Annotated in this window: 94 protein-coding genes and 1 pseudogene (2 of these 95 running past the window's edge); 54 read left to right on the top strand and 41 right to left on the bottom strand. The window is 69.5% G+C overall.

Features of this window, described 5'->3' with window-relative positions; all coding sequences use genetic code 11:
* The 3 genes from SK803_RS17540 to SK803_RS17530 form a co-directional block, all read left to right on the top strand.
* Positions 1-2,652 carry the 3' portion of an AIR synthase-related protein gene (locus SK803_RS17540; RefSeq protein WP_319967086.1) on the top strand. Its footprint begins 123 nt before the window's first position, so 2,652 of the gene's 2,775 nt are visible here — the last part of the coding sequence; its start codon lies beyond the left edge, outside the window; its stop codon occupies positions 2,650-2,652.
* A complete protein-coding gene (locus tag SK803_RS17535) occupies positions 2,649-3,317 on the top strand; it encodes a phosphoribosylformylglycinamidine synthase subunit PurQ (RefSeq protein WP_319967085.1) in 669 nt (222 codons plus the stop codon). The genes SK803_RS17540 and SK803_RS17535 overlap by 4 nt, the downstream gene beginning before the upstream one ends.
* Before the next feature lie 87 nt (positions 3,318-3,404).
* Positions 3,405-4,499 (top strand): serine hydrolase domain-containing protein, encoded by a 1,095-nt coding sequence (locus tag SK803_RS17530; RefSeq protein ID WP_319967084.1) that lies wholly within the window; start codon positions 3,405-3,407, stop codon positions 4,497-4,499.
* On the opposite strand, the gene SK803_RS17525 is transcribed toward SK803_RS17530, so the two are convergent.
* Positions 4,471-5,871 (bottom strand): helix-turn-helix domain-containing protein, encoded by a 1,401-nt coding sequence (locus tag SK803_RS17525; protein WP_319967083.1) that lies wholly within the window; start codon positions 5,869-5,871, stop codon positions 4,471-4,473. The two genes, SK803_RS17530 and SK803_RS17525, sit on opposite strands and share 29 nt — an antisense overlap.
* Before the next feature lie 147 nt (positions 5,872-6,018).
* Here SK803_RS17525 and SK803_RS17520 point away from each other — a divergent pair, with 147 nt between their 5' ends.
* From SK803_RS17520 to SK803_RS17495, 6 genes are read left to right on the top strand one after another with little or no spacing between them, the layout of a single operon-like run.
* Positions 6,019-7,032, top strand: a complete 1,014-nt coding sequence (locus tag SK803_RS17520; protein WP_319967082.1) for an amidohydrolase family protein — start codon at positions 6,019-6,021, stop codon at positions 7,030-7,032.
* Positions 7,029-7,682, top strand: coding sequence for an iron-sulfur cluster assembly protein (locus SK803_RS17515; RefSeq protein WP_319967081.1), 654 nt, complete (start codon positions 7,029-7,031; stop codon positions 7,680-7,682). The genes SK803_RS17520 and SK803_RS17515 overlap by 4 nt, the downstream gene beginning before the upstream one ends.
* A complete protein-coding gene (locus tag SK803_RS17510) occupies positions 7,679-8,704 on the top strand; it encodes an NAD(P)-dependent alcohol dehydrogenase (protein ID WP_319967080.1) in 1,026 nt (341 codons plus the stop codon). Before SK803_RS17515 ends, SK803_RS17510 begins: the two co-directional genes overlap by 4 nt.
* Positions 8,705-8,754: 50 nt before the next feature.
* The gene (locus SK803_RS17505) at positions 8,755-9,240 is read left to right on the top strand and encodes a magnesium transporter CorA family protein (RefSeq protein WP_319967079.1); all 486 of its coding nucleotides are present in this window, start codon (positions 8,755-8,757) and stop codon (positions 9,238-9,240) included.
* Positions 9,237-10,223, top strand: coding sequence for a hypothetical protein (locus SK803_RS17500; protein WP_319967078.1), 987 nt, complete (start codon positions 9,237-9,239; stop codon positions 10,221-10,223). Before SK803_RS17505 ends, SK803_RS17500 begins: the two co-directional genes overlap by 4 nt.
* A 37-nt stretch (positions 10,224-10,260) precedes the next feature.
* Positions 10,261-11,652 (top strand): toll/interleukin-1 receptor domain-containing protein, encoded by a 1,392-nt coding sequence (locus tag SK803_RS17495; protein WP_319967077.1) that lies wholly within the window; start codon positions 10,261-10,263, stop codon positions 11,650-11,652.
* A 3-nt stretch (positions 11,653-11,655) separates the two neighbouring features.
* On the opposite strand, the gene SK803_RS17490 is transcribed toward SK803_RS17495, so the two are convergent.
* The 11 genes from SK803_RS17490 to SK803_RS17440 all read right to left on the bottom strand — a co-directional run bounded on the left by SK803_RS17490 (position 11,656) and on the right by SK803_RS17440 (position 28,109).
* On the bottom strand, positions 11,656-14,259 hold the full coding sequence (locus SK803_RS17490) for a PKD domain-containing protein (RefSeq protein WP_319967076.1): 2,604 nt from the start codon (positions 14,257-14,259) through the stop codon (positions 11,656-11,658).
* A gap of 253 nt (positions 14,260-14,512) precedes the next feature.
* The gene (locus SK803_RS17485; RefSeq protein WP_319967075.1) at positions 14,513-17,110 is read right to left on the bottom strand and encodes a PKD domain-containing protein; all 2,598 of its coding nucleotides are present in this window, start codon (positions 17,108-17,110) and stop codon (positions 14,513-14,515) included.
* On the bottom strand, positions 17,107-19,326 hold the full coding sequence (locus SK803_RS17480; RefSeq protein WP_319967074.1) for a transglutaminase TgpA family protein: 2,220 nt from the start codon (positions 19,324-19,326) through the stop codon (positions 17,107-17,109). Before SK803_RS17480 ends, SK803_RS17485 begins: the two co-directional genes overlap by 4 nt.
* On the bottom strand, positions 19,323-19,487 hold the full coding sequence (locus SK803_RS17475; RefSeq protein ID WP_319967073.1) for a hypothetical protein: 165 nt from the start codon (positions 19,485-19,487) through the stop codon (positions 19,323-19,325). Before SK803_RS17475 ends, SK803_RS17480 begins: the two co-directional genes overlap by 4 nt.
* Positions 19,484-20,617, bottom strand: coding sequence for a DUF58 domain-containing protein (locus SK803_RS17470; protein WP_319967072.1), 1,134 nt, complete (start codon positions 20,615-20,617; stop codon positions 19,484-19,486). The genes SK803_RS17475 and SK803_RS17470 overlap by 4 nt, the downstream gene beginning before the upstream one ends.
* A 1-nt stretch (position 20,618) precedes the next feature.
* Entirely contained in the window at positions 20,619-21,572 is a 954-nt protein-coding gene (locus SK803_RS17465; RefSeq protein ID WP_319967071.1) for an AAA family ATPase, read from the bottom strand.
* Positions 21,573-21,626: 54 nt separating this feature from the next.
* Positions 21,627-22,928 (bottom strand): helix-turn-helix domain-containing protein, encoded by a 1,302-nt coding sequence (locus SK803_RS17460; protein ID WP_319967070.1) that lies wholly within the window; start codon positions 22,926-22,928, stop codon positions 21,627-21,629.
* Positions 22,929-23,393: 465 nt separating this feature from the next.
* Complete coding sequence (locus SK803_RS17455; protein WP_319967069.1) at positions 23,394-24,293, bottom strand: dioxygenase family protein; 900 nt, start codon at positions 24,291-24,293, stop codon at positions 23,394-23,396.
* Complete coding sequence (locus SK803_RS17450; RefSeq protein WP_319967068.1) at positions 24,290-25,315, bottom strand: maleylacetate reductase; 1,026 nt, start codon at positions 25,313-25,315, stop codon at positions 24,290-24,292. Before SK803_RS17450 ends, SK803_RS17455 begins: the two co-directional genes overlap by 4 nt.
* The gene (locus tag SK803_RS17445) at positions 25,312-27,114 is read right to left on the bottom strand and encodes an FAD-dependent oxidoreductase (RefSeq protein WP_319967067.1); all 1,803 of its coding nucleotides are present in this window, start codon (positions 27,112-27,114) and stop codon (positions 25,312-25,314) included. Before SK803_RS17445 ends, SK803_RS17450 begins: the two co-directional genes overlap by 4 nt.
* A 71-nt stretch (positions 27,115-27,185) precedes the next feature.
* Positions 27,186-28,109, bottom strand: a complete 924-nt coding sequence (locus SK803_RS17440; RefSeq protein ID WP_319967066.1) for a helix-turn-helix transcriptional regulator — start codon at positions 28,107-28,109, stop codon at positions 27,186-27,188.
* 897 nt (positions 28,110-29,006) lie between these two features.
* On the opposite strand from SK803_RS17440, the gene SK803_RS17435 reads away from it, so the two are divergent.
* The 4 genes from SK803_RS17435 to SK803_RS17420 are packed head-to-tail and all read left to right on the top strand — an operon-like array spanning position 29,007 to position 32,773.
* A complete protein-coding gene (locus SK803_RS17435; protein ID WP_319967065.1) occupies positions 29,007-31,355 on the top strand; it encodes a sensor histidine kinase in 2,349 nt (782 codons plus the stop codon).
* 29 nt (positions 31,356-31,384) lie between these two features.
* A complete protein-coding gene (locus SK803_RS17430) occupies positions 31,385-31,825 on the top strand; it encodes a roadblock/LC7 domain-containing protein (protein ID WP_319967064.1) in 441 nt (146 codons plus the stop codon).
* Positions 31,822-32,196, top strand: coding sequence for a DUF742 domain-containing protein (locus tag SK803_RS17425; protein WP_319967063.1), 375 nt, complete (start codon positions 31,822-31,824; stop codon positions 32,194-32,196). The genes SK803_RS17430 and SK803_RS17425 overlap by 4 nt, the downstream gene beginning before the upstream one ends.
* Complete coding sequence (locus SK803_RS17420; protein ID WP_319967062.1) at positions 32,177-32,773, top strand: GTP-binding protein; 597 nt, start codon at positions 32,177-32,179, stop codon at positions 32,771-32,773. The genes SK803_RS17425 and SK803_RS17420 overlap by 20 nt, the downstream gene beginning before the upstream one ends.
* 1 nt (position 32,774) lies before the next feature.
* On the opposite strand, the gene SK803_RS17415 is transcribed toward SK803_RS17420, so the two are convergent.
* From SK803_RS17415 to SK803_RS17395, 5 genes are all read right to left on the bottom strand, one after another.
* On the bottom strand, positions 32,775-34,133 hold the full coding sequence (locus tag SK803_RS17415) for a tryptophanase (protein WP_319967061.1): 1,359 nt from the start codon (positions 34,131-34,133) through the stop codon (positions 32,775-32,777).
* 11 nt (positions 34,134-34,144) lie between these two features.
* Positions 34,145-35,149, bottom strand: coding sequence for a tryptophan dimethylallyltransferase family protein (locus tag SK803_RS17410; protein ID WP_319967060.1), 1,005 nt, complete (start codon positions 35,147-35,149; stop codon positions 34,145-34,147).
* Between the two features lie 461 nt (positions 35,150-35,610).
* Positions 35,611-36,567 (bottom strand): lysyl oxidase family protein, encoded by a 957-nt coding sequence (locus SK803_RS17405; protein WP_319967059.1) that lies wholly within the window; start codon positions 36,565-36,567, stop codon positions 35,611-35,613.
* A complete protein-coding gene (locus SK803_RS17400) occupies positions 36,543-37,889 on the bottom strand; it encodes an NAD(P)/FAD-dependent oxidoreductase (RefSeq protein WP_319967058.1) in 1,347 nt (448 codons plus the stop codon). Before SK803_RS17400 ends, SK803_RS17405 begins: the two co-directional genes overlap by 25 nt.
* Entirely contained in the window at positions 37,889-38,713 is an 825-nt protein-coding gene (locus tag SK803_RS17395; RefSeq protein ID WP_319967057.1) for a glycosyltransferase, read from the bottom strand. The genes SK803_RS17400 and SK803_RS17395 overlap by 1 nt, the downstream gene beginning before the upstream one ends.
* Positions 38,714-38,951: 238 nt before the next feature.
* On the opposite strand from SK803_RS17395, the gene SK803_RS17390 reads away from it, so the two are divergent.
* Entirely contained in the window at positions 38,952-40,406 is a 1,455-nt protein-coding gene (locus SK803_RS17390) for a sugar transferase (RefSeq protein WP_319967056.1), read from the top strand.
* Positions 40,403-41,623, top strand: a complete 1,221-nt coding sequence (locus tag SK803_RS17385) for a putative glycoside hydrolase family 15 protein (protein ID WP_319967055.1) — start codon at positions 40,403-40,405, stop codon at positions 41,621-41,623. Before SK803_RS17390 ends, SK803_RS17385 begins: the two co-directional genes overlap by 4 nt.
* On the opposite strand, the gene SK803_RS17380 is transcribed toward SK803_RS17385, so the two are convergent.
* The 9 genes from SK803_RS17380 to SK803_RS17340 are packed head-to-tail and all read right to left on the bottom strand — an operon-like array spanning position 41,604 to position 51,240.
* On the bottom strand, positions 41,604-42,701 hold the full coding sequence (locus SK803_RS17380; RefSeq protein ID WP_319967054.1) for a glycosyltransferase family 4 protein: 1,098 nt from the start codon (positions 42,699-42,701) through the stop codon (positions 41,604-41,606). The two genes, SK803_RS17385 and SK803_RS17380, sit on opposite strands and share 20 nt — an antisense overlap.
* Positions 42,698-43,762 (bottom strand): glycosyltransferase, encoded by a 1,065-nt coding sequence (locus SK803_RS17375; RefSeq protein WP_319967052.1) that lies wholly within the window; start codon positions 43,760-43,762, stop codon positions 42,698-42,700. Before SK803_RS17375 ends, SK803_RS17380 begins: the two co-directional genes overlap by 4 nt.
* Complete coding sequence (locus SK803_RS17370) at positions 43,759-45,159, bottom strand: oligosaccharide flippase family protein (RefSeq protein WP_319967051.1); 1,401 nt, start codon at positions 45,157-45,159, stop codon at positions 43,759-43,761. Before SK803_RS17370 ends, SK803_RS17375 begins: the two co-directional genes overlap by 4 nt.
* Complete coding sequence (locus tag SK803_RS17365; protein WP_319967050.1) at positions 45,156-46,424, bottom strand: glycosyltransferase family 87 protein; 1,269 nt, start codon at positions 46,422-46,424, stop codon at positions 45,156-45,158. Before SK803_RS17365 ends, SK803_RS17370 begins: the two co-directional genes overlap by 4 nt.
* Complete coding sequence (locus SK803_RS17360) at positions 46,421-47,275, bottom strand: hypothetical protein (RefSeq protein WP_319967049.1); 855 nt, start codon at positions 47,273-47,275, stop codon at positions 46,421-46,423. Before SK803_RS17360 ends, SK803_RS17365 begins: the two co-directional genes overlap by 4 nt.
* The gene (locus SK803_RS17355; protein ID WP_319967048.1) at positions 47,272-48,306 is read right to left on the bottom strand and encodes a glycosyltransferase; all 1,035 of its coding nucleotides are present in this window, start codon (positions 48,304-48,306) and stop codon (positions 47,272-47,274) included. The genes SK803_RS17360 and SK803_RS17355 overlap by 4 nt, the downstream gene beginning before the upstream one ends.
* Positions 48,288-49,484: an O-antigen ligase family protein gene (locus SK803_RS17350; RefSeq protein ID WP_319967047.1), complete on the bottom strand. Its 1,197-nt coding sequence runs from the start codon at positions 49,482-49,484 to the stop codon at positions 48,288-48,290. Before SK803_RS17350 ends, SK803_RS17355 begins: the two co-directional genes overlap by 19 nt.
* A complete protein-coding gene (locus SK803_RS17345) occupies positions 49,475-50,419 on the bottom strand; it encodes a polysaccharide deacetylase family protein (protein WP_319967046.1) in 945 nt (314 codons plus the stop codon). Before SK803_RS17345 ends, SK803_RS17350 begins: the two co-directional genes overlap by 10 nt.
* Positions 50,416-51,240: a hypothetical protein gene (locus tag SK803_RS17340; RefSeq protein ID WP_319967045.1), complete on the bottom strand. Its 825-nt coding sequence runs from the start codon at positions 51,238-51,240 to the stop codon at positions 50,416-50,418. Before SK803_RS17340 ends, SK803_RS17345 begins: the two co-directional genes overlap by 4 nt.
* Positions 51,241-51,351: 111 nt before the next feature.
* Here SK803_RS17340 and wecB point away from each other — a divergent pair, with 111 nt between their 5' ends.
* Positions 51,352-52,461 (top strand): non-hydrolyzing UDP-N-acetylglucosamine 2-epimerase, encoded by a 1,110-nt coding sequence (gene wecB, locus SK803_RS17335; protein ID WP_319967044.1) that lies wholly within the window; start codon positions 51,352-51,354, stop codon positions 52,459-52,461.
* Here the strand turns inward: wecB and fxsT are convergent, their stop codons facing one another.
* Positions 52,462-54,918: an FxSxx-COOH system tetratricopeptide repeat protein gene (fxsT, locus tag SK803_RS17330; RefSeq protein ID WP_319967043.1), complete on the bottom strand. Its 2,457-nt coding sequence runs from the start codon at positions 54,916-54,918 to the stop codon at positions 52,462-52,464.
* A 182-nt stretch (positions 54,919-55,100) separates the two neighbouring features.
* Here fxsT and SK803_RS17325 point away from each other — a divergent pair, with 182 nt between their 5' ends.
* The 4 genes from SK803_RS17325 to SK803_RS17310 all read left to right on the top strand — a co-directional run bounded on the left by SK803_RS17325 (position 55,101) and on the right by SK803_RS17310 (position 58,382).
* Positions 55,101-55,262, top strand: a complete 162-nt coding sequence (locus SK803_RS17325) for a hypothetical protein (RefSeq protein ID WP_167979048.1) — start codon at positions 55,101-55,103, stop codon at positions 55,260-55,262.
* A gap of 62 nt (positions 55,263-55,324) precedes the next feature.
* Positions 55,325-56,272: a TlpA family protein disulfide reductase gene (locus SK803_RS17320; protein ID WP_319967042.1), complete on the top strand. Its 948-nt coding sequence runs from the start codon at positions 55,325-55,327 to the stop codon at positions 56,270-56,272.
* Complete coding sequence (locus SK803_RS17315) at positions 56,269-58,050, top strand: ABC transporter ATP-binding protein (protein WP_319967041.1); 1,782 nt, start codon at positions 56,269-56,271, stop codon at positions 58,048-58,050. Before SK803_RS17320 ends, SK803_RS17315 begins: the two co-directional genes overlap by 4 nt.
* Positions 58,050-58,382: a S26 family signal peptidase gene (locus SK803_RS17310; RefSeq protein ID WP_319967040.1), complete on the top strand. Its 333-nt coding sequence runs from the start codon at positions 58,050-58,052 to the stop codon at positions 58,380-58,382. The genes SK803_RS17315 and SK803_RS17310 overlap by 1 nt, the downstream gene beginning before the upstream one ends.
* Here the strand turns inward: SK803_RS17310 and SK803_RS46550 are convergent.
* The 3 genes from SK803_RS46550 to SK803_RS17300 are packed head-to-tail and all read right to left on the bottom strand — an operon-like array spanning position 58,314 to position 60,025.
* Positions 58,314-58,619, bottom strand: coding sequence for a helix-turn-helix domain-containing protein (locus SK803_RS46550; RefSeq protein WP_406601544.1), 306 nt, complete (start codon positions 58,617-58,619; stop codon positions 58,314-58,316). The genes SK803_RS17310 and SK803_RS46550 overlap by 69 nt on opposite strands.
* Positions 58,620-59,543 carry a sporulation-delaying protein SdpB family protein gene (locus SK803_RS17305; RefSeq protein ID WP_319967039.1) on the bottom strand — a complete coding sequence of 308 codons (924 nt, stop codon included), beginning with the start codon at positions 59,541-59,543 and terminating at the stop codon, positions 58,620-58,622.
* The gene (locus SK803_RS17300) at positions 59,528-60,025 is read right to left on the bottom strand and encodes a hypothetical protein (RefSeq protein ID WP_319967038.1); all 498 of its coding nucleotides are present in this window, start codon (positions 60,023-60,025) and stop codon (positions 59,528-59,530) included. Before SK803_RS17300 ends, SK803_RS17305 begins: the two co-directional genes overlap by 16 nt.
* 19 nt (positions 60,026-60,044) lie before the next feature.
* Here SK803_RS17300 and SK803_RS17295 point away from each other — a divergent pair, with 19 nt between their 5' ends.
* The 16 genes from SK803_RS17295 (at position 60,045) to SK803_RS17220 (ending at position 89,939) form a co-directional block, all read left to right on the top strand.
* A complete protein-coding gene (locus SK803_RS17295) occupies positions 60,045-60,173 on the top strand; it encodes a hypothetical protein (protein WP_319967037.1) in 129 nt (42 codons plus the stop codon).
* A gap of 365 nt (positions 60,174-60,538) precedes the next feature.
* Positions 60,539-63,556 (top strand): AfsR/SARP family transcriptional regulator, encoded by a 3,018-nt coding sequence (locus SK803_RS17290; protein WP_319967036.1) that lies wholly within the window; start codon positions 60,539-60,541, stop codon positions 63,554-63,556.
* 772 nt (positions 63,557-64,328) lie between these two features.
* Positions 64,329-67,364, top strand: a complete 3,036-nt coding sequence (locus SK803_RS17285) for a BTAD domain-containing putative transcriptional regulator (RefSeq protein WP_319967035.1) — start codon at positions 64,329-64,331, stop codon at positions 67,362-67,364.
* A 163-nt stretch (positions 67,365-67,527) separates the two neighbouring features.
* The gene (locus SK803_RS17280; protein ID WP_319967034.1) at positions 67,528-68,256 is read left to right on the top strand and encodes a thioesterase II family protein; all 729 of its coding nucleotides are present in this window, start codon (positions 67,528-67,530) and stop codon (positions 68,254-68,256) included.
* Positions 68,253-71,411 (top strand): non-ribosomal peptide synthetase, encoded by a 3,159-nt coding sequence (locus tag SK803_RS17275; protein ID WP_319967033.1) that lies wholly within the window; start codon positions 68,253-68,255, stop codon positions 71,409-71,411. The genes SK803_RS17280 and SK803_RS17275 overlap by 4 nt, the downstream gene beginning before the upstream one ends.
* Positions 71,412-71,425: 14 nt before the next feature.
* Entirely contained in the window at positions 71,426-74,632 is a 3,207-nt protein-coding gene (locus SK803_RS17270) for a non-ribosomal peptide synthetase (protein WP_319967032.1), read from the top strand.
* Entirely contained in the window at positions 74,629-77,622 is a 2,994-nt protein-coding gene (locus SK803_RS17265) for a type I polyketide synthase (RefSeq protein ID WP_319967031.1), read from the top strand. The genes SK803_RS17270 and SK803_RS17265 overlap by 4 nt, the downstream gene beginning before the upstream one ends.
* Positions 77,619-83,360, top strand: a complete 5,742-nt coding sequence (locus SK803_RS17260; protein WP_319967030.1) for a condensation domain-containing protein — start codon at positions 77,619-77,621, stop codon at positions 83,358-83,360. The genes SK803_RS17265 and SK803_RS17260 overlap by 4 nt, the downstream gene beginning before the upstream one ends.
* Positions 83,360-84,706, top strand: a complete 1,347-nt coding sequence (locus tag SK803_RS17255; protein ID WP_319967029.1) for an MFS transporter — start codon at positions 83,360-83,362, stop codon at positions 84,704-84,706. The genes SK803_RS17260 and SK803_RS17255 overlap by 1 nt, the downstream gene beginning before the upstream one ends.
* A 15-nt stretch (positions 84,707-84,721) precedes the next feature.
* The gene (locus tag SK803_RS17250; RefSeq protein ID WP_319967028.1) at positions 84,722-84,898 is read left to right on the top strand and encodes an MbtH family protein; all 177 of its coding nucleotides are present in this window, start codon (positions 84,722-84,724) and stop codon (positions 84,896-84,898) included.
* Complete coding sequence (locus SK803_RS17245) at positions 84,895-85,122, top strand: acyl carrier protein (protein ID WP_319967027.1); 228 nt, start codon at positions 84,895-84,897, stop codon at positions 85,120-85,122. The genes SK803_RS17250 and SK803_RS17245 overlap by 4 nt, the downstream gene beginning before the upstream one ends.
* The gene (locus SK803_RS17240; RefSeq protein ID WP_319967026.1) at positions 85,122-86,408 is read left to right on the top strand and encodes a hypothetical protein; all 1,287 of its coding nucleotides are present in this window, start codon (positions 85,122-85,124) and stop codon (positions 86,406-86,408) included. Before SK803_RS17245 ends, SK803_RS17240 begins: the two co-directional genes overlap by 1 nt.
* A complete protein-coding gene (locus SK803_RS17235; protein WP_319967025.1) occupies positions 86,405-87,421 on the top strand; it encodes a 3-oxoacyl-ACP synthase III family protein in 1,017 nt (338 codons plus the stop codon). Before SK803_RS17240 ends, SK803_RS17235 begins: the two co-directional genes overlap by 4 nt.
* A gap of 13 nt (positions 87,422-87,434) precedes the next feature.
* A complete protein-coding gene (locus SK803_RS17230; protein ID WP_319967024.1) occupies positions 87,435-89,288 on the top strand; it encodes an HAD-IIIC family phosphatase in 1,854 nt (617 codons plus the stop codon).
* Positions 89,281-89,526: an acyl carrier protein gene (locus tag SK803_RS17225; RefSeq protein WP_319967023.1), complete on the top strand. Its 246-nt coding sequence runs from the start codon at positions 89,281-89,283 to the stop codon at positions 89,524-89,526. Before SK803_RS17230 ends, SK803_RS17225 begins: the two co-directional genes overlap by 8 nt.
* A complete protein-coding gene (locus SK803_RS17220) occupies positions 89,523-89,939 on the top strand; it encodes a VOC family protein (RefSeq protein WP_319967022.1) in 417 nt (138 codons plus the stop codon). Before SK803_RS17225 ends, SK803_RS17220 begins: the two co-directional genes overlap by 4 nt.
* Before the next feature lie 52 nt (positions 89,940-89,991).
* On the opposite strand, the gene map is transcribed toward SK803_RS17220, so the two are convergent.
* Entirely contained in the window at positions 89,992-90,825 is an 834-nt protein-coding gene (map, locus tag SK803_RS17215; RefSeq protein ID WP_319967021.1) for a type I methionyl aminopeptidase, read from the bottom strand.
* Positions 90,826-90,950: 125 nt separating this feature from the next.
* Between map and SK803_RS17210 the strand changes: the two genes are divergently transcribed.
* A complete protein-coding gene (locus SK803_RS17210; RefSeq protein WP_319967020.1) occupies positions 90,951-91,505 on the top strand; it encodes an EF-hand domain-containing protein in 555 nt (184 codons plus the stop codon).
* Positions 91,506-91,524: 19 nt separating this feature from the next.
* Here the strand turns inward: SK803_RS17210 and SK803_RS17205 are convergent, their stop codons facing one another.
* Positions 91,525-92,349, bottom strand: a complete 825-nt coding sequence (locus tag SK803_RS17205) for an alpha/beta fold hydrolase (RefSeq protein ID WP_319967019.1) — start codon at positions 92,347-92,349, stop codon at positions 91,525-91,527.
* A gap of 193 nt (positions 92,350-92,542) precedes the next feature.
* Positions 92,543-92,782, bottom strand: a pseudogene (locus SK803_RS17200) (tannase/feruloyl esterase family alpha/beta hydrolase); the annotation flags it as partial.
* Between the two features lie 110 nt (positions 92,783-92,892).
* On the opposite strand from SK803_RS17200, the gene SK803_RS17195 reads away from it, so the two are divergent.
* Complete coding sequence (locus SK803_RS17195) at positions 92,893-93,426, top strand: hypothetical protein (RefSeq protein WP_319967018.1); 534 nt, start codon at positions 92,893-92,895, stop codon at positions 93,424-93,426.
* Between the two features lie 110 nt (positions 93,427-93,536).
* On the opposite strand, the gene SK803_RS17190 is transcribed toward SK803_RS17195, so the two are convergent.
* Both SK803_RS17190 and SK803_RS17185 read right to left on the bottom strand, forming a co-directional pair.
* Complete coding sequence (locus tag SK803_RS17190; protein WP_319967017.1) at positions 93,537-93,731, bottom strand: ferredoxin; 195 nt, start codon at positions 93,729-93,731, stop codon at positions 93,537-93,539.
* Positions 93,728-94,942: a cytochrome P450 gene (locus tag SK803_RS17185; RefSeq protein WP_319967016.1), complete on the bottom strand. Its 1,215-nt coding sequence runs from the start codon at positions 94,940-94,942 to the stop codon at positions 93,728-93,730. Before SK803_RS17185 ends, SK803_RS17190 begins: the two co-directional genes overlap by 4 nt.
* A 124-nt stretch (positions 94,943-95,066) precedes the next feature.
* Between SK803_RS17185 and SK803_RS17180 the strand changes: the two genes are divergently transcribed.
* The 13 genes from SK803_RS17180 (at position 95,067) to pstB (ending at position 109,691) form a co-directional block, all read left to right on the top strand.
* The gene (locus SK803_RS17180) at positions 95,067-95,660 is read left to right on the top strand and encodes a TetR family transcriptional regulator (RefSeq protein WP_319967015.1); all 594 of its coding nucleotides are present in this window, start codon (positions 95,067-95,069) and stop codon (positions 95,658-95,660) included.
* 140 nt (positions 95,661-95,800) lie between these two features.
* A complete protein-coding gene (locus SK803_RS17175) occupies positions 95,801-96,139 on the top strand; it encodes a hypothetical protein (RefSeq protein WP_319967014.1) in 339 nt (112 codons plus the stop codon).
* Between the two features lie 130 nt (positions 96,140-96,269).
* Positions 96,270-97,286 (top strand): phosphate ABC transporter permease subunit PstC, encoded by a 1,017-nt coding sequence (gene pstC / locus SK803_RS17170; protein ID WP_319967013.1) that lies wholly within the window; start codon positions 96,270-96,272, stop codon positions 97,284-97,286.
* The gene (pstA, locus tag SK803_RS17165; protein WP_319967012.1) at positions 97,286-98,353 is read left to right on the top strand and encodes a phosphate ABC transporter permease PstA; all 1,068 of its coding nucleotides are present in this window, start codon (positions 97,286-97,288) and stop codon (positions 98,351-98,353) included. Before pstC ends, pstA begins: the two co-directional genes overlap by 1 nt.
* Complete coding sequence (gene pstS / locus SK803_RS17160; protein WP_319967011.1) at positions 98,353-99,894, top strand: phosphate ABC transporter substrate-binding protein PstS; 1,542 nt, start codon at positions 98,353-98,355, stop codon at positions 99,892-99,894. Before pstA ends, pstS begins: the two co-directional genes overlap by 1 nt.
* A complete protein-coding gene (locus tag SK803_RS17155) occupies positions 99,891-102,257 on the top strand; it encodes a hypothetical protein (RefSeq protein WP_319967010.1) in 2,367 nt (788 codons plus the stop codon). Before pstS ends, SK803_RS17155 begins: the two co-directional genes overlap by 4 nt.
* 94 nt (positions 102,258-102,351) lie before the next feature.
* The gene (locus tag SK803_RS17150; protein ID WP_319967009.1) at positions 102,352-103,329 is read left to right on the top strand and encodes a substrate-binding domain-containing protein; all 978 of its coding nucleotides are present in this window, start codon (positions 102,352-102,354) and stop codon (positions 103,327-103,329) included.
* Positions 103,330-103,349: 20 nt separating this feature from the next.
* The gene (locus SK803_RS17145; protein WP_319967008.1) at positions 103,350-104,921 is read left to right on the top strand and encodes an Ig-like domain-containing protein; all 1,572 of its coding nucleotides are present in this window, start codon (positions 103,350-103,352) and stop codon (positions 104,919-104,921) included.
* A 59-nt stretch (positions 104,922-104,980) separates the two neighbouring features.
* Positions 104,981-105,961, top strand: coding sequence for a WxL protein peptidoglycan domain-containing protein (locus tag SK803_RS17140; RefSeq protein WP_319967007.1), 981 nt, complete (start codon positions 104,981-104,983; stop codon positions 105,959-105,961).
* Positions 105,948-106,625, top strand: a complete 678-nt coding sequence (locus SK803_RS17135; protein ID WP_319967006.1) for a hypothetical protein — start codon at positions 105,948-105,950, stop codon at positions 106,623-106,625. The genes SK803_RS17140 and SK803_RS17135 overlap by 14 nt, the downstream gene beginning before the upstream one ends.
* The gene (locus SK803_RS17130) at positions 106,618-108,036 is read left to right on the top strand and encodes a hypothetical protein (RefSeq protein ID WP_319967005.1); all 1,419 of its coding nucleotides are present in this window, start codon (positions 106,618-106,620) and stop codon (positions 108,034-108,036) included. Before SK803_RS17135 ends, SK803_RS17130 begins: the two co-directional genes overlap by 8 nt.
* Complete coding sequence (locus SK803_RS17125; protein WP_319967004.1) at positions 108,033-108,908, top strand: sortase; 876 nt, start codon at positions 108,033-108,035, stop codon at positions 108,906-108,908. Before SK803_RS17130 ends, SK803_RS17125 begins: the two co-directional genes overlap by 4 nt.
* Positions 108,909-108,923: 15 nt before the next feature.
* Positions 108,924-109,691, top strand: a complete 768-nt coding sequence (gene pstB, locus SK803_RS17120; protein ID WP_319967003.1) for a phosphate ABC transporter ATP-binding protein PstB — start codon at positions 108,924-108,926, stop codon at positions 109,689-109,691.
* Here pstB and SK803_RS17115 read toward each other — a convergent pair.
* A complete protein-coding gene (locus SK803_RS17115) occupies positions 109,688-110,002 on the bottom strand; it encodes a hypothetical protein (RefSeq protein WP_319967002.1) in 315 nt (104 codons plus the stop codon). The two genes, pstB and SK803_RS17115, sit on opposite strands and share 4 nt — an antisense overlap.
* Before the next feature lie 93 nt (positions 110,003-110,095).
* Here SK803_RS17115 and SK803_RS17110 point away from each other — a divergent pair, with 93 nt between their 5' ends.
* The gene (locus tag SK803_RS17110) at positions 110,096-110,686 is read left to right on the top strand and encodes a TetR/AcrR family transcriptional regulator (RefSeq protein ID WP_319967001.1); all 591 of its coding nucleotides are present in this window, start codon (positions 110,096-110,098) and stop codon (positions 110,684-110,686) included.
* 27 nt (positions 110,687-110,713) lie between these two features.
* Here SK803_RS17110 and SK803_RS17105 read toward each other — a convergent pair whose 3' ends face one another.
* Entirely contained in the window at positions 110,714-111,385 is a 672-nt protein-coding gene (locus tag SK803_RS17105) for an SDR family oxidoreductase (protein ID WP_319967000.1), read from the bottom strand.
* Positions 111,386-111,473: 88 nt separating this feature from the next.
* On the opposite strand from SK803_RS17105, the gene SK803_RS17100 reads away from it, so the two are divergent.
* Positions 111,474-112,175: a hypothetical protein gene (locus SK803_RS17100; protein WP_319966999.1), complete on the top strand. Its 702-nt coding sequence runs from the start codon at positions 111,474-111,476 to the stop codon at positions 112,173-112,175.
* Positions 112,120-112,965 (top strand): aminoglycoside phosphotransferase family protein, encoded by an 846-nt coding sequence (locus tag SK803_RS17095; RefSeq protein WP_319966998.1) that lies wholly within the window; start codon positions 112,120-112,122, stop codon positions 112,963-112,965. Before SK803_RS17100 ends, SK803_RS17095 begins: the two co-directional genes overlap by 56 nt.
* Here the strand turns inward: SK803_RS17095 and SK803_RS17090 are convergent.
* The 4 genes in view from SK803_RS17090 to SK803_RS17075 are tightly spaced (each overlapping or abutting the next) and all read right to left on the bottom strand, a layout consistent with a single transcriptional unit that may run on beyond the window.
* Positions 112,949-113,407, bottom strand: coding sequence for an SRPBCC domain-containing protein (locus SK803_RS17090; RefSeq protein WP_319966997.1), 459 nt, complete (start codon positions 113,405-113,407; stop codon positions 112,949-112,951). The two genes, SK803_RS17095 and SK803_RS17090, sit on opposite strands and share 17 nt — an antisense overlap.
* On the bottom strand, positions 113,404-114,183 hold the full coding sequence (locus SK803_RS17085; protein WP_319966996.1) for an SDR family oxidoreductase: 780 nt from the start codon (positions 114,181-114,183) through the stop codon (positions 113,404-113,406). Before SK803_RS17085 ends, SK803_RS17090 begins: the two co-directional genes overlap by 4 nt.
* Positions 114,183-115,331 carry a sulfotransferase family protein gene (locus tag SK803_RS17080; RefSeq protein WP_319966995.1) on the bottom strand — a complete coding sequence of 383 codons (1,149 nt, stop codon included), beginning with the start codon at positions 115,329-115,331 and terminating at the stop codon, positions 114,183-114,185. Before SK803_RS17080 ends, SK803_RS17085 begins: the two co-directional genes overlap by 1 nt.
* Positions 115,328-115,343: the 3' portion of a DUF1214 domain-containing protein gene (locus SK803_RS17075; RefSeq protein ID WP_319966994.1), read on the bottom strand. It continues 1,037 nt past the right edge of the window; the window shows 16 of its 1,053 coding nt (coding positions 1,038-1,053); its start codon lies beyond the right edge, outside the window; its stop codon occupies positions 115,328-115,330. The genes SK803_RS17080 and SK803_RS17075 overlap by 4 nt, the downstream gene beginning before the upstream one ends.

Genomic DNA, 115,343 nt, shown 5'->3' with positions numbered 1-115,343 from the left:
GCGCCGGAGCCGTCCGCGCTGAGCGACGTGGCCGCGGTGCTCGGTGACCAGCTCGACGTCCAGGTCACCCTGGACGAGCCGCTGGAGCCGGGCGCCGTGCAGGTCGCCTACAAGCGCGGTGTGGTCGACAACGAGAGCGACTCGATCATCACCGTGTGCGCCCTGCTCGGCGTCAAGGCGCGCGCGGGCAAGGTCGCCACCACCTACCGGTCCGCCTCGCCCCGGCTGCGCGACCTGATCGCCTCGACGCGGTTCAACGCGACGATCGAGGAGCTGCACGACGAGGAACCGAAGTACGACACCCTCGTGCCGCAGGGGCACTACGAGTCGGCCGTCCAGCACGACCTGCGCGGACTCGACGACGCCGCGCTGACCGAGCTGGGCCTGGCCGGCGGCCGCAACCTCTCGCTCGCCCAGATGCGTCACGTGCAGCACATCCAGGAGACGCTCGGCGACGAGTTCGTCACCGACGTCCTGCTGGAGGCCCTCGACGCGCGCTGGAGCGACCACTGCGCGCACACCACGTGGAAGTCGCTGGGCAGCCTGCTCGGCCGGCTCGTGCAGGCCGCCAAGGACGTCGACAACCCGAACGTGCTGAGCATGTTCCACGACAACGCGGGCGTCTGGGACTTCTACGACGGCCACGCGATCGCGATCAAGGCCGAGACGCACAACGGCCCGTCGGCGATCTCCGGTTACTTCGGCCAGCTCACCAAGCTCGGCGGCGTGTTGCGCGACATCCTCGGCACGGGGCTCAGCGCCGACCCGATCGGCAGCTTCGAGTACACCGCGATCGGCGAGCCCGAGGCACCCGCGCCGATCAAGGGCAGGCCGGACGCGCGCAGGCTCGCCGGTGAGACGATCCGGGCGATCAAGGAGTACGGCAACACCTTCGGCGTGCCGATGATGTCGTCGCGCATGACGTTCCACCCCGCGTACCGCGCCAAGCCGTTCGCGCTCGGCGGCAGCATCGGCCTGCTGCCGGTGTCGGCGGCGCAGCGCGGCACCCCGCGGCCGGGCGACTTCGTCGTGCTGATCGGCGGCCTGACCGGCAACGAGGGCATCCACGGCGCGTCCGCCAGTTCGGCGGGCGCCACGATGGACACGGCCGCGGTGCAGATCGGCGCGCCGCTGGAGCAGGTCAAGTTCCGCAAGGCGCTGATCGAGCTGCGCGAAGAGGGCTGCATGAGCGCCCTGACCGACGTCGGTGGCGCGGGCCTGAACAGCGCCGTCGGTGAGATCGGCGAGGCGTGCGGCGTGTGGATCAACACCGCGCTGGTGCCGCTGAAGACCGCGGCGCTGCCGATGTGGCGGATCCTGCTGTCGGAGTCGCAGGAACGCATGCTGCTCGCCGTGCCGCCGGAGCACCAGGAGCGCGCGAAGAAGATCCTCGACCGGCACATGGTGCGCTCGACGGTCATCGGCCGGTTCGCGGACACGGGTCGTTACCACGTGTTCCACGCCCCGGATCTGACCGAGGAAGCCCTGATCGCCGCCGCGCCCGACGCGGTGCCCGCGCACCAGGGCGAGACCGGCTTCGACGTGTCGTACGACCTGCTGGACATCGAGGTCGAACGGCAGGAGGTCGGCCCGCCGCCGCGTCCCACCGGTGCTCCGGAGTGGCCGTCTCTGGCCCCCGCGGAGCTCGCCGGGCTGCTGGAGCAGGTCGTCTCCGACGCTGAGGTGGCGTCCCAGCACCACGCGGACTCCCAGTACGACTCCACGGTCCAGGGAAACACCTGGTACGGCCCGCATTACGGCACCGAACAGGCCGTTCGCACGGGCTACTGGGCGGGCACCCCGGTCGCGGGTTCGCCTGCCGCCGCCGTGCTGAACACCGCGTTCAACCCGTGGATGTTCGACGCCGACCCGGTCGCCGCGACGCGCCAGATGTTCTGCTCCGCGATCGCGGGCCAGGTGCTCGCGGGTGTCGCGGTGCGGGACATCTGCATGTGCGACAACTTCTACACCCCGCACCTGTCCGAGAACTGGCGTGAGTGGCTGGTCGGCATGGTCGACGAGCTGGCCGGGCTGGTCCGGCACTTCGGCGTGCCGCTGATCTCGGGCAAGGACTCCTCGGCGGGCTCGGTGCAGACCGACGAGGGCCTGGTCAGCGTGCCGCCCGCGGTGTTCCTCAGCGCGCTGGGCAAGGTGCCGCACCGCGACAACCTGCTGCCGGAGCAGTGGACCACACCGGGCAACGTGCTCGTGCGCGTCGGCCTGGAGACCTCCTCGCCGGTCGGCACGGTGGCCGCTCGCAAGCTGGGCCTGCCGTCCGGCGGGCTGGACGACCTGGCACTGTCCGATGTGGACAGCTACCTGACCGCGCTGGCCGCGAGCAGGACCCTGTTGCGCAGCGGTGCCCGCATCGGCGCCGGCGGCGTCGCGGCCACGCTCGCCCAGGGCGTGCTGGCCAGCGGTACCGGTGTGCTGCTGGAGTCCGCGACCACCGAGTCGCTCTTCGCCGAGCACCGCGTCGGCGCGGTCGTCGAGGTGTCCCCGGACGACGTGGGCCGCCTGCCCGCCGAGCTCAACCCGGTCGTGCTCGGCACGCTCGCGGCGGGCTCCGGCATCACGCTCGACGGCACTGACCTGTTCACCCCGGCCGCGCGCGACGGCTGGTTCCACTCGTTCACGGCGAGGATCGCATGAAGCCGACCGTCAACGTCCTGTACCTGCCCGGCACGAACTGCCAGGAGGAGACCGTCCGAGCGTTCGCGGAGGTCGGTGCGACCCCGCGGATGAGGTTCGCGGCCGACCTGCTGGCGGGTGACGACCGGCTCGACGACGCCGACATCCTCTGCATCCCCGGCGGGTTCTCGTTCGGCGACCACCTCGGCGCGGGTGCGGTGGCGGGCGCGTTGCTGCGCAGCCACCTCGCGGACCAGTTCGAGGCGTGCCGCACGCGTCCGCTGATCGGCATCTGCAACGGCTTCCAGATCGCCGTGCGCGGAGGCTGCTTCGGCAAGGTCGGGCTGAAGGTCAACAGCGCCGGCACGTTCCGCAACGAGGAGAACCAGCGGCACGTCGTCGACACCGACAACGACAGCCCGTGGCTCACCGGACTCGGCGGCCAGACCCTCTCCTTCCCGTGCGCGCACGGCGAAGGCCGCTTCGACCCCGGTAGCGAGACCTCCGGTTACCGCGTCGCACTGCGCTACGAGAAGGACTCCAACCCGGACGGGTCGTTCGAGGACGTCGCGGGCATCACGAGCCTGGACGGACTGGCGTTCGGGCTCATGGACCACCCGGAACGGGCGGTGGACCGCGAGGTGCGGCTGGCGTTCTTCGAGAACGGCGTGCGCGCGGTTCGTTGACCGCAGAACGGCTTGGTGCTGGCCCTACCGCGAGCGCGGGGGCCAGCGCCATGGCCGTGACTCGGTCACCACGGCACGGTGGTGATCATGAAATCACTCCTGATCGCGGCCGTGGTCGCGGTGACTCCTTTACCGCCGCTGCAACCGGAACTGCTGCACGCGGCCATCGCGGATCTGAACCACCCGGTCGTGACTTCCGCGCAGCTGCGGGTGTCCGGCGAGGCAGGCCGCTGGTACGGCGCCGAAGGCTTCGCGGACCAGCGGCGTCCGGTCCGGCCGGACGACCGGTTCCGGATCGGCAGCGTCACCAAGGTGTTCGTGGCGACGGTGGCCCTGCAACTCGTGGCGGAACGCCGGCTCAGCCTGGACACGAAGGTCCGCCACTACTTCCCCGACCTGCCGGAGTCCGTCGACGCGGTGACGGTCGGGCAACTCCTGAACCACACCAGCGGAATCCCGAACGAGGTCGGCTACCCGGACCTCGGCTCGCCGGAGAAGGTCCTCGCACACCGCTACGACCGGTGGACGCCCGAGCAGCTCAGGGCGTTGATCCCGCCGACCGAGCCGAAGTTCGTGGCCGGCACCAAGCAGGAGTACCGGGGCATCAACTACCTGCTCGCCACGATGATCATCGAGAAGGTCGCCGGCCGGGACCTCGCCGCCGAGGTGCGCGAGCGGGTCACCCGACCGCTCGGCTTGACCAGGACCTATGTGCCGGGCCGGAACGAGACCCGGATCCGCGGCGCGCACGTGCACGGCTACCTGAACGTGCCCGGCCAGGGCGTGGTGGACGTCAGCACCTACAACTCGTCGAGGGCGCACGGCGAGGGCGACATGATCTCCACGACCGGTGACCTCACTCGGTTCGCCGCGGCGTTGTTCGGCGGGCAGCTGGTGCGGGAAGACCTGCTGGAGAAGATGTTCACCGTGCCGAAGGTGTCCATGATGGACGGTTCGCCCGCCTCGTACGCCACGGGCCTGCAGACGTTCACGATCAACGGCATCACGGTGTGGGGCAAGACGGGGGAGTGGTACGGCTACAACGCCGGTGTGTTCTCGACGCGGGACGGGCAGCGGCGCATCGCGTACTCGTTCACCCCGACCGCTCGCGACGCCGCGCAGCAGCAGATGACGCTGCGGATCGCGAACGCCGTCACCAGCCCCGCAGCTGATCGGCCTTGATTCCGTACTGCGCCATCTTCCGGTAGATCGTCGCCCGCCCGATGCCCAGCTCGGCCGACGCCTGCGCGATCGTCGCCCCCGGCGCGGTCAGGCAGCGCACGATCTCGTCGCGTTCCAGTGCCTGCAGTCTGCTCAGGCGATGGCCGACGCTGGTGAACACCTCCGCGGGCAGGTGGTGCACGTCGATCACGTCCGAGCGGGCGGCCGCCGCGCGCACGACCTGGCGCAGCTGGCGGGTGTTCTCCGGCCATTCGTACGACAGCAGGGCTCTCGTCGCGGCCGAGGTGAAGGTGACCTCGCGGCCCCGGTCGCGGTGGGCGAAGTAGTGGGCCAGCGGCAGGACGTCGTCCGGGCGGAAACGCAGTGCGGGCGCTTCGACCACGACGTCCACCAGTGGTGCCAACGCCTCTGGCAGGTCGTCGGTGGCGGTGAGTGCGAAGCCGGTCAGCAGTGGCGCGAGGGCCGAGGCCGCCCACGCCGGCAGTGCGTCCACGTCCGAGACGATCACGCAGGTGTCGTCTTTGCCCAGTTCGGGGGTCCAGAGGCGCAGCCACATGTCGACGTCGTCGGGGGCCGGTGGGCGGGCGTTGAGCAGGCGTTCGCGGGGGCGGACCGTGCGGCGGGCCAGCGTGGCGAGCGCTGTTCTGCCCGATCCCGGTTCGCCCACCACCGCTACCACGCGGTCCTGGCGCATGGCTTCGACCGCGGTCGCCACGGAGGTGGTCCAGGCTGTCGACAACCGCGGTGGTTCCGCGCGGTCGGCGTAGACGCGGAACACCTCGCCGCGCGGGGTGGGGCGGGCCCTGCGGCCTGACTTGCGGGCCAGCATCAACGCCGCCGTGTTGCCCGCCGTTGCCTGGGCCAGTGCCAGTAGCAGGTCCGACGACTGGTCGGACCAGGTCGTGAGGTTGACGCTGCCGGCCAGGGCGCCCGACACCGGGTCGAGGACCGGCACCGCCGCGCAGGTGTAGCCGCGCAGGCCGGTGCAGTAGTGCTCGTCGGCGCGCACCAGGGAGGCGGTGCGGTCGGCCAGGGCGAGGCCCAGGCCGTTGGTGCCGGCGTTGTTCTCGGCGAAGTAGAAGCCAGGGGCCAGGTGGACGCGGTCCAGGGAACGGGTGATCGCGGTGTCGGTGCACAGCCTGGTCAGGACCAGGCCCTCGTGGTCGGTGATCATCAGGCTGATTGGCTCGTTGGACAACGTGGCGTGCAGGCCGCGCAGCACCTCGTGGCCGCATTCGTAGAACAACGACGTGGTGTCGACCGTGCCGGTGAAGACCGGCATCACCTCGTTCTCGGGCACGCCGTACCGCTCGCTGCGCAGCCACGAGGCCCGCAGGCGCTGCGGGATCGCGGCCAGCTGCCGGTCGTCCACGTCGACCTCCTCGTCGAGTGTTCCGCCCTCAGCCTACGACTCGCCGGTTCGCCGGTCGCGGATCCAGATGTCTCAAAGTGAGACACCGGGTGGGTCCCTGAGCTGCGCCGATCTTCATAACGTCTGCCTCGACCACTGGAGGCGGCCATGTACTCGAAGGACGGCGAGAACTACTTCATCGTCGACGCGCACATCGCGCTCTGGGACGCCCGCCCGGAGAACCAGCGCAACATCCACGGCAAGCAGTTCATCGACTGCTTCTACGACTACCACCGCAACCTCTCGCCGGAGGAGGAGGTGTGGTCGTACGAGGAGTACCTGTATCAGGGCGGCGAGCGTCTGATGAAGGACCTGTTCGACGACGGGTACGTGGATCACGCGATCTTCCAGCCGGCTCACCTGGGTGCCTTCTACCACAACGGTTTCGGCCAGACGGAGGAAGCGTTCGCGCTCACCTCCGAGCACCCGGACAAGCTCACCTACAACCACTGCTGGGATCCGCGCCGCGAGCAGCAGGGGCTCGACGACCTGAAGCGCGACGCCGAACGGTTCGGGCTCAAGGGAGTGAAGCTCTACACCGCCGAGTGGTACGGCGACTCGCGCGGCTGGCGGCTCGACGACCCGTGGAACTACCGGTACCTGGAAACCGCGCAGGAACTGGGGATCCGCAACATCCACATCCACAAGGGGCCGACGATCCGGCCGCTGGACCGCGACGCGTTCGACGTGGCCGACGTCGACCACGCGGCGACGGACTTCCCCGAGCTGAACTTCGTGATCGAGCACTGCGGGCTGCCGCGACTGGAGGACTTCTGCTGGATCGCCACGCAGGAACCGAACGTGCACGCGGGTCTCGCGGTCGCGATGCCGTTCATCCACACCCGGCCGCGCTACTTCGCGCAGATCGTCGGCGAGCTGCTGTACTGGCTGAACGAGGACCGGATCCAGTTCTCCAGCGACTACGCGCTCTGGACGCCGCGCTGGCTGATCGAGCGGTTCGTCGACTTCCAGATCCCCGCCGACATGACCGAGTACGCGCCGCTCACCGTGGCGCAGAAGAAGAAGATCCTCGGCCTGAACGCGGCCCGGATGTACGACATCCCGGTGCCGGCCGGTCTCGACATCGCGCCGGTCGAGCAGGAGGCGGTGTCGGTCGCATGATCGCCGCGGCCTGGAAGGCGCTCGGCGAGGTGATGGATCCCGAGCTGGACGAGCCGATCACCACGCTCGGGTTCGTGCGGGCCGTCGCGCTCGCCGGTGACGTGCTGACCGTCCACTTGCGACTGCCGACCGCCTTCTGCTCGCCGAACTTCGCGTACTTGATGGCATCGGACGCGAAGGACGTGCTGCGCGGGCTGGCACCGCACGTGGTCGTGGTGCTGGACGACCACCACGACTCGGACGTGATCAACCGCGGGATCGCCGCTGACGCCGGGTTCGTCGGCACCTATGGCGCGGAGGCGTCGCGCGAACTGGAGGACCTGCGGTTGACGTTCCAGCGCAAGGCACATGCGGCCGCGATGGAACGGGCCGTGCGGGACGTGCCGGTGGATCGGCTGAGGTCGCTGACGTTGCGGGACCTGCCGGCCGGCAAGGCGGCGGAGGCGTTGCGGCGCAGGCGGTCCGCGCTCGGGTTCGACCTCGGTCCTGACGCGTTGGTGCTGGTCGACGACAACGGCGTGCCGCTGCCGCCGGGCCAGTTGCCGCTGCGGCTGCGGTTCGCGCGGTCGGTCGGTATTTCCATCGAGGGCAACGCGCACTTCTGCCGCGGCCTGCTCCGCACCCGTTACGCCATGGAGGGAACGTCATGAAGGCCGTCCAGGTAGTCGGCTACCACAAACCGTTGCAGCTCACCGAGGTCGACGAACCTCGGGCGACCGGCCCGTTCGACGTGGTGGTGCGCGTCGGAGGCGCGGGGGTGTGCCGCACCGACCTGCACATCCTCGAAGGGCAGTGGGCGGAGAAGTCCGGGGTGACGCTGCCGTACACGATCGGCCACGAGAACGCGGGCTGGGTGCACGCGGTCGGCCCGGCCGTCACGAATGTGGTGGTGGGCGACAAGGTGATCGTGCACCCGCTGATCACGTGCGGCCTGTGCCGGGCCTGCCGCAGCGGCGACGACGTGCACTGTGTCGCGTCCCAGTTCCCCGGCATCGACACCGCCGGCGGTTACGCGGAGTACCTCAAGACGTCGGCGCGTTCAGTCGTGCGGATCGACGACGCGCTGGAGCCGTCCGACGTGGCCGCGCTCGCCGACGCGGGACTCACGGCCTACCACGCGGCGGCCAAGGCGGCGCGCCGGTTGCGGCCGGGCGACCGGTGCGTGGTGATCGGCGCCGGCGGGCTCGGGCACATCGGCGTGCAGGTGCTGAAAGCGTTGACAGCGGCCGAGATCCTCGTCGTGGACCGCAACCCGGACGCGGTGAAGCTCGCCTCCGCGATCGGCGCCGACCACGGCGTGGTGGCGGACGGCTCGCACGTGTCCGCCGTGCTCGACCTGACCGGCGGCAACGGCGCCGAGACGGTGATCGACTTCGTCGGCGAGGGCGGGGCGACGCGCGACGGCGTGGCGATGCTGCGGCGTGCGGGCGACTACCACGTGGTCGGCTACGGCGAGAACATCGACGTGCCGACGATCGACATCATCTCCACCGAGATCAACCTGATCGGCAACCTGGTCGGCTCCTACAACGACCTGTGCGAGCTGATGGTGCTGGCGGCACAGGGCAAAGTCACGCTGCACACGCAGAAGTACCCGCTGGAGCGGTTCCAGGACGCGATCGACGACCTCGACAACGGACGGGTGCGCGGCCGGGCCATTCTCACGCCCTGACGGGTCGTTCGGGCTGTAACGCTCCGCGTGGCCAGATGGATGAACATGCCATGGGTTTGGTCACTGTGGAGGGCAACGGTGTCAGGTTCAGCGAGGCGGTGGCGCGCGTCACCGACTCGCTGGGCCCGCTCGGTCCCGCTGCCCGCTGTGTCGCCGAGTCGTACGCGCTGGGTGCCGAGATCGACCGGATCGGCGAGTCCCGGGCCTCGCACGACAAGGAGATCAAGCTGGCGGTGCTGGACCAGCGCCGCCGGGAGTCCAGCGCGACGTTGCGCAGCATGCAGAAGGAGCTGGGCCGCGCGGACAAGAGCGCGGCGGCGTTGCGGGAGTGCATGGTCAACATGCAGCGCGCGACCGTGAAGCCGGGTCTGGAACTGGCTGAACGCCGCGCGTACATCGACCTGACCCGGCACTTCACCACGATGCTCGTCCAGCACCACACCGAGCTCACCGGTGGCGTCGCGAACGTCATCGACAAGGTGCTCAACGGGTCCGGCGCGGCCGCCCTCGCCCCGCGCCGGGGCAGGCGCCGGTGAGCCGTCGTGGTGGCGGCGGCGGGTGCGCGCTCCTGCTGTTCGCCGTGTTCTTCGGGCTGCCGCTGACCATGGTGCTGGTGGCCCCCGCGGTCGCGGCGCGCATCTACGTGGACGATCTGCCGCAGCAGGCGTCCTACCTGCATGAATGGCTGTGGGGCTCGGCCGCCGCGGTGCCGTTGGGCATGCTCGCGGTCCGGTCAGCGCACAAACGCGGCGGAAGGCTGCGCAGGTCGTCGTTGCCGAAGCGGTGGCTGGGCCTGCTGGAGCGCGCCCTGGTGCTGCTGGCCGTGCTGAACGTCTTCACGTTCGTGGCGATGCAGCCCGGTGAGCACGTGATCAACGACGGCCTGACCCTGTTCGGCGGCGCGGCGCTGGCCGGCCTCGCAGTGCTCTTCGTGATGCGGTTGTGGGACCGCCGCGAGCGCCGGGTCACGGTCCAGGAAGTCCGTGCGGCGGCAGCCGAAGCCGACCGCGCGCTCCAGCGCGTCCGTTCCGAGAACGCACGGGTGCGCCGCCAGGCCGAGCAGGTGCAGGCACGCCTGGTGAAGCTCCAGGCCCGCGGCCCGGCCCGTGGTGCGGACGTCGAGTTCCACTCGCTGCGCGTCTTCCACCGCGAGTCGTACCAGTGCGCCGACACCGCCCACATCGCCTACCACTCCGCGCAGACCTCGATGCGCACGATGTCGAGCCTGGTCCGCCGCGCCCGCCGGGCACCGCTGCAGCTGACCGTCAGCAAGCGGGCCCGCGCCGAGATGCGGGCCGCCGCGGACCACCTGGCGAGCTCACACGGCGAGCTGCGGTCCCAGGTCGACCAGGGCCTCGACATGGTCCGCTCGCTGAACGCGAACACGTCCGAACTGAAGCACGAGATCCGCGACAGCTGCGGCCGCCAGGGGCAAGAATGGTTCGAGGCGCTGGAGGAGCGCATCGAGCAGGCCCGTGAGGAACGCCGGGTGGTAAACCGCTTTGGAGGCGGTCAGTAATCTCCTCGCCACAGCCTCACGTGAGAGGGTTTGGGCGATGCCTGGCGTGTTCGTCAACTACCGCACCGGAGACGGTGAATGGGCCGCTGCCCTGGTGAAGCGGGAGTTGAGCGCGCGCTTCGGCGCTGACCAGGTCTTTTACGCCAGCCAGTCGATCCGCCTCGGCGAGGACTTCTCCCGCGAGATCCTCAGCGGACTGCGCCGGTGCGAGGTGCTGCTGGCCCTGATCGGCCCCCGCTGGGTGGGCGCGGTGGACCGCGAGGGCGTCCGCCGCCTCGACAAGCCCGACGACTGGGTGCGCCGCGAGATCCTCGAGGCCTTCGACTGCGGGCTGCGGGTCATCCCGGTCCTGATGGACGGCATCGACCCGTTGCGCGAGGCGGACCTGCCGGACGCGTTGAAGCGCGTGGCCCGCTGCCAGTACCTGCGCATCCACCACCGCAGCGACGACCTCGACCTGCCCCGCCTGGTCGACGAACTGGTCGAACTGGTCCCGGAACTGGTCGCGCCCAGGCGCGCCGCCCCGTCGTCGATCCGCTCGGACCGGCCGGCCGAGGGCGAGCTGCGCAGCACCATCACCGAGTTCCGGCAGGCGCTGGCCGAGCCGGTCGGCCAGACCGTGCACGAACGCGTCCAGGCGGCGGCCTCGGCCGTGCTCGAGCTGCAGACCGAGTCGCGCTACCCCGTCTCAGGGCATCTGGACGAGAGCGAGGTCCCCGCCGCGCTGGAGAAGCGGCTCACCGCCTACGAGCACGACATGGCGCCACTGCTGCGCCTCGTCGCGATCGGCGTGCGGTCCGGCGACCGGCGGCACGACGAGCTGTGGACCGCCCTGGTCGAACGCTTCCTGCGCCCCGAGTCACGGCACCGCGGCGCACAGGACGTGTGGGTCAACGCGACGGCGTACCCGGCGCTGCTGCTGACCTACGTGATCGGCGTGGCAGCCGTGGCAGCGGGCCGGGAAGACCTGGTGCACCGCCTGCTGTGCCGCGCGTCGGCCACCGGAACCGACGGGCGGACGACGCCCGTGCTGCGAGCCCTGGCGCTGCGCAACGTCGTCGACCCACGCCACGCCGCGGCGCTTCCCGCGTGGGGCGGCGCGCCTCCTCATCAGGCCTTGAGCGTGCAACTGCGGCAGGTGCTGAGCCGCGTGTTCTTCAACGTCGTGGACGGCGCCGCGTTCGACTGGGCCTTCGCGGACTTCGAGTTCCTGCGCAGCCTGCTCGAACTGCACGACGCGCCGTTCTCGTCCCTCGGCGAGTTCGCCGTGCGCCTCGAACACGACGACTCGGTCATCTACCAGCGCAACGCGGCCCGGTTGGACGCGGACTCGGCGTTGCTGCGGGCCGGGGCGTTCGGCGGCGATCCCGGCCAGGTCGCGGTGGCGTGGCGTGAGCTGCGCCAGGCCACCCGGGCCCGGTACTCCTAGCCGTCACGGAAGGTCTTCCAACACGACCAGGTTGAATCCCTCGCCTGTGGCGTAGTCAAGTACGCCGTGGTCGTACTCGGCCGGAATCGTCAACTCGCCATCCAAGTTGTTCCCTCCCCATCCGATGAGAGAACCGTCCGCTTTCTGGGCCAGGATGTGCCATGCGCCGGTGTCGATCGAGACGACACCGCTCTTGGCCGCGGCCGGTACGGTGTAACTGTTGCGCCTGTTGAGACCCCAGAAGACGACCGAGCCGTCCGCCTTGAGCGCCAGTGAATACATGGTCCCCGCGGCGATGGCGACCACGCCGCTGGACGCCTCGGGCGGTGCCTCTATCTCAGCCCCTTCGAACCTGCCCCACGAGACGATCGAGCCGTCAGCCTTCAGCGCCATGTTGTGATACGGGCCAGAGGCAATGGCGGTCACACCGCTCTTCGCCGCTTCCGGAACCGGGAGCGGACCGTAGGGAGTGTGGCCCCACCCGACGACGGACCCGTCCGACTTCAAGACCAGGTTCTGATAGGGCCCGGCGGCGATCGCCACCACGTCGTGCTTGGCTTCCGAGGGCACGGTCGCCTGGCCGAATTCGTCTCGACCCCAGGCGATCACGGAACCGTCTGCTTTCAACGCCAGGTTGTGGTACCCGCCGGCGGCGATCGCGACCACTCCTGTCAAGGCTTCTGGTGGCACCGTTGCCTCTATCGCTGCAGGGTCGCCCCAGGCGAGCACGGATCCATCCGACTTCAACGCCAGACTGTGAGAGCCGCCACCGTCGACCGCGATCACACCGCTCTCGGCTGCTTGAGGGATTTTCAACGCGCCGGCGAAGTCGCGGCCCCAGCCTTTGACTGCCCCTCGCGCAACGGTGAACTGCCGGGAGGACTGAGCAGTTCTGGTTCCGCGCGTGATGGTGAGCGAGACGGCGTAGACGCCTGGAGTCACGAACCTGTGCTCGAACTCGGCTGTCTGTGCGGTGGCCTCGGTGGTGAGGCCGCCAGTCTTGGTGACTGTCCACCTCCACCTGTCCGGCTTTCCTGCGACGTCGGCGCTGAAGTGCACCGACTCGCCGATGACGGGCTTGGGCCGGTGGACGTTGAGCTGGGTGATGGCCGGGGGCGCGTCCGCCGGATCGATGGTGATCGTGGTTTCCGCGTGCGCCTTCGCGCCGGTGGCGAGTGTGGCCTCGGCTCGGACGGTGAAGACACCGGACCGCTGCCAGCTGTGGCTGACGGTGGTGCCGGTCGCCGCGGTGCCGTCGCCGAACGACCAGCGGATCGTGGCGTCGCCTGCCTGCGGCAGCACCATCGTCAGTTCGAAGTCTGTCCCGGTCGCTCCGCGGTTGCCCGGACTGACGGAGATGGACGCCGCGGGCTTCGGGGGCGTCACGACCTGGTTCTGCCGGGAGGTCACGACCGGTTGCCCGGAGATCCCCAAGCCGGGCTGCTGCTTGCGGTTCTCGACCTGCACGGCCTGATCCGCCCTCGCGCGGGGGTCAGAAGGCGATGGGGTGTCGCCCGCGGTCCCCTCGGTGTACTTCGTGATCGTGCGGACCTTGCCGTCCAGGTCCAGCACTCCGGCGGTGTTGCCGTAGGGGTCGTTGAAGAAAACGATGCCGTCGCGGGTGAGCAGCTCGAACCGGGTCGGCCGGTCGAAGAGCTCGCGCTGGGCGACGACCCGTGAGGTGGTGAGGTCGACGACAGTGGCCTGTCCGGTGGAGAGGTTGGGCACCACCGCGTGGTCGTTGATCTCGATCGGGGTCCCGAGTTCGGATCCTGGCGCGCTGACGTGCATCGGCTCGGAACAGGAGCCGGCGTCGAAGGTGCACACGGTGAGTTCCCCGCGAGCGCTGTTCGCGATGAGCAACCGTGACCGGCCGGCGGAACCGCTGAGGGCGATCGTCTCACCGGCTTTCAGTCCGGTGCTCAGTGATCGAGTGACGGCACCGGTGTCGGGGGAGAGCAGTTCCGCGGTGCCGCGTTCGGGATCCACCAGGGCGGGCAGGCCCGCGGTGATCGTGAGATGGCCTGATCTGGTCTCAGCGGTACGTGTGCGTCGTTCGCCGCCGGTCAGCCAGACGAGGTCGCCGGACTCGTCGTCGATCGCCCACAGCCGGTCGTGGCCGTCCACGACGACGCTGTCCGGCCTGAACTTCTCGGCCAGTTGCTGCCGGCCTCGCGGTGCGACGGTGTCCGGGTCGATCGAGCTGATCTCTCCATTGTGGACGTCCACGCCGTAGACCACGCCCTGTGCGGCCTTCACCAGGAGCCCTGGACTCGTGGGCAGGACCGCCGTCGACGGGGTGACGTCGTGAGTGGCGCCGTCGATGCGGCTCAGCACGCCGGTTTCCTGGTTCACGACCAGTGCGTCGCTGCCCCGCTGGGCGATGTTCAGCGCGGCACCGGGCTCGTCCACCTTCACCGAGGCCACCAGTTCCGCGGAGGCTCCGTCCGCCAGCACCACCTGGCCGGTCCGGTTGGACGCCAGCCAGACCGTGCCGGCGTGCATCCGCACCTGTGCGGCGTCGTACCCCGGCCCGGCCACGAGCACGGAGGCGGCAACCGTGGCTACGACGACGGCCGCCGTCACGAGCCGTGTGCGCTTGTTCATCTACGACCGCCCGCCATGTTCTCGTCCGATCACACCAGGACCAAGCTGAAGCGCTCGCCGCGAAGCCAGACATGTACCCCGTGGCGATCGCGGTGAACTGTCCGTTGTGGATGGATTCAGGCCGGATCGCGCCGAGTGCGAATGCACCTGTGCGGTGTCACACTCCCGTCCCATCAAGAGATCGGTCGCGATGGCAGCGGATGCCGCGGTGACAATCCGTCTTGCCAGAGGCGCTGTCGACGTCATCGGCCCCTCACACCAGGACCAGGTTGAACAGCATGCCTGACGCGATCTCCAGCACACCGCTGCTGTACTGCGGCGGCACCACCGGCGTGTAGTCGTACTCGGCTTTCCCCCAAGCGACCAAGGTTCCATCCGCCTTCAACGCCAAACCGTTCGTGACATAGGTGGAGATCGAGGTGATGCCACTCTTGGCGGCCTGGGGTACCGCGGTCTCGTTGTCGTAGTCCTCACCCCACCAGATGACCGAGCCGTCGGACTTCAACGCAATGGAAGTCATGCTCCCAGCGGCGATGGCGACCACCCCTTCGCGGGCCTCGGGCGGTACGTCAGTCGCGAAGCCTGCGTTGCCCCAGGCGATGACGGAGCCGTCCGTCTTCAGCGCCAGGCTGTGCCCCCCTCCACCGGCGATTGCGATCACGTCCTTCCCTGCCTCCGGGGGCACCTTCGTCTCTCCCCACGAGTCGAAGCCCCAGGAGATCACCGAGCCGTCCTTCTTCAGGACCAGGCTGTGATGATGGCCGGCGGCGATGGCGATCACATCGCGCTTGGCGGCGGGCGGCACCTCCCCCTGTCCGAACGACTCCTTGCCGCCCCAGGCGATGACGGTGCCGTCTGCTTTCAGTGCCAAACCGTGCATCATCCCGGCGGCGATGGCGATGACGCCGCTGGACGCCTCCGGAGGCACGTTCAACTCGCCTCTGTCGTTGGTGCTGCCCCAGGCGATCACGGAGCCGTCTGCTTTGAGCGCCAGGGGGTAGAAGCCCGCGTCGATCGCGATCACACCGCTTTGCGCCGCGGGAGGGATGTTCATCTGCCCCCGCCAGTTGTTGCCCCAGCCCTCGACCGCCCCGCGGGCGACGACGATCTCCCGGGAGGACGTGGCCGTCTTGGCTCCCCGTGCGACGGTGAGCGAGACGACGTACTTGCCCGCCGCGGCGAACCTGTGGCCGAACTCGGCCGTGCCCGCGGTGGCCTCCGGCGTTTGCTGACCTGGTTTGGTGACGGTCCACGTCCACGTGTCCGGGTTGCCGGAGGTGTCCGCGCTGAAGCGGACGAGCTCCCCGATGACCGGCCTGGGCCGCTGGAAGGACAGCTCGGCGATGCGCGGTGGCGCTCCGGCGAGATCGACGGTCACGGTGGTCTTGGCCATCACGCGCTTGCCCGAGTCGAGGGTGGCGATGGCTTCGACGGTGTAAATACCAGGCTGTTGCCAGCTGTGCCGGACGGTGGCGCCGTAGTCCTTGGCTCCGTCGCCGAACTCCCAGCCGGTGTTGGCGTTGGTGGCGGGTGTGAGCACCATGGTCAGCTCGAACTCGTCGCCGACCTCGCCCCGGCTGCCGGGTTTGACGACGATGGCCGCCTTCGGTTTCGCTGGAGCGGGGTCCGGCTTGCCGGGCTGGAGCGTCCGCCCCGGGAGCCCGAGACCCGGTTTGCGCTCGGGTTTGCCGACCTGCTGTGCCTGTTCGCGGGGATCGGGCTTGGGCGGGGGATTCTCGTCCTTCGACGGACCCTCGGTGTACTTGGTGATCGTCATGACGTCGCCGGTCAGCTTCAGCACCCCGGCCACGTTGCTGTTGGGGTCGTTGAAGAAGACGAATCCGTCGCGGGTCATCAGTTCGAACCGCGTCGGCTCGTCGAAGAGCAGGCGCTGGGCGACCACGGACCCGTCCGCGAGGTCGACGATGGTGGCTTGACCGGTGGAGTAGTCGGGCACCACCGCGTGGTCGTCCATTTCGACCGGGGCGCCGAACCGGGCGCCGTCCGCACCGATCTCGACGGGACGGCCGCAGGTGCCGGTGTCGAACGCGCAGGTGGTCAGCTCGCCGCGGGTGCTGTTCGCGATGAGCACCCGTGACCGGCCGGCGGACCCGCTGACGGCCACCTCGTCGCCGGGGTGCAGTTCCGGCTTCGCGGTCCGGGTGACGGCACCGGTCTCGGAAGAGAGCAGTTCCGCGGTGCCGCGTTCGGAATCCACGAGCACCGGCAGACCGCGGGTGACCGCGAGACGGCCTGTTCTGGTTGCTGCGGAACGGGTGCGTCGTTCGCCTCCGGACAGCCAGACCAGGTCACCGGTCTTGTCGTCGACGGCCCACAACCGGCCGCGGCCGTCCACGACGACGCTGTCCGGCCTGAGCGCCTCGGCCAGCTGCCTGGGCTCGCCCGCGGACCGCATCGTGTCCGGGTCGATCGAGATGACCGTTCCACTGTGGACGTTCACGCCGTGGACCACGTCCGGTGCGGGCAACACGATCAGCCCATCTGCTGCGGGGACGACGACCTCCGACAGGTCGACCTGCTCGGAGGCACTGTCGACGCGGATCAGCTGGCCGGTCTTCTGATTCGCCGCGAAGGCCGCGTTGTCGTGCTGTGAGACGCTCAATGGCGTGCCGGGTTCGGCGACCGGCGCGTGCGCGCGCACGTCGCCGGTGGTGCCGTCGACGAGCGACACCTCTCCGGTCCGGTTGGACGCCAGCCAGGCCGCGCCGCCGAACATCCGCACCCGTGCGGTGTCGTAGCCCGGCCCGGCCACGAGCACCGCCGCGACGACCGACGTGACAGCCGCGAACGCGACGAGGATCCGGGTGCGCCGCCGAGCCGCCGCGGTCATCGATACCGCCCCACTTCGAGGCTTTCCCGTGCCTGTCGTCGTTGTCGCGAGACGCTCCAGGCCGTCCACAGCGGACGCGGGTCCACGGCCGTGCGCAACCGTGTCGCGGATACGCGCTTGGGATGCAGGCGAGCGCGTAGATCGGCGACCAGGAGCCAGGCCTGGTCGGAGTCGGACTCGTCGATGCGTTCGGGCGCGTAGACCGCCGTGGTCGCCAGGTCCGCCGACTTCTCGACCAGCTCTCCCGCGTCACCGAGGGCGCCGCGGACGTGCCGGGCGACCTCGTGGAACGTGAGCGACACCGGGGCGGTGACACCGCGCTCGGTCAGCCGGTCGATCTGCTCCTGCCATGCACCGAGCACCCGCACCGCGTGATCGGGGTTCCGCCGGCGTCGCCTGCGGCGGCGGGCCTTGGCGATCGCGACGAGCCCGCAGGCGACCAGCAGGAGCAGCACCGAGGCGGCCACGACCAGCACGGTGCCGTCGCGGACGTTGTTCCAGCCGAACCCCGGTCCGTCGGCTGCCTGGACCGGCTGGGTCGCGGTCGGCGGTGCCTGCGTCGGTGTGGTGGTCGGGGCAGCCTGTGGTGGCACGACGCGGGGTACGTCCTGTGGCTGGGTCGGCGTGCTCCCGAAGTCGGAGCTGCTGGGTTCGAACGGTACCCAGCCGTAGCCGGCGAACCGCACCTCCGACCACGCGTGGGCGTCGCCGGTGGTGACGCGGAAGACGCCGCCCTGGTAGTTGCGCAGGCGGTAACCGACGGCGACCCTCGCCGGGAACCCCATCGCCCTGGCGAGCACGGTGAACGCCGCGGCGTGCTGCTCGGTGGAGCCGGTCCCGTTCTCCGCGGGGGCGAACAGGCGGGTGATGGCGGCGTAGGAGTGCCCCGGCGGCCGGTCCGGGTTCATGGTCACGCCCTGGAGGCGGGTCTCCAGGGCGACCAGCTTGTCGTACCCGGTGCGGTCGGCGAACTCGGCTGCCACCGCGCGCAGCGGTTCCGGCATGCCGCCGGGAAGCGACCGCGAGTGGCCGGGTGCCGCGGTGGCGGCCTGAGCCAGGCCGTCGTCCCGGACGCTGATCTCACCTGTGACGTCGTAGCTGAGTCCCTGCAACTTCGGCGCGGTGCTGACGACCACGCCCGAGGCCGGATCGAACCCGACCCGGCCGCGGCTGCCGCCGGTCGTGTCGAGTCGGGTTGGCCAGCCGATGACGGGCAGGTGGGGACCGGGGAGTTCCTTCAGCTCGACGTGCGCCGTCACCTGCTTGCCGCGGGTCAGCGCGGGGTCGGCCGTGAGATGGCTGCCCGCGACGCGGTAGCTGTCCTCCGAGGTCCAGGTGGTGCCGTCGAACACGTCCAGCGCGGCGGTGCGGATCCGGTCGACCTGCGTGTAGGACTCGATGTCGAGGCTCACGCGGAACAGTTCGCGGGCTGGGTGTTCGCCGAGCTGGCCCTTCAAGCGGGACAGCGGGGTGAGCGTGTCGGTGCTCGTGATCGGGGGCGCCAGCAGCTCGCGGACGTCGAACCGGCGTTCACCGGACGCGACCTGCCCGCCCATGACGCCGAACAGCGCGCTGGAGGCGATCATCACCCCCACGAGCCCGAGCGTGCCGAGCGACCGAGCCTGCTGCCGTTCGACCCGAACCGTGCCGGCACCGGTGGCGTGATGGGCACGGACCGCGACCAGGACCAGCGCAGCCAGCAGGAACACCACGGTGGCGGTCACGTGGCCGCCGGCCTGGTCGCCGACGACGAACACGGCGAACACGAACCCGGCCAGCGACGGCACCACCGGCGCCAGCACGTGGCGGGTACGCAGCACGAGCACGACCGACGTGAACGTCACCGCCCACATCACCCCTGCGGGCACCACGAGCAGTTCGCCCCACGGATCGGCGGGCACGGCGACGGCGAGCAGGCGGTTCCAGCTGCCGCGCACTCCGCCGAGAACGTCGGCACCGACGCCGTGGAAGACGCCGAAGACGATGACGACCGCCAGCCCCGCGATGGCAAGCAGGAGCGTCGCCCAGACCTTGCTGGCGCCCGATGCCGCCGTGACGCCGCCGATGAGACACGCGAGGCCCAGGGCGGGCAGGTAGCCAGGAGTGGCGAAGAAGTCGCGGTACACCAGTGCGCCGGCCGCGGATGCTGTGAGTGCCAGCGCTACCTCGGCGAGAGTGACGCCGGAGACGAGCGTGGTGAGCTTGCGGAACGTCATGGCCGCACCTGCCGAGTTCCGGCGGAAGCCGGGACGTCGATGCCGGGCAGCGGCGTTTGCCCAGCCGGTGCGGCGCCGGCGGCGAACGCCACGGACGGCATCTCCGCGGTGATCGGACCGCCGGTCGTAGTGCCACCGGGCACGAAGCCGTACGCCCTCACCGCAGCACCAGCCGGTTCCAGCTGGAGGCGAACTGGTCGCTGCTCGCCGCGGACACCGCGAGCACCCCGCGCGGCCGGGCCACCGGGTCCCCGGTGGTCAGCTGGGCGAGGCTGATCGAGAGGAACCTGGGGCGCAGCAACATGAGCAGTTGCGCGGTCACGGCTTCCACTCGGCCGGTGACGACGGTCAGCGCGACGCCCTGGGTGTCGGAGACCACGTCGCGCAGCTGGTCGGGGAGTGCGGCGAGCCCGCGGCCGGTGGCGTCCTTGTCCACTGTGGACAGGAACTCCAGGGCCGTCCTGGCGGATTCTCGTTCCACGGCAGCGGTTGTGCGCAGCCGGAACGGCAGCCCGGTGCTTTCGGCCGCCACGCAGAACGACGCGGCGATGCGCACGGCGTCTTCGAAGGACGCTGTCGAGTAGGGCGCGGCGCTCGTGTCGAGCACGACGAGTTGGCGGGGTTCGTCGGGCACCACGACCTGGCGGGCCATCACCGTGCCGGTGCGAGCCGTCGCGCCCCAGTGGATGCGCCGCCAGTCGTCGCCGGGCACGTACTCCCGCAGGCTGTGGAACGCGGCCCCACCGAGAGGTGCGCTGCTGTTGGTGGGGCCCTCGGCGTCCTGCGGGCCACCGGACGCGATCATGGCGAGCGGGTGCACTCGCGGGTAGACGTGCACGACCAGCTCGCTGCCGCGGGACTGGCCGCGGTGCAGGAGGCGCAACGGGTCGGAGTGGCCCAGCTCTACCGGGGGAATCAGGTAGCGGCCGCGCTTGGTGACCGGCAGCGCGTAGCCCACGGTGCAGCTGTCACCGGTGGCCAGGGCGGGTACTGGAACGGTGGTGCGGTGGCCGCCGACGGTCTCGGTGACCATCAGGGGTGGGCTGCGGCGGCGGCCCGCGTTCGTGACGGTCAGGGTGCCTTGGGCGGCGGTGCCTTCGAAGACGCGGTGTGGCCGGACCTCGCGCACGACCGTCAGGTGGGGTGCGGCCACCAGCCAGACGGCCGCCAGCAGCAGGGTCGCCGCGGCGGCCAGGCCGAGGGTGACCAGTTCGGGGTAGTCGGCCCAGACGCCGAGGGCCACCAGGGCCACCGCGGCGCAGGCCATCGCGGCGCCGGTTCTGGTCAGCACGTCAGGTCACCGGTACCGGCGCGGCGGCCAGCACGTCCTTCAGCACCGCTTCGGCGGTGCGTTGCTGGATTCGGGCCTCCGGGGTGAGCAGCATGCGGTGGTTCAGCACCGGCACCGCGACGGCCTTGACGTCGTCCGCGGTCACGTAGGGGCGGCCGGCGGCGAGGGCGTAGGCCTGGGAGGCGGTGACGAGGGCGATGCCGCCGCGTGGGCTGACGCCCAGTTCCACGTCGGGGTGCACCCTGGTCGCGCGGATCAGGCGGGCCACGTACTCGCGGAGGTTGTCGGCGACGCGTTGTTCGCGGACGGCGCGGATCATCAGGCGCAGGTCGTCGAGCTCCATCACGGACTTGAGCTCGTCGGGGCGGCGGCGGGTGACGCCGTAGGACAGGATGCTGACCTCGTCGGCGAGGTTCTCCGGGTAGCCGATGCTGATGCGCATCATGAACCTGTCCAGCTGTGCTTCGGGCAGGGCGTAGGTGCCCTGGTGCTCCACCGGGTTCTGGGTGGCGATGCACAGGAACGGGTACGGGACCGGCACCGGGCGGCCGTCCACGGTCACCTGGCCCTCCGCCATCACCTCGAGGAGGGCGGACTGGGTTTTGGGGGAGGCGCGGTTGATCTCGTCGCCCAGCAGGATGTGGGTGAAGACCGGGCCCTGCCGGAACTCGAACCTCGCGCGGCCCTGGTCGTACACCTGCACGCCGGTCACGTCGGACGGCAGCAGGTCCGGGGTGAACTGGATGCGCTTCACCTCGGCGCCCGCGATCGAGCGGGCGATCGCCTTGGCGAGCGAGGTCTTGGCCACGCCCGGCACGTCCTCGATCAGCAGGTGCCCCTCGGCGAGCAGGCACACCAGTGCCAGCCGGACCACCTCGGGCTTGCCGCGGATGAAGTCCTCGACGTTCGCGGCCAGCGCCTCGAACCGACGCTGGAAAATGGCCGCATCGGACACTTCATCGCCCCCATCGTGCGTGCATGAACGTTCTTTCCCGCCCCAACTCGGCTGTCAGTGAATAGGGCCGCGCAGGGCGGCGTTGAGCCGGGGGTACACCTCGCGCACCGCGGCCTGGTCGCGTTCGCGGCCGAGCAGGCGGGCCAGGCGCTTCAGGTCCTGCCGGACGGTGGCCGAGTCGACCAGGTCGGCGGCGTCGAGGACCTTCGTGGCCAGTGCGCTCGCGTGGTCGATGTCGCCCGCCGCGGCGTAGGCGAGGGCTCGGCGCGCGCCGAAGCGCGCGTGGGTCCGGTGGGCGGTGCCGGGCACCAGGGCCAGCTGCTTGTCGAAGACGTCCGCCGCCTCCCTCGACCGGCCCAGGTCGTGCATGCACCAGGCCGCGACCAGGCTGTTCAGGTCGGCGCCGCTGACCGAGGCCGAGCCGATCGTCATGCCGCTGGACGCGTCGGCCCTGTCGAGCAACGCGGCGGCACGGTCGAGTGCCCGCTGGCAGTTGTCGTAGTCGCAGGCCAGCGCGTGTCCCTGTGCCTCACGCAACGCGGCGAGGCCCTGCACGCGCGGCGACGTGCCGGGTGCGGCCTGCGCCTGCTGGGCCAGGTCGACGGTGCCCGCGGCGTCGTCGCGGTAGAGCGTGATCAACGCCTGCCTGATCAGCGAGTACGTGGCCAGCTCGGTGTCACCGGCCGCGGCGCCCATCTCGACGGCGTTGCGGGTCCACCACATCGCGGCCCGGTCGTCGCCGGCCTCCTGCGCCATCCACCCCGCGTACTCGCTGTAGCGGGCGGCCAGGCCGAGCAGCTCCTCGCGGACCGGGGTGGGCGCGCCGTTCGCCATCCCGCGCAACGTGTGGGTGTGCACCGTGACCATCGGCAGCACCACGCTGGGGCTTGTGGTTTGTCCTAGTTGCCTGACCTGGGCGAACAGCGACCGGAACGCCGCGAGCGTCCCGTCGTGCGCCGCCGACGCCGTGGCGCTGCGGGGAGCGCCCAGGGTCAGCCCGAGCAACGAGGCCGCGCCCGTCGCGATCGCCTCGCGCCGAGGCATCGGAACCATCCAGCTCGATCCATCCGGTGCCATGCTCATCACCCACACCTCGCCGTCGCCATCGGCCGCGACGGCTGCCGGCGCGCTCACGGGTGCGGGCTGGTCCACCAGGGAGGCCAGACGTCCACCGGCTCCGAGAACCGCGTCACAGCGCCGGGCCAGATCAACACCTGGTTGCTTGAGTCCAGTCTCGATCTTGCCCAGATAGCCCTTGCTGTAGTGGACCTGCTGCGCCAGCGTCGCCAGCGACAAGCCCGCCGCGGTCCTGAGTCGCCGCAGTTCCACACCAAAGACATCCGACTGCTCAGCCATGAGCCCCCACCCTCGACCGCCGCCCCAGGCACCGGTGATTCGACCGTTGCAGACTACTTAGTGCCTGATCGCAGGCCCAGCCCCTGGGAGCGCCGGGCTAGTGCGGATGCCTGGCTGCATTCGAGTCTGATCGGGCAGGCGGCCAGTGCACAGGCGTCTCCCGTCGCCTCCTGTGCCAGGAGACGGGAGACCCCTGCCCTGCGGAGGCGCGCGCGGCGATGCTGGTTCCAGACGGAGACGCGGTCGGTCGCCGTCAGGTTCTGGGGGGCGGTGGCGGCAGGCAGGGCTGGGGGCCTGGTCCTGCCGCCACCGAACACAAGGGGTGAAGGGGGCGGAAGCATGAACAGGGACTGGACGGGCGCGCCTTCCTGAAAAGGGCGGGAGTGCGTCACATCAGCCAGGAGCGTTCCGGCGGGCTGACTGGGGGTCAGCCCGCCGGATCTCCTGGAACTCGGGAGGCCTGACTCACGCGCTCCTGAGGGCCAGCACGATGTCGAACCGGGCGCGCGCCCACGGCTTGTCGCCGAGCGCGCGCCCGTCCGGCGTGGGAGCGCCGGCCGGTTGTCCGGTGAACCGCTTGACGAGCGATTCCTTGACACCGAACACGGAGTCGCCGATCTCCAGCTGCGGATCACCTTCCACGAAGACGTGCGTGACCAGCGTGCGGTAGTTGTCCGCCGAGACCATGAAGTGCAGGTGGGCGGCGCGCATGGGGGAGCGGTGCGCCGCGTCCAGGAGCGCGCCGACGGGGCCGTCGTGCGGGATCGGGTACGGCGTCGGGGTCACGCCCCAGAACGCGAAGGTGCCGTCGGGCTCGGAGAACAGGTGGCCGCGACCCGACACGCGGTCGTCGGTGTACTGCACGTCGTAGAAGCCGTCCTCGTCGGCTTCCCACACCTCGATCCTCGCGCCACCGACCGGGTTTCCTCCGGTGTCGCGCACGGTTCCCTCGACCCAGCACGGCGTTCCTGGGGCGCCCGCGGCGATGTCGCCGCCGTTGCCCACCAACGGCGACTGCTCCACGAAGAACGGGCCGAAGACGGTGGCCTCGGTGGCGTCCAGGTGGACCTCGTTGTTCACCGCGATGGTCTGCATCGACGCGCCCAGCACGTCGGAGAGCAGGATGAACTCCTGCCGCCTGTCGTCGGTGATGTGCCCGGCGGCGGTCAGGAACTCGATCGCCCGTGTCCACTCCTCTTCGGTCAGCCGCACGTCCCTGATGAACGCGTGGAGGTGCCGGGTGAGCGACTCCAGCAGTTGCTTCAGGCGTGGGTCGGGCGTCCTGGCGAACGACGCGACGACCTCGGCGGTCAGGAGTTCCTCGATGCGCTGTTGCCGCGCTTCTTGGTCGGCAGAGGCAGTCATGCTCGGCTCCACTCGGTCGGGTTCCGGCCCGCCTGGGCAGCGGCGAGCAGTGCGGTCAGGTCGGCCTCGGTGACCGGGCGAGGGTTCGACGGCGGCACGGACGGCAGGATCAGGCGGGCGGCCTCGGCGGCGTCGGGCACGCCTCGCAGGACGTGGGAGGCGCCGATGTCGGTGTACAGAGACGACAGGTCGGGCGCGCCCAGGGCGTCGGCGATCCTGGCGGCGGCCTGAGGTGCCGCGGGAGAGTTGAAGGCCAGCACGTACGGGAGAACCGCCGTGTGGGTCGCGGCGTGCGGGAGGTTGTAGGCGCCACCCAGGACGTGGCAGATCTTGTGGTGCAGGCCGGAACCCGCGGAGGCGAACGCCACGGCGGACAGGTAGGCGCCGTACAGGGTCTGCTCGCGGCCGTCCGCGGTGGTGATCTGCCGCAGCCCGCTGTTCAACGCGCGGATGCCTTCCGCGGCGAGGGCTTGGTTGATCGGATCGGCGCGCGGGGCCCACATCGAGTCGACGCAGTGCGCGAGCGCGTTGCAGCCGGAGGCGATGGCCAGTTCCGGCGGCAGCGACGCGGTGAGGGCCGCGTCGTAGATGACGGTCACCGGCAGGACGCGGTCGTCGCTGCCCGTGGTCTTGCGCGCGGCCTCGGTCAGGCCCCAGACGTTGGTCGCCTCCGAACCCGCGTAGGTGGTGGGCACCGCCACGACGGGCAGGCCGGTGGTCAGCGCGACCGCTTTGGCCAGCCCGGTCGTGGAACCTCCGCCGACGCTCACCAGCAGATCCGCGTTGGACGACGCGGCCTGCGCACGAGCGCGTTCGGCGTTGGCGACGGGAACGTGCGGCGCCACGTCCGTGCAGCGCGCCGCCACGTCGATCTTCGCGGCCACCTCCGCCGCGATCGCTTCGTCACCGACCAGCATCACCCGCCGGGCGCCGAGCCGTTCGACCTCCGCGGCGAGGCTGGCGACCGCCTCGCCGGTGCCGAACAGGACGCGCTGGCCGAGGGTGGTGTGCTCGAACTTCACGCGCTCTCCTCCCGGCTGAGGATCGTGGTCAGGACGGACATGAGCTCGGCCTCTGGATCGGCGGGCAGTGCGTTGCCGCGCCAGGCGACGTGCTTGTCCGGTCGCACCAGCACGGCCCCGTCCTCGTCCACACCGGACAGTCGCGACCAGTCGAAGTAGAGGTCCGTCACCGGACGCCCAGGGCCGATGACGACGGTCCGCACCGGGATGCCGAGCCGATCGGCCGCTTTCTGCGCCGCGCTGACCCACGCCTCACCGGTGATCCCGGTCAGCAACGTGAACTGCCCGTACGGCACGAGGTCGTGGGTGGAGCGCTTGCGCGTGCTGTCGCCGACCCAGGCGTGCGGCAACCGGGCGCCCGGCCAGGTCGACGGCTCGTAGTACAGCTCCGGGTCACGGGCCGGCGACGGACGGGTGGTGCCGTCCGGAACAACGGCGCTGGACTCGTACGACTGACCCATTTCCACGCCGTGCGCGTTGAACTCGTAGTTCTTCAGCTCCATGGCTTCCCGGACGGCGGCGCGCTTGGCGGCACCGGCGAGGCTGACGTCCTTGCGCTCCTCGATCCGCGCGTGCATCTGCTCGGCGGACTCGGCCGCGTCGAGACCGAGCGCCTCGAACAACGCGCCGAACTCGCGTGCGGACTTGTTGGCCCGCAAGACGATCTGCTGCGCCACGGGAGCGCGTTCTGCGGTGTAGGTGTCGAGCAGCGAGGTCCCGGCCTGTCCGTTGAGCACCAAAGCCAGCTTCCACGCCAGGTTGTAGGAGTCCTGGATCGAGGTGTTGGACCCGAGGCCGTTGCTCGGCGGATGCTTGTGCACCGCGTCCCCGGCGCAGAACACCCGGCCCTGCTGCAGCTGGGTGGCGTACTGCTCGTTGTTGCCCCACAAGGAGATACCGGTGATCTCCGCGTCGAGCGAAGGATCACCGACGAGGTTGCGCACGATCTGCAGGGCGTCGTCCTCGGTCACCTCCGGCACGCCCTGCGCGAGGTCGAATCCCCAGACGATCAGCCACTCGTTCCACGGCCGGACCATCCGCACGAGCCCCGCGCCGATGCCGCCGACGTTCGCGCCGGGCTGGATCACCCAGTACAGCACCGAAGGACGGTGCAGGCAGAGTTCGGTGAGGTCGGCCTTGAACGTGATGTTCATCGACCCGGCGACGTCCATCTGACCCTCGTACGGCAGATCCAGGTCGGCGGCCACGGCGGACCGCGCGCCGTCCGCACCGACGAGGTACTTCGCGCGGATCGTGTACTCGGCACCGGTGAGCCGGTTCAGCACCCGCACGGTCACGCCTTCGGCGTCCTGCGTGTGCCCCAGGTACTCGGTGCTGAACTGGGTCTGCGTGCCGCGCGCGGTCGCGTTGCGGACGAGGATCGGCTCCAGGTAGGTCTGCGGGATGTCGCAGTTCAGCGACGGCGAGGCGAGCTCGTGGTCGGCGTGCCGGGCGGGGTGGTTGCCCCACGTGAGGATGCGGCCGATCTCCTCGCCGGTGATCGACGTGCAGAACACGGTGTCGCCGATCAGGTGGTGCGGCGTGGCGTCCGCGAGCACCTGGTCCTCGATGCCGACGTCGCGGAAGATCTCCATCGTCCGCTGGTTGGTGATGTGCGCGCGCGGAGTGTTCGCCGTCCACCGGTACTTGGTGATCATGATGTTCGGAACGCCCAGTGTGGACAGGAACAGCGCGGCGGAGGCCCCGGCCGGGCCCGATCCCACGATCAGCACATCGGTCTCGACCGCGGTGTGCGTCGGTGGGGAGGTTTCGACGAGACCGTCGTGGAAGGTCACCATGCCGAAACGGTGGCAGCGCGGCGGTGCCTGGAACGTCGTGCGGCCGTGACATGGCGGAAACAGGCAAAAACTCAGGACGCCGAACGGCGGTCGTGGCACGGCGTGGTGCCGAACCGCGCCCGGTAGGTGCGGGAGAAGTGGGCCTGCGAGGCGAAACCGCTCCTGGTGGCGACCTCGGCCAGCGAGATGGGCTCGGCGAGCAGCCGCCGGGCGGCGTCGAGGCGGGCGGTCAGCACCGCCTGCGGCACGCTCTGCCCCGACCTGGCGAACAACCGCGAGAGATGACGTTCGGAGTACCCGATCGCGGCGGCGATCCGGCTCGCCGACAGGTCCTGTTCGGCCAGGTGAGCGGCGATGTACGCGTGCGCGGCCGCCAGGTCACCGGTGTCCGGGCGCTCGCCGCCGAGCAGCGCGCCCAGCAGACTCGTCGCGACGCGCTCCATCCCCTCCCAGTCCGCGGGGCCGCCGCGCAACGCTGCGGACAACGTGGTCACCAGCGCCTGCGCGTGCGCGTCCCCGTGGAAGCCGAACACCCGAGGCTTCACGGGTCCGGGACGGCCGGAGGTCTCCCGCACCAGGGACCGCGGGGCCTTCAGCACGAGTTCGGTGAGGCCGTGGGAGAAGGTCCGCTGGAACGGCTGGTCACCGTCCACCACGAGCCCCTGCCCCGGCGCGATCAGCTCACGGCCGCCGCGGTGCTCGAAGTGTCCCTCACCGGACAGTGCGAAGTAGACGACCACGCCGTCGGCGGGGTGCAGGGCGATCTGCCGGACGTCCCGTTCCACGGCGTGCGGTGATCCCGTCACCCGCGCCACCTGCAGGCGGGGCAGGGTGAGGTTGATCTCCGTGCCGTCGAACGGCCGGTCGCCGAGAGGCAGCGCCCGCAGGCCGACCAGCGCGCGGGCGTTGTGCTCCTCCCACCCGGTGAGGCGGCGCGAGCCGGGGAGGTCGTGCGTCCGGAACCTGGTCAGGCCGGGCGGGTGCACGGATGCCATCCCTCCACGGTAGACCGCCTTTCCGGGACGCGCGATGAACCTCGATCTCGACCGGCTGCTCGCTTTCCCGCGGCACGACGGAGTTCCGAGCCGCGTTTCCCACTCGATCCTGCCCTTTCGCGGCGGATGCTTTTCGCAAGATCACGTCTGCGCGAATCGCGGGTGCGGACTCCGCCGGGCGGTGGTTCCGGAAAACGCGAGGATCGGGAAGCCCCGGCGTAATGTCCGGAAGATGCCGCGTTCTCGGCTTGCCGGAGGTGTCCGCACTGGGCCGAGCAGACGTTGCCGTGGTGCCCTGGCACCAGCACCCGGAGGTCCGTCCGGCGGATGAGCGCTTCGGCAGGGGCGCGGGAGCACCACCTGTTCGTCAACGACGGAAACACGCCGGTCCCGGCGGTGGTGGCGCGGGCCTGCAGGTCTTCCACGGCGAGGTCGGTACAAGACCTGCGACGTACCACGTCCGGGGATTTCGAAAACTGCCGGTGACGGTAAGCGACGACTCGTTGCAATGGGTTATTGCAGTAGAAGATTCCGCACGCCGTGTCAAGTTAACCCTGAATGACCAGTGCGTTTGTCGAGTTCGCTTCGGAAAAGCCCAGTTCGGCGTCGCGCCGGCGACCGGAACCATAGGTGGCCGTTCTACCCGCGAGAGCGTGTTCGTGCATGACAAGCACAGTTCGCATGGTGAGACCAGAACGGAGGACGGGGGGTGTTGCGATGGTCATCCGACTGAGTAGTCTCTACGCACACCCCACAAGATCATCGGCTGTTGATCGTGTTGATCTTGTAGTGCTATCTTTCCGTCGCCAATTCGGGTGGTCGTGGAGCGTTGTGAAGCTGAAGACTGCGCCTGATACGAATTACAAGACAATTCGTTCACGGCTCACTGGTGTCGTGGTGGTTCCCAGCATCGTCCTTCTGGCCATGTGGGCGCTGTTCTCGTCGTACACGGTGTTCGAGGGGCTGTACCTCCAGCTGGTCGCCTCCGGTGTGCGAGACGCGTCGATCCCGGCGGTGCAGTCGTTCGCGTCGCTGCAGAAGGAACGCGAGCTCAGCATGACGAGCCTGAGCAAGCCGGGCTCGAGCACGTCCGCGCTGGTGAAGCAGCAGCAGGCGACCGACTCGGACCTGACCACGATGAAGGCCGCGTTCGCCGAGCTCGCTTCCCAGGCGCCGCAGGAGGTCGTCGACGGGATCGGCAAGCTCAACGGGCTGCTGGACCAGCTTCCGCAGCAGCGGGCCGCGCTCGAGGCCGGTACCGCGTCCAAGCCCGAGATCTACCGCTACTACAACAGCGTCCTCGACGCCGGTGCCGCGTTGTTCAACACGCAGGCCCGCATCGTGCCGGACGCCGAGACCGTGCAGGGCGCGCTGGCCGCGGTGCAGTACTTCCAGGCCGCCGACTCGATGTCGCGGGCCGGTTCGGTCGCGGCCGGCGCGCTGGCGGCGGGCAAGTTCACCCCGGAGGAGCACCGCGAGTTCGTCTACCTCGTCGGCGCCTACCGGTCCTCGCTCAACTCGATCGAGCCCTACGCCCTGCCGCCCGTGCGTGAGCACTACAAGTCCGTCATCGGCAGCGCCCAGTGGCAGCAGCTGGTGACCCTCGAGAACCGCCTGCTGCAGAACGCGGAGCGGCCCATCGGGCAGTCCGTCGGCGCGGCCGACTGGGAGACCGCCGACCGCGCGGTCTCCACCGAGCTGACCAAGCTGGTGGAGGAGCAGTCCAACGGCGCCGTGAACGTGGCCATGGCCAACGGCAAGGACAAGTTCACGACGGTCCTGATCGGCAGTCTGATCGCGCTGGTCGCGGTGATCGCCGGCATCTTCGTCGCGGTGCGCATCTCCAACCGCCTGGTCAACAAGGCGTTGATCGTCCGGCTCACCAACCTGAAGAGCGACTCGCTCAAGCTCGCGCACGAACGGCTGCCGAGCATCGTCGAGCGGTTGCGCGAGGGCAAGCACGTCGACGTCGCCACCGAGGTGCCCGCGCTCGACTACGGCAACGACGAGATCGGCCAGGTGGCCGACGCGTTCAACGCCGCCCAGTACACCGCCGTCGCCGCGGCGGTGAAGGAGAGCCAGACCCGTGAAGGCGTGAACCGGGTCTTCCTCGACATCGCGCGCCGCAACCAGGGTCTGGTGCACCGCCAGCTCAAGATCCTCGACAAGCTGGAGCGCGAGGAGGAGAACCCCGACCACCTCGACGCGTTCTTCCAGCTCGACCACCTCGCCACCCGCGCGCGGCGCAACGCCGAGAACCTGATCATCCTGACCGGCGAGCAGCCGGGACGGCAGTGGCGCAAGCCCGTGCGCATGCTCGACGTCGTGCGCGCGGCCGTCGCCGAGACCGAGCAGTACGCCCGCGTGAAGGTGAACCCGGTGCCCGAGGTCGCGCTGGTCGGCGCCGCCGTCGCGGACACGATCCACCTGATCGCCGAGCTCGTCGACAACGCGACCTCGTTCTCCTCCCCGCGTTCGCAGGTCGAGGTGCACAGCAGCGAGGTGCCGCAGGGTCTCGTGCTGGAGATCGAGGACCACGGTCTCGGCATCAAGCCGGACGACCGCGAGCAGCACAACAAGATGCTGGCCGCACCGCCCGACTTCGAGGCGATGCGCCTGCGTGGCGAGTCCCGCCTCGGCCTGTTCGTCGTCGCCCGGCTGGCCGCCCGCCGCGGCGTCCACGTCGAGCTGCGCGACTGCCCGTCCGGCGGCACGATCGCGCTGGTGCTCATCCCGTCCGACCTGATCGTCGGCGAGGTCGGCGCGGTGACCGACTCCACGGACCCCGTGCAGATGCCCAAGCCGACGTTCCGGCAGCAGACCCTCGCGCAGACCGCCCTCCCGCAGACCGAGGACGTCGTGCTCGACGCCAGGTCCACCCCAGGGCTCAACGAGTTCTGGGCAGGGGGAGGAGTGGGAAACGTCCCGGACTCCCGCCGGGCGGAGGACCACGACAGCGGCAGCATCGTCGGCGTGCTGCCGATGCCCGACCGCCAGGCCGACCCGTGGCCTGCAGAAGACCCCCGCGAAGGTGAAGCGGCGCGTCAGGACACCCGGCCGGAGCTGCCTCGCCGCCGGCGGCAGCAGCACCTGGTGCCGCAGCTGGCGAACGACGACCACCGGCCCGAGCCGGACTTCGCCGAGGCGAACACCGAGGAACGGGCGGAACGAACTCGCGACGGCATGTCGGCCTTCCAGCAGGGCACCCGAACTGCCCGCCAGGCCGACGACGCCGTCGAACCGTGATCACTCCCACGACTGAAAGGGCTGTTTCCGTGGACGACGACCTGACCGGCGGGCACCCCGAGCTCAACTGGTTGCTGGACGACCTCGTCGCCAGAGTGATCGGCGCCAGGCACGCGGTGGTGCTCTCCGCGGACGGCCTGTTGCTCGCCCGCTCTCCCGAACTGTCCAAGGACGACTCGGACCACCTCTCGGCGATGGCGTCGGCGTTCCAGTCGCTCGCCAGGGGCACCGGACGGCACTTCGGCGGCGGGCAGGTCCGCCAGACCATCGTCGAGATGGAACGCGCGCACCTGTTCGTCACCGCGGCCGGGCAGGGTGCCTGCCTCGCCGTCGTCGGTGAGGAGGACGCCGACATGGGCATGATCGCCTACGAGATGAACATGCTCGTGAAGCGAGTGGGCAGCTACCTGTCGTCGGCGCCCCGAACACTCGCGTCGCCGCGCGTCCCCGGCCACCTCGGGTTGTCATGAGCTCGCGATCCTCGGACTGGTGGTACGACGAGGCGGCGGGCCCGATGGTCCGCCCCTACGCGTTGGTGAGCGGCCGGACTCGGCCGACGTGGGGCCGGCTGAACCTCGCCACCCAGGTGCGGTCGATCCGCACGTCGACGGAGACCGCCTCGCTCTCCGTCGAGCACCTGGAGATCATCAGACTGTGCCGGAAACCGCTGTCCGTGGCCGAAGTCGCCGCGTACCTGCACGCGCCGCTCGTCGTGGCGAAGGTGTTGCTGAGTGACCTGATCCAGCGTGGCGACGTCATCACCAGCGATCCGTCCCGCATGGCGACCGCGCCGGACATGAACCTACTTCAGAAGGTGCTGGATGGTGTCCGTGCAATCTGACCCGCAGAGAGAAGAACTGCTGGTCCCCTCCTCCGTCAAGATCGTCGTGGCGGGCGGGTTCGGTGTGGGCAAGACGACGCTGGTCGGCACGGTCAGCGAGATCACGCCGCTGCGGACCGAGGAACTGCTCACCGAGGCCGGCACGGAGATCGACGACCTCGCCGGCGTCGAGGGCAAGAACACCACGACGGTGGCGCTGGACTTCGGTCGCATCACGATCAACCCCGAGGTCGTGCTGTACCTCTTCGGCACGCCCGGCCAGGACCGCTTCTGGTTCATGTGGGACGAGCTGTCGTACGGCGCGATCGGCGCGGTCGTGCTGGTGGACACCCGCAGGCTCGACGGCGGTTTCGGCGCGATCGACTTCTTCGAACGCCGCGGGATCCCGTTCGTGGTGGCGGTGAACTGCTTCGAGGGCAGCTACTCCTACACCGCGGACGAGGTGCGGCACGCACTCGACGTCAGCGAGAACGTCCCGCTGGTGCTGTGCGACGCGCGCGACCGCGAGTCGTGCAAGGCGGTGCTGGCCCGCGTGATCGAGCATGCGATGAGCAAGCTCGACCACGCGGTCGCCTGAGTCAGCGCACCTGTTCCAACCGGCAGCGGAACGGTCGCAGCATGGCGGGTGCCTCGGTGAGCCGGTAACCGGGGACCTGCTCGGGGTTCTTGGCGATCCCCGCGAGCGTCTCGGCCACGTACTCCAGGTGGCTGCGGGTGTAGACGCGGCGCGGGATCGCCAGGCGCACCAGCTCGAACGGCGCGGGCGTGATCAGCTCGCCGTCCTCGGTGATCTCCCCGAGGTAGAGCGAACCCAGTTCCGCACAACGGACTCCGCCCGCGAGATACAGCTCCGACGCGAGTGCGTGACCCGTGAACCGGTGCGGCGGGATGTGCGGCAAAAGCTTGCCCGCGTTGAGGTACACGGCGTGCACGCCCGTCGGCTGCACACTGTCCACACCGGCCTGTCGCGCGCACTCGGCGAGGTACGCGGTGGCGTCCGCCCGCTCGCGCAGGTACAGCGGGTCGGTGACCTCCTTCAGGCCCTGCGCGCACATGTCGAGGTCACGGCCGGAAAGCCCGCCGTAGGTGCGGAATCCCTCGGTGGCGATCAGCAGGAGTTCGCACTGCTTGGCCAGTTCCGTGTCGTTGAGGGCCAGCAACCCTCCGATGTGGACGATGCCGTCCTTCTTCAGGCTGACGACACAGCCGTCGGCCAGCCGGAACGCCTTCTTCGCGATGTCGCGCGGGCTGTGGCCGCGGTACTTCTCTTCCCGTTGCGTGACGAGCCAGGCGTTCTCGGCGAACCTGGCCGCGTCGAGGATGAACGGAACCCCGTGCTTGCGGCACAACTTGCTGGCCTTCTTGAGGTTCGACATCGAGACGGGCTGTCCGCCGCCGCCGTTGTTGGTGATCGTCATGAGCACCAGGCCGATGTCGTCCGGTCCGCTCAACGCCTCTTCGAGGGCGACGAGGTCGATGTTGCCCTTGAACGGTTCGTCGCTGCCGAGGTCCTTGGCCTCGGGGCACGGGAGGTCCCGGACCACACCGCCAGCGATCTCCACGTTCGCGCGGGTGGTGTCGAAGTGCGTGTTGCTGATGGAGATCTGGCCGGGCTTCAGCAACGCGGTGAACAGGATCCGTTCCGCGGCACGGCCCTGGTGCACCGGGTAGATGTGCTCGAAACCGGTGAGCTCCTCGACCACCTCGCGGAACCGGAACCACGACCGCGCACCCGCGTAGGTCTCGTCGCCGCGCATGCCCGCCGCCTGCTGCTCCGCGGACAGGGCGCCCGTGCCGGAGTCGCTCAGCAGGTCGATCGTGACGTCGTCCGCGGTGAGGTTGAACTGGTTGTACCCGCCTTCGGCGTACCTGCGTTCCCGGTAGTCGCGGGTGGTGATGGGAATGGGCTCGACGACTTTGATCCGGTACGGCTCCACGGCACGCCTTTCTAACTCGACATGGCAATCGTTCGCGGCGGGGTGACGTCGTACGCCTCCGACGACAGGTACACCGTCACTCCAGGTCGAGGTTTGCCCAGCCGCAGCGAGACGTGGGCGATCAGACCAACGCCCTCGCCGAGCGGCCTGCGGACGATGCTCGCCAGCGCCAGCACGAACGGCGCCGTGTCGAGACCGCACCGGGTCATGATCGTGAGAACCCTCTCACAGGCTTCGAGGTCGTCCCGCACGTAGTCCCGGACGGGGATGTAGAGCGAGTAGCCGCTCGGCCGGGCGGCGTCGCCGGCCATGAAGTTGTAGCTGGACATCAACGGGCGCCGGGTGAACGGCCCGGTGCCACCGCCCGCCAGCTCGACGACGTCGGAGAGCAGGCCCAGATCGACGTCGGGCACCGCGGAGGCCGCCCGCAGCACGTCCTCGAGCTCGGCGTCGTCGTGCGACACGTAGGTCTTCACGCGGGCCCGCTGCTCGTCCATGAGGTCGAGAGCGAAGAAGGAGAACCGGTCGAGCCCCTCGCGCCGCAACGCGTGCTCGGCGACCGTCGGGTAGGCCGAGCCGAGGCCGAGCCGGTCCAGTGCTTCGCGGACGAGTGCGGTCGCGCCGTCCCGGCCGCGCACCTCGGGGTTGAGGTAGACCTTGATCGCGGGCGCCACGTCCGGCTGGACGATCAGCGAGTACCAGAACGCGAAGGCGCCCTGGGGATCCGCGGGCAGGAACAGGTCGCGCACCACGTCGAGCCGCCGGAGGTCCAGCTGGTGCCGCTCGGCGAGCCGGTCGAGCACCCCGAGCGCCGCGGCGAGGTTCGTCCGCCGGTCGGGCTGTTCCGCGATCGACTCCACGATCATGCGAACGGCCGGCGGTTCGTTTTGGGCCAAAGCCACCGAGAATTCAACAGGCGTATGATCGTCCGCCACATTCGACGGCCAGCGGGGAACTGCGGAAAGCGGGAGCAAACAGCCGGGACCTAATGCCTCGCCCAGCAGTTCTGTCGACATGTCTGCCGATTTTGCCAATCCGACAGCGCGCAACAGGTTGTGCAGTTGACCAACGGCGTAATCGCGTAGTGAGACCTTTGCCGCGCTCAAGATGGGGCTCTCCTGTTTGGCCGGGGAAACAGGTTGATCCCTGTCCTGTTGAGGTGGAATCGCGTCGTGAATTCTCTCAACTGGGTACCTGGCCTGGTCAAGAGCCAGTGGGGTTGCGTGCGACACTCTCGCACTGTGATCGAGGTTGCACCGCTCGGCGTATTGACTTGCCAGAAGCCTTGATGCGGACGAGTGGAATTGCGCGATTGCCCGCACGCGTGCTATGCGAGATCGCTTTCGGTTTCAAAGAGTGAGGATTGTGCGCTTAGCGGGCGCTGTGGTAAAGCGCGGGTTTGCCGATCGTTTGTCTCGGTACAAATGCAAACGGGGTGCCCGCCGTGGCGGACACCCCGTATTGGTTTGAAGACTTCTCAGCCCAGCGACTCGGCGCACTGGGCCTTGCCGGGACAGCTGCGGATCAGTCGCACGGCCGGCGGGGCCTCGATCGGAGAAGGCGGCTCGACCGCGCCGCGCGGCCACTGCAGGTGGATTGCGATCGACGACGCGTTGTTGTCGTAGTTCTTCTCCAGCAACATGCGGTCGGAGTTCACGATGTTGACGACGTCGTAGACGCCGGACCGCACATGGGTGAGATCAAGCCACTGGAAGTCGACCTCGTGCCGGTAGTCGTCGCCGGAACCGACCGAGATCCCGAACATCACGTCCAGCGCGGCCGGGTTGTGGTGCTCGCACATGTGACCGTCCAGCCTCTTCGCGAGCAGGCCCGCCGGGCTCGCCGGATCACCGGGCCGGTGGTCGAGCTCGTCGTCCAGGGTGTACCGGTCGCCGAGGCAGAAGCCGTTCTTCCGGTCGGTCACCACGGTTTCGCCGTCGGGCTTGCGCAGCTGGAAGTACTCGAACCCGAGCAGGTGCCAGTGCTCGTGCGTCTCGGCGGGCTCGTAGTAGGCGCCGGCCGGGGTGTCTCGCTGCGCCGTGTCGAACGAGCGCGGGATCGATCCGTCCACACTGGACTGGACGGCCTGGCGGACCTTCATCGTCGCCTCGCCCTGGCCGGACCGGCGGGCGTGCAGCAACAACGGGCCGTCGCCGATGTTGTCGATCGAGGTGGTGAACCGCAGGCGGACCGAGCTGATCGGGCCACCGGAGTGGACGCAGCCACCTCGGGTCTGCGAGCTGTCGCGCACCACGCACACGTCCCAGTCGCGGCACGTGAGCGGATTGCCGGAGAAGCCGCCGGGACACCCGACGGGCGCCTGCCTCAGGTCGGGCAGCAGGGGCGTCTGGTCGGCCTGGACGTGCTGGGAGGAAACGAGGTTGACCGCGGTGACCGCCAGGGCTGCGATCACCGCGCCGATTCTGCTGACCATGCCGTGTGCTCCTGAGTCGATGATCTCCTGATGTCGTGCAGGAGGCGGTCCGTCACGGAGTTCGCGAGCTCGACGCTCGAGTTCCAGCTCGTGACGTTCGGATAGACGTGGGCCGTGGTGGCGAGCAGCAGCCGGGTGCCGGGCACCTCGACGGCGGGCCGCTGGGTCAGGTAGCCGAGCGGGTACACCGGTTCCACGAAGGGCGCCTTGAACAGGCGGACCTCGTCGACGTCCTCGCGCGACAGTCCCTTGTGGAGGCTCAGCAGCTGGTCGGTCCACCTTGCCGCGATCGCGTCGTCGTCCTCGCGGTACAGCGGGGACTCGCGATCGGTGTAGTGCATGACGTACACGAGGTGCCGGCCGCCGTACTGCTCGGTGCCGGTGAGCGCGGACATCTCGATCACGCCGTCGAACTCGGTGCCCGACCGCAGCACCGGTGCCCAGTAGTGGCCCGACAACGGCTTGCGCAGGAAGAACAACGCGTTGACGACACCCTGGTACGGCAGCCGCACGTCGGGCAGCCGCGGCGCCAGGTCGGCGTCCGCGATGCCCCGCAACGCCGGCAGCGGGACCGTGGAGACCACGTGGTCCGCCTCGATCGTCTCGCCGTCGGGCAAGGTGACGAGCGCGCGGTCCGGCCCGGCTTCCAGCAGTCGCACGGGCGTGGAGGTCCGCACCTCGCCGCCGGCCGCCTCGATGGACGCGCGCAGGGCGTCGATGACGCTCTTGTAGCCGCCGCTGGGATAACCGCGGACGGACTTGTTGCTCTCCCGGCCGAGCCGCTCCCAGAGGTACAGGGCCGGCACGTCACCGAACGCCGAGCCGAACTTGGCGCCGAACATCGGGGCGAGCAGCAGGCTCCAGACCTTGTCGCCGTACAGGCCGCGCAGCCAGTCCTCGGTGCGCATCAGGTCGAGGTCCTTGCCCTTGCCGAGCCTGCGCAGCAGCACCGAGATCACGCCGAACCTGATCCGGTTGACGAGGCTCAGCGGCCGGAACCGCAGCAGGTCCAGCGCGGAGTTGAACGGGCGGTGGACGCCGTCGACGATCATGCCCATCTTCGTGGGCCGCCAGTCGACGCTCTCGCGCACGCCGACCTCGTCCAGCAGGGCGAGCAGGGCCGAGTCGGTCGGCATCACGCAGTGGTAGAAGCGTTCCACCGAGCGGCCCCGCGACTCGAAGAACGTGCCGAGGCCACCGAGCTGGTCACTGGCTTCGAGCAGCGTCACTGCCACGCCGTCGCGGGCGAGCCGGTGCGCGGTCGCGAGGCCGCAGATGCCGCCGCCGACGACGACCACGCGGGCGGGGACGCGGGGCGCCATCAGAGCTTCCGGAACGGGACGGGCGCGAGCCGGTCACGCGTGAGCAGGAGCAGGTACTGCACGAGCGTGCGGCCGAGCCGGAGCTTGCTGGGGCTGGGCTTGCGGTCGTAGCGCAGCTTCAGCGGGATCTCGGTGACCACGGGCGCGCAGTGCCGGAGCTTCATCAGGAGCTCCACCATGCAGGCGAACCCGCGTTCCTCGACCAGTCGCTCGCCCCAGTGCGCGGTGGCCCGGTTCAGCAGGCTCACCCGGTAGGCGCGGAACCCGCTGGTGAAGTCCTGGACGCCCTCGAACCGCACGATCTTGCTGAACACGAGGGTCGCGCCGCGGGAGAGCACCCGGCGCCAGCGCGGCGCCGTCGAGTCGTCGCCGCCCTCGACGAACCGGGAGCAGATCACGACGTCGGCGCCGTTCGAGATCTCCTTGAGCAGCGCGGGGATCACGCCGGGGTCGTGCGTGTCGTCGGCGTCCATGACGATCACGACGTGGTCGGGCGCGGCCTCGGCGAGCACCGCCCGCAGTCCTGATTGGACGGCCTGCCCGAGCCCGAGGTTCACCGGGTGGCGCACCAGCCGGACGTCGAGTCCCCGCACCCCGGCCACGCAGTCGGCGGTGCCGTCGGACGAGCCGTCGTCGATCACCCAGACCGTGATCCGGTCGGCGATCTCGACGTCGGCGATGCGCCGCAGCAACGGCGGGAGCGCCGCCGCCTCGTTGTAGGCGGGGAGGACGACGTGGATGTCGCCGCACGTGCGGATTTCGTTCTGCACGGCGGCGGTCGTGGCCCCGGCCGAATGCCGGATGCCGTGCTCGTCGACTCTCACTCAATACCCCCCACTTCGGTGGCACACGGTTGGTGGGGGGAATTATTGACACGGCGTGCTAAAGCTTTGAGGCGGCCCTGGCGAGTTCAGGGCGGGAATGACGTCGAAACCTCACCAACCGCGTTCGTCTGGAACACCAAAGGGGGAAGCTTGATACCTGAAACGGTGATTTCACATCTCAAGTTCACTCTTTCGAGTAGTTCCGCAGCAAAAACTCCTTCGATCGGATGATCTTCTAATGAGGCGATTCTCGGCGGTGGCCGTTCAGACCGCACCAGTGCCGGCGGACGACGTGCAGGAGGTCGACCGCCGGCGACCGCCGCCGCGCCGCGGCGGACCAGAGCGCCGCCGGGCCAGGGACCTGCTCAGCCGGGTGAACGCGGTCGCGGTGCTGCTCGTCCTCGTCGACAGCGGCACGCTGGCGGCGGTGTGCCTGGACCGCCGGATCGGGTGGGCGTGGGGCGGGGCGATCGCCGTGACCGTGCTCACGATCAGGGCGGCCTGGCGGGTCTATCGCCGGCGCCTGTGGCTGTCGTGGCTGCAGGACCTGCCCCGGTCCGCGGCGAGCTCGGCATTGGCCTTCGCGCTGCTCACCGGCATCGGCCTGATCAGCGGCGCGCCCCCGCGGGAGGTCGTCGCCGTGCAGTGGGCGATGATCGCGTTCGCGCTGGTCATCGAGCCGATCAGGTGGTGCGTGTTCGCGTTCGGCCGGTGGTGCAGGCGGCGGTTCGACCGCTGCGACCGCACGATCATCGTGGGCGCGGGCGAGGTCGGCGTGAACCTCGCCAGGACGATGCTGGAGCACCCCCAGTTCGGCCTGCGGCCTGTCGCGTTCGCCGACTCCGGTCCCGATCCCGACCGGCACGCGCCGGGCCTGGAGGTCATCGACGGGGACCTGGCCGAAGCGATCGTCCGGCTGCGGGCGGGCACTGTCGTGCTCGCGTTCTCGCACACCCGCGACTCACCGCTGGTGGACGCGGCCATCACCGCCCACCGGCTGGGCTGCTCGACGCTCGTCGTGCCCCGCATGTACGAGCTGCACCCCGACGGCCCCGGCATCGAACGGCTGCGCAGCTACCCGCTGATGCGCCTGGGCACCGCGCCGACCAGCAGGCCCACCTGGTGGATCAAGCGCGCGGCGGACCTGCTGCTGGCGGCGATCGCCCTGGTCGTGTTGTCGCCGGTCATCGGCCTGTGCGCGCTCGCCGTGCTGGTCGAGAGCGGCCGGCCGCTGTTCTTCCGGCAGGTCCGCGTCGGCATGAACGGCCGCACGTTCGTCCTGTACAAGATCCGCAGCGTCCGGCAGTCCGGTGAGGACGACTCGCAGGTCAAGTGGTCGGTCGTGGGTGATTCCCGGGTCGGCCCGGTCGGCCGGTTCCTGCGCAGGACGTCATTGGACGAGCTGCCCCAGTTGTGGAACGTCCTGCGCGGCGACATGTGCGTGGTCGGGCCGCGGCCGGAGCGTCCGGGTTTCGTTCGCGAGTTCTCGGCCATTCACGAGCTATATTGGGCTCGCCATCGCGTTCCGACCGGCCTGACGGGGCTCGCTCAGGTGCACGGGTTGCGCGGTGACACCTCAATCGCAGACAGGTCTCGATATGACAACTACTACATCGCGAATTGGTCGTTGTGGCTTGACCTGAGGATTCTACTGATGACAGCGGGTGAGTTGTGTTGCCGCAGAAATCGTTGATCCGTCGATTCACCGGTGTTGTTCTCGTGCTCGCCACGAGCGCCGCCTGCACGGTCAGCGCGGCCACCGAACCGATCATCAACGGGCCGGCGCCGAGACCTCTCGCGCCGTGCGCGTGGTGGTACGGCATCGGCGACTCGCCCGCGCCGTGGGAGATCAGGTCCGCCGCCGAGCACTACGACGTCGTGGTGCTCAACGCGTGGGAGACCGCGGCCATGCGCAAGATCCACGAGCTGAACCGCAACGTGAAGGTCCTGGTGTACAAGGACTTCTCCAGCGCCAGGAACTACTCGGGGGCCATCGAGGGTGGTCGTGACGCGAAGTACCTGCCCACCGGGGTCGGCTTCTTCGCGACCGAACAGGCGCACCCCGAGTGGTTCGCCCAGGACACCGCCGCGAAGCGCATCGAGTGGACCGGCTACCCGAAGCACTGGCAGATGGCCGTGTGGGACAAGACCTACCAGCAGGCGTGGACGGACGCGGTCGTCGGCGAGGTGGTCCGCGAGGGCTGGGACGGGGTGCTGGCGGACAACGACTTCAGCTCGCTGAAGTACTACTCGCCGGCCCTGCTCAAGGGCACCGCCGACGCCGCGGCGACCGACAGGTTGCTGCGGGAGGGTCTCGACGGCCTGCTCGAACTGGCCGGTGCCGCCCTGGAGAAGTCCGGGAAGATGCTGGTGCCCAACGTGTCGGAGTCCCAGCTGACGCCCGGCCGGTGGTCGGCGCACTCCCGGTACGCGGGCGCGATGGAGGAGAACTTCGGTCTGCGCGGCGACGACGGCACCGGCGAGCTGATCACGTTCAACGGCAACCAGTTCAAGGAGCAGCGCGCCCAGGCCGCGCTCGGCGAGTCCTGGTTGCTGCTCATCACGCACACGAAGTCGGACCAGGAGGAACGCGTCGGATACGCGTCCGCCGCGCTCCTCGCGAGCCCGCACACGTGCTGGACCAGGGCGAACCCCGACTACAAGAGCCCGTACTGGTCGCTCTACCAGGACGCGAGACTCGGTGAGGCCCGCGAGACGGCCAACCGCATGCCATCCGGGGTGTGGACGCGGCTCTTCACCGGCGGCTGGGTGGCCGTGAACCCGACGAAGGAGGCCGTGCGGCTGACTCCTCCGGCGGGCCTGTTCACGATGCAGGGCGAGGCGGCCCCGACGGAGCTGAACCTCCCGCCCGCGGACGCCGCGGTGCTGGTCAGTTCACAGCGGCGGTGAGCTTGCGGTACAGGTCGAGGTGACGCCGTGCGCACACCTCGGCCGTGAACCGCTCGCGGGCCCGCATCGCCAGCCTCTCGCCTGTTCCGGCGGGATCGGGATCGGCGAACAGGTCGCGCAGCTTCGTGGCGAGCGCGGCCACGTCGCCGGGGCGCGGGCAGTCGGTACCGGGAATGCCCAGCATGTCGGCCACGCCACCGGTGTCGGTCGCCACCACGGGTTTGCCCGCCGCCATGGCTTCCGCGACCACGAGCGGCTGTTGTTCCATTGTGGACGGCAGCACCAGCGCGTCGTGTTCCAGCAGCAGCTCGGGAACGTCGGTCCGGAAGCCGGCGAAGTTCACCCGGCTCGCGAGGCCCCTGCGGACCGCCCGGCCTTCCGCCTGCGTCCTCTGTGGACCATCGCCGACGACGGTGAGCGTCGCGTCCTCCGGCATCGTGGACTCCAGCGCGTCCAGCAGGGTCAGCAAGCCCTTGCGTTCGACGAGCAGGCCCACGAACACCAGCTTGCGCACCGGACCGGCGGGTGGACTCGCCGCGCCGACGTCGACGCAGTTGTCGATGTGGGTCATGCGGTGTGGCGGCACGTACAGCCGTTCGCGCAGGAACCGGCCCATCTCCCTGGCGGGTACCACGGTCCGGTGCACAACTCGGGCAACGGCGGCGTCGGCGGCGAGCACGGCCCGTGTGTAGGCGGGCGGCGGTTCCGCGCCTCGCACGTTGCGGAACCACTGCTCGCCCACGTCGTCCGGCACGCCGTGGTAGGTGTGCGCGATCTTCGTGCCGGTGGTGGCGAGAGCGGCGCTCACCAGCCCGGCCCTGCGGTCCTGGGCGTGCACGACGTCCGGCCGCCACGCTTTGAGCGCCGCGCGTGCCTGTCGTGCGGCGCGCATGTCTCCCTTGCGGGGGACGAGGATCTCCTCCAGGTACGGGTCGATCAGCTCGGCACCGCGCCGGGGCCGGGGGCCGAACACGCGCACTTCGGCGTCGCCGGACTTGGCGAGCGCGGCGGCCAGGCGCACCGTGACGTCCACCGGCCCGCCGCTGTCCTGGGTGAGCAGGTAGGCGATCCGTGTCATCGTCGTCCTTCCGTGGAGACCAGCTTTTCGGTGAGCGTCACGATCTGACTGGTCATGCGGTCGCGGTCGAACAGGGTCTCGGCCCTCACGCGCCCGCGTTTGCCTTCCGCGGCCGCGAGTTCGGGGTCCGCGAGCCTGATCGCAATCGCTTGCGCCAGGGCTTTCGTGTCGTTCTCGGGGACCACCTCGCCCGCGTCCCCCAGGCTTTGCTCGACGCCTTCCACGTCGAACGCGACGACTGAGCGTCCGCAGGCCATGGCTTCCAGCGGCACCAACGCCATGCCTTCGGCGCGTGAGGGCAGGACCACGACGTCCGCTCGTTCGTAGAAGTCGGACACCTGGTCGCTGTGTCCGTGCCAGTGCACCTGTGGGTGGTTGACGGCTTTGAGCGTTGCGGCCATCGGGCCGTCGCCGACGATCAGGAGCCGGGCGTCCGGAACCCTCTCGAGCACCTGGGGCCAGGCTTGGAGCAGCAGGTCCTGGCCTTTCTGGTGGGCCACCCGGCCGACGCACACCGCTGTGGGTGTGTCGTCGGCTTTGGGTTCCGGGTGGAGCCGTTGGGTGTCGACGCCGTTGCAGACGACTTCCGCTGGTGCTGTTACTCCCGCGGTGCGGCCTGCTGCCAGTTCGTCGTCGCTCACGCACACGAGCAGGTGGGTCCAGCGGGAGGCCAGTGCTTCCCAACGTCGGCAGGCGCGGCTCAGCAGGCCTTCTGCGATGCGGAACGACCACAGGTGCGGTTGGAAGAGCGTCGGCGTCCTGCCGCGGGTGACGAGCCTGCCCAGTCCGGCCTTGGAGCTGTGCAGGTGCACGAGGTCCGGGTCGAGCCGCTGGAGTGTTTTGCGCAGAGACAGGAGTTCTAGTGCCGTGCGGGGGCCGGGGGAGCGGGTCGCGTGCCACGGGTGGACCGGGATTCCGGCCTTCTGTGCCTGGTGGGTCAGCCAGCCCGGTGGACACGCGATGCTGACGTCCCAGCCTCGTCGTTGCTGGGCCTTGGCCAGTTCCAGGACCACGACGGCGACTCCGGCCTCGACCGGTTGCGTCACGTGGACGATCTTCACGTGCGCTCCTTCAGTCCGATGAGGACGGTGCGGTTGGCCGGCAGGGCGATCGCGCAGTACGCGGCGAGCAGCAGCAGGCCGGTGGCGGCGAGGCCGGCGACGCCGGTGGGGTCCGGCAGGAACGTGCTGAGGCCGAAGCAGAGAAGGGCTCCGGCCGCGACGTTCGCCACCGTGCGGGCGAGGCGGGGGAGGGGGAACGCGAGGCCGTTGCGGGCCAGCACCAGCCAGGTCACCGGGACCAGCAGCCACACGACGACCAGCTGGGTGGTGGCGACCGCTTCGGCGCCGTGCCGGGTGGTGAACGCCAGTGCGGTCAACAGCGTGACGAGGTGGGCTGCTTCGAGGGCGAGGTACTGGCGCGCGTGCCCGGCGGCCCTGATCACCTGGTACCAGACGTGCAGCAGGCTCAGCCCGAGGCCGTAGCCGCACAACAGGACCAGCGTCTTCGTGGCCGAGGCCCACTGCTCGCCGAGGATCGTGATGCCGTCGGAAAGCAGCGCGACGGTGACGTACAGGCCACCGGTGATCACCAGAGTGGCCACGGTGAAGCGGTGCGACGGGAGTTCGCCGCGGCGTCCGTTGCGGATGAGGTCGGCGCAGATCGGGAACAACACGCCGCCCAGCACGACCGCGACCATGATGTACGGCACCCAGGCGATCCGGAACGCGAGTGAGTACCCGCCGACCGCTTCAGGCCCGAGCACGTGCCCGATCGCGAGGTAGTCGACGTTGATCAGCAGGACCGCGATCAGCGCACCGGGTCCGACCACCGCGATCCACCGCGATGCTTCCGCCGCGGCCTCTTTGTCCCAGGTGGGGCGAATCCGTGCTCCTGCAACGGCGGCGAGGACCGGTTGTGCCACGGCTGTGCAGAGGAGGCCCAGGACGAGTGCCGTGGGGCCTGTTCCGGTGGCGGCGAGCGACACGGTGGTGATGGCTCCCAGCAGCATGCCGCCCGCGTCCGGCAACATCCGCCGCCGGAAGTCGAGGTTGCGGTGCATCAACGCCATCTGCACCCCACCCGCCGCGGTGAACGGCAACGTGAGCGCGGCGAGCCGCAACATCTGGGCCGCCTCGGGCGCGCCGAGGGCTGTGGTGATCGGGTTCGCGGCGGCGATCACCACGACGGCGATCGCCGTTCCGGCCGCGATGCTCATCGTGAGCACGGTCCCCGCCGTCCTGGCCGGGTCCAGCGCGGTGCGGCTGACGATGTCGTACACGCCCATCGCCTGAACGACCTGGCCGATGTTGACGACCGACACCACGAGCGCCACCGCACCGAGGTCGGCCTCGGTGAGGAACAGCGCGAGCGCCAGCGTCACGACGATCTGACTGCTCTTGCTGACCAGGTTGACCGCGAAGAGCCACAGCGAGCCCCGCACCGCCACGTCGGTCATGCGGTGCGCCGGGTGAGCTTTGCCGCGAACACCGCCAGCACCACCCAGGCCGCGACAACGGCCACCCCGTCCACCGTGACCGCGGCCCGCGCGCCGAGCAGGCCTTTCACCGCCGTGTCAACGAAGTGCAGATGCGCGAACGGAACCACGACCAGCAGCGCCGCGACCGCAGCCCACCGCCAGTGGTTCTCCTTCCGCTTGTGCCAGCACACGACCGCGAGTGCCATCAGGGCCGGAACCGCGATCAGCACGTCGCCCGGCTGATGCACGAGCGCGACCACGATGCCCAGGCACGTCAGCACGTCCGCCGCCGCGGACCCTTCCTCGTGCCGGTCGAGCCGGCGGGCGAGGACGGCGGTGACCGCCAGAACCCCGCACAACGCCAGGAGTTCCGCCGCAGGTGGCAACCATCCGGTGGTGCGGAAGAACACGGCCGGCAGGTCCACGCGTTGCGCCGTCATCGAGTCGACCGCGCCGTACCCGGTGTGGCTGGCGTGGGCGAGGTTGCGGGAGATGACGTCGAGGAACTCGCCGATCCCACCACCGCGCACGACCAGCAGCGCGGCCACCGGCAAGCTCGCCGCCGCGGCGATCCCGGTGCCCATGAGCGCGACCTTCCGGTCACCGCGCACGAACATCAGCAACGCCAGCGGCAACCCGAACTGGGGCTTCAGCCACGCCAGCGCCAGCGCCACCGACGCCCAGCCGGGGTTCCTGGTGCGCAACAACAACGCACCGGCCGCCCCGACCGCGATCAACGGGTTGACCTGGCCGACGTACATCTGGGCCTTGCCGACCTGACTGGTGACCAGCAGCGTGCTGATCACGACGGTTCCGGCGATCAGCGGGAGGCGGGCTCCGGCCGAGGCCATGACGGCGAGACCGATGAGCAGCACCAGGCAGGCCAGCGCGAACGCCACCGCGCCGACCCGGTAGTCGGGCAGCGCGAACGGCAGGTGCAGCACCAGGTGGTAGGGCTGATAGAGGTTGAAGTTCTGGCGCACTGGCCAATGCGCGAACATCACGGCGGGGTCGTAGGGGTTGCCGCCGTTGAGGAGCTCGCGGATGGGGAAGTACAGCGCGTCGCGGAAGTCCTGCATGCGCTCTTCCGGCAGGTTCGCCGCGGTGGGGATCGGGACTTCCCAGGACGGCTTCAGCGCACGGACGGCGCTCACGGTGCCGGCCAGGGCGACCAGGGCGACGAGGACCTTCTTGCCGAGGCTCGCGCGGTTGGTCAGCAGATCGGCGGGCTTGGTCGCGGTCATGCCAGCACCACCGCCACGACCACCGAGGACGCGGGCAGCACCGCGAGAGCCGTCGCGAGGTCGTTGCGCCGGCCACGGTCGTTCGCCGCCACCGCGATCACGGCCGTGCCGTCCGCGGGTTCGGAAGCCTTGTCCGGCAACGTCCGCGCCAACTCCTCTGCGCGTTCGGCCAACTCCGGGCTGACGGCCAGCACCCGCACCGGACGTGCGGCCGCCGCGCACAACGTCGTGAGCCGATCCATCAGGTCCGGGTCGTCGTCCTGCGCCACCACTACGGGGTGGGCGATGCCCGCGGTGGCGAGGACGCCGCGGACGGGGTTGCCGCTCAGGCGCCGCAGAGCCGCGACGGCGACACCGGCTATCACGGCGGCCACCAGTGCCAGTCCGGAGGCCAGGCGCCAGTCCGGCGACACGGAGGTGGTCTCTGGCTGGGGGTCGACCAGGCGGAACCGGGCGGCGGGTGCCAGCAGGTCGGCGTCGATCACGGCTTTGGCCACGGCGGAGACCGCCGCGGCGGCGTGGTCGGCCGTGTCGGCGCGCACGGAGATGCGGGCCACGCCGGACGCGGGGACGAGTTCGACCGCGATGGCGTCGGACAGCCGGGCAGGCGTGGTACCGGCCGCGCGGGACGCGATGTCGAGGACCGAGGGGCTGCGGACCAGCTGGACCACGGCGGGCGTGGCCAGTGAGGTGACCTCGCCGAACTGGCCGCTGTCCGGTGTGGACGGTGTGGCGAGCAGGGCCAGCCTGCCCTCGCTCTCGCCGCCGCGCAGGGAGACCGCCAGCAGCACGAGCGCGCCCACCGCGACGGCGGCCAGCACCCCTTCCAGAACGGCTCTGGGAACCTTCATCGTCCCTCCAGGACGGTGCGGAGAAGTTCGTCGTAGGACTTCATCAACGTGTGAGCGTCGGTCGAGCCGTCGCGCGAGGTGGCCACCGCGCGGGCGACCGGGGAGTGGAGCAGGTCGCGCAACGCCTTCGCGGTCGAGGCGGGGTCCCGGCGTGGCACCAGCACTCCGCCGCCGCCGGACAGGACCTCGCGCACTCCGTCCACATCGGACGCGACGATCGGGCGGCCGGCGGCCAGCGACTCGAGCAGCGCGATCGGCATGCCCTCCCAGTCGCTGGTCAGGACGGTGACGTCGGCGGCCTCCAGCAGGTCGCGGACGTCGGTGCGGGTGCCCAGGAACCGGACGCGACCGTCGGCCCGCCCCTCGAGCGCCGCCCGCAGGCTGCCGTCGCCGGCCAGCCACAGCTCGGCGTCGCCGGGGACCTTCGCCCACGCGTCCAGCAGCACGTCGTGGCGCTTCTGCGGTTCCAGCCGGGCCGGGCAGAGCGCGACCGGCACGTCCAACGGAGTTCCGAGGGACCTCCGCACGGTCTCCCGATCCACCTGGGGCAGCGTGGGGATGACCGCGTTGGGGATCACCACCACGGAGTCCAGCCCGGCGTCGAGCAACCGTGAGGCCGAAGCCGAAGCGACGGCGACAACGCAGGAAGACACGCGCCGCAGAACCCGCACGGCACCGGGTACGTCAGCCTCGGCGACACCGTGGAAGACCGTCACCAGAGGCCTGCGAGGAGCCGCGATCCGGGCGACCAGGCTCGCGGACACGTTGTGCGCCAGCACGACGTCCGGCCGGAACCGGCGCACGGCGCCCCGAGTCGCCAACGCCGCCCGCAGGACACCCACGGGAGACCTGCGCGCGAGAGGCACGTCGAACACGGGCACACCGTTGGCGCGCAACGCATCGGCGCGGAAGCCGCCGCCGCTCGCGACCGCGGACTCCCAGCCGACGTCGGAGCCCGCCGAGGCCATGCCGGCCACGAGCGCCTCCGCACCGCCCGCGCCCATCTCGCTGATCACGTGGAGAACGCGCATCGACTCTCCTTCTGCGACGATTTCTGCGATGAGTTCCGGGCCCGCACTTCGATCGCGACCGCGATGGCGACGAGCGACCACAGGGGCAGGTAGTACTGCTCGGACAGGAAGATCGACGCGACCAGCACGGCGATCAGCGCCGCCTGCACGGCCACCGCCTCCCGCCGGTCCGCCACGATCCGCGACGCCCGCTCACTCGCGACGAAACCGACCGCGATCAACCCGATCAGCAGCGCGAAACCGGGCAGCCCCAGCTCCGCGGCCACTTCGAGGAACAGGTTGTGCGCCACCGGGGTCTGTTCGTCGATCTCCGCGTTGTGCGACGCCGCCGCGTACTCCTGGCGGAACCCTCCGGGGCCGACGCCGAGCACCGGCGCGTCGGTCAACATCCGCGCGGCCGCCTGCCAGCGCAGCATCCTGGTGTCGGCGTTGGTCCCGGCGATGTGGCTCTTCTCCTGGAACGCGCGCGACAGTTCCGCCTGCGCCACCCCGGCGAACACCAGTGCCGCCAGCCCCGTCACCGCCGCGGTGACGACCACCGCGCGGACCGGCAGGGCGCGGCGCACGATCAGCCACACCAGCGCGCAGGCCAGCGCGATGCCGCCGCCGCGGGAGAAGGTCGCCGCCGTGCCCGCCACCAGCACCGCGCCCAGCAACAACAACACGATCCGCGACCGGCCCCGAGCCGGCAGCGCGACCAGCAGCGGCAGCGCGCCCACGAGGAAGAACGCCAGGTCGTTGGGATCTTCCAGCGGACCGGTCGCGCGCAGCTCACCGCCGAAGAGACTGACCAGCCCACCGGCCGCCGCCACGACCGCACCGGCGACGCACGCGGCGAGCAGCGCCCGCACCGGCACCTCCCGCGCGGCCACGTCGGCGAGCACCACCGTGATCACCAGGAACGGCACCCACCGCACCAGGTATTCGACGGTGAACGGCTCGGCCACGTGCACCGCGGAGGTGGTCAGCAGCACCACCGCCAGCAAGGCCAGCAACAGGTGCAGCGGATGCGGCGCGGGCAACCGCCGGTGCCGGACCAGCGAGATCACCCACACGCCGATCAACGCCGCGGGCACGGCCTTGGCCAGTTGCCCGTGCACCTCCAGCAGATAACCCTCCAGCGGGGCCAGCGCCACCGTCGCGCAGGCGAGGACCCGCAGCAGGAAGGTCAGCCACATGCGACCGGATCCCGTTCGCGCAGCCCGGAAATCGCGGCACGGGCGACGTGCTCGCCGGTACCGACCACGTCGAAGTGCTTGCGCAGCAACGACAACACCCAGTCCAGCAACGCGACCTTCTCGTGACCGGGCACCGCCATGCCGGGGAAGAACTCCATGCCGGGCGCCTCCGCGGCCGAGAGCACGTCGGTCGGATGCAGCAGCAGCGACGGGGACACGTTCCTGATCAGGCACAACCGCAGCGCCGTGCGGAAGTACCCGCGAGCGAGCGCGGGTGAGATCTGGTGCAGCTGCAACAGGTACGCGCCGTGGATCGGGATCCTCAGCAACGGCATCGTGGTCACCGGCAGCTCGACCAACCCGTTGTCACGCCAGCGGTACGCGGTGTTCGGCGCTCGAACGCGACCGAAACCACCGAACAGGTCCTTGCCGCCGTCGGTCGAGCCCGCGGTCCGGTTGTGGTACGCGCGAGCCAGCGGCCCGATCCAGGTCGGCAACACGCTCGCGTCGTAGCGATACCCGCGCCGGCTCAACACGTCCAGCAGCTGCGGCGTGACGCTGTAACCAGGGCCGCGGAACCCGACGGGGCGCGGCGCTCCGGCCGCGACGATCGCCTCCTCCGCGCGCACGACCTCGGCTTCGAGTTCGGTGTCCGAGTAGCGGTGCAGCCACGGCTCGTGCCGGAACGAGTGGTTGGCCACCTCGTGCCCGGCCGCGGTGATCGCCGCGACGGCCGCGGCGCCGTCGTCCCGTTCGGCATCCGCACCGACGACGAAAACCGTTGTGGTCAAGCGTTGCTCGCCGAAGACGTCCAGCAACCGGGGCACCGCGGAGGGCAGGAAGCTGGGCCGGTGCTCCCAACGCGGGTCACCGTGGGTCTTGAGGTACGCCCAGAGGTTGTCGAGGTCCAGCGACACACTGGCAACGGGCTTCATCGCTCGCTGCCCACCAGCGCGGGAGCGGGCCGGGACACGGATCCGAGCACCAGCACACCGGTCACGACCAGCAGCACGCCCAGCCCGACCCACCACTCGCGTCCCGGCGCGATCCGGTCACCCATCAGCGCGAGACCGGCGACGGAGCTGATCACCACCGTGGTCGCGTCCATCGACGCCACCGCGGACGTCGCCGAACCACGCTGCAACGCCGTGGCCAGGCACGCCTGCCCGACGAACGCGGCGATCACCATCACCCAGGTCAGCGGGTGCAGCACCAGTTCCAGCAACGGCTTGCCGGCCACCGTCCTCGCGGCCACCGCGACCACGGCGTAGGCGATGCCCGCCAGCACCGGGATCGCGACCTTCGGCAGCACCTTCGTCAGCGGGAGAACCGCCAGCGTCAGCAGCCCGAGCACGATCACCGCGGGGAGCAAAGGAAGTTCGTGAGCCGTCGACGGCGCCGCGGCACCCGTCAGCAACAGCAGACCGCACGCCATCAACACCAGCACCGCGATCTCGACGCGCCGGATCCGCCAGCCGAGCAGCAGCACGCCGATCACCGCCGCCACCCCGACCGCGCACGACGACCCGGCCTGCACCAGGTAGAGCGGCAGGGACTCACGAGCGAGGAACGCGAACAGGAATCCACCGACCTGACCGGTGAAACCCAGCAGGTACAACCGATCCGTGGCCAGCCGGGCGAGCAGCCCCACGCCGGTGCCCGGACGTTCCTCGGCCCTGCGCGCGGCGATGGTCTGGGCGACTATCCCCAGCCCGTAAAGGACAGTCGACACCGCAAGAGCCAGATGACCGGACATGGGCGGGACAGTACGACACGCCTGTACCGCAACACTTTCGAGCGATAGCCCAAGCAACGCTTTCGAGTGAATGACGCGGGCGCGGCGGGATCGATGAAGTACCTTGCGGCCGTGCGGGAAACGAACACCGTGACGATCGTGTGCGGCACCAGGCCCGAGCTGATCAAGCTGGCACCCCTGATCGACCACTTCGGCAGCGCGTGCACCATGATCTACACCGGTCAGCACTACGACCGCTCGATGTACTCGCTCATCCGCCGTGATGTGCCGGAACCGGGCGCCTTCCACGAACTGGAACTCGGCGGCCTGCGCCGCGGCGACCAACTGGGCCGCGCGGTCTCGGCGATCGACGGCGTGTTCGCCCTGCAACGCCCGGCAGCCGTCATCGTGCAGGGCGACACGACCTCGGCGCTCGCCGGCGCGTTGGCCGCCAACGCCTGCGACGTGCCGCTGGTGCACGTGGAAGCCGGCTTGCGCAGCTACGACCGCGCGATGCCAGAAGAACACAACCGCGTGCTCATCGACCACCTCTCCGACCTGTGCTGCGCGCCGACGTCGTTGAACCGCCACAACCTTCTCGCGGAAGGCGTGGCGGACGGCCGCATCGTCGTCACCGGCAACACCGTCGTGGAAGCGCTCGCCCACGCTCTGCCCAGCCAGGACGAGGAAGACGCGGCCCTGGCCGACCTGGGCCTGAAGCGCGACCGCTACGTGCTGGCCACCATCCACCGCCCGGAGAACGTCGACGACGCGCACAACCTCTCCACGATCCTGCGCGAACTCGGCGAGTTGCCGCTCCCCGTCGTGCTGCCCCTGCACCCGCGAACCGCGCAGCGCGTCTCGGCGTTCGGCCTCGAAGGTCTGCTGCACGGCCTGCAGGTGATCGAACCTCAGCCTTACCGGACGTTCCTGGCGCTGGCACACGGTTCCGCGGTGATCGTGTCGGACTCCGGCGGCATCCAGGAAGAGGTGAGCGTGCTCAAGCGGCCCGTGGTCGTGGTCCGGCGCAGCACCGAACGGCCGGAGATCGAGGGCACGTTCGGGACGCTCGTGCCTCCCGGCCCTGGCGTGGGCAGCGCGGTGATGCCGTGGCTGGACGACGTGGAGGGCCACCGGGCCGCACTGCGGGAGATCGCTTCGCCCTACGGCACGGGCTCGCCTTCGGCACAGATCGCGGACGCGGTGCGCGCGCTGATCGGCCGCGTCGGCGAACTCGTCTGATCAGTGCCTTCCCGCTGCCGGACCGGATCCCCGGACGCTGTTCAGAGCTTCCTCGAACTGCGTGATGAGCGGGTTGTTCTTGCCGAGGCTGTTGCGCATGCGGACGAGCATCCGGAGCAACATGAATCCGGCCCGCTGCGGATTCCCCGCTGACGCGGTCCACAGCGCCAGCGGCACCTGGGACATGAGTGTGACCTTGTCGTACGTGCCGCGCTGAGTGGTGAGCTGGCCGACGACGAAGGCGTGGAGGTCGCGCGCGGCGGCCGGGTGACCGGTTCTGCCCAGTGTTTCGGCGTACTCGCCCAGATACTGCATGGTGCGCTGGTCCTGTCCGCCGAATTCGGCGTTGGCGATGGTCAGCACTTCTTCGTGGATCCGCATTGCCTCGTCGAACTGATCGAGTTGCGCCAGGGCGAGTGCCAGACGACTGCGAGCCTGCAGCGTGAGCTCGTGGTCGGGGCCGAGCACACGCGTGCGCAGGGGAACCAGTTCCTCGAGGAGCCGGCGGCCTCGTTCGAACTGACCCAGTTTGAGAAGTGCGGTGGCCAGATCGTGTTGCGTGGTCAAGGTGTCGGGGTGGTCGGCACCTAACACGGTCGTCTGCGCTTCCACCAGGTCCAGCAGGACCTTGTGGGCCTGTGCCGGGGTGAAGAGGTAGGACCAGTGCGCCACGCCGTACCGCGCTCGGAGCACGCGTTCGTCATCGGGCCCGACCACCGGGGACAGGTCGTGGATCAGCGTTTTCAACATCGTGACCGCGGCGTGCAGGTCGCCCCCGTCCCCGTGCAGGAACGCGCCCTTGTAGCGCATTTCGAACGTCCGCGGATCGGTGGGGAGGTGGCTGCTCGCGGTCAGCGCGTGGCTGCGGACCTGCTTCCAGGAGTCCATCTTCCGCATGTCGAGGGGAATCTCCGGCAACGCGGACGTGATGAGTTCGCAGGCTCGGGCGGCGTGCTCGGCGTTGTCACCCAGCTGGTGTCTGGTGACGGCCTGGATGAGGCGGTGGACCGTGCAGGTGTCGTTGGCGCCGTGGGTGACGAGGCTGTGGGACAGCAGTTCGCCGACGGCTTGTCTTAGGGCGAGCTCGTCGTCCATCAACGGGTGCAGGACCGAGATCGGGATCGAGTCCGGGGCGAAGTAGGCGATCGTGTTGAGGATCAGCCTTGCGCGCGGGGAGATCTTCTCGATGGCCAGGAGCCAGGTGGTGGCGACGGTGTGCGGGTAGTCGTCCGGTTGGCCGTCGGCGTGCAGTTCGGCGCTGCGGTCCTGGTAGAGGCGCAGATAGGTGGCCAGGCCGCCTCCGTTGGAGAAGGCGAAGGACGCGGCCTGGGTGAGGGCGAGGGGCAGGCCGTCCAGTTCCGCCGCGAGCTTCGCGGCGGACTCGGTGTCGGCGTCCTGCGAGACCGTGGCGAGCAGCTCCACGGCGGCGTCGGTGCCGAGCGGGTCGATGTGGTGCACGGCGCCGGGATTGGGCCAGCGGCCGGACTGACTGGTGACCAGGACGTGGCCGTTGCCCTTCACCGGGTGGAGGCCGCGCAGGGCGGTCGAGTCCGGGAGGTTGTCGAGCACCAGCAGCCAGGGCTTCTTCTGCTGGGACAGCCACGTGTTCGCCACCTGCACGGCGTCGCGGACCAGCTTGGCCTCCGCGGCCGAGTGGACGAGTTCCAGCAGGCTCCGATACTCGCCGTCGACGGTGCCCGGGTCCTCCGCGCGGACCCACCAGACCACCTCGTAGTCGTCGAGGTGGTGTTGGGCGTAGGCGCGGGCGAGGCTCGTCTTGCCGACGCCACCCATGCCGGTGAGGACCTGGATGACAGGCGTGCGGGTCTTGCGCTGGGCGGTGAACGCCGTGCGCAGGTCGGCCAGCTCTTGGTCGCGGCCGATCACCTCGGCCATCCCCGCCACCTGCGGGGACACGATGCTGTTGAGCCCTGTGGTGGTCACGGAGGGCGTCACGGTGCCGAAGTTCGGTTTCCTGCCCAGCGGAGTCGCGGAGTACTTGGGCTCCTGCCACAGGAAGCGGAGCAGGTCTTCCGCGCCTTGTTCGGTGAAGTCCTCGACGGTGTACACCGTGGCCGTTTCCGGGGTGAGGAAGTCCGGGACTCCGCTGGTCGCCTGCCCCGGCAGTACCACGGGCACGAACTTCTGCAGGTCTTGCTGCGAGTCGTAGAAGGCGGCACGGATCAGCCGGGCCTCCCACTGGACGCCTCTTCCGGTCCGCTCGTCGACCTGGCCCTGTGATCGGAGCCGGTACTGCTCCGATGCCACGCACAGCACGACGTCCGCGTCTCGGATCTGGTCCGCCATCCACAGCGACCAGTCCTGCCGCTGACCAGCGGCGATCTGGTCCACGTGCGCGTCGATGCCGTTCTCCCGCAGGAAGGCGTACAGGTTCAGCACGACGGCGCGATGTTCAGGGGACTCCTGTGCGTAGGAGATGAACACACGCTGCGCCATTGGCCACCCCTATCTCTGCCTGCCAACTACACATCGTGCGTGCCTGCGGATGTGTTGCATCCGCCGTACGGGTGAGCGGGAAGTCCGAGCACGTCCGAGTCCGTCCGACTCGCCTTCCGCATTCCGCCGGGGCACGCCAGCGTTGGCCGCGTTCTAGCTGATCGACTGGGAGGAGCGGACCCGTGAAGCGATTCGCACAGCTGGCCGGTGAACGGCTCGTCGGACTCGTGCTGCCGAAGATCGATGCCGGTGCCTGCGTGCCGGAGCACGGGCAGTGTTGCAAGAAGGGATACCGCTTCAACTGCAACGGCATCTGCTCGTCGGTGAGCAGCAGCTGCAAGTGACACGACGGGGTGCCGGCGAGCGCGCGTCGCCGGCACCCCGCACCTGCTGCTGGAGGCCTGACGTGGTCGATCTGTTCGCACGTGTGTTGCTCGCCGCGGTGTTCCTCGCGGCTTTCGCCGGCAAGGTGCGTGGCCGGCAGGTGTTCGCGGAGTTCAGGGACTCCGTTGCCGCTGTCGCGCCGCGGTTGCCCGCCCGGCCGGTCGCCGTCGCGATTCTCGCGGGGGAGGCGGTTGCCGTTGTGCTGCTTGCTGTTCCTGGAACGAGGCTGGGGTATGCGGCTGTCATCGCGTTGTTGGCGGTGTTCTGCGGTGGCGTCCTGCTGGCCGTCCACGGCGGGAAACCGGTGCGCTGCCGGTGTTTTGGCGCGGACGGCGATGTGCTGGGGCCCAGGCATCTCGTTCGCAACGGGGCGTTGATCGCTGTTGCTCTTGCCGGTGCGTTCGTGACGACGCCCGCCTCTTGGGAGGAACCGTTGACCCTGCTCACGATTGCCGTTGTGCTGCTTGCCGTCGTGGTGGCGCTGCACGTGTTGTTCACGTACGGGCTGGTGGCGAAGGTTCGGGAACTTCAGGAGAACTCGGGGCCGCCGCGCAACACGAACCTGCCGCAGCCCGGCACGGTGATCCGGCCGTTCTCGATCGTCGACACCGACGGCATCGCGTTCACCGACGCCGATCTCGACGGACCGGTGCAGGTCGGGTTCTTCTCGGTCGGGTGTGGGCCTTGCCGGACGCTCAGCGACGCGTTGCTGGCCGATCCGCCCGCCGCGCGATTCGTGTCCGTTGTGGACGGAGATCCGAGCGACCCCGAAGGCACGGCGCGGCTGGCCGAGAAGGTGAGCGGGCTCGGGCGGGTGGCGGTTGTCGGCACGGACGATCCGGTGCTGTCCGCGTTCGGTGTGATGGCGTATCCGACTTTGGTGCACACCCACGGCGGTGTGGTGACGGCGTCCGGGATCCGGCTCGGCGACTTCGCCGAGTCCGCCGACGTGCCGGCGCCGGTGGCATGATCCGGAACGCCGCCGCGGCGCTGGCCCTGCCGTTCAGGGCCGCGCCGGTAGTTGCTTCTCTGACCCTTGCTTTGACGGTGCTGGCCGGTGCCGCGCCGGCCGGTGCGGCCTGGCTGACGATGTTGCTGGTCGACGAGCTCACGTCCGGTGCGGCGAGTGCCGGGCGGGCGGCGTTCCTGGCGGTGGCGTCGGCGCTGACCGGTGGGCTCGCGATCGCGTTGCTGTACCTCTGCGGGCATCTCGGCGAGGTGGTGCGGCACCGCGTCACGCTGACCGTGGAGAGCAGGCTGTTCCGGCGGATCGCCACGTTGCCTGGGTTGCGGCACATCGAGGATCCCGCGTTCCACGACCGGTTGCGGCTCGCCGAGCAGGCCGCGCAGGAGGCTCCCGGCACGATCTCGCAGTTCACCCAGGAGGTGGTGCGGTCGGTCGTGTTGCTGGCAGGTTTCGCCGGTGCGTTGCTGGTGGTGTGGCCGCCGATGACGTTGCTGCTGCTCGCGTCCGTGGTGACGGCCGTGTTCGCGAGGCTGGCGACCGCGAGGCGGGAGGCGGCGACCGAGGAGGCGTGGGTCGCCACCGATCGGCGGCGGTTGTTCTACCGGGCGTTGCTCACGGATGTGCGGGCGGCCAAGGAGATTCGGCTGTTCGGTCTCGGGGAGTTGTTGCACGCCAGGATGGTCGGCTCGCTGACGACGGTGTCCGGGGCGCGGCTCGTGGCACAGCGGCGGGGCACGGTGGTGCAGAGCGCGCTGGCGTTGCTCGGGGCTGTGGTGGGCGGGATCGGCACTGTCGTGGTGGCGCTCAACGTCGCGGCCGGGCGGTCGTCGGTCGGTGACCTCGTGCTGTTCCTGGGGGCTGTGGCCGGGGTGCAGACCGGGCTGTCCGGGGTGGTGCTCCAGCTCGGTGAGGCCGGGCGGGCGGTGCGGTTGTTCGGGCATTACCTCGATGTCGTCGGCACGCGCGACGATCTGGTTGCGGGCACAGGTGTTCCGGCAGCTGGCGCGATCGAGCTGCGCGACGTCTGGTTCCGGTACTCGGAGGACGGGCCGTGGGTGTTGCGCGGGCTGAACCTGACCATTCCGGCGGGTGCGGCCGTGGGACTGGTCGGGGTCAACGGTGCGGGTAAGAGCACGCTGGTGAAGCTGCTGTGCCGGTTCTACGACCCGCAGCGGGGCTCGATCACGTGGGGTGGCGTGGACGTCCGGGAGCTGGACGTGCCGGCGCTGCGGGCGCGGATCGGCGTGGTGTTCCAGGAGTTCATGGCGTACGACCTGACCGCGGCCGAGAACATCGGCATCGGGCAGGTGCGGGAACTGGACAACCGGGCGCGGATCATCGGCGCGGCCGAGACGGCTCGCGTCGCGGACACCATCAACGCTCTGCCGAACGGCTACGACACGGTGTTGTCGAGGACCCATGCCGATGACGAACGGACGGGCGTGACGTTGTCCGGCGGGCAGTGGCAGCGCGTGGCTCTGGCGCGGTGCCTGATGCGCGCCGATGCGGAGTTGATGATCCTCGACGAGCCGACGTCCGGGCTGGACGCCGAAGGGGAGCATCGGGTGCACGACACCCTGCGCCGGCACGCGGAAGGCCGGACCCGGTTGCTGATCTCGCACCGGATGGCGGCATTGCGCGGTGCCGACCTCATCGTGACCCTGACCGGCGGGCGGATCGCCGAGCAGGGCAGCCACGACGAGCTGATGGACGCGGATGGCGAGTACGCCCGGCTGTTCCGGTTGCAGGCGGGCGGCTATCAGGATGTGAGGGTCAGCTGATGTGGATCCGAGTCACCGTGCGCGGCAACAGCATGTCGCCGACGCTGCACGACGGCCAGAAGCTGGTGGCACGCAGGCGGTTCCGGGCTCCGCGCCGTCGTGAGGTGATCGTGTTCCGGGTGCCGGACCCGGAGCTGCCGCACCGGATCAAGAGGGTGGCGGCCGTCGCGGGTGATCCGGTGCCGGCGTGGCTCGCCCCTGCGCTGCCAGGGGTGGTGCGGGTGCCGGCCGGATTCGTTGCCGTGGTGGGGGACAACCCTCGTTCACAGGACTCCCGTCAGCTGGGATTGGTTGACTGCCGAGACGTCGTCGGTACGGTTCGGGGTAGTTGATCGAGTTCGTTTGCAGGCGGCGACCCAGCGCAAGCGCCAGCGCATGGGATCGCCTCCGCACGCCCGCGCGATCGCCAGCACCGTGTCGAGCTTGGGAAAACGGCGGCCGGTCAACGCGTCGTGCAGTGTGCTGCGGGCACAACCGGTGCGGCGTGCCAGTTCGCGATAGGACATGCCGACCAGCAGACGCAGCTCGTCCAGGTCGACGCCGAGCTCTGTCCTGCCCCCTGTGGTCATTCAGACTCCCGTGGTCGTCGGTCCTCCGTTCCTCTCCTCTTCAGCCCACTGCATGGTTACCGGAGCGAGACCGTCTTCGCCACCGTGCTCCGAACGGCCGCCGCTCGCCACCGCCACGAGGCTGATCATCACTAGTCCGAAGCTCACGAGGCCGAGTGCCACGATGATGCCGCCGTGCAGCACAACGGCGAGCAGGAGTCCGATCCGGCGCAGGGCCGAATTTCCGAAAACGCACACCACGATCGCTGATTCGAGCAGGATCGTGCCCCACGTGATCGTGGGCGTCAGAACGCTTGATCCAAGGATCTCCGCGAGTTCTGGAACCGTTCCGAAATAGGCGTCCTGCAGAACGAAGTGCATCGCGCTGCCGTCCCGCCATTCCGGTTCCACGACTTTGATCCAGACCGCCTGCCCGTAGATGATCGCGGCCTGCAATCGGATTATCTGATGGGTGACATAGGCGCTGCCTCTCCACCACTCCGGTAATGGGGTGGCGGGCCGTCTCCAATGCCAGATCCGATCATCGGCCAGACACAGCGGGATCAGCAGCAGCGTGACGATCCTGGCCACGTTCTCACCGCCGTTGGGCACGTGGATCGCGGCGGCCAGGCTGAAAGTGGCGTACCAGTGCGGAATGCAGGTCCAGCGCGGCCGATAACCCGACGCGGCGAGCACCAGGACGGCGATTGTTACAAACCGGAAAACTGTCTGAGCTGTTGGTGAAGAGTCGGCACACCAGAGCGAAAGAGCGCGCAGGCCGTTACAACGAGGCCCCGTTGGGCCATTCGGCACAACGGGGAAAAGGTCGGTGTCCGAGGTGAACAGCAGAACGCCGAGTTCGGCGATCGCGACCAGCGAGCGGGCGGCGCCGAGGGTGATCGTGCGCGGCTCGAACGCGAGCGCGCGGGCTACCGCGGTGCGCACTGAAGATCAACGACGGCGACCCGGACGACGTGCCGGGCCGTGGTGTCGCGGCTGGGGTGCTCGACGGTGAACGCCGTCGGCCCACAGGGCACGTCCGGTGGAAAATAGCTGTTCAAGGGCAGTTTCGGTGCCTTGGTGATGACGGCGGCGCAGTCGGTGACCGTCGCCGCCGCGCAGTCACGCCAGTGATCGTCCGGAAGCGCGTCCACGGTGGCCAGCAGTCGCGACAGGTCGGCGTAGGACCGGCGGTCCAGGCCGTGCAGGTAGCCCCGATCACCCGCGGTCCGGGTGATCGGGACGAACGTGCCCGCGGGCTCGTCGTAGTGGTACGCGACGATGAACTCGCGCCCGGCCGAATTGGTGAAGAGCTGCATTCCCTGTGGCCAGATCAGCCGGAGAGTCTCACGCTGGGCGCTGATTCGCGGCCCGACCAGATCGGCGGGCAACTGGGCGACGGTGGCCGCGAGGAGAATCGTCCCCAATACGGCTCCTGTGAAGGCCATGCCCTTCGCGGCACGTGCCTGGGCGTCCATTTCGGAGGACATCGGACCGGCTGACCGGATTGATCAGCACTCGGTGGTGCAGGGTCCGATGATCGCCGCGGTCCTGGTGGTCAACTCAGCGGGCTGAGTGTCTGAAGCGGAACTGGCGAGCGTTACGGTGACAAGTGCCACCGCTGCCAATAGCGCGCCGAAGAAACCGGCCTTTCTCATCTTTCTTGATCCCCTCTGAAGTGCGACGAGGAACCTCCCTGCCTCGTCGCTGCGGAGGGGAATATGGCAGCGTTTGTCCAGTTCGTCAACTTGTAACGGGGTGTGCACGACCGGTGCCTGAGGGTGATTCCACGCGACCCTGAATCGGTACAGCAAGCCGGACGTATCTTTCGCCCGCATGCCGACTCTTAAAGGTGATATCTCATGAACTCGCTGCGGTACCACTGGCGTCCACCGCTGGCTCCACCCCGTCGTGGTCCGAGATGGAAAGCGTGCGGCTGAATGGAATATGGCATTTTGGGCCCGCTGGAACTGCGGTCCGCGGGGCGCTCGGTCGCGCTCGGAGGGGAGCGTCAGCAGAAGCTGCTGGCACTGCTGCTGCTCAACACCGGCGCGGTCGTCACGTTCGACCGGCTGATCGACGAGCTGTGGGACGACCCGCCGCAGACCGCCCGCCGCCAGGTCTGCAACGCGGCGGCCGCGGTGCGCCGGGTCGTGCCTCCGGACGGACGGCTGATCACCAGCACCCACGGCTACCGGCTCGACCTGCCGGACGGGTGCCTGGACGCGGACGTGTTCCGTGCTCGGCTTCGCGACGCGGAAGCCGCTGTGTCCCGCGGAAAGCCGGCGCAGGCGGTGGAGTTGCTGCAGGCCGCGCTCGACCTGTGGCGAGGTCCGGTGTTGACCGGTCTGTGTTCCGCGTCGATCGACGCGGCAGGTCAGGGGTTGCGGGAAGAACGACTTCAGGCCGTGGAGAGGCTCGCCGCGTTGCGCCTCGAACTGGGTGAGGTCACCTCGTTGCTGGGGCAGCTCGCGGGCCAGGTCGCCGAACACCCGTTGCGGGAGTCGTTGCGCGCCACCCTGATGCGGGCACTGGACCGGGCGGGCCGCCGCGGTGACGCGCTGACCGTGTTCGAGGAGGGGCGCCGCGCGCTGGCAGAGGAGCTGGGCGCCGACCCCGGTCCCGAGCTCCAGCGCCTGCACGCCGAACTCCTGCGCGTGGCACCCGCGGTGGTGCGCCGCTCGCCGTTGCCGTTCGACATCCCCGACTTCACCGGGCGTGAGTCCGAAGTGGACTGGCTGGTCGCCGCGATCGAGACGCGGTCGCAGACGATCGTGGCCATCGAGGGCATGGGCGGCATCGGCAAGACCGCATTGGCCGTGCACGTCGCGCACCGCCTCGAAGACCGCTTTCCCGACGGGCGCTGTTACGTCGACCTGCGCGGCTTCACCGCGGGCACCCCGCCGATGAGTGCGGGCGCCGCCCTCGAACTGCTGTTGCGCCAGATCGGTGTGCCGGCGGAGGAGATCCCGGTCGACCCGGACGCACGCCGCGACCTCTGGCTGACCGAGGTGTCCCAGCGCCGCGTGCTGGTGGTGCTCGACAACGCGGCCGGCGCGAACCAGGTCCGGCCGCTGCTGCCCGGCGCTCCCGGCGCGGTGGTGATCGTGGTGAGCCGCTGCCACCTGATGTCCATCGAGGGTGCCATCCCGGTCTCGCTCGACGTGCTGCCCGCCGCCGACGCGATAGCGCTGTTCCGCCGAGTCGCGGGTCCCGGCCGTGCGGACGCCGAACCGGCGGCCGTCGCGGACGTGGTCTCGTTGTGCGGCAGGCTGCCGCTGGCGATCAGGATCGCCGCGTCCCGGTTCTGCCGAAGACCCTGGACCGTCGCCCACCTCGCCGACCAGCTGCGCGATCGGCAACGCCGCGCCCGCGCGTTCACCGCGAACGACCTGAGCGTGGCCGGCGTGCTCGCCCTGTCGTACCACCATCTCGCACCGGACCGACAGAACCTGTTCCGGCTGCTCTCCCTGGTCCCCGGCGCCGACTTCGACGCGCACGCCGCCGCGGCGATGGCCGGCGTCCCGGAGTACGACGCGCAGGACGTCCTGGAAGAGCTGGTCGAGTGCAACCTGTTGATGCAGCGCACCTCTGACCGCTACTGCCTGCACGACCTCGTCCGCGACTGCGCCCGTGACCTCGCGGACGCCGCCGAGTCACCGTCCGAACTGGACACCGCGCGGCACCGGCTGTTCGACTACTACCTGCACCTGGCCGACGTGCGCGGCCGCCGCATCCTGCCGGGACGCCGCGACTTCTCGCCGGACCTCCGCTGGCCGCCGTCGCTACCGCCGTCGGAGTCCGAAGAGGACGACATCCGCCAGCTCCGAGCCGAGTACAAGAACATGGTGGCGGTGGCCGATTACGCCAGCGCGCACGGCTGGCACGTGCACGCGTGGCAGCTGCCGTGCCTGCTCATGCCGTACCTGGCCCGCGCGGGACTGCGGTCCGGCGTGCTGGAGCTGTCCCGCAACGCACTCGCCGCCGCCCAAGCCCTCGGCGACCGGTGCGGCGAGTCCATGGCGCTGAAGAACATCGCTTTCGCACTGCGCGAAGCCGGCCGGCACGGCGAGGTGCTGGAGTTCCTCGCCGAGTCCATCGCGATCAGCCGCGAACTGGGCGACCTGCCCGCCGCGGTGGGCGGACTGCGCGACCTGGGCGCCTCACAGGTGCAGGCGGGCATGCTGGACGCCGCGGCCGTGAGCTTCGCCGAGGCGGTCGCGCTGGCACGATCGATCAACGACCAGCGTGCCGAGGTCAACTCGACCATCGATCTGGGCTTCGTCGACTGCAACCTGGGCCGATACGGCGAGGCCGACGCACGGTTCCGCAACGCGTTGTCGATGCACCAGGTGGCCGGGTACGTCGGCGGCGAGGTCGTCGTCCTCATCAACATCGGCTGGCTGGCCCAGCTCCGCGGCCGGGACGCGGAAGCCGTAGTCGCGCTGGAACGCGCCGTGCGGCTGAGCCGGGAGATCGGCATGAGCCGCGGCGAGGGCATTTCCCTTGCCTGGCTGGGGGTCACGTATCGGCGGCTGGGTCGCCTCGCGGACGCCGTCGCGGTGGGGCGGGAAGCGCTGGAGTCGGCGCGGCGGATGGACCTGCGCGAGCCGGAGGGTGACGCGCTGAACGGGCTCGCGGAGACCTACCTCGCCGGTGGGCGGGTTCGCGAGGCCGAGGAGATGTGGCGGGCCGCGGAGGAGTTGGCGCGGGCGGGGGCGTTGCCGATGGTGCGGGCTCGGGCGTACGAGGGGCTGGCCCACGTCGCTGCCGGGCGGGGCGAGGTCGAGTGGGCTCGCACGCATTGGGAGCGGGCGGTGGAGCTGTATCCGGATGGGGCGGTCGATGCGGAGAACCCCTTGGCGCACCTGGGTGACGCCGATGCTCGGTGCATGCGGTGCGTTTGCGGGCCGGAGAGTCGGCTGACGGTGCTGCGTGAGGTCGCGTCGGTGGGCTGAAGTGGCGGTGGATCGGGGCCGCTGACGCGTGGCTGGGCTGACTGGGGTTGCTGGTGATGGTGCGCGGTGGGCGGCTGGGGAGTCGTTGCGACGCTGGCAGGTCGGGTCGGGTCGTGGTGGGCGGCTGAGGCAACGCTGTGATCGTCGCGGTTGGGTTGTGGTGGGCTGGGGCGGTGTGGTCGTTCCGTGTCGTCGCGTGGCTGGGCTGACTGGTGTTGCTGGTGATGGTGCGCGGTGGGCGGCTGGGGATTCGTTGCGACGCGTGCAGGTCGGGTCGGGTCGTGGTGGGCGGCTGAGGCAACGCTGTGATCGTCGCGGTTGGGTTGTGGTGGGCTGGGGCGGTGTGGTCGTTCCGTGTCGTCGCGTGGCTGGGCTGACTGGTGTTGCTGGTGATGGCGCGCGGTGGGCGGCTGGGGAATCGCTGCGACGCGTGCAGGTCGGGTCGGGTCGTGGTGGGCGGCTGAGGCAACGCTGCGATCGTGGCGGTTGGGTTGTGGTGGGCGGGGGTGCTGCGGTCGTTCCGTGTTGCCGCGCGGCTGGGCTGATCGGGTTTGTTGGTCGTGGCGTGTGGCGTGTGGCGGGCTGCTGCGGAATCGCTGCCCCATCGCGGCCGTGTTGTGGTGGGCTGAGGCACCTTGGTCGTCCCCCTGCTCGTCAGGCACGTGGGCTGAGCTGGGGCGATGGCGTGCATCGGTCGTCGATGCGGCACGGATGCAAGGTGTTGGTGCACTCGTTCTCGTCAGGACGTACGGCGAGGAAATGGTGTTCGAAGATGCTGCAGCCCGCGTTACCGGCCCGGCTGGTCGATCGGCCCGCGCTGACCGCGTTGCTCGATGCCGCGGCCGCTCACAAGGTGGTCGTGGTGAAGGCTGGGCCTGGTTGGGGGAAGACCACGTCGGTGGCCGCGTGGGCGGCGACGCGGCGGGCCTGTTGGCTGGGTGTGGGGAGTGCGGACGTCTCGTTGGAGCGGTTGTCGCGCTTGTTGTTGCGGGCGTTGCGGCAGCGGGTGCCGGGGTTGCCGGGCGAGTTGGTCACGACCACCGCGCAGGGGGCTGAGACGGTTGCCGCGCTGATCTGCGGGTTGTTGGACGTGCATCTCGACGAGCCCGTGGTGCTGGTGGTCGACGAGGTGGGGGCGTTGGCGCCGGGTGGGGACGGTGCGCGGTTGATCGAGGCGTTGTGCTTGCGCAGCCCGGAGTTGTTCAGTCTGGTGTTGCTGACGCGGGGCGAGCTGGGGTTCGCGGTGCCGGCCTGCGAGATCAACTCGGGGCAGCTCGCGTTCGGCGAGCAGGAGGTCGCGGCGCTCGTGGGGGCCGACGCGGCTGGGATGGTGCTCGCGCGGACCGGTGGGTGGCCGGCGGCCGTGGCGTTGCATCGGGAGGCGTTGGGGTGTGCGCCGAGGTCCGGTGATCTGCTGGGACAGCTGGCCGCTGAGGTGCTGGCGGCGGAACCTGAGTCGACGCGGGAGTTGTTGCGGGCCATCGCGGTGCTCGGCCGGGTCAGCACTGGGCTTTGTGTGGCGTTGGGGTTCGCCGATGTCCGGGAGACGTTGCCGGACCTCGCCCGGCGCGGGTTGGTGTCGGGGGACGGCCGGGAGTGGAGCGTTCTCGAGCCCATCGGGGCGCTGCTCCAGGGCGACGGAGAGGTTCGGCTGCGGGCGGCGGTCTTTTGCGAACGGACCGGGGCGCACGCTGAGGCGTTGCGGCACCTCGTCGAGGCTGAGCGGTGGGACCTGGTCGCGCAGTTGTTGCTGCGCAGGGACGAACAGATCGTCGCTGGTGGTGACGCCGACGCGGTGCTCGCGGCGGTGGAACGGCTGGAGATCGACGATTCCAGGCTGTACCTGGTCTGGGGTTTTGCCCGGCAGCACAAGGGGGATTGGCTCGGGGCGTTGCACTGCTACGAGCAGGCCGGCGAGCACGGCGTGAAGCTGTCCTGGCGGATGGGGCAGCTGCACGCGCTCACCGGCCGACTAGATCGGGCGGTGGAGTTGTTCGAGCGCACGGTGTTCGACGATGTCGCGTCGCTGGACGAGGTCCGGCTGTTGTCGCTGGCGGTGCGGTGGTTCCGGGAGATCGGCAGGAACGACGAAGCGCGGGACCTGGCGGACAGGTGCGCGACGGCCGCGAAGAGATGTGGCGGGCACACCGCGTTCGCCTGGAGCAGCAAGGCTTTCGGGCTGCTCGCCGGGTACGACGGCGATCGGGTCGCGTTCGAGATGCACTACGGGCAGGCGGTCGACCGGGCGAAACGCGCCGGCAACCAGGTGCTGGAACTGGCCATCCGGTCCGAGCGGGCCTGGTGCCTGGCGAACGAGGGCGGGCCCGCCGACGCGCTCGCCGAGATCGACGAGGTCGTGGTCCTCGGCAGGCAGGCCGGGCTCACCGGCCACGAGCAGGAGTGTTTGACCACCAGGGCGCTGGCCAACGTGCGGCTCGGGCGGTTCGACGACGCGCTGGCCGACATCGGCGGGGCAGGGTGGAGCCGCGCCGGGCTGGTGATCAGGGCGGAGGTGCACCGCAGACGTGGCGAACCTGGTCAGGCGCAGGCGTTCCTCGACGAGGCGCTGGCCGTGCCGGGCGCCGATCCGCTCGCGAAGGCGACATTGGCCAGGATCATGGCGCGTGAAGACGCGGAGGCCGCGCGGCGGCTGGCCGAGGAAGCCGTTGCCGCCAGCCAGGTCATGCGGGTCCGGGAAGTTCCCGCACTGCTCGCCCGCGGCTGGGTCGCGGTGCTCGCGGGTGATCGCGAGACGGCACGGGCGGACGCGGCCATCGCGCGGGCGGTGGCGGGACGCCGGGGTGACAGGGCAGGGCTGGCCGATGCCCTGCAACTGGCGGCGGTGACCAGTGCCGACCGGAAGGCGTTGCTGGCCGAGGCCGTGAAGGTGTGGCGGGCGGCCGGGGATCCGGTGGGCGCGGCGACCGCTGAGCTGGCGTTGGCGCGGCTGACCGGGGTGGACGTCACGAAGTTCGAGAACGAACTGCGCGAGCACGGGGTGCGCACCGACGTGCCGATGGCCGACGTGCTCGGGACGGGAGTCCCCAGGAGCGCGCGGATCGTCGTGCGGACGTTCGGCGGTTTCCAGGTGCTGCGGGACGGTGTCGCGGTACCGAGCGCGCTGTGGCAGTCGAAGAAGGCGCGGGACCTGCTGAAGATCCTGGCGGCCAACCGGGGACGGCCGGTGCCGCGGCCGCAGCTGGTCGAGTTGCTGTGGCCGGACGACCTGTCGGACCGCACGGCGAACCGGTTGTCGGTGTTGTTGTCGACGGTGAGGACCGTGCTTTCGGTGCCGGGACTGCCGGCGGACGCCGAACCGCTGGTAGCCGACCGCGACACGGTTGCGCTCGATCTGTCCCTTGTGGACCTGGACGTGGCGGCGTTCCTGGGCGCGGCCCATCTCGCCCTGACCGCGCACCGGCGGGGTGAGCAGGCCGCGCTGTCGTTGCTGACCGAAGCGGACGAGCTGTACCTCGGGGAGTTCCTGGCCGAGGAACCCTATGAGCAGTGGGCGATCCAGGTGCGCGAGGAAGTGCGCGGGAGGCACACGGCGGTGCTGCGCGCGTTGGTGCAGCTGGTGCGCGATCCCGATCAACAGGTCGGGTACCTGATCCGGATGCTCGAACTCGACCGCTACGACGAGGGTGCGCACGTGCGGCTCGTGAAGGCGTTGCGGGCGGCGGGCAGGCACGGCGAGGCGCGTCGGAGATACCAGGTCTACCTCGAGCAGATGCATGAGATCGGCGTCCGTCCCGCCGAGCCGGATCTGTTCGGCAGCAGGCCTTCGGGAATCCTTCGGGCGGGCTGAGCGAACCACGGACGCGGTAGGGGCCAGGTAGCGAGACTACCTGGCCCCTACTGCGTTTTCGCTGTTCAGGGCAGGCGTAAGAGTTCCATCAGGTTTCCGGAAGGGTGCACTAAGGGCCACTTCGTAACTTCTCCCTGACGACGGAACACGGGGGGTGTGACGGGTGGGAAGCAGCTGGCTGATCTGTCCTCGGCCGAAGCCGGACGCGGCACTGCGCGTGGTGTGCGTGCCGTACGCCGGTGGCGGTGCGTCGGCCTTCTGGGACTGGGCGGAGCTGCTGGGCGACTCGGTCGAGCTCTGGTGCGCGGTGCTGCCGGGACGGGAACGCAGGTTCGCCGAGACCGCGGAGACCGAGGCGGCGCGGATCTCAGGACCGCTCGCGGAGGCGATCCGCGCGGAGATCCGGAAACCGTTGGTGCTGTTCGGTCACAGCATGGGCGGGCTGATCGCGTTCGACGTCGCCCGCAGGCTTGGCGACGACGTCGAGCACCTGTTCGTGTCCGCGGCCAAGGCCCCGCACCTGGCGTTCGGCGGTGAGCCCCACCTGCTCGACGACGACGGCCTGCTCGACTGGATGACCCTGTTGGGTGGCGTGCCCGAGGACCTGCTGGCACACAAGGAGATGCTCGCTCTGCTCCTGCCGACCCTGCGCGCCGACCTGGCCGTGTGCGCCGGATTCCACGGCACGACCGAGGTCGTCGACGTGCCCATCACGGCGTTCTCCGGCACCGACGACCCGCTCGCGTCCGTGGCCGAGGTCGCCGCCTGGCAGGACCACACCGTCGCCGGCTTCGACCTCGTGGTCCGCCCCGGCGGCCACTTCTACCTCAAAGACGATCCGGCAGCGGTGACGGGCGTCCTGCTCGCCGCCGCCAGGGAAGGTGTGCAGTGACCGACCAACGCTCCGCGGCCACCCGCGGACAGCAGCAGATCTGGTTCTCCGACCAGCTGGCGCCGGACGCCACGTTCAACACCGTGCCGGTGTACGTGGAGATCACCGGCGACCTGGACCCCTACGCGCTCGCCGCCGCACTCACCGCGGTGGTCAACCGGCACGAGCCGTTGCGCACCAGCTACCGCCTCGACGGCACCGAACTCGTACCGGAGATCGCGCTCGAAGCGCACGTGTCGATCTTGACGCGCGACCTGCGCGAGCTGAAGCCCGCCGAACGAACGGCACGCGCGGAAGCGTTGGTGGCCAACGAACTCGCTCGCCGCATTGACATCTCCAGCGGCCTGCCTCTGCGGATCGTGTTGCTGCGTCTGGAGGACGACCGGTACCAGCTCGTGCTGCTGGTCCACCACATCGCGATCGACGGCGCGTCGGTCGCGGTCATCCAGGACGAGCTGCCGCGGTGCTACCAGGCCGCGGTGGACGGCAAGAACGTGTCGCTGCCCCGCCCTTCGGTGGCGTACGGCGACATCACCACGTCGGCCGGGGACGTCGAGTACTGGCGTGAGGCGCTGGCGGACCTGCCGGAACCGCTGGAACTGCCGGCCATCCGCACCCGTCCGGCCCAGCCCGACTTCGCCGCCGAGGCACTGCCGCTGGTCGTGCCGGAGGAGCTGGCCGATGCCGTGCGGCAGGCCGCGACCCGGCACCGCTCGTCGTCGTTCATGGTGCTGCTGACCGCGTTCTCCGTGCTGCTGCACCGGTTGACCGGCTCATCCGACATCGTGGTCGGCTCGCCGTCCGCCGGACGTGAGCACGCGGACACCCACGACCTCGTCGGCTACTTCATCAACATGCTCGCGCTGCGGGTCCGCTTGGGCTGGGATCCCACCTGCAGCGAGGCCATGGACGTCGTGCGCGACGCCGTCCTGGACGCGCTCGACCGCCGCGAGACCCCGTTCCACGAGGTCTGCGAGGCACTAGGACAGACCGGTGACGTGGACCGGCACCCGATCTTCCAGGTCGTGTTCGCGTCCCCGCCGCCGCTGGCCGGACCGCTGGCCGCCGGCGGGTGCGTGTTCACCTTCACCCAGGGCACCAGCAGCCAGGGTCTCTACGACCTCGAACTCCAGCTGCCCGACTCCGGCGCCGGCGAGATGCGCGGCTGGGTCAAGTTCCGCACCGCGCTCTACCGGCGCGCCGACGTCGTCGATCTGACCGAGCGTTTCGCCACCGTGCTCGGCCAGCTCACCACGACGCCGGACGTGCGGCTGTCGAACCTGTCGCTGCTGTCCGCCGACGAACACGTGCGCGTCGTCCGTGACCTCAACGCCAACGCGACTCCGTACCCGGCGGACGCGACGCTGGTGGAGCTGTTCGAACAGACCGTTGATCGGTTCACCGATTCCGTGGCCGTCGAGTTCGGCGCCACTCGGCTCACGTACTCGGAGCTGGACCAGCGGGCGAACCGCCTTGCCGCCCATCTCGGCACGCTGGGCGTCACCGTGGGAACTCCAGTCGGGATCCTGGCCGGCCGCGGCGTGGACTGGATCGTCGCCGCGATCGCCGTGCTCAAGGCTGGTGGCGCTTATCTGCCGCTCGACCCGGAATACCCGCTCGAACGCCAGCAGGCGCTGTGCGCTGATGCTTCCGTGGCTGTCGTGGTCGCAGATCGCTCTGTGGCGCTGGATGTCGAGCTCGTCGACCTCACCGCGATGGTCCTCACCTGCCCGGCTGACCGTCCACAACGGACTCTGGTCGCGGACGACCTCGCGTACGTGATGTACACGTCCGGCTCGACCGGGATGCCGAAGGGCGTCTGCGTCAGCCATCGCAACGTGATCCGGCTGGTCCGCGACACGAACTACGTCGAGTTCGGGCCCGGTGACCGGGTCGCGCAGGCGTCCACGACCACGTTCGACGCGGCGACGTTCGAGATCTGGGGCGCGCTGCTCAACGGCGGCCGGCTGATCGGCCTGCCCAAGGACGTCGCGCTCGACCCGGCGGCGCTGGGGGAGTGGTTGCGCTCCAACGAGATCGACACGCTGTTCCTCACGACGTCGGTCGCCATGCACGTGGCACGGGAGATGCCCGCTGCGCTGTCCGGGTTGCGGTATTTCGTGTTCGGTGGCGAGCAGCCGGACGAGCACGCTGTTGCGACGCTCATCGCTTGTCCCGGTGGTCCTGAGCACGTGGTGAACGGCTACGGGCCGACCGAGACCACGACTTTCGCTTCCAGCCACGAATGTGGGCGCGCTGAGGGGCGCATTCCGTTGGGGCGCGCGCTCAGCAACACCCAGCTGTACGTGGTGGACCAGTACCTGGAGCCGGTACCGCCGATGGCTGTCGGAGAGCTGTGCATCGGTGGTGACGGCGTTGGCCGTGGTTACGTGGGCAATCCGGCTTTGACGGCCGAGAAGTTCGTGCCGGACCACGTGAGCGGCAAGACCGGAGCGCGGCTTTACCGGACCGGTGACCTCGCCCGGCTGCTGCCCGACGGGACGTTCGAGTACCTGGGCCGGGCCGACCGGCAGGTGAAGATCCGCGGGTTCCGGATCGAACCGGGCGAGGTAGAAGCCTGTCTGCACTCGTCGGGTCTCGTGCGCCAGGCCGTGGTCGTGCCCCGTGCCGATGCGGCCGGCGACGTCAGCCTGGTCGGCTACGTGGTGCTGGAGCAGGCCGGTGACGAGCAGCTCGACGAGCTGACGCGACACGTCCGGGAGTCCCTGCCGGCCTACCTGGTGCCGTCCGCGCTGGTTCCATTGGAGACACTGCCGTTGACCCGCAACGGAAAGCTCGACCTGCGGGCGTTGCCCGATCCGGAGATCGCCGCCGAGGAACCGGACGAGCCGGAGACGCTGACCGAGGTCGCCGTCGCGAACCTGTGGCGGCAGGTGCTCGGCGCGGAGTCGGTCGGGCGCGAGTCGAACTTCTTCGACCTCGGCGGCCATTCGTTGAAGGCGGCCCGGATCCTGTCGCGGATCGAGAGCGAACTGGGGGTCCGGCTGCCGATGCGGTCGCTGTTCGACCACCCGACCGTCGCCGGCATCGCGACCGAGGTCGACCGGCTGCGTGATGTCACACCCGTGTCCGTCGGGACGATCCGAGCAGAGGCCAGGTCCTCGCTCTCCGTCGCCGACCTGCTCGATCTGTGAAGGAGGGGAATGTCGTGCAGGACGTGTTGCGGCGCTTGAGAGCGCTGGACCCGGAGAAGCGCGCGGCTGTGTTCGCGCAGCTCGCCGAGCGGGGCGAGGAATTCAACGTGCACCCGGTGTCGTCCGGGCAGCGACGGCTGTGGCTGCTGGACCAGCTGCACCCCGGTAGCGCCGTCTACAACGTGCCGTACGCCTTCCGGCTGCGCGGATCCGTTGACTCCGGCGCGCTGGGCGCGGCGTTGATCGAGCTGGGCCGGCGGCACGAGGTGCTGCGGACGGTGTTCCTCGACCTCGACGGCGATCCGCGTCAGGTGATCCTGCCGGAGCCGCAGTTCTCGCTAGTGGTGACTCATGCCGACGTTGAGGATCGTGAGGCGTTCGCCGCTGAACGTGCTGCCGAGGCGGCGCAGGAGCCGTTCTCGCTGGCTGACGGCCCGTTGCTGCGGGCCGAGCTGATCGTTTTTGATTCGTCCGACGCTTTGCTGCTGGTGTCCATGCACCACATCGTTTGCGACGGGTGGAGCACGCAGCTGTTGTTCTCGGAGTGGCAGGCCGCCTATTCGGGGCTTGACCTCGGGGCTGCGCCTACCCAGTACCTGGACTTCAGCCGCTGGCAGACCGAGTGGCTTCGAGGGCCGGAAGGCGCGCGGCTGCTGGACTACTGGACCGAGCAGCTCGCCGGGGTGCCGCCGGTGCTGGAACTGCCGACGGACCACCCGCGCCCGGCCGTGATGAAGATGCGGGGTGGCGTGGTTTCCTTCGCCTGGCCTGCTTCTCTGAAGTCGCAGCTCGACGCGTTCTGCCTGGCTGAGCGGGTCACGCCGTTCATGGTGTTGCTGACCGCGTGGAACGTCCTGCTGCACCGGTATTCCGGCGCGGACGACATCGTGGTCGGCACCAACGTCGGTGCGCGCCGGGCCGAGATCGAGAACGCGCTGGGGTTCTTCGTCAACACCGTCGCGATCCGCTCCACAGTGGACTCCGATCGCAGCTTCCGTTCGTTGCTGCACCAGGTCCGGGACACGACTCTGGCCGCGCAGCAACACCAGGACCTGCCGTTCGAGCGGGTCGTCGAGGCACTCGCGCCGCCGCGCAGCACCGCGCACCAGCCGGTGATCCAGACGATCGTCGGCATGGAGGACAGCCAGCACGAGATCTTCTCGCTGCCCGGGGTCGTGGTCTCGCGGGTCGCGTCGCATTCCGGGACCGCGAAGTGGGACCTGGAACTGGGCGTCACGTCGACCGAGGGTGGCATCACCGGGCTGCTGGAGTACGACAGCGCCCTGTACAGGCACTCTTCCGCGCGCCGGCTGCTCGGGCACCTGGAAACGCTGCTGGGCGCGGGTCTGGCTGATCCCTCGTGCCCGGTCGGCCGGTTGACGATGATCACTCCCGCCGAACGCGCGCAGCTGGTGGAGGCGTGGAATCCGCAGGTCGCGCCTCGGCTCGACGGTGTGCTGGTGCACGAGCTGGCCGAGGCGTCTGCGGATCGCACGCCTGATGCGGTGGCTCTGGTGTTCGAGAACCAGTCGCTGACCTACCGGGAGCTGGACTCGCGGGCGAACCAGCTCGCGCACCAGTTGCGCTCGTTGGGAATCGGTCGGGGTGACTTCGTCGGCATCAGCCTGCCGCGGTCCATCGATCTCGTGGTGGCGCAGCAGGGTGTGCTCAAGTCCGGCGCCGCCTACGTGCCGCTCGATCCCGAGTACCCGGCGGATCGGCTGGCCTACATGGTCTCCGACTCGGGCCTGCGCGTGGTCGTGACGCTGGAGAGGTTCGCCTCTCGCTTCCCCGGCGTCGACACGCTGCCGTTGGACTCGGTCGATCTCTCGGCGTTTCCCGTCGATCGTCCACAGCGGACCGTTGAGCCGGACGACCTCGCTTACGTGATCTACACGTCCGGGTCGACCGGCAAGCCCAAGGGCGCCATGTTGCCGCACCGGGGCGTGGTGAACCTCGCGGACGAGCTGGCCAGGATGATCGGGATCGGGCCGGGCAACCGGATGCTGCAGTTCGCGTCGTTCAGCTTCGACGTGTCCGTCGCCGACATCATGGTCACGTTGCGTTCGGGCGCGACGGTGGTTCTGGCCGCGCAGCACGACCTGCAGCCCGGTCCGGACCTGGCGCGCACGATCTGCGAGCAGCGGGTCGATTTCGCCTGCCTGCCGCCGACCGTGCTGCGGCTGACCGATCCGGCGGCGGTACCTGGCCTGCGCACGTTGATGGCCGGCGGTGAGGCCTGTCCGGACGAGGTGGCTGCCGCGTGGGCGCCGGGGCGTCGGTTCATCAACATCTACGGGCCGACCGAGGCCAGCATCTGGATCACTTCGGCCGAGTGTTCAGGCACCGAGAGCCCGTTGCCGATCGGCCGGCCGATCTCGGGCAACACGGCTCACGTGCTGGATGTGAACCGGGAGCCGGTGCCCGTCGGGGTGCCGGGTGAGCTCTACCTCGGTGGCGTGCAGGTGGCTCGCGGATACCTGAACCGGCCGGAGCTGACGGCGGAGCGGTTCGTGTCCGATCCGTTCTCCGGTGGGCGGCTGTACCGCACCGGTGACCTGGCGCGGTTCCTGCCGGACGGGCAGATCGAGTTCCTGCGCCGGATGGACGACCAGATCAAGCTGCGCGGGTACCGGATCGAGCTGGGCGAGATCCAGACCGCGGTCAGCCAGCACCCGTCGGTGCGGGCGGCGGTGGTGATCGCACGCGAGGACGTGCCGGGTGACGTCCGGCTGGTCGCCTACGCGGTGGCGGCGGACGGCTGCCGGATCGACGGCGGCGAGCTGCGGGCGCATCTGCGCCGCGGGCTGCCCGAGTACATGGTGCCGTCGGCGTTCGTCGAGGTGCCGACGATTCCGCGCAATCCCAACGGAAAGCTCGACCACCGGGCGTTGCCGAAGCCGTCGGCGCAGTCCTCGCGGGTCGTGGTGCCGGCCGGCAACCAGACCGAGCGCGTGATCTCCGACGTGTGGCGCGAGGTGCTGCGGATGGACCGCGTCGGCGCGGACGACAACTTCTTCGACCTCGGCGGCAACTCGGTGTTGCTGGTGAAGGCGCGCAGCAAGCTGGCGGAGGTGTTCGCGCGGGAGGTGCCGACGGTGACGTTGTTCACCTACCCGACCGTTCGCGCGCTGGCCGCTCATTTCGACGGGACCGGCACAACCGGTTCTCGTTCAGCCGGCAACAGAAGCGCGTTGCTGGCACGGGGGAGGAAATCATGACCGAGTACACAGGACTGGAGATCGCCGTCGTCGGCATGGCCGGCCGGTTCCCCGGTTCGTCCACAGTGGACGAGTTCTGGGCGAACGTGCTCGCCGGCGAGGTCGGCGTGCGCCGCTTCACCGACGAAGAACTCGACGCGGCGGGCGTGTCCGCCGAACGTCGCGCCGAGCCGGGCTTCGTACCCGTGGGCGGTGCGCTGGACGGCATCGAGTTCTTCGACGCCAAGCTGTTCGGCTACAGCCCGCGCGACGCGGCGGTGCTGGACCCGCAGCAGCGGGTGTTCCTGGAGTGCGCCTGGCACGCCCTGGAGCACGCCGGACACCTCGGCGGCGACCAGGAGGTCGGCGTCTACGCGTCGGCGAGCATCGACACCTACCTGCTGCGCCACCTGCTGAACAACCCGGCGGTGCCCGGCGGCCTGCAACCACTGGACCTGCTGCTGGCCAACGACAAGGACACGCTCGCCAGCCGCGTCGCCTACCACCTGGACCTGACCGGCCCCGCGATCACCGTGCAGACGGCCTGCTCGTCGTCGCTGGTCACGATCCACGTGGCCTGCCAGGCACTGCTGGGCCGCGACTGCGACATCGCGCTGGCCGGCGGCGTCTCGATCCGGCCGCCGGTGCACGAGGGCTACCAGCACACCGAGGGCGGCATCCTCGCCGCGGACGGCCGCTGCATGCCGTTCGACGTGGACGCGCACGGCGTGGTCGCGGGCAACGGCGTAGCGGCGGTGGTGCTGCGCCGGCTCGAGGACGCGCTGGCCGACGGCGACACCATCTACGCCGTCGTGAAGGGCACCGCCGTCAACAACGACGGCGCGGACAAGGTGGGCTTCACCGCGCCGTCCGTGAACGGCCAGGCCAGGGTGATCAGGGCCGCGCACCAGCTGTCCGAAGTGGACTCCTCGACCATCGGGTACGTCGAGGCGCACGGCACGGCCACGCCGCTGGGCGACCCGATCGAGGTGGCGGCGCTGACGCAGGCGTTCGTGAACCCGCCGGAAGCCTGTGCACTGGGGTCGGTCAAGGCGTTGATCGGGCATCTGGACGCGGCGGCGGGTGTCGCCGGGTTCGTCAAGGCCGCGCTGGTGGTGGGGAACGGTGTGGTGCCGCCTAGTCCGTACTTCACGGCGCCGAACCCGGAGACCGGGCTGGAGGGCAGCCCGTTCTTCGTCAACCGGGAGGTCCAGGGGTGGCCTGGGTCTTCGCCGCGCCGGGCCGGGGTCAGCGGGTTCGGGATGGGTGGGACCAACGCGCACGCCGTGTTGGAGGAACCGCCGTCGCCGCAGCCGATGAGGGACGGCCGGTCGCGGCAGCTGGTGGTGTTGTCGGCGGCGGCTGAGGAGTCGTTGGAGGAGGGCAGGACGCGGCTCGCCGAGCACCTGGCTGAGGATGGAGCCGGGGATGGAGCCGGGGATGGCGCGTCGCTCGCGGACGTCTCCCACACCCTGCGCACCGGGCGTCGCCATCTGCGGCATCGGCTGGCCGTGGTGGCGCGTGACCGGGCCGAGGCGAGCGAACTGCTGGCCGCGGGACAGGTGTGGACCGGGTCCGGGGATCGGCGGGACGTCGTGTTCCTGTTCCCCGGCCAGGGTTCGCAGTACGCGGGGATGGCGGAGCAGCTCGACCGCGAGGAGCCGGTGTTCCGCGCCGCGCTGGACGAGTGCGCGGCGTTGCTGCCGTTCGACCTGCGGGCGGCGCTGGGTGACGCGGAACGGTTGACGCGCACGAGGTTCACCCAGCCCGCGTTGTTCGCGGTGGAGTACTCGCTGGCGAAGCTCTGGGAGCACTGGGGTGTGCGGCCGAGCGCGATGCTCGGGCACAGCGTCGGTGAGTACGTGGCGGCGTGTCTGGCCGGGGTGTTCTCGCTGGAGGACGCGCTGAAACTCATCACAGCGCGCGGTGAGTTGATGGACGCGTTGCCGGCGGGGGCGATGTTGTCGGTGCCGGTGGGCGCGGACGAGTTGGGGCTGCCGGAGGACGTGTGCCTGGCGGCCAGCAACGCGCCGGCCATGAGCACGGTCGCGGGCACGTTCGAGGCGATCGAGCGGTTCGAGGCACAGCTGAGTGTCACCAGCCGCCGGTTGCACACCTCGCACGCGTTCCACTCGTCGATGATCGACCCGATGCTGGCCGAGTTCGCCGAGCGAGTCGCCGGCACGAGGCTCCACGAGCCGCAGATGCCGTTTGTTTCCAACGTGTCCGGCACCTGGATCACCGCTGAGGAGGCGACTGATCCCGGTTACTGGGTGCGGCACGCGCGGGAGGCCGTGCGGTTCAGCGAGGGGTTGCGCACGGTGCTCGCCGAGGGGCCGGTCAACGTGCTGGAGGTCGGGCCCGGCAACGTGCTCACGACGCTGGCACGGCAGCACGACCTCGGCGGCAGTCAGGCGTTCGGGTCGCTGCGGCATCCGCGCGAGGACAAGCACGACCTGGAGACCACGTTGTCCACGTTGGGGCGGCTGTGGATCGCGGGTGTGCCGGTCGATCTCGGGGTGCTGACGGCGGACGAGCGCAGGCGGCGGGTTCCGTTGCCGGGGTATGCGTTCCGGAAGGTCAGGCACTGGGTGGACCTGCCCGGTACGACGGCTCCGCAGGTCGAGCCGGAACGGGTCGTGGCTCCCGCACAAGCCGAAGTCCAGGGTGGTGACCTGGCCGTCATCAGCGGGATCTGGCAGGAGCTGCTCGGCATCTCCCGCATCGGGCCGCACGACGACTACTTCGAGCTGGGCGGGCATTCGTTGCTGGCCACCCAGATCCTCGCGCGGATCACGGCGGAGCTCGGCGTGACGCTGCCCGCGGGCGCGATCTTCGAGGCGCCGACGCCCGCGCGGCTGACCGCGTTGGCCGAACGGCACAAGGAACAGCAGCCGGCGGAGGACGACGAGTTCGCGCGGCTGCTCGCGGAGATCCGCGACATGTCACCGGAAGAGCTGCGGGCCGAACTGGACCGCGAGCGGGACGCCCAGGAGATCTCCCAGTCATGACGGACAACCTGACCAGCTCACTGACAGAGGAGCAGCGGCAGTTGCTGGCGCTGCGGCTGCGCAACGCCGACCGCTCGCAGCCCGTGTCGTTCACCCAGGAACAGCTGTGGTTCCTCGACCGTCTCGACCCCGGCAACCCGGCCTATGCGATTCCGTTCGGCCTCAAGCTGACCGGGCCGCTCGACCGGACGGCGCTCGAACTGGCCGTCAACCGGGTCGTGGACCGGCATTCCGCGCTGCGCACGACGTTCTTCGAACGGGACGGCGAGCTGCGGCAACGGGTACGCGACAACGTGTCGATCGCCATCGAGGTCACCGACCTGTCGGCGAACCCCGAAAAGGCGGCGGAAGTCGCGCTGGAGCACGCCCGGCACGTGTTCGACCTGAGCGCGGGGCCGCTGGTGGCGTTCCGGCTCGTGGTGCTCGGCGAGGAGGAGCACCTCCTGCTGGTGACCGCGCACCACATCGTGTTCGACGCGGCGTCGGCCGAGCTCTTCGGCTCCGACCTCGTCGCGTACTACGGCGGGGAGACGCCGCCGGAGCTGACGACGTCGTTCGGCCGGCACGCGGCGGCCGAGCGGCGCAGGCTGACCGACGAGGTGATGGACGAGCACCTCCGGTACTGGCGGGAGAGGCTCGCCGACAGCCCGGCTCGTTCCACCGTGCCGTCGGACCTGCCGCGACCGGCCGTGCAGACGCACACCGGAGGTCGACGTCATTTCGTTGTTCCGCGGGACCTGACCGAACGGCTCGCCGCGCGGGCTCGTGAGCTCGGCGTATCGCTGAACGCGGTGGTGCTCAGCGGGTTCGCGGCGCTGCTCGGGCAGATCACCGCGCAGGAACGCGTGCTGCTCGGCATGCCGGTCAGCGGGCGCGGGCGGCCAGAGCTGGAGTCGATGATCGGCTCGCTGGCGAACATGCTGGTGCTGCGGGTCGACCTGGACGGCGACGTGATCCGTGGCACGCACAAGGCGATCAGCGAGGCGTATGCACACCAGGACGCGCCGTACGCACGGGTGGTCGAGGCCGTCGACCCGCCGCGTGATCCGAGCCAGAACCCGTTGTTCCAGGCCATGCTGAGCCTCACCGATGCACCTGCGGCACGGATGGCCGGCGGGGTCGAGTTCAGTCCGTTCGAGGTTGACAACGGCCTGACCGACTTCGACCTGTTCGTCGTGCTGTCCAGAGTGGACGGTGAGTTGCGCGGCGTGCTCGGCTACAACGCCGACCTCTACCTCGACGAGACCGTCGGCGAGCTGGGCGAGCAGTTCATCGCCGTGCTGACCGAGCTGGCCGCGGGCCGGCCGTTGAGGCCCCGGCAGCGGATCTCGATCGCGGCCACGTTCACCGCGGATCCCGTGCGCGAGCCGTTGGACGTGCTGAACGGCGTGCTGCGGCTGCCGGTCGACGTCGAACTGGCGCCGTACCAGCAGATCGTGCAGCACCTCCTCGCCGGCGCCGGCGGCAGGCTCGCGGATGTCGTGCTGCTGCGCTGGGAAGACTGGCTGCGGCACGGTGACGCGCTCGACGCGAACTGGCAGGACCTCGAAACCGCGGTGACGGCATACCGGCAACGGTCGAGCGCGCCGCTGTTCCTCGTGGTCTGCCCGTCGGAGCAGACGTTCGGGCGGATGGACGACAGGCTGGCCGTGCTCGCGGACCGGACCGAGGGCGTGCACGCGGTGTGGTTCGCGGACTGGGCCGGCGCGCTGCCGGTCAGCGTCACCTTCGACGCGCAGAGCGACAAGCTCGGCCACGTTCCCTACACGCAGGAGATGTTCGCCGCGCTGGCGATCCTGCTGACCCGCAAGCTGCACCCGGACGCGAACCGCCTGCACCTGCTGGAGACCGCGCTCGGCGACCCCTCCGCGCTGGCCGACCGCGCCGCACCCGCGATGCGAGCCGTCTCGATCGACACTCCGCCGGTCGCACCGCGCACTGAAACGGAGCAGCGGCTGGCGAAGGTGTGGCGGGAGGTGCTGAAGCTCGACGAGGTCGGTGTGACGCACGACTTCTTCGCGCTCGGCGGCCACTCGTTGCTCGCGACGCAGCTGCTTTCCAAGGTGTTCGCCGAGTTCGGTGTCGACATCTCGCTGCACGCGCTGTTCACGCACCCGACCGTCGAGGCACTGGCCGAGCTCGTCGACGAGCCTCAGGAAACCGGGCATCCGCTGTCGCCGGTCTCTCGCGCCACCGCCCTCGAACTGTCGGCGATCCAGCAGCGCATGTGGGCCGCCACCCAGCTCGACACCAGCACGACCCGCATGAACACCACGTTCGCGGTGCTGTTGCGCGGTTCGCTGGACGTGTCGGCGCTGCGGACCGCGGTCGCGGAAGTCGTGGACAGGCACGAGATCCTCCGCACCACGTTCGCCGAGCAGGACGGCCGGCCGGTCATGGTCGTGCACCCGGAGCTGGACTGCTGGCTGCCCGAGGCGGTTGGTTCACCGGAAGAGTTCCTGCTGGAACACACGAATCATGTGTACGACCTGGAAAACGGGCCGTTGCTGCGGGTTCGGTTGGTGCGCACCGGTGTGAACGAACACCACCTGCTGCTCGGCATGCACCACATCATCTGCGACAACACGTCGTGGGGCGTGCTGCTCGCCGAGCTGTCCGCCTCCTACGCGAAGGGCGATCTGCCCGAGCTGACCGTCCAGTACGCGGACTACGCGGCGTGGCAGGGCGAAATGCTGACGGAGGCCGCGCTCGAACCGCACATGAACCACTGGCGTTCCTATCTCGCGGACTCTCCGTCACAGCTGGAGGTGCCGGCCGAACGCCCGGAGCGCAACGAAACCGTGCGCACGTCGTCCACGGTGCCGGACCAGGTGGCGGGAGCGCTGAAGGAACTGGCCCGTGCCGAGGGCAGCACGCCGTTCGCCACGTTGCTCGCGGCGTACGCGGTGGTGCTGTACCGGCGCAGCGCGCAGCCGGACGTCGTGCTGAGCGTGCCGCAGCAGGGCAGGCCGCGGCCGGAGGTGGAGCACCTGATCGGCTGCTTCACCGACCTGCTCCCGATCCGGGTGGACCTCGGCGGGCGGCTCACGTTCCGGCAGATCGTGCAGCGGGTGCACCGCGCGATGGTGGACGGCTACCAGCACGCCGACGTGCCGTTCTCCAGCGTCGCCCACGTGCTGCCGCGCCAGAAGGGTCGTCACCCCGTCTACCAGTGCGCGTTCAACTACGCGGACCTGCCGGACGAGGCGATGAGCTGGCCGGGACTCGAACTGGTGCCGCTCGAGGTGCCGGTCACGAGCCTCGACTTCGACCTGTTCCTCACGCTGACGACCGAGAACGGTGAGCTGGCCGCGACGCTGGAGCACAGCGCCGACCTGTTCACGGTCGAGGGCGCGGACGAGCTGCTCACGGAGTTCGTCACGCAGCTCAGTGAGCTGGTCGAGGCGCCGGACACGCAGATCGTCGTCGAACGTGCGGTGTCCACTGTGGATGGCTGTCCGCTGAGCATCATGTCGTCGCGGCCGCTCGAAGGTGCGCTGCCGGTGTTGTCGTCGTGGGCGGACAAGCTAGACCTGCCGCTCACCGTGCGCACGACGCCGGCCGGCCAGATCCTGCGTCCGTTGCTGGACCCGGAAGCCGGGCTCGACGGCGTGGAACGGGAGACCACCGCGCTGGTGCTCCGCTGGGAGGACCTGTTCGACGGCGGTGTCGCGGCGTTCGAGATCGCGTTCGCCGGACTGTGCCACGCCATCGAACGCTGGACTGTGCGCACGGGTGCGGCGCTGGCGGTGCTGGCCACGTCCGAACGCGTGGAGAAGCCGTGGCCCGGTGTGTTCGGGCACGCGGCCGACCGGCTCGCTCGGCGTTTCCCCGCGGTGTCCGTCGTCGATCTGCTGACGGCAGAGGGCAGTCCGGACGTCGTGCTGGGCACCGCGCTCGCCCGGTTGGCGCACGGCGGGGAACTGCCGGAGGACCAGCGCACGACGGAAGCTCCACGCACCGACGAGGAACGGGCGCTCGCGGCGGTCTGGCAGGACGTGCTGAAGCTGTCCGAGGTCGGCGTCCACGACGACTTCTTCGTGCTGGGCGGCGACTCCATGACGGCCATCCAGGTCGTGTGGCTCGCGAACCAGGCCGGGATCAAGTTCACCCCGGCCCAGCTCACGGCGAAGCGGACCATCGCCGAGCTGCTGCGGGTGCCGATGACCGAGGAGCAGCAAGCGCTTGCGGCCGTGTGGTGTGAGGTGCTGAAGCTGGCAGAGGTCGGGCCGCACGACGACTTCTTCGAACTCGGCGGCGACTCCATGACCGCGATCCAGGTCGTGTGGCTGGCGAACCAGGCGGGCATCAAGTTCACGCCCGCCCAGCTGACCGCCAAGCGGACGATCGCCGAGCTGTGCGCGGATGAGGCACCGCGGCTGGTCGACCAGGGACCGGTGGAGGGCGACTTCCCGGCCACGGGCGCTCAGCGCTGGTTCTTCGAGGCGCTGGCGACGTCGATGGAAGCGCCGGCCCACTTCAACCACCCCTACTACCTGCGACTGCGGGTGCCTGCCACGCCCGAGCAACTGGAGCTGGCGACGAGGGCACTGGTGGCGCACCACGACGGGATGCGGCTGCGGTTCCGGCGGGAGGGCATCGACTGGCACGCCTCGCACGGACCGGTCGAGGGCGCGATGCCGTTCGTGTCGTTCGACGTCTCGGCCGCACCCGACCGCGAGCAGGCCATCGAGGACCACCTCAACGAGGTGCACCCGACGCTCGACATCGCGGACGGCCCGCTGGCCAAGGTCGTCCACTTCGGACTTGGGGGCCACGAGCCCGACCGAGTGATGGTGATCTGCCACCACCTGGTGACCGACGGCGTGTCGCGCAGCCTGATCCTGGAGGACTTCCAGAACGCGCTGTGCCAGGTCCTCGCCGGGCAGGCCGTCGACCTCGGTCCCAAGACGACCGCCTTCAAGGACTGGGCGCTCAGGCTCGACGAGTACGCCCGCGGACCGAAGCCGTTGGCGGAGCTGGAGTACTGGGAGCGTCAGGCTCCTGGTGCCGAGGAGATCACCGCTGACCTGCCGGGCCGGAACACGTTCGGCGTCATGCGGGACATCCACACCACGATCGACGCCGAGACCACCGCGCGGCTGCGCGAGCTGGCCAAGGCGCACCAGGTCGGGGTGAGCGACCTGCTGGTCTGGGCGTCGGTGCGGATGGCCGCCGACCGGTCCGGAAGTCCGGAGTGGACGATCGCGACCACCGGCCACGGCCGCGAGGCGTTGTTCGACGGCATCGACCTGTCCCGCACGGTCGGCTGGTTCCAGGTCATGTATCCGATCAGGCTCACGCTGCCAGAAGCGAGTGACACGCAAGCGATTGCGTCGCTGGCCGAGCAGCTCAGGCAGGTGCCCGTCAACGGCATCGGCTACGGTCTGCTCCGATACAACAACCCGGATCCCGCCGTGCGCCGGCGGTTGGAGACCCCGAACCCGCAGCTGACCGTCAACTACGCCGGTGCGTTCGGCTTCACCGACCTCTCCAGCGCCGACGAGCTGTTCGACCTGTGCCAGTCCGAGCTCGGTGTCCTGCAGGACAAGGGAACCGTGTGGCCAGGCCGGATCGATGTCGTCGGATCGCTGGTCAACGACCAGATCCGCATCGAGATGAACTACGGCACCGAGATGTTCCTGCCCGAAACCGCGCGCCAGATGCTCGGCGACATCGAAGAGCTGCTTCGCCGGCTCGCCCAGAAATGGGACACCGCACAGAACAGGATGAGGTAATGCCCAAGCCTTCGGGATTCGGCGCGTTCACGATCATGTGGGTAGGACAGCTGCTGTCCGCGCTCGGCACCCGCATGACGAACTTCGCGCTCAGCATCTGGGTGTGGCAGCACACCGGCTCGGCCACGTCGATGGCGCTGATGATGTTCTGCGGCTTCGGTTCGACCGTGCTCTTCAGCCCGATCGCGGGCAGCCTGATCGACAAGTGGAGCCGCAAGACGTCGATCATCGTCAGCGAGATCGGGTCGATCGCGGTCACGTTCATCCTGCTGGCGTTGTTCCTCACCGACTCGACCCAGCTGTGGCACCTCTACCTCGTCAACGTGCTGACCGGCGCGCTGCTCGCGATCCAGGGGCCCGCGTTCGGCGCGACCATCGCGTTGATGATGGAGAAGGGCAAGTTCCTGCGGGCCAACGCGATGATGTGGTCCGTCAAGAGCTTCCCGGTGATCTTCGCGCCGGCGTTCGCCGCCACCCTGCTCGGCCTCACCGGCATCAAGCTGATCCTGTTCATCGACGGGCTCACCTACGTGGCCGCGATCATCACGGTGCTGGTGGTGACCATCCCGCGGGTGCCGGGACAGGACCGCGAGAAGACCACCTTCTGGCAGGACTGCGTGTTCGGGTTCCGCTACATCGTCGAACGTCCGCCGTTGCTGGCCGTGCAGATCGTGCTGTTCTCCATCAGCCTCCTGGCCGCGCTGGCGTGGGCGCTGATCGTGCCGCTGGTGCTGGCCAGGACTCTGGGCGACGAGGGAACGCTGGGCCTGGTGCAGAGCATCGGCGCGGTCGGTGGTGTGCTCGGCGGTACGTTGCTCGCCTTCATGAAGCCGCCGCGCCGCAAGATGCTGGTGGTGCTGGGCGCGATCCTGGTGTTCAGCATCGTCGGCCGGATCGTCTACGGCGTGGGTGACGGCCTGATCGCGTGGGCCGCGGCGATGTTCTTCGTCGAGCTGACCATTCCGTTCATCGACGGTCTCGCGCAGACCATCTGGCAGGAGAAGGTCGACCCTGCCGTGCAGGGACGTGTGTTCGCGGCTCGCAACTTCTTCGAGAACCTCTCGGTCCCGATCGGTTTCGCCGCGGCGGGTCCGTTGGTGGACAAGGTGCTCGAGCCAGCGATGCGCGGAGACACGGCGCTGGCGGACACGTTCGGCTGGCTGGTCGGCACGGGACCGGGCTCGGGCATCGGGCTGCTGTTCGTGGTCGTGGGTGTGCTCGGCGCGGGTGTCGGTGTCGTGGGCTTCCTGAGCCGCAACGTTCGCGAGGTCGAGACGCTCGTGCCCGACTTCGAGCCCGAGCCGGAAATCAAGCTGCTCGACCGTCAGCCCGCGCTCGCCGACTGAGAAGGGGGAAAGCACATGACTTACCGAGTTGTCGTCAACGACGAAGAGCAGTACGCGCTCTGGCCGGCCCACAAGGACAACGCGCCCGGCTGGCGGGACGCGGGTGTCAGCGGTTCGAAGGACGAGTGCCTGACGCACATCGGTCGCGTGTGGACGGACATGCGCCCGCTCAGCCTGCGGGGGCGGTCATGACCTTCGTGGACGTGGTGGCCGGTGCGCTGGACGTCGATCCGGAGCACGTCACCGACGATGCCGGCCAGGACACGCTGTCGACCTGGACCAGCATGCGGCACATCCAGCTGATCGTGACGCTGGAGGAGGCCTACGACCTGTCCTTCGACTACGAGGAGATCGCGGACGCGCGGACCGTGCGGGACGTCCGGGAAGTGCTGCGGGCCAAGGGGGTGGAGGTCTGATGGACGACCTCGCCGCAGTGCGGTCCCGCTGGGATTCGGTGAACAGGACGGACGTGCGCCCGCTGGTGTCCGTCGGCCTGCTGGCCAGTTACACGATCGACCCGGTGCTGCCCTACCTCGGGGTGGCGTTGCACGACGCGGGCCTTCCCGTTTCGTTCCACACCGCGCCGTTCAACCAGATCGTGCGGCAGTGTCTGGACGACTCCTCGGTGATGTCGGTGGCGCGACCGGACGTGCTCGTGGTCGCGCCCCGTTTCGAGGAGCTGGGTGCTGAGCTGCTGACAGTCGTGGACGCGGCGGTCGCGGCGGCCCGGCGCTGGGGGTCGTTCCTGGTGGTCGTGCTGCCCGCGGTGCCGGAAGAGCGGGTGTACGGGCACCTGGACGACGGCAGGGCCAACGGCACGGCCGCGCAGGCCTACGAGGCGCGCGAAACGGTTCGGGCACTGGTCGCGGATCGGCCGGACGCCTGGGTCGTGGACGCGGAACAGGCCGTGCGCTCGGTCGGTACTCGCAAAGCGCATCACGCCACGATGTTCAAGTTCGCGAAGATCCCGTACACCGAGGCGGTGTTCGCCGAGTTGGCTGCTCAGCTGGCCGGTGTGCTCCGTGCGGTTTACGGGGTGACGCCGCGAGTTGTCGTGGTGGAGCAGGAGTCGGTCGCCGCGTTCGACGAGCCGTTGAGGCTGTTGCGCGAGTCCGGTGCCCAGGTGGTGGTAGGGGCGGAGCAGGTTGCCGAGTCCGCGGTTCTGCTGCGGCTGGGTGCCAAGGCCGAGGCCTGGCCGGGCGAGCTTCTGCGGTCCGGACTGCTGGACCGCCTGCCGCCACCGGAAGCCGCTCCGCAACGGGCTCGGCGGCCCGCGCAGACCACCGTGTCGCTGGCCGACTTCGTGGCCGGCCTGAACGTCGAGGTCGACCTCGAACCGGTAGGCCCCGGCTCGTCCGCGAAGGCCGTCGAGGTGGTCTCCCGGGCCAAGGACTTCACCCTCGGCACCGAGACGCTCGACCTCACCGAGGACCGCGAGGTGCTCGCGGTGCGGGTCAGCGACAAGTTCGGCGCATACGGCATCGCGGGCGTCGTCGGCTTCATCCGTGAGGGCGACAGGCGTGTGGTGGACGTGTTCTCGCTGTCCTGCCTCGTGCTCGGCAAGGGCGTGGAGGACATCGTGCTGCGAAAGCTCCTGGAAGAGCCCGGTGAGGTCGTCTTCCGGCACCGGCGCACCGCGCACAACCAGATCACCGCCGGATTCCTCACGGACGCCGGAGCCACCATCGAGGAGATCCCGTGACTGTCCACTTCGGAGTTGTGTCGCTCGGGCACGTGCTCGGCGAACCCGTCGACGTGGCGTCAGCCGCCGCCGACTACACCAGCGACGTCGATCGTGCGCTCGGCTGGGGCTACAAGTCCTTCCACCGCGCCGCGGACGGGGTCGGGCTCACCGACCTCGCCGCGGAGGCCGGTGCGAAGGCGCTGAGCAGCGCGGGTGTGCAGCCGCACGAGGTGGATCTCGTCGTGCTGGCGATGTCCGACCTGTCCGAGCACCTCTACTGGGACGCGGCCGGCGCCACCCAGGCGAAGATCGGCGCGCACGGGTCGGAGAACGTCCTGCTGACCCAGGCCTGCGGTGGGGGAGTGGCGGCGTTCGACATCGTCGGCGGCAAGTTCGCCACGCACCCCGACTACCAGACGGCGTTGATCATCGGCGCCAACCGGGTGTGCGAGCCGTACTGGAACCGCATGGAGATCAACACCAGCATCTTCTCGGACGGTGCCGCGGCGGCCGTGGTGAAGCGCGACCACCCGCGCAACCGCTGGCTGAACACCGAGATCATCAGTGACGGCCGGTACGCCGACTTCATGATGATGGACGTGGGTGCCGCGGCCCGGCCGTTCGCCGGCCAGGACGACATCGGCGTGAAGAGCCCGCAGAAGCGGCTGGAGGAGTTCTTCGCGGGCGACATCCGCAAGATGTTCGAGTTCGTCTCGACGATCCGCACGAACAACCACGAGGTGGTGCGGCGGGCCTGCAAGCGTGCCGGCGTCACGCCGGGTGATCTGCGCAAGCTGCTGCACCTGCACGACAGCGTGCCGGCGATGACGTTGCTGGCCAAGGACCTCGGCATGGGTCCTGAGTGGACGAACTCCGAGGTGGCGCGGGCGCACGGCCACGTCGGGTGCGCGGACCAGCTGATGTCGCTGGAGCACTACCTGGCCAACGACGAGCTGACCGAAGGCGACGTCGTGGCACTGACCAGCACGGCCAGCGGCATGCACTGGCTCTGCACGCTTCTGGCGATCTGACGGGGGAGAACCGATGGAGACCAAAGAGATGCTGGCGCGGATCCGCCAGTTGACCAAGCCGGGCGCCGCCGCTGATCCGGCGTTGCTGACAGATTTGCGGCAGGTGACGGACATTCCGGCGTTGCTCGAAGCCGGACGACTGCTCGCGAAGGTACCCAGCGAGCTGCTGGGCAGGCTCAAGCCGCTGCGAGTGGCGATCACCGGCACGTTCACCGCGTCCGGTGTGGCGCCGCTGCTGCGCGTCGCGTTGCTGGGCAAGGGGATCGCGCCCGAGATCCACGTGTCCGGCTTCGACCAGCTGGCCGTCGACCTGAGCAGCCCTTCGTCACCGCTGGCGGCGTTCGAGCCGCAGGTGACGCTCTGCCTGCTGCACGACGACTGGTTCGTGCCTTCCGAGTGGGACGACCTGGACGAGTTCGGAAACGCCGTTCGCGGCCGCTGGTCGATGTTCGACAACCTCGTCGGCGCGTTCACCGAACGGTCCGGCAGCGCGGTTCTCGTGCACACCGTGCCGCTGTCGCCGGTCGAGATGCGCGGTGTCGTGGCGTTCGACGGCCGGGCCGCCCTGGGCCGCGCGTGGCGTGACCTGAACAGCGACCTGCTCGGCATGGCCCTGCGCCGCGACCAGGTGCACGCGCTGGACTTGGAGGCGTACCTGGTCGACGCGCCGGCCCGGCTGCGCGACGAGCGGCTGTACCGGTTCGCCAGCGCGGCCTGGACGCCCGAGGTCGAGTCCGTCTACGCCTTGGAGGCGGCCAACTTCTGCCGTGCGTTCCTCGGCATGGCCAAGAAGGTCCTCGCGCTCGACCTGGACAACACGCTGTGGGGCGGTGTCGTCGGTGACGACGGCCCGAGCGGCATCCAGATCGGGTCGATGTACCCCGGCAACGCGTTCCGCGAGATGCAGCGCCGGGCCGTCCAGCTGCGCAAGCAGGGCGTGATCCTGGCGCTGTGCAGCAAGAACGAGGCCACGATCGTCGACGAGGTGCTCAACGACCACCCGGACCTGGTGATCCGTCCCGCAGACATCGCGGCCCGCGCGGTCAACTGGCAGCCCAAGGACCACAACATCCGCGGGCTGGCCCAGCAGCTCAACCTGGGCCTGGACAGCTTCGTCTTCGCCGACGACAGCACGTTCGAGACCCAGCTGGTCCGCGGCTCGATCCCGGAGGTCACCGTGGTGCACCTCAACGGCGACCCGGCCGACCACGTGACGGCGTTGCAGCGCACCGGTTCGTTCGACGTGCTGACGACGACCGCGACCGACCGCGAGCGCACCCAGCTCTACAAGGCCCGCGCCGAACGCACCGAGTTCGCCGACTCGTTCAGCTCGGTGCAGGACTACCTGCGCAGCCTGGAGATCCAGGTTTCTGTTCGGGAGGCCGACGAGTTCAGCCTGCCGCGGCTGATCCAGCTCGGCCAGCGCACCAACCAGTTCAACATGATCGGCACCTCCCACGCCGAGGCGCGCACCCGCGAGATGGCCGCGTCCGACGACCACCTCGTGCTGGTCTTCGAGGTGGCGGACCGGTTCGGCGCCGAGGGCATCGTCGGCGGCGTCTGGGTGTCGAAGCACGACGACCACTGGCTCGTCGAGAACTTCGTGATGAGCTGCCGCGTCTTCACCCGCGGCGTCGAGCACACCGTCGTCCAGCACCTCGCCGACCGCGCGATTTCCTCAGGGGCGTCCCGGTTGGAGGCCGGCTTCAAGGCCACCGAACGGAACAAGGCCGCCGCCGCGTTCTACCCCGACGCCGGCTTCGAGCCGGTGTCCGAAGGCCGTTACACCCTGCCGCTGCTGCCTCGGCCGCAGATCAGTCCTGATTGGACGAACCTCGTCGTGGAAATGGAGTCAGCCGATGTCTGAGGTGTTCGTTGAGGTCGTCGACCTGGTCGGCCAGGTGACGGACCTGCCGGCCGAGGACATCTCGGCCGACGCGCGGTTCGACACGCTCGGCAACTGGACGAGCTACGACGCGCTCCGCCTGCTCACCGGCATCGAGCAGAAGTTCGCGGTGCGCCTCGACCTGCAGGAGTACTTCTCGATCAAGGACGTCGGCGGCCTCGTCGCCGCGGTGTCGACGGCACAGGAGAAGTCGGGATGATCCTGCGCATCGACCACGTCGGCGTGGTCACCAACGATCTCGCCGCCGCCGGGCTCGCCCTGGGCCTGATGGACATGAAGAGCACGTACGCCGACGACGTGGACGCATATGGCGTGGCCACCTCGTTCTGGCAGTGCCCCGGCGACCCGACCTCGATCGAACTCGTCGCGCCGGTGCGGGAGGACGCGGCGGTGCACGGCCATCTGGCCAGGCTCGGCCCAGGCCTGAATCACGTGGCTTTCGAGGTGGACGACATCGACGCGGACCTGGCGGCGTTGCAGGACCGCGGCGCGATCCTCGTCGACGAGAAGCCGTGCCAGGGCGGCCGGCCGGGCCTGCGGGTGGCGTTCGCACACCTCGGCCCGTCGACCGGCCTGCTGGTGGAACTCGTGGACTACGGCAACCGGGCTTGAGGGCGGAGGGAGGCCGCGGAACCCGTCTGCGGCCTCCGCTCCGGCTCGTCGGCTACGGCAACCGCGCCTGAGTCTGCTCGGAGGCCTCGGACCCCGCCTGAGGCCTCCGAGCCAGCTCCGACTTGCGGCGGGTCAGCACCAGCGGCCCGTCCTCGGTGATCGCGATGGAGTGCTCCGAGTGGGCCGTGCGCGAGCCGTCGGCGGACCGCAGGGTCCACCCGTCCTCGTCGAAGATGATCTGGTCGGTCGTGGCGGCGAGCCACGGCTCGATGGCGATGGTCAGGCCGGGCCGCAGCTTCATGCCGTGCCCGCGCCTGCCGTTGTTCGACACGTGCGGGCCCTCGTGCATCGTGCGGCCGAGGCCGTGCCCGCCGAACTCCAGGTTGGGCGTGTAGCCGTACCGGGTGGAGACCTCGCCGATCGCGGCGGAGATGTCGCCGATCTTGTTGCCCGCCTGTGCAGCCTCGATGGCCGCCTCCAGCGCCTCCTCGGTGGCCCGGATGAGGTGCAGGTCTTCCTCTCGCGGGGTGCCGACGATGATCGACAGCGCCGAGTCGGCCACCCAGCCGTCGATGCTGACGGCGATGTCCATGGTCAGCAGGTCGCTGTCCTGGAGCACGTAGCTCTTCGGCAGGCCGTGCAGCACCGCGTCGTTGACCGACAGGCAGATGACGTTGCGGAACGGGCCCCGGCCGAACGACGGCGAGTAGTCCCAGTAGCAGGACTCGGCGCCACGCGTCTTGAGCATGTCGCGCGCGTGCAGTTCGAGGTCGAGCAGGTTGACGCCGACCGCGGCCACCGTGGAGAGCTCGTCGAGCACCTCCGCGATGAACTGACCGGTGACGTGCATGCGCTCGATCTCCGCTGGGGACTTGAGTTCGATCAACGTGATCCTCCGTACGACGGTGTGCCGGTATAACTATACCGCCTTAGCGGAGACGGCTGAACAACACCACCCAGGAGGGGGACGCGCGTTGCACAACGCGGGTCGCCTCAGCACAGTGCCTGGTCATGAAGCAGGTGTTGCAGCACAGGATCGACTCGACGTTCGCCCACTACGACGTCAACGGCAACGGCGTCATCGAGCTCGCGGACGTCTACGCGCTGGCCGACCGGCTGCTGCGGGCGTTCGGCGAGCCGGCGTCGTCGGAGCGGGGCCGCGATCTCGTGGAGGCCTACGACCGGTTCTGGGAGATGCTGGTCGACCACTGCGACGCTGACCGTGACGGTCGCATCGGGCCGGAGGAGTACCGCGACGCCATGATCGAGATGGTCGTCGAGGGCGGGCCGATCAACATGGGCTTCCTCGAGATCGTGCAGTCGTTGCTCGACCTCATGGACACGAACGGCGACGGGCGGGTCGACGCGGACGAGTTCCAGGTCCTGCTGAAGGCGCGCGGGCTCGGCGCGGACGAGTGCGGGCTGGCTTTCGCGCACCTCGACACCGATGGGGACGGCGCGATCAGCGTGCAGGAATACGTTGCGGCGGTGCGGGACTACTACACGAACCCGGCAGAGGACACGCCCGGCAGCTGGCTGTACCCGAAGGCGTTGCAGCGCACCTGACGGGCGTGTCCTGGCTGGGTCAGGACCGGATGAACTCCAGCAGGTCGGCGTTGATCACGTCGGCGTGCGTGGTCGGCATGCCGTGCGGGAAGCCCGGGTAGACCTTCAGGGTCCCGTTCTTCAGCAGCGGCGCCGAGAGCAGCGCGGAGTCGGCGATCGGGACGATCTGGTCGTCGTCGCCGTGCATCACCAGCGTGGGCACGGTGATGGCCTGCAGGTCCTCGGTGAAGTCGGTCTGCGAGAACGCGACGATGCCGTCGTAGTGGGCCTTGGCGCTGCCCATCATGCCCTGGCGCCACCAGTTCTGGATGATCGCCTCGGACGGTTCGGCGCCGTCCCGGTTGTAGCCGTAGAACGGGCCGGACGGCAGGGCTCGGTAGAACTCCGAGCGGTTCGCGGCGAGCTGCGCCTGGAGGTCGTCGAAGACCGCTTTCGGGAGCCCGCCGGGATTCGCGTCGGTCTGCACCATCAACGGCGGGACCGCGCCGAGGATGGCCGCCTTGGCGACGCGGGATTCGCCGTGGCGAGCCAGGTGGTGGACGACTTCGCCGCCGCCCGTCGAGTGTCCGATGTGGACGGCGTCGTGCAGGTCGAGGTGCTGGGTCAGTGCCGCGAGGTCGTCGGCGTAGTGGTCCATGTCGTGGCCGTCGGCGACCTGGGACGAACGGCCGTGGCCGCGGCGGTCGTGCGCGATGACACGGAAGCCGTGGCCCAGGAAGAAGAGCATCTGGGTGTCCCAGTCGTCTGACGACAGGGGCCAGCCGTGGCTGAAGACGATGGGCTGACCGGTGCCCCAGTCCTTGTAGAAGATCTCGACACCGTCGGGGGTGGTGATCGCGGGCATGTCGTTTCTCCGTCCTCCGTCGCTTCCAGGAGCGACTCTGGTCGAGCTACGAACAGAACAGAGCCTGTCAGATGACCGGCGTGGTGACTGCGGTCGTTCGGCACCTGGATTTGGTCACAAGGCAACGCCACGGCGTGCGCCGGGACGACGACGAAGTCCGCCGCCGTCCCGAACGCCCGGTACGACTTGCTTGCTAACGGGCGCAGCGGTAGCTCGAAGCGGCCTTCGGGTCGCCGTAGGTGTAACGGGAGACCTGCGGGTACGGGCACAGGTTGCGCTGGCTGTCGGCGGTGGCCGCGGCCAGGGTCGCCGGCGCCTTGCCCTTCTCGACCCAGTCGACGAGTGCGCCGAGCGGATTGGTGGGCTGCGGGCCGTTGCCGCCGAAGCAGTGGTCGACGCCGGGCGCCGTGAACAGGCGGTAGAAGTCGTTCACGGCCGATCGCGGTCGGTCAGTTCATCAGCGCGCCGCCCGTCCCCGTCGCGCCCCGCCGGAAGCGCCCGGTCGGCCTGATCCTCTCGGCGACGCTGGTCCCGCTGTTCCTGGTGGGCGCGCTGGTCCTGTTGTACTTCACCGTGTTCAAGCCGATGTTCACCACCATCGGCCTGACCGACGGCCCCGCCAGCACACCCGCGATGCAGCCGGTCCTCACCATGGGCCCGGACGGCGACCTCAAGCACGACTCGCTGATGGCGTTCCGCAACTCCTGCCTGACCTGGCTGCCGGCGAAGGACGCCCGGAAGATCGAGTCCAAGGACCGCGTCGGCTGCTACGCGGAACACGACGTCGAGCTGCTGGACACGGTCCTCGCGAACACCGAGATCGAGAAGGACGTGCCCTATCCCGGTGTCGAGGAGCTGACCAAGATCGGCGGCACCGGCTGCACGCGCACCTTCCTGTCGTCCAAGGTGAACGGGCAGGACAAGGAGAAGACGCTGCGGTACTGGGTGATCATCCCGACCGCGGAGGCGTGGAAGGTGAAGACCGAGAACGGGTACCGCAGCTCGGACCGGTTGATCTACTGCTTCGTGGGCAAGGCGGACGGCACGAAGCTGGTCGAGCCGCTGATGAAGCAGTAGCTGTCACAAATCCTCCTGCCTGTTGGGTGTAGTCAGAGGCGATTTGATCAAGAGTTGGTGGTACTTGCAGACGGCATCCAGCCGGCGATAAGTGGATCGACGCGAAGGCGTCAGTCCTCGACGACGATGGCCGAGGCCGGGCACACCGCCGCGGCGTGCCGGACGTCCGCCAGCCGGTCCGACGGCGGGCTGGCGTCCAGCAACGCCACCAGGCCGTCGTCGTCGTTCTGGTCGAACACGTCGTCGGCGGCCAGCACGCACTGCCCGGCCCCGACGCACTTTCCCTGGTCCACCACCACCTTCACGCCGACCTCCAGGTGACGGGCAGCTCGGCGACGCCGCCGGTGAGCGTGGCGCGAACCTCCAGCGCGTCGAGGTCCTTGGCCAGGCGCAGGTCCGGCAGGCGGCGGGCCAGGGCGGAGAAGACGACGCGCAGCTCGGTGCGGGCCAGCGAGGCGCCGATGCAGAAGTGGGCGCCGTGGCCGAAGCCGAGGTGTGTCCTTTCCGGACGGTCCGGGTTGAACTCCTCGGCCTCGCTGTACACCTCGACGTCGCGGTTGGCCGCGTTGATCGAGAGGACCACCGCGTCGCCGGCGAGGATCGTCACGCCCGCGATGTCCACGTCCTCGCGCGCGTACCGCAGCAGGCCGAGGTCGCCGGGTGCTCCCAGGCGCATGACCTCCTCCACCACCGCGTCCACCCGGCCGTCCGGGTCGGCGGTGAGGGCTTCCCAGCGGGAACGGTCGGTGAGCAGGAACAGCACGCCGAGGCCGATGCGGTTGACGGTGGTCTCGTGGCCCGCGAACAGCAGGCCGACGCAGAGCCGGACCATCTCCTCGTAGTTGAACGACGGGTCCTCGCTCTGGGCGCGGACGAGGTCGGAGATCACGTCCTCACCGAGCTGCCCGCGCTTGCTCTCGACGAGTCCGACCATGTAGCGGAAGAACTCCTCGCGGGCCCGGTGCGCCTCCTCGCCGATCTCGGTGCCCGCCATGCGTTCGGACAGGGACGCGAACTGCTCGTTGTCCTCCTCCGGCACCCCGAGCAGCCGGCAGATCATGGCCACCGGCAACGGGAACGCGAGCCCGCGGTGCAGGTCGACCACGCCGGTGGTCTCGTGTTCGGCGGCGAGCCGGTCCAGGTATCCGTCGACCAGCTCCTCCATGTTCTCGCCCAGCATCCGCATCCGCTTGGCGGAGAACGCGGGAGTCAGCAGGCGGCGCATGCGGGTGTGGTCGGCTTCCTCGGTCGAGTACTCGCCGGTCGGGCCGTCCTGCACGGCCGCGGTGGAGATGCGCGAGGCCTTCTCCGGTTCGGGATGGGAACGGCCGAACCGCTTGTCGCCCAGCAGGAGGCGGACCTCCTCGAACCGGGTCACGAGCCAGGCGGGATCACCGGCGGGCGTGGTCACGGGGGTGATCGGCGCCTCGCGGCGGAGGACCTCGTAGAGCGGGGCGAGCTCGAGGATGTTCGGCCTGGTGAACGGCAGCCGGAGGCGTTCGGTGGCAGTGCTCATGACTCGACCGTAGCGTTTGTTGGCACTCTCTGCCACTAATTGATTCTGCTGGGTGACGTGCTTGAATCGGCTGATGACGGACGTCGCGACAGAAAACGGGACACCGCGCCGAGGGCGGCCCCCGGTGAGCGACGAGCAACGTCAGCGGCAGCGCGTGGACATCTCGCGCCACGCCGTGCGGCTGTTCAGCGAGCAGGGCGTGGCCGCCACGTCGGGGGAGCAGATCGCCCACGCCGCGGGCGTCTCCGAACGCACTTTCTGGCGCTACTTCCCGCAGAAGGAAGCCTGCGTCGAGCCGTTGCTCACCAAGATGGTCGACGCGTTCTGCGCCGTGCTGCTCGACTGGCCGGCCGAGCTCGAACTGATCGACCACCTGCGCGAGGCCTACAGCCCGTTGCTGGACTCGGCGTCCGACGAGGACATCGAGGCGGTGCTGGCCGTCGTGCGGCTGACCCACCACGAACCGGCGTTGCGCGCCGCGTACCTCATGCTTCGCGAACGGGCGGAGGACGCGCTGGCGGACGTGCTCGCGCAACGCATGGGCCGGCCGGTCGTCACGATCGACGTCCGGGTGCGGGCCGCGGCAATGAGCTCCGTGCTCAAGGTCGCCACCGACGACATCGCCCGCGCCTCAGCCGAAGGCATCACGCGGGACGCCCTCGACGCGCACCGCGAGCAGATCGCCGGCGCACTGCGTGGCCTGTCACTGTCGCTGTAGTCAAGCGGTCACCAATGGTCATGCAGTCCGTAGTGAGGAAACTGGACACCTCTTGCAGGCTGGTTCTTAATCTGTCGTCAACTTTCTAAAAGAAACATTCCGCTCGGCGTCGGGGCCGAAACCAGCGGGGGAGGACCGCCATGGCGGTTGCCCGTTTTCAGATCTACAGATCCGCCGCGCGAGCCAGTGTGACGTGGCGATTACTCTCGGCGAACAATCGCGGCCTGGGAAAGGCCGTTGCGCCGTATCCCACGGACAGCGAATGCGCGAAAGCGGTTGCCGAGCTGCGCGAACTCGTTGCGAACGGACGTGCACTGCTGACCAGGGACGCGCAGTTGTGGTCGTGGCGGTTGCAACTCGGCGGCGTCGATCTCGCTGTGTCGTGTCGCAGTTACCAACGGCGACTTCAGGCGCAGTACGCGTTCCGCAGCTTTGTTGAATTGGCAGCCGATGCACCTGTAGCCGGTTTGGAGCAATAGCTTCCAATTCGTCGGTCGCGTTCGTTCGTTGTTCACGATCAAGCCGGGGCGGCGACATTTTCACGGGTTGTGCTTGCGTTCGCCTCGAAACCCGAGACAAGAGTCCTCCCGCAACGTCGGAGCCGCCCCGATGACGCAGTTGATCAGTGCCGAGCCGCTCGAGCGCGCCCAGGAACCGGACGGTCCACGCCGCCGGTTCCGCGCGCCGGGTGGCATCGACCGCGCGTTCCGGCTGGTGCTGCGCGCCGCCGGGCTCGCCGTGCTGGTCATGATGGCGACGGTCGGGTTGTTCCTGCTCACCCGCGGCGCCGACGCGATCTCGAAAAGCGGGTTCGGATTCCTCACCACCCAGGCGTGGGAGCCCGACTCGCTCAACTTCGGCATCGCGGCGGTGCTCGTCGGCACGGTGCTGATCGCGTCGGTCGCGCTGGTCGTGGCGTTCCCGCTCGCGCTCGGCGTGGCCCTCTACATCTCGGAATACGCGCCGCGGAAGGCGAAGCGGGCGCTGACCAGCCTCGTCGACCTGATGGCCGCGGTGCCGAGCGTCGTCTACGGCCTGTTCGGGTCGACGTTCCTGCAGTGGCAGGGCGTGGACGTGCCGCGGTGGATCTCCATCCAGTTCGGCTGGATCCCGTTCCTGCACGTGGACGGCGCGAACCCGGACGACCCGCTCGCCACCGACTCGGCCTACGTCACCTCCACGTTCTGGGCAGGCTTGATCGTCGGGTTCATGGTCATGCCGTTCATCTGCTCGGTGATGCGAGAAGCGTTCAGCACTGCGCCACAAGGAGAACGCGAAGGTGCCTACGCGCTCGGTGCCACCAGGTGGGGCATGATCCGCAGTGTCGTGCTGCCGTTCGGGCGCAGCGGCATGATCGGCGGCACCATGCTCGGTCTCGGCCGGGCCATGGGCGAGACGATCGCGGTCGCGATGATCATCGCGCCGGTCTTCACGATCCAGACCCAGATCCTCGGCAGCGGCGGCAACTCCGTGTCGGCGCTCATCGCCTCGCGGTGGGGCGCGGCCAGCCCGTTCGGGCTCTCCGCGCTGATGGCCGCCGGGCTCGCGCTGTTCCTGCTCACCCTCGTCGTCAACTTCGCCGCCTCCGCGGTGATCGCCCGCAGCAGATCTGGGCAGGGATCCTGATGAGCGCTACCAACATGATCGGCACGGAAGTACGCCGCGCCACCAACAGCGCCAGACGCACCGACATCACGGCGGTGCTGGGTTCCCTGACGGCCGCCGCCGCACTCACCGGGTTGCTGTTCGACCAGATCGCGCCGTTCTCCGGCGTCGTCGGGTTCGTCGCCATCGCCTACGCGGTCTTCCTCGCCCTGTACGCGTTGATGGTGTCGCTCGACGACGATTCGCTGGCCGTGCGGGACAAGCTGGCGTCGGCGGTCGTGCACAGCCTCGCGCTGATCGCGCTGGGAGCACTCGTGTTCATCGTGATCTACCCCATCTACATGGGCGTGGAGGCGTTGGGGCACCTCAACTTCTTCACCGAGGACATGGCCGACGCCGGCACGCTCGACCCGCTGGAACTCGGTGGTGTGCTGCACGCCGCGGTCGGCACGCTGGAACAGATCACGATCGCCCTGGTCATCACCGTCCCGTTGGGACTCACCTGCGCGATCTTCCTCAACGAGACCAGGGGAATGTTCACCCGGCTCGTGCGCACGGTGGTCGAGGCGATGACCGCGCTGCCCTCGATCGTCGCCGGTCTGTTCGTCTACGCGTCGCTGATCCTCGTGCTGGGCTTTCAACGCTCTGGTTTCGCCGCGGGCTGTGCGATCAGCGTGATGATGCTGCCGATCATGATCAGGGCCGCGGACGTGGTCGTCCGGCTGGTGCCGAGCTCGCTCAAGGAAGCCTCGTACGCGCTGGGCGCCGGGCAGCTCAGGACCGTCTGGCACGTCGTGCTGCCGACGGCTCGAAGCGGCCTCACCACGAGCGTGCTGCTCGCGACCGCGCGTGGCATCGGGGAGACGTCACCGGTGCTGATCACGGCGGGCTTCACGCCGTTCCTGAACTGGAACCCGTTCGCGGACTCCCAGGTGTCGCTGCCGCTCGCGACCTTCCAGCTGGTGACGTCGTCGGAGGAAACCATGAAACAGCGCGGGTTCGGCGCCGCGGCCGTGCTGATGGCGCTCGTGCTCGTGCTGTTCGTGCTCGCTCGCCTCATCGGCGGCCGTGCCCACGGAGGAAGATGATGAAGAGACTGGCTGTCCTCCTCGCGGTGCTTCTGCTCGCCGCACCACCGGCCCAGGCGCAGAACTACACGCCGATCAGCGGCGCCGGGTCGACGTGGAGCTACAACGCCCTCGACCAGTGGCGCAAGAACGTCGTGCAGTACGGCATGCGGATCAACTTCGCGGGCACCGGCTCCACCGACGGCCGCAACCAGTTCAAGGCGGGTCAGGTCGACTTCGCCGTCTCCGAGATCCCGTACGGGCTCACCGACGCGGGCGTGCGGGACGTGCCACCGAAGGACGGCACGTACGCCTACATGCCGATCGTCGCCGGCGGCACGTCGCTGATGTACAACCTCAAGATCGGCGGCAAGCGGGTCACGAACCTGCGGCTGTCCGGCGAAGTCGTCACGAAGATCTTCACCGGCGGCATCACGTCGTGGGCCGACCCGGCGATCGCGAAGGACAATCCCGGCCTGAAGCTGCCGGACCGCAAGGTCGTCCCGGTGGTCAGGTCGGACGGATCCGGTACCAGCGCGCAGTTCACCGCCTGGATGGCCGCGCGGCACGGCGGGATCTGGGACGAGTACTGCCGCAAGGCCAAGCGCGCCACGCCGTGCGGGTTCACCTCGAACTACCCGCTGATCGCGCCCGCGGTCGGCCAGTCCGGCTCGCTCGGCGTCGCGAACTACGTGCGCCAGGACGGCAGCGAGGGCTCGATCACCTACGTCGAGTACTCCTACGCCCGCAACGCCGGGTTCCCGGTGGCGAAGCTGTTGAACAGCAAGGGCTACTACGTCGAACCGAAGGCGCAGGCGGTGGCCGTCGCGCTGATGCAGGCGAAGATCAACCAGGACCTGACCCAGGACCTCGGTGCCGTCTACACCAACGGCGACGCGCGCAGCTACCCGATGTCCAGCTACAGCTACATGATCCTGCCGATCGCCGAGGGCGGGAAGTTCAACAAGGACAAGGGCCGCACGCTCTCGGACTTCGCCTACTACTTCCTGTGCGAGGGCCAGCAGCAGGCCGACCGGCTCGGATTCTCGCCGCTGCCGATCAACCTGGTGCGCGCCGGGCTCGACCAGGTCGCGCGGATTCCCGGCACCACCAGGCAGAACAAGGACATCAGCAAGTGCAACAACCCGACGTTCTCCGCCGACGGGTCGAACACGCTCGCGACGAACGCGCCACAGCCGCCTGACTGCGACAAACAGGGGACCACGCAGTGCAAGGAAGGCACCGGCGGCGCGACCGAGAACACCGAGAACAACAACAACGCGGCGACCGGCAACAACAACACGAACGGCGTCAACCCGACCGGCAACCCCACAGATGCGCCGGCGGATCCGGCTGCTGTCGGTGAGGACGTGGTCGACCCGGTCACCGGCGAGACGGTGCGGAGGTCGGGGCAGAGCGCAACGGCCACGCCGGTGTCGGTCAGCTTGCGGCAGAACAACTCCTCGCTGCTGATCGTGGTGATCACGGTGCTGATGGTCGTGCTGATCTTCGGCCCGCCGCTCGTTTCACGCTGGATGCGCAGACCGGGAGGCGACCGATGATCAGGATGGTGCTCGCCGCGCTGCTGTTCGTGAGCGCGGTCGTGGTGTGGCCGACCGATGCGGCGGCACAGGACTCCTCGGCCGTCACGGTGTCCGGCAAGGGCGACTTCGCCGGCCTCGAGATCACGGTGGCCCAGACCAGAGACCTGATCAACCAGACCGTGCGGGTCAGCTGGACCGGCGGCGAGGAAACCGGCCCGGTGGGGAGGTTCGCCACCAACTACCTGCAGATCATGCAGTGCTGGGGCGATGATCCGGCGGGCCCGGCGCGCGAGCAGTGCCAGTTCGGCGGCCTCGAAGCGCAGAGCGGGCTGGGGCTCGGCAACTTCACCAAGAGCCGCCAGATCGCCTACAACGACCCGAAGGACCCGCGCGAGCCCACGCCGATCCCGGCGACCGGCGCGGCGTTCACCGAGTTCCACGCCGTGACGGGCAAGAAGACCCCGTCCTACGGCGAGTTCTTCGACGCCGGCACGACCAACGAGGTCCCGTTCGCCAAGACCCGCGCGGACGGCACCGGCGAGATCGACTTCGAGGCGCAGACCGCGCTGGAGGCGTACGGCCTCGGTTGCGGGACCGTCGTGAACAACACCCCGCGGCACTGCTGGCTCGTCGTGGTTCCCCGCGGCGACAAGGAGGTCAACGGGCGTCGTGTCGGCGTCGACCACACCGGCAACAACCTCGACTCGTCACCGCTGTCGCAGTCCAACTGGGAGAACAGGATCGCGGTCCGGCTCGACTTCCGCCCGGTCGGGCGGGCGTGCCCGATCGGTGTCGCGGAACGACCGCTGACCGGGCACGAGTTCGTCGCCGACGCGATCGCGCGCTGGCAGCCCGCGTTGTGCGCCAACGGCGGTTCGGTGTTCGGGTTCACCCAGGTGCCCGACGGCATCGCCCGCGACCAGCTCGGCCTGGACGAGCCGGGCATGGTGTTCACCAGCGAACCACTTGCCTCGCCAGGGAAACCCACGGTCTACGCGCCGGTCGCGGTGTCCGGGTACGCGATCGCGTTCGTGCTGGAACGCCAGTCACGCGGCCCCGAGGTCGAGACCGATCCCAAGGTGTGGCAACGCGATGGCCAGCTGATCACCTCGTTGAACCTCACCCCGCGGCTGGTCGCGAAGCTGCTGACCCAGTCGTACCGGGACGCTGTGCCCGGCAACCAGCCCTATCTGCGACGGAACCCGCGCAGGCTCAACGAGGACCCGGACTTCCTGGCGATCAACGAGGAGTTCAAGGTCTACGGCGCGCTGATGAACGCGCTGGACATCCTCGCGCCGTCGGCCGACCTCGACGCCACGAAGGCGTTGTGGACGTGGATCAACGGCGACACCGACGCCCGCGCGTTCCTGGACGGCTCGCCGGACCCGTTCGGCATGGTCGTCAACCAGAACTACCGCAACCTCGCGCTGCCGTTGCCGAACTACCCCAAAGCCGACCTGAGCTGCAAGGAGCTGGCGTTCCCGCTCGGCCCCGACTGCGCGCTGCTGTCCCGGCCGCTCTCCGCCGACCTGCACGAGGGCGGCCGCGCGATCAGCCGCGGTGACACGCTGGGCAAGCTGCCGAACGGCCTGCCGGACCCGCTCGACCCGTCCAAGCCCGGCTACTCGCGCTCGCCGCGGCAGCCAACGGGAGAGCGCAGCCTGCTGGCGGTCGTGGACACCGCGACGGCTCAGCGGTACGGGCTGCCGGCCGCCTCGCTGCGCAACGCCGCCGGCCAGTTCGTCGCTCCCACCCCGGAGGCGCTCGGCGCGGCCCTGGACCAGCTGTCGCCCACCGAGGTCGCCGGGGTCAAGATCGCGAACCCGGCCGGCAGGAACGTCAGGGCCTATCCGCTGCCGAACGTGACCTACGCGGCCGCCGTTCCGTCCGCAATGGACAAAGCGGCCGGTGCCGAGTACGCGAAGTTCCTGCGGTTCGCCTCCGGTCCCGGCCAGACGCTGGGCGAGGCGGACGGTCAGCTGCCCAGGGGCTACCTGCCGTTGCCGGACTCGCTGCGCAGACAGGCGGGCGAGGCCGCCGCGGTGATCGAACGTGACGCCGGGATCCCGATCACCACGCCGAACGATCCGCCACCGGCCACCGAGAACGTGGTGAACAACCCCGCGCCGACGACGAACGCTCCGGCGAACCCGCCGCAGCCACCAGCCGTGCCACCGGCGAAACCGTCCGAGACGCCGACGCCCAAGCCGGTCGCCGCGCTGCGGGACACGCCGTCGATGCCGGTGAGCTGGCTGCTGCGCCACCTGCTGGCCGTCGCCCTGATCGCGGGCGGACTCGCGACCGTGGCCGGCCCCCTGATGTCGCGGCTTTCGAGCCGCGTGAGACGAGGACCCGAGGAGGTGAGCCAGCCCGGCCCGTGACGGAGATGCCGCTCCGGACACGAGCCGGTCCGACCGGTTGCTTTGTGCCCGGACACCAGTCCGCGCACCACCTTTCGCAGAAAAGGATACGTCAGTGAGCTCGAAGCGTTTGCTTTGCGCTGCCGTCGCCACGATGGCCGCGGCCGCCCTGGTCGCCGCTCCCGCCCAGGCGGACCCGACCGGTACTCCCACCTTCCGCGACATCGTCGCCGTTGGCTCGGACACGACGCAGACCGTGATGAACGGCCTGTCCGACGCCGTCACGATCAACGGCACCAAGGTCATGGGCTCCTACGACGCCCGTGGTTCGGCCACGATCCAGACCAAGGAGACCGGGTGCGTGATCCCCAGACCGGCCTCGTCCGGTGAGGGCGTCAACGCGCTGGTCGCCGCCGTCGAGGGCAACACCGGCTGCGTGCAGGTCGCGCGTTCGTCCTCGAACAGCGCGTCGACCTTCCCCGGCAAGAACCTGACCTACATCCCGTTCGCGGTCGACGCCATGACCTACGCGGTCCGCAGTGACAGCACGGTCAGCAAGAAGCTCACCACGGCGCAGCTCAAGTCGATCTACAACTGCACCGCGCCGGGTGTCGGCACGAACTTCAAGCCGCTGCTGCCGCAGTTCGGTTCTGGCAGCCGTGACTTCTTCCTGAAGCAGCTCGGCCTCACCAACACGGCGACCTACACCACGCAGTTCCCGTGCGTCGTGGACGTCGACGTCAACAACGAGCCGATCCAGGAGCACGTCGGCACGTACCTGACCGACACCAAGCACATCCTCCCGTACTCGATCGCCGTGTACGCCGCGCAGGTCTACGGCAACGCGCCGGCCGCGCAGGGCAAGGCGGTGCTCGCGACGTTCAACGGTGTCGCGCCGACGATCCTCAACACCTCGTCGTCGTTCAAGCGCGACGTCTACAACGTCGTTCCGTCGCCGAAGCTCTCCGAGGCGAACTACAACCAGCTCTTCGTCGGTGGCACCTCGCTCGTCTGCACCAGAACCGACGTGATCACCCAGTTCGGCTTCGGCATCAACCCGAACTGCGGCTCCACGCAGATCGTCACCCCCTGATGGCACGGGAAAGGTCAGCTGTGCGTACGAACTTCCGTCGCCTCGCCGGTGGTGTGGCGGTTCTCGCGGTCTCCGTCATGGCCGCTCTGGGCACCTCGGGCACCGCGCTCGCGGCCCCGCCCGTCGGCAACCTGGGCACGCTGTCGGTCAGCAAGCAGGCCGGCAACGACCTGGACGCCCTGTCCTACACCACTTCCGCGCCGTGTGTCTCGGGCTCGGACGGCTACAACCTGTTCGTCTACGGTCCGGGTGGCTTCACCAACGGCCTGATCGGCACCACGCCGACCGACGTCGGCCACTCCACCTCGTCTCCGATCACCGTGCTGCAGGGCCTGTCGTTCCGCGACATCGCCGTGGACAACACCACGACGATCACGCCCGGCACCTACACGATCGCCGTGAACTGCGTGGACCTGTTCACGCAGCAGGTGCTCGGCACCTTCACCCGTGACATCTACTTCACCAGCGCGACCGCGTGGCAGGCGACCGACCCGAACGCGCCGGTGACCACCACCACCGCGCTTTCGGTGTCCCCGAACGCTCCTGTGGTTCAGGGCACCTCGGTGACGCTGACCGCCAACGTCACCCCGGCCTCGGCCACCGGCGCCGTGCAGTTCAAGGACGGCGCGGGCGACCTCGGCCCCGCGGTCGCGGTGAACAACGGCGTCGCCACGTTCACGACGACCGCGCTTCCCGTTGGCGCACGGCAGCTTTCCGCGGTGTTCACCGGTTCCGCCGGCAACATCTCGGGCTCCACGTCGGCCGTGGTCGCGTACCAGGTCAACGCTCCGGTCGCGACGCCGACCACGACGTCCCTGGCGGTCACGCCCGGTGGCACGGCGGCGCAGTTCAGCACCGTCACGCTGTCGGCGACCGTGGCTCCGGCCGGCGCTGCCGGTTCCGTGCAGTTCGTCGACGGTGCCGCGAACCTGGGCAACCCCGTCGCGGTGTCGGGTGGTTCCGCTTCCTTCACCACCTCGTCGCTCGCCGTGGGCGCGCACAGCCTGACTGCGAAGTTCGTGCCCGCCTCCGGCGCGTTCGAGGCCTCGACCTCGGCCGCGATCCCGCTGGAGATCACGGCGTTCGCCGGTGTCTCGGCCTCGGAGACCATCACCACCGAGGTCAAGGCCGGCGAGCTGCTGATCAGCGTGGCGAACCAGAACGTGACGCTGCCGTCGCCGGTCATGGCCGCCAACGGCTCGCTCCTCACGACCTCCGGTGCGTTGAACCCGATCACCGTCACGGACACCCGTGCCGGTAACCCCGGCTGGAACGTCTCTGGTCAGGTGACGGACTTCGCCAGCGGGGCCAACGCCATCAACGGCGCGAACCTCGGCTGGGCGCCGAAGATCGTCGACAAGTCGCCGGTGCAGAACATCACCGCCGGTCCTGTCGTCGAAGCCGCCAACGCGCTCGTGCCGGGAACCGCTGCTCCGGCCGGTTTCGGTCTCGCGGCCGCCCGCACGCTCGCCACGGCGGCGTCGCTGGGTGGCAACGGCACCGCGAACCTGTCGGCCGACCTGGCACTGAAGGTGCCGACGTCGACGCAGGCCGGTACCTACACCGCGACGCTGACGCTCACTGCCATCTGATTTCCGCCTCGTGAGGGCGGGTTCCGGCCCGCCCTCACGCTCTACCAAGGAGTCAGATCATGCTCTGGCGCATCCTCGTCTCCGGCCTCTTGCTGGTGGGGTTCGCGGTTCCCGCGCACGCCGCCGAACCCGCGACGTTCGGTGTCCGGCCGGCGACCGCGGAGGCGCCGGACTCCCGCAACAACTTCAGCTACAGCGCGACTCCCGGCGCGGTCGTCCGGGACTTCGTCGCTGTCTCCAACGTTTCCGCGCAGCCGTTGAAGCTGCGGGTGTACGCGAGCGACGCGTTCAACACCCCCGAGGGCGGATTTGACCTGCTGCCCTCCGGTCGCGAGTCTGCCGACGTCGGCAAGTGGGTGATCGCGGACCGCCCCGAGGTCGAGGTCGCGCCGCGGTCGACGGTGATCGTTCCCTTCGCCCTGACCGTGCCCGCGAACGCCACGCCTGGTGACCACACCGGCGGCATCGTGGCTTCCTTGACCACGTCGGCCACAGGGTCCGACGGCCAGCGCGTCGCCGTTGAGCAACGGGTTGGTGCGCGCGTGTATCTGCGTGTTTCGGGTGATCTCACGCCTCGGTTGAGCATCGAGGGGTTGACCGCTTCTTACCGCGGGCAGTGGTTCGGCTCCGGCGCGGTCGCCCTGAGCTATGTCGTGCGCAACACCGGGAACGTGCGTCTGGGTGGCAAGCAGCGCATGTGGGTCGAGACGCCGTGGGGGTCCGTTGTGGACGGACCCGCGGTAGCTGATCTGCCGGAGCTGTTGCCCGGTAGCACGTTCCGGGTGAGTGCTGTGGTCGATGGTGTTCTTCCCGCTGGTTGGGTTGACGGTGTGGCGCACATCGAGCCCGTCGCGCCTGCCGGGACCGCGCCGCTTCCCGGTGTCGCCGAAGCCCGCACGACCACGGCCGCTCCGCCCTGGGTGGTCGTCATCGCCTTTGGCTTCATCGCTCTTGTCCTGGTGCTTCTGACCTTGCGTCGTCGAAGGTCGAAGCCTTCTCCGGTCACTCCTGCGCGGGAGGTCGAACGTGTGGGTGCGTAGCGTTCTCGTTGCGTTGTTCTTGTTGCTGACCCCTGGGGTTGCTGCCGCGGCGCCGTTGGGCAAGCTGGTCGTGACGCCGGGGGAGAGCCGTGACGCCGCGCCGGTCCGGCTGACGACCGCCGCCGGCTGTCCTGCCGCCGCTACCGGGTACTTCGCCACGATGCGCGGCGCGGGGCTGCCGGACGCCGGGATCGTCATCGTGGCGAACGGGGACGTCGGCCTCACGCACGACAAGCCGTTCGAGGTGCCGGTCACGTTGACCTTCAAGGATCTCGCGGCCGACAACAACGTCACGTTCAAGGGCAAGTACGAGCTGGCGTTGCACTGCATCGACTCGTTCAGCCAGCAGAGCTTCGGCGCGTTCACCGGGTCGATCGACTTCGGTGCGGACGCCAGGTACGTCGCGATCGGCGAGGCGAAGGGCCCGCAGCGCCCGGCCGCGCCGTTGGCGCCGGAGACGGCCTCCGCGCCGACCGTTGATCCTCAGACCGCTGTTCCTCCTTCGCCGGAAGAGGTGTGGCCCGAGGCCGCTGCCGCTGAGTCCGGTGGCACGCAACCGTTTCTGCACATCGCGATCGGTGTCGTCGGCGGCGGCGTCGTGATCGCTCTCGGCATGGCGCTGTTCCGGCGCCGGCCGTCTTCCCGGGGAGATGCTGATGCGTAAGAGACATCTGTTGGCGGGCGCGGCCGCGGCCCTGAGCCTGGCCGGCCTCGCCGCTCTCGTCGCCGTGATCCCCAGCCAGGCCGAGCCGCCGATCGCGACCCTGGGTGTGCTGTCCGTCCAGCCGGTCTCCGGGCTCGACATCACCGCTCCGACCTACACGACGTCCGCGGGCTGCACCACCGACTCCGACGGCTACAACCTGTTCGTGTACGGCCCCGGCGGGTTCGTGGACGGCCTGATCGGCACCACGCCGACCGATGTCGGGTTCTCCAGCTCCGCGCCGTTCCCGGTGCTGCAGGGCCTGTCGTTCAAGGACATCGCGCTCGACAACAGCACCGCGGTGGTCGCCGGCAAGTACACGATCGTCGTCAACTGCGTGGACCTGTTCACGCAGGAGGTCAAGGGCACCTTCACCCGCGAGCTGTTCTTCACCGACGCCACCCACTACCAGGCGACGGATCCGAGCAGCACCACGTCCACGACCACGACGACCACCACGACCGAGCCGACGACGACCTCTTCGACCACCACAACGACTCAGCCCACCACAACCACGACTCAGCCGACGACCACGACGACTGAGCCCACCACCACAACGACTGAGCCGACGACCACCACGACCACGACGACCACGACAACTCAGCCGACGACGTCCTCGACCACGACCACCACGTCCTCGAGCACCAGTACGTCCTCGAGCACCACGACGTCATCGACCACGACCACCACCCAGCCGACCAGCAGTACGACCACAACCCAGCCGACCACTACCACTTCGAGTCCCGGTGGGTCGTTCACGCTGACGGTCAGCAGACAAAGCGGCAAGGACATCGAGGCGCCGACCTACACGACCTCGACCGGCTGCGGTGACAACGCGTCCGACAACTACAACATGTTCATCTTCGGCCCGGGCGTGTTCCAGAACGGCCTGATCGCCGCGACGCCGTCCGACGTCGGGTTCTCCAAGACGAGTCCGATCGCGGTGTTGCAATACCTGTCGTTCAAGGACATCGCGGTCGACGCGGCCGGCACCATCCAGGCTGGCGACTACCGGGTCGAGGTGAACTGCATCGAGTCGTTCGCGGGCACGAAGCACCGCACGTTCACCGCCGGGATCCGCTTCACGGACGCGACCAGCTGGCAGGTGATCGGCGCGCCGCCGACGACGAGCACCACGCAGCCGACAACCACCACCACGACGACAGGCACGACCACCCAGCCGACAACGTCCACAACGGACACCACGACCGGCGCGCCGACGGACACCACGACCACCACCGCGGGGTCGGGGAGCCAGCAGATCGGCTTGGCGGTCACCGGTTCGCCGATGCGGTACGCGATGATCCTGGGCGCGCTGCTGGTCGTGATCGGTTGCCTGGTGCTCATCGTGGTTCGCAGGCGCCGCACATGATTGTTCAAGACGCGTCTCAGGTGCACGAGCAGTCGGACCTGCGGCTGGCCGGCCAGGTCTGCGGCATCCTCGGCGCGCTGCTGCTGTGCTTCGTCGCCCAGTTCACCCTGGTCGGCGCCCTGAAGCACGAACGCGACCAGGACCGCGCCCACAGCGACCTCCGGGTCGACCTGGCCAACGCGACAGCCCCGGTCGCGGCCCTCGACGACGAAGGCCGCCTGATCGAGGCCGGCACGCCCATCGCGATCCTCGAGGTGCCACGCCTGGGCGTCCGCGAGGTCGTCGGCGAAGGCACGTCGGCGTCAGCTCTCGCGTCCGGCCCTGGCCACCTGCGCAGCTCGGTTCTCCCCGGCCAGGCGGGAAGTTCGGTCATCTTCGGTCGGCGCGCGGGCTACGGAGGCCCGTTCGCGCAGATCAACAAGGTCGTGCCGGGCGACGAGATCCGCGTGACCACCGGCCAGGGTGAACACCGCTTCCAGGTCCAGGGCGTCCGGCGCGCCGGCGCACCCCAGCGGCACACCCCGCAGGCGGGCAAAGGCGGACTGACCCTCGTCACCGCGGACGGCCCGTACTTCATGCCGACCGACGTCCTGTGGGTGGACGCGAAACTGACCACCGACGTGGTGCCGAGCTCCGGCGTGCTGCCGTCGTTCGCGGTGCCGGAGAACGAACGCGTCATGGCCAGCGATCTGACCGCCCTCGTCCCGGTCGCGATCTGGGCACTGGTCCTCGCCGCGGGCGCGTTCGCCGTCGTCTACCTCCGGCAACGCATCGGCCGCTGGCAGGCGTGGGTCGTCGGCGTGCCGTTGCTGGGCACGCTCGGCCTCACCCTCGCCGACCACGCCGCCGCCCTGCTGCCCAACCTGATCTGACCTCGGGAGAGTCCCATGCTCGACGCACGTTCGATCTCGGCCTGGTTCGGCGACCGCAAGGTGCTGGACCGCGTGTCCCTGGACATGCCGGCCGGTTCGGTGACCGCCCTGATCGGCCCGTCGGGCTGCGGCAAGTCGACGTTCCTGCGCATCCTCAACCGCATGCACGAACTGGTCCCCGGCGCCACCCTCGCCGGCGAGGTCCTGCTGTCGGGCCAGGACATCTACGACGCGAGCCGCAAACTCACCGACGCCCGCAAACAGATCGGCATGGTCTTCCAGAAGCCGAACCCGTTCCCGGCCATGTCCATCCACGACAACGTGCTGGCGGGCCTCAAACTCACCGGCATCCGCGCCGGCAGGTCCGCAAAGGAGGCGCTCGTCGAGGAGTGCCTCTCGAAAGCCGGCCTGTGGAACGAGGTCAAGGACCGCCTGCGCCAACCGGGCGGCGCCCTGTCCGGCGGCCAGCAACAACGCCTGTGCATCGCCCGCTCCCTGGCCGTGCGCCCCAAGGTCCTGCTGATGGACGAACCCTGCTCGGCCCTGGACCCGACCTCGACCCGCCGCATCGAGCAGACCATCGCCGAACTCGCGCACGAGGTCACCATCATCATCGTGACGCACAACATGCAGCAGGCCGCGCGGGTGTCACAGCAATGCGCGTTCTTCCTGGCCGAGCAGGGCACGCCGGGCGTGATCGTCGAGTCTGGCCCGACCAAGCGGATCTTCGAGGCGCCGTCGGACGAGCGCACGTCGGACTACGTGCACGGCCGGTTCGGTTAGGGATTCCAGTTCGCGAACGCCACGATGAACAAGATGATCAGCACGATCACCACCAGCACGCCGACCGCGCCCGCCCACGCCATTCCCGAGCCGATCGACCGCCACGGACTCGGTGCGGTGGCCCTGAGCACGGCGCCGGCCACGATCAGGCCGATGGTGATCCAGATGAACGCGTAGGCGTACTCGCCGCCCTGCCAGCCGAGGGAGGAGAGGGAGTCCTTCAGGTAGGTGACGACGGCGGCGGCGAGCAGGGTTGCCGAAGCGGCAAAGCCGAGCAACGCGGCGTGCCGGTCGCGGACGATTTGGGTCACGCTTCGAGCGTGCTGGCGGCGATCCCCGGCGGCATCGGTACAACTACTCACGCTTAGAAGTCGGCCATCATCTTTCTGGGGTATCCTGCGGACGTGGGCAGGGCTTCCCGCGCCGAGGCGGCGCAGCACCGCGAGCAGATCGTCACGGCCACCGCGCAGTTGTTGCGGGAGCGCGGGAGTGCCGGCATCAGCGTGCAGGACGTCATGGGTGCCGCGGGGTTGAGTCACGGCGGTTTCTACAAGCACTTCGCGTCCAAGGACGAACTGCTGGGGATCGCGACCGAGGTCGCGTTCGGGTCGATGCTGGCCGATCTCGCGAACCTGGCGGGCAACGACGACGCCTGGGGCCAGCTGGTGGACGACTACCTGTCGGCGCGGCATCGGGACGAGCCCGGAACCGGGTGCCCGAACACGGCGCTCGCGGGGGAATCGGCGCACGCGAGCGGCGAAGCGCCGCTGAGGACGGCGTACGCGGACGGGTTGGCGAAGACCCTGGAGTCCCTCACCACCCTGGAGGGTCTGCCCGCCGATCGGGAGGCGGCTCGCCGCAGGGCGGTGGTCGATCTGTCCACTTTGGTCGGTGCGCTGTCACTGGCCAGGGCCACCGGGAAAACGCCGCTGTCCATGGAGATCCTGGAGACGGTGCGGAGCGAGCTGACGGCCCGGCGGCACCGGTCTGCGTGACCGCGTGCCGCCGCGGCGGGTCGTGGGTCAACCGGCAAGCCCGGCCTTCACGGCGCGGCTGAGGTCGTCGGCGAGGATCTCGGGCAGTCCCGCGGCGAACCCGTCCAGTGCGATCTTGGCGACCTGCTCGGGTGAGGTCTTGTTCTCCGGCGCCACGTAGTCCGCCATGTCGGTGTCCATGTACCCGACGTGCAGGGCGCTGACCTGGATTTTCTGGTCGGCGAGCTCGGAGCGGGCGGCGTTGGTCAACGCCCAGGCCGCCGCCTTGGCCGCCGCGTAGGCGCCGTAGTCGGGCAGGTGCGCCCACGACAGCACGGACAGCACGTTCAGGATGCCGCCACCGCCGTTGCCCGCGATCACCGGTGCGAACGCGCGAATCGTTGCCAGCGGGCCGAAGTAGTGCGTCTCCATCTCGAGCCTGATCGAGTCGAGGTCGCCCTTGGTGAGGTAGGTGTGCGTCGAGATCCCGGCGTTGTTGATCAGCAGCGTCGCGTCACCGGCCTTGGCGGCCGCCTCGGCGATCGACTCCGGTTTCGTGACGTCGAGGTACAGCGGGGTCACGCCGGGCAGATCGACGGACTCCGGGCGGCGGGCGGTCGCGTAGACCTTGGCGCCCCGTTCGAGCAGCTGAGCAGCGAGGACGCGGCCGAGACCGCGGTTGGCGCCGGTGATCACGGCGACTGCGTTGGTGAGTTCCACGGATTTAGATTACAGCCATCATCTATTTTGGCAACTTCGGACCGTGGTCTGATCCCGGCAGGGGTGCTGGTGTCCAGGATTGGGCGGCATGAGAGTTCTCGTGTTGATGGTCGGTCCGGTGGTCTGGTTCGCCGCGTTGCTCGTGCGGCACCTCGGGGTGGAGACGGCCGGGCTGGACCGGGCGCGCTTCGCCGCCGACCCGTTCGCGGCGCCGGAGCAGCTGGCCGCGTACGCGCACGATCCGGGACTGGTCACGGCCGGGTACGCGTTGTTCGCGCTGGCGTCGATCCTGTTGTGCGCCACCGTGATCGTGTTCGCGCGGGAGATCGGCGGGCGGCTGGCCCTGGCCGGAGCGGCGTTGTTCGTGGCGTCGCTCTTCGCCCGCCTGTACTTCTCGGGGATCGATCTGACGGCGTTCGAGCTGGTGGACCGGATGGGTCTGGAGCAGGCCGCCGCGGTCGTGATGGAGTCCTATGTGGACCTTTCGTACGGGTTGTGGCGCATACCGGTGACGGCTTCTGCCGGGTCGATCGTGGGCGCGGTGCTGCTGGCCGTCGCGGGGTGGCGCGCGAAGAAGCTGGGGATCATGCGGTGCTCGCTGCTGCTGTCGTTCGGATGGGTGTTCATGGGGGTGTTGAAGGAGGCCACGCTGGCCGGCGTGCTGTTCGGGGGAGCGGCGGCGGTGGTGCTGTTCGGCTGGTGGGTAGCGTGGCCGGGTGGAAGATCTGGGGAGCATGACCGCACGGCTGGCGGTCCGGTTCGGGCCTGGGGTCGCCGCCTGGTGTGCTGAGGTGCCGGACAGGGTGGCGCGGCTGGCGCAGCGGTGGGGGCTGGAACCGGGGGAGGAGCTCGAACCCGGTGCGGTGTCGGTGGTGTTGCGGTGCCGGTGGGCCGACGGCACGCCCGCGGTGCTGAAGCTCAGTCCTGACCACGAGTTGCTGGCGGCTCAGACCGGGATGCTCGGGCTGTTCGCGGCGTCGGGACGGGTGCCCGCGGTGCTGGCCGCCGACGGGGACGCGGTGGTGCTGCGGGAGGTGCTGCCGGGCACGCTCGCGGAGGACCTGCCGTTCGACGGGCTGCCGCGGCTGTGGGCGGATCTGCTGGCGGCGCTGCACGGTGTGCCAGCGCGGCCGGTCGGGCTGTTGCGGACGCGGTGCGAGGAGTCCTTCGCCCGGATCGGGCGGCGGCTGGCCGATCCGGTGATCGGGGCACGGATCTCCGCGGCCACGTGGGAAAGGGCCGAGCGGCGGTGTGAGAGGTTGCTGGACACGCAGACGTCCGTGTTGCTGCATGGTGACCTGCACCTGGGCAACGCACTCGTCGGCGAACCAGGACTGATGGCCATCGATCCCAAGGCGTGCCTGGGCGATCCGTGTTTCGACGCCGCCGATCTCGTGGTCGCCGGCGCGGGGCAGGAGGGGGTGGCGACCCGGTGCGAGGTGGTGGCGGCCGCCTGTGGGCTCGACGGTGATCGGTTGTTCGGCTGGAGTCAGGTGATCGCGCCGATGCTGGCGATCGCGCACCTCACCCACGGCGGTCCGGAAGCCGCGGTCGAGGAACTGCTCACGGTGTCAGCGTGAGCGCGGCAACCCGGTCGCGAAGGGCGTGAGCGACGGAGTCGAAGCCGTTCTTGACGTACGCGCCCTGCGCCGCGAAGACCGCCTCCGCGTACTTGCCGGTGAACGTCTCGAACGTGTGGTAGCCGCACCGATCGGCCCCGAGCGGTGTGATCACCTGGTCACGTACGCCGAGCAGGCCGGGAAACGTGTCACCGGTGTCGTACCGCAACAACCTGGGCGGTTCGACGACCCGGACGTACTCACGGCTCACCCACGTCCCCTCGCTGCCATCGGGCTTGGGCAGCGTGAGGTCGATCGGCGAGTCGACGGCCAAAGTCGTGGCGACGGCGAGGGTGTACGGATTCCACTGTGGATAGTTCGGGTAGTCGAGCAGCACGCTCCAGACGAACTCGGAGGGCGCGTCGATCTCCACGGTCACGGACTCGATCATGAAATCGCTCATGCCGGCATGTACTCCCCGCCGTTGACGTCCAGCACCGCACCTGTGATCTCGGAAGCCGCGCGGGACAACAGGAACAACACCGCGCCGGCACACGCCTCGTCGGTCGGGATGCGGCCGAGCGGGTTGCGCGCGGCGATCTCGTCGTAGACGTCCTGCTCGCTCACCCCGCGGGCGTTGGCGTTGACTTGCAGGTAGAAACGCACACCCGGCCCGTCCAGCCAGCCCATGACGGCCTGGTTCGCGCGGATGCCGTGCGGACCCAGTTCCAGCGCCATGAACTGGGTCGCGGTCGCCATCGCGGCTTTCGCCACGGCGTACCCGCCCTCGCCGCGCATCGGCTTGCGCGTGGTCATGGTGCCGATGTTGACGATCGAGCCGCGCCCGGCCGCTTTCATGTGCGGCACGACTTCGCGGGTCACGGTCAGCGCGCCGTACAGGATGATGTCCATCGACCGGCGGATCGCCTTCTCGGGCGTCTCCAGCAGGTCGAAGAAGCCGGGGTGCCCGAACGCCGAGTTGACCAGGCCGGTGATCGTGCCGAACCGGTCGACGGCGGTCCGCACCAGCCTCGCCACGTCCTCGGGCCTGCGCACGTCGCACTGCACGCCGACCGCCTCACCGCCGGCCGCCGTGACGTCCTTCTCCACCTGGGTCATCACGTCGGCGGAACGCGCCGCCATCACGACCTTCGCGCCCGCGGCGGCGGCGCGGACGGCCAGCTTCGAGCCCAGGCCGGGGCCGACGCCGGTGATCACCACGACCTCGTCTTGGAGCATCACAGGTAAACCTCCGAGTAGAAGGCGAAGTCGCGCCGCAGCTGGTCCTCGGACAGCCCGAAGTCCGGTGGCGCGTAGGAGTGCGAGCCGTGCCGTTCGGTGCGGTTCTGCTCCAGGTACGCCTCGAACGCCGCGTCGTCGGCGGGCCCGGCCGGCAGGCCCAGCGCGTCGAGCACCTGGCGGGCGACCTCCAGCGGTTTGCTGACGGTGTCGGCGAACCGCACGTCCACGAACCGGTCCGGACGTGCCGCACGCGCGGTGGCGAAGTCCTGCAACGTTCGAGCGAACCGGCCGGACCAGTACTGTCCAATTCGGACCGGATCGACGTTGTCGCTGTACTGCGCCGACATCGCACGCACCATCGAGGCGTACGACGGCACGGCGTTGACCGGTGAGCGGTGGGTCATGACGATCTTGCAGCCCTCGAACTCGCTGAGCACGGTGTCGACGGCGGTCAGGTGGTGCGGTGACTTGAGGACCCAGGGCAGGTCGCGAGCGGGGTGCTGCCACTGCAACACTTGTAGCCACTCGCGCAGCTCACGGTAGGCGGGGCGTTGGTCGGCGGAGCGCAGCCAGTCGCCATAGGTCGGCACCCAGTAGAACGAGTCGTAGCTCATCGACACGAAGGTCCGGTCGAGCAGGATCACGTCCTCCTCCGGGCCGTCCCACACGACCGTGTGCAGGTCGCCGAAGTCGGGGGAGAGCTGGGAGAACATCTGCATGCGTTCCTGGGCACGGCGTTTGCGTTCGGCGGCGTCCGGTCCCTCGCCGGGGAACGGCAGCGGGTAGGCGACCTCCCACGACAGCGTGGAGGTGACCTGCGGTGACGCCGCCAGCAACCGGTGCAGCAGCGTCGATCCGGTGCGCGGCAGGCCGCAGATCTCGGCGGCCACGCGCAGTTCGACGTCGAGCACGGACGGATGCTTGCGTTGCAGTTCACGCAGGCGCAACCGGTCCGACAGCAGTGCGGTCAGCCGGTGCTTGGTCAGCTCGAAACCCAGCGGTGACAGCGCGGCCTCGGTGTTGAGGCTCCCGACGAGCACGTCCAGCGGTTCGCGGAACCAGTCGTCGCCGAAGTCGGAAAGACCGGTCTTCGCGGAGGCCTTCTCCAGCAACTCGTCGACGTTCAGCGCGGTCGTGACCGTCATCGAATCTCCTCA

Source organism: Lentzea miocenica, assembly GCF_033949945.1.
GTDB classification, from domain to species: domain Bacteria; phylum Actinomycetota; class Actinomycetes; order Mycobacteriales; family Pseudonocardiaceae; genus Lentzea; species Lentzea miocenica.
This window is presented reverse-complemented; position numbering and strand designations above follow the sequence as displayed.

Coding starts and splice junctions, on each gene's coding strand:
- SK803_RS17090 (WP_319966997.1), bottom strand. CDS start 113,407: ATGAGCGATTTCATGATCGAGTCCGTGACCGTGGAGATCGACGCGCCC.
- SK803_RS17410 (WP_319967060.1), bottom strand. CDS start 35,149: ATGTCGACAGAACTGCTGGGCGAGGCATTAGGTCCCGGCTGTTTGCTC.
- SK803_RS17225 (WP_319967023.1), top strand. CDS start 89,281: ATGTCTGAGGTGTTCGTTGAGGTCGTCGACCTGGTCGGCCAGGTGACG.
- SK803_RS17445 (WP_319967067.1), bottom strand. CDS start 27,114: ATGGTGACCTTCCACGACGGTCTCGTCGAAACCTCCCCACCGACGCAC.
- SK803_RS17130 (WP_319967005.1), top strand. CDS start 106,618: ATGCGTAAGAGACATCTGTTGGCGGGCGCGGCCGCGGCCCTGAGCCTG.
- SK803_RS17425 (WP_319967063.1), top strand. CDS start 31,822: ATGAGCTCGCGATCCTCGGACTGGTGGTACGACGAGGCGGCGGGCCCG.
- SK803_RS17520 (WP_319967082.1), top strand. CDS start 6,019: ATGTACTCGAAGGACGGCGAGAACTACTTCATCGTCGACGCGCACATC.
- pstC (WP_319967013.1), top strand. CDS start 96,270: ATGACGCAGTTGATCAGTGCCGAGCCGCTCGAGCGCGCCCAGGAACCG.
- pstS (WP_319967011.1), top strand. CDS start 98,353: ATGAAGAGACTGGCTGTCCTCCTCGCGGTGCTTCTGCTCGCCGCACCA.
- SK803_RS17245 (WP_319967027.1), top strand. CDS start 84,895: ATGACCTTCGTGGACGTGGTGGCCGGTGCGCTGGACGTCGATCCGGAG.
- SK803_RS17295 (WP_319967037.1), top strand. CDS start 60,045: ATGCCCTTCGCGGCACGTGCCTGGGCGTCCATTTCGGAGGACATCGGA.
- SK803_RS17510 (WP_319967080.1), top strand. CDS start 7,679: ATGAAGGCCGTCCAGGTAGTCGGCTACCACAAACCGTTGCAGCTCACC.
- SK803_RS17505 (WP_319967079.1), top strand. CDS start 8,755: ATGGGTTTGGTCACTGTGGAGGGCAACGGTGTCAGGTTCAGCGAGGCG.
- SK803_RS17355 (WP_319967048.1), bottom strand. CDS start 48,306: ATGCGCGTTCTCCACGTGATCAGCGAGATGGGCGCGGGCGGTGCGGAG.
- SK803_RS17350 (WP_319967047.1), bottom strand. CDS start 49,484: ATGTGGCTGACCTTCCTGCTGCGGGTCCTCGCCTGCGCGACGGTGGCG.
- SK803_RS17095 (WP_319966998.1), top strand. CDS start 112,120: ATGACCGCACGGCTGGCGGTCCGGTTCGGGCCTGGGGTCGCCGCCTGG.
- SK803_RS17380 (WP_319967054.1), bottom strand. CDS start 42,701: ATGACACGGATCGCCTACCTGCTCACCCAGGACAGCGGCGGGCCGGTG.
- SK803_RS17440 (WP_319967066.1), bottom strand. CDS start 28,109: ATGGCATCCGTGCACCCGCCCGGCCTGACCAGGTTCCGGACGCACGAC.
- SK803_RS17175 (WP_319967014.1), top strand. CDS start 95,801: ATGGCGGTTGCCCGTTTTCAGATCTACAGATCCGCCGCGCGAGCCAGT.
- SK803_RS17290 (WP_319967036.1), top strand. CDS start 60,539: ATGGAATATGGCATTTTGGGCCCGCTGGAACTGCGGTCCGCGGGGCGC.
- SK803_RS17480 (WP_319967074.1), bottom strand. CDS start 19,326: ATGACGTTCCGCAAGCTCACCACGCTCGTCTCCGGCGTCACTCTCGCC.
- SK803_RS17155 (WP_319967010.1), top strand. CDS start 99,891: ATGATCAGGATGGTGCTCGCCGCGCTGCTGTTCGTGAGCGCGGTCGTG.
- fxsT (WP_319967043.1), bottom strand. CDS start 54,918: ATGGCGCAGCGTGTGTTCATCTCCTACGCACAGGAGTCCCCTGAACAT.
- SK803_RS17345 (WP_319967046.1), bottom strand. CDS start 50,419: ATGAAGCCCGTTGCCAGTGTGTCGCTGGACCTCGACAACCTCTGGGCG.
- SK803_RS17485 (WP_319967075.1), bottom strand. CDS start 17,110: ATGACCGCGGCGGCTCGGCGGCGCACCCGGATCCTCGTCGCGTTCGCG.
- SK803_RS17515 (WP_319967081.1), top strand. CDS start 7,029: ATGATCGCCGCGGCCTGGAAGGCGCTCGGCGAGGTGATGGATCCCGAG.
- SK803_RS17360 (WP_319967049.1), bottom strand. CDS start 47,275: ATGAAGGTTCCCAGAGCCGTTCTGGAAGGGGTGCTGGCCGCCGTCGCG.
- SK803_RS17140 (WP_319967007.1), top strand. CDS start 104,981: ATGCTCTGGCGCATCCTCGTCTCCGGCCTCTTGCTGGTGGGGTTCGCG.
- SK803_RS17265 (WP_319967031.1), top strand. CDS start 74,629: ATGACCGAGTACACAGGACTGGAGATCGCCGTCGTCGGCATGGCCGGC.
- SK803_RS17460 (WP_319967070.1), bottom strand. CDS start 22,928: ATGGCTGAGCAGTCGGATGTCTTTGGTGTGGAACTGCGGCGACTCAGG.
- SK803_RS17205 (WP_319967019.1), bottom strand. CDS start 92,349: ATGCCCGCGATCACCACCCCCGACGGTGTCGAGATCTTCTACAAGGAC.
- SK803_RS17100 (WP_319966999.1), top strand. CDS start 111,474: ATGAGAGTTCTCGTGTTGATGGTCGGTCCGGTGGTCTGGTTCGCCGCG.
- SK803_RS17210 (WP_319967020.1), top strand. CDS start 90,951: ATGAAGCAGGTGTTGCAGCACAGGATCGACTCGACGTTCGCCCACTAC.
- pstA (WP_319967012.1), top strand. CDS start 97,286: ATGAGCGCTACCAACATGATCGGCACGGAAGTACGCCGCGCCACCAAC.
- SK803_RS17185 (WP_319967016.1), bottom strand. CDS start 94,942: ATGAGCACTGCCACCGAACGCCTCCGGCTGCCGTTCACCAGGCCGAAC.
- SK803_RS17365 (WP_319967050.1), bottom strand. CDS start 46,424: ATGACCGCGACCAAGCCCGCCGATCTGCTGACCAACCGCGCGAGCCTC.
- SK803_RS17085 (WP_319966996.1), bottom strand. CDS start 114,183: ATGCTCCAAGACGAGGTCGTGGTGATCACCGGCGTCGGCCCCGGCCTG.
- SK803_RS17390 (WP_319967056.1), top strand. CDS start 38,952: ATGAGGCGATTCTCGGCGGTGGCCGTTCAGACCGCACCAGTGCCGGCG.
- SK803_RS17220 (WP_319967022.1), top strand. CDS start 89,523: ATGATCCTGCGCATCGACCACGTCGGCGTGGTCACCAACGATCTCGCC.
- SK803_RS17310 (WP_319967040.1), top strand. CDS start 58,050: ATGTGGATCCGAGTCACCGTGCGCGGCAACAGCATGTCGCCGACGCTG.
- SK803_RS46550 (WP_406601544.1), bottom strand. CDS start 58,619: ATGACCACAGGGGGCAGGACAGAGCTCGGCGTCGACCTGGACGAGCTG.
- SK803_RS17370 (WP_319967051.1), bottom strand. CDS start 45,159: ATGACCGACGTGGCGGTGCGGGGCTCGCTGTGGCTCTTCGCGGTCAAC.
- SK803_RS17535 (WP_319967085.1), top strand. CDS start 2,649: ATGAAGCCGACCGTCAACGTCCTGTACCTGCCCGGCACGAACTGCCAG.
- SK803_RS17250 (WP_319967028.1), top strand. CDS start 84,722: ATGACTTACCGAGTTGTCGTCAACGACGAAGAGCAGTACGCGCTCTGG.
- SK803_RS17400 (WP_319967058.1), bottom strand. CDS start 37,889: ATGGCGCCCCGCGTCCCCGCCCGCGTGGTCGTCGTCGGCGGCGGCATC.
- SK803_RS17340 (WP_319967045.1), bottom strand. CDS start 51,240: ATGTCCGGTCATCTGGCTCTTGCGGTGTCGACTGTCCTTTACGGGCTG.
- SK803_RS17285 (WP_319967035.1), top strand. CDS start 64,329: ATGCTGCAGCCCGCGTTACCGGCCCGGCTGGTCGATCGGCCCGCGCTG.
- SK803_RS17420 (WP_319967062.1), top strand. CDS start 32,177: ATGGTGTCCGTGCAATCTGACCCGCAGAGAGAAGAACTGCTGGTCCCC.
- SK803_RS17125 (WP_319967004.1), top strand. CDS start 108,033: ATGATTGTTCAAGACGCGTCTCAGGTGCACGAGCAGTCGGACCTGCGG.
- SK803_RS17495 (WP_319967077.1), top strand. CDS start 10,261: ATGCCTGGCGTGTTCGTCAACTACCGCACCGGAGACGGTGAATGGGCC.
- SK803_RS17255 (WP_319967029.1), top strand. CDS start 83,360: ATGCCCAAGCCTTCGGGATTCGGCGCGTTCACGATCATGTGGGTAGGA.
- pstB (WP_319967003.1), top strand. CDS start 108,924: ATGCTCGACGCACGTTCGATCTCGGCCTGGTTCGGCGACCGCAAGGTG.
- SK803_RS17315 (WP_319967041.1), top strand. CDS start 56,269: ATGATCCGGAACGCCGCCGCGGCGCTGGCCCTGCCGTTCAGGGCCGCG.
- SK803_RS17530 (WP_319967084.1), top strand. CDS start 3,405: ATGAAATCACTCCTGATCGCGGCCGTGGTCGCGGTGACTCCTTTACCG.
- SK803_RS17260 (WP_319967030.1), top strand. CDS start 77,619: ATGACGGACAACCTGACCAGCTCACTGACAGAGGAGCAGCGGCAGTTG.
- SK803_RS17405 (WP_319967059.1), bottom strand. CDS start 36,567: ATGGTCAGCAGAATCGGCGCGGTGATCGCAGCCCTGGCGGTCACCGCG.
- SK803_RS17240 (WP_319967026.1), top strand. CDS start 85,122: ATGGACGACCTCGCCGCAGTGCGGTCCCGCTGGGATTCGGTGAACAGG.
- SK803_RS17230 (WP_319967024.1), top strand. CDS start 87,435: ATGGAGACCAAAGAGATGCTGGCGCGGATCCGCCAGTTGACCAAGCCG.
- SK803_RS17080 (WP_319966995.1), bottom strand. CDS start 115,331: ATGACGGTCACGACCGCGCTGAACGTCGACGAGTTGCTGGAGAAGGCC.
- SK803_RS17490 (WP_319967076.1), bottom strand. CDS start 14,259: ATGAACAAGCGCACACGGCTCGTGACGGCGGCCGTCGTCGTAGCCACG.
- SK803_RS17455 (WP_319967069.1), bottom strand. CDS start 24,293: ATGACTGCCTCTGCCGACCAAGAAGCGCGGCAACAGCGCATCGAGGAA.